The organism is Pseudarthrobacter sp. H2 (genome assembly GCF_050157045.1).
Classification (GTDB): domain Bacteria; phylum Actinomycetota; class Actinomycetes; order Actinomycetales; family Micrococcaceae; genus Arthrobacter.
Genome location: NZ_CP189594.1, coordinates 2,777,439 through 2,892,781, shown reverse-complemented (window position 1 = coordinate 2,892,781; position 115,343 = coordinate 2,777,439). Strand labels below are relative to the sequence as shown.

At 68.5% G+C, this 115,343-nt stretch carries 85 protein-coding genes, 1 tRNA gene and 2 pseudogenes (2 of these 88 cut by a window edge); 44 read left to right on the top strand and 44 right to left on the bottom strand.

Annotated features, from left to right (window positions below; all coding sequences use genetic code 11):
* From ACQCSZ_RS13600 to ACQCSZ_RS13555, 10 genes are all read left to right on the top strand, one after another.
* Positions 1 to 1,143, top strand: the 3' portion of a protein-coding gene (locus tag ACQCSZ_RS13600) for an ABC-F family ATP-binding cassette domain-containing protein (RefSeq protein ID WP_427004298.1). 687 nt of this gene lie to the left of the window's left edge; only the last 1,143 of its 1,830 coding nucleotides appear in the window; its start codon lies off the left edge, out of view; its stop codon occupies positions 1,141 to 1,143.
* Positions 1,144 to 1,265: 122 nt separating this feature from the next.
* Positions 1,266 to 1,337, top strand: a tRNA-Gln gene (locus ACQCSZ_RS13595).
* 243 nt (positions 1,338 to 1,580) lie between these two features.
* Positions 1,581 to 3,080: a bifunctional UDP-N-acetylglucosamine diphosphorylase/glucosamine-1-phosphate N-acetyltransferase GlmU gene (gene glmU, locus ACQCSZ_RS13590; RefSeq protein ID WP_427004297.1), complete on the top strand. Its 1,500-nt coding sequence runs from the start codon at positions 1,581 to 1,583 to the stop codon at positions 3,078 to 3,080.
* Positions 3,081 to 3,085: 5 nt separating this feature from the next.
* Positions 3,086 to 4,066 (top strand): ribose-phosphate diphosphokinase, encoded by a 981-nt coding sequence (locus ACQCSZ_RS13585; protein WP_211877642.1) that lies wholly within the window; start codon positions 3,086 to 3,088, stop codon positions 4,064 to 4,066.
* Positions 4,067 to 4,317: 251 nt separating this feature from the next.
* Complete coding sequence (locus ACQCSZ_RS13580; protein ID WP_427004296.1) at positions 4,318 to 4,896, top strand: 50S ribosomal protein L25/general stress protein Ctc; 579 nt, start codon at positions 4,318 to 4,320, stop codon at positions 4,894 to 4,896.
* Positions 4,897 to 5,029: 133 nt separating this feature from the next.
* On the top strand, positions 5,030 to 5,617 hold the full coding sequence (gene pth, locus ACQCSZ_RS13575) for an aminoacyl-tRNA hydrolase (protein WP_427004295.1): 588 nt from the start codon (positions 5,030 to 5,032) through the stop codon (positions 5,615 to 5,617).
* 200 nt (positions 5,618 to 5,817) lie between these two features.
* Positions 5,818 to 8,562, top strand: a complete 2,745-nt coding sequence (locus ACQCSZ_RS13570) for a LuxR C-terminal-related transcriptional regulator (protein ID WP_427004294.1) — start codon at positions 5,818 to 5,820, stop codon at positions 8,560 to 8,562.
* A complete protein-coding gene (locus ACQCSZ_RS13565) occupies positions 8,549 to 11,278 on the top strand; it encodes a LuxR C-terminal-related transcriptional regulator (protein WP_427004293.1) in 2,730 nt (909 codons plus the stop codon). Before ACQCSZ_RS13570 ends, ACQCSZ_RS13565 begins: the two co-directional genes overlap by 14 nt.
* Before the next feature lie 251 nt (positions 11,279 to 11,529).
* Positions 11,530 to 14,268, top strand: a complete 2,739-nt coding sequence (locus ACQCSZ_RS13560; protein WP_427004292.1) for a LuxR C-terminal-related transcriptional regulator — start codon at positions 11,530 to 11,532, stop codon at positions 14,266 to 14,268.
* Between the two features lie 59 nt (positions 14,269 to 14,327).
* Complete coding sequence (locus ACQCSZ_RS13555) at positions 14,328 to 16,967, top strand: helix-turn-helix transcriptional regulator (RefSeq protein ID WP_427004291.1); 2,640 nt, start codon at positions 14,328 to 14,330, stop codon at positions 16,965 to 16,967.
* Between the two features lie 150 nt (positions 16,968 to 17,117).
* Here the strand turns inward: ACQCSZ_RS13555 and ACQCSZ_RS13550 are convergent, their stop codons facing one another.
* A complete protein-coding gene (locus ACQCSZ_RS13550; protein ID WP_427004290.1) occupies positions 17,118 to 17,279 on the bottom strand; it encodes a hypothetical protein in 162 nt (53 codons plus the stop codon).
* Between the two features lie 155 nt (positions 17,280 to 17,434).
* On the opposite strand from ACQCSZ_RS13550, the gene ACQCSZ_RS13545 reads away from it, so the two are divergent.
* From ACQCSZ_RS13545 to ACQCSZ_RS13510, 8 genes are all read left to right on the top strand, one after another.
* On the top strand, positions 17,435 to 19,003 hold the full coding sequence (locus ACQCSZ_RS13545) for a sugar transferase (RefSeq protein WP_427004289.1): 1,569 nt from the start codon (positions 17,435 to 17,437) through the stop codon (positions 19,001 to 19,003).
* Positions 19,004 to 19,048: 45 nt separating this feature from the next.
* Positions 19,049 to 19,510 (top strand): adenylyltransferase/cytidyltransferase family protein, encoded by a 462-nt coding sequence (locus ACQCSZ_RS13540; RefSeq protein ID WP_427004288.1) that lies wholly within the window; start codon positions 19,049 to 19,051, stop codon positions 19,508 to 19,510.
* The gene (locus ACQCSZ_RS13535; RefSeq protein ID WP_427004287.1) at positions 19,507 to 20,691 is read left to right on the top strand and encodes a DUF1972 domain-containing protein; all 1,185 of its coding nucleotides are present in this window, start codon (positions 19,507 to 19,509) and stop codon (positions 20,689 to 20,691) included. The genes ACQCSZ_RS13540 and ACQCSZ_RS13535 overlap by 4 nt, the downstream gene beginning before the upstream one ends.
* Positions 20,688 to 21,485 carry a CDP-alcohol phosphatidyltransferase family protein gene (locus ACQCSZ_RS13530; RefSeq protein WP_427004286.1) on the top strand — a complete coding sequence of 266 codons (798 nt, stop codon included), beginning with the start codon at positions 20,688 to 20,690 and terminating at the stop codon, positions 21,483 to 21,485. Before ACQCSZ_RS13535 ends, ACQCSZ_RS13530 begins: the two co-directional genes overlap by 4 nt.
* Positions 21,486 to 21,523: 38 nt before the next feature.
* Positions 21,524 to 22,294, top strand: coding sequence for a hypothetical protein (locus tag ACQCSZ_RS13525; RefSeq protein WP_427004285.1), 771 nt, complete (start codon positions 21,524 to 21,526; stop codon positions 22,292 to 22,294).
* A gap of 74 nt (positions 22,295 to 22,368) precedes the next feature.
* Complete coding sequence (locus tag ACQCSZ_RS13520; RefSeq protein WP_427004284.1) at positions 22,369 to 23,283, top strand: hypothetical protein; 915 nt, start codon at positions 22,369 to 22,371, stop codon at positions 23,281 to 23,283.
* Positions 23,284 to 23,370: 87 nt separating this feature from the next.
* Positions 23,371 to 26,667, top strand: coding sequence for a LamG-like jellyroll fold domain-containing protein (locus tag ACQCSZ_RS13515; protein ID WP_427004283.1), 3,297 nt, complete (start codon positions 23,371 to 23,373; stop codon positions 26,665 to 26,667).
* Positions 26,668 to 26,852: 185 nt separating this feature from the next.
* Positions 26,853 to 28,532 carry a hypothetical protein gene (locus ACQCSZ_RS13510; protein ID WP_427004282.1) on the top strand — a complete coding sequence of 560 codons (1,680 nt, stop codon included), beginning with the start codon at positions 26,853 to 26,855 and terminating at the stop codon, positions 28,530 to 28,532.
* 83 nt (positions 28,533 to 28,615) lie between these two features.
* Here the strand turns inward: ACQCSZ_RS13510 and ACQCSZ_RS13505 are convergent.
* Positions 28,616 to 29,039: pseudogene (locus tag ACQCSZ_RS13505) on the bottom strand (ISAzo13-like element transposase-related protein).
* A gap of 122 nt (positions 29,040 to 29,161) precedes the next feature.
* Positions 29,162 to 30,499: a hypothetical protein gene (locus tag ACQCSZ_RS13500; RefSeq protein WP_427004281.1), complete on the bottom strand. Its 1,338-nt coding sequence runs from the start codon at positions 30,497 to 30,499 to the stop codon at positions 29,162 to 29,164.
* A gap of 815 nt (positions 30,500 to 31,314) precedes the next feature.
* Here ACQCSZ_RS13500 and ACQCSZ_RS13495 point away from each other — a divergent pair.
* Positions 31,315 to 32,673, top strand: coding sequence for an IS4 family transposase (locus ACQCSZ_RS13495; protein WP_427004280.1), 1,359 nt, complete (start codon positions 31,315 to 31,317; stop codon positions 32,671 to 32,673).
* 62 nt (positions 32,674 to 32,735) lie between these two features.
* Here the strand turns inward: ACQCSZ_RS13495 and ACQCSZ_RS13490 are convergent, their stop codons facing one another.
* The 3 genes from ACQCSZ_RS13490 to ACQCSZ_RS13480 are packed head-to-tail and all read right to left on the bottom strand — an operon-like array spanning position 32,736 to position 36,485.
* The gene (locus ACQCSZ_RS13490) at positions 32,736 to 33,731 is read right to left on the bottom strand and encodes a glycosyltransferase family 2 protein (RefSeq protein ID WP_427004279.1); all 996 of its coding nucleotides are present in this window, start codon (positions 33,729 to 33,731) and stop codon (positions 32,736 to 32,738) included.
* A complete protein-coding gene (locus tag ACQCSZ_RS13485; RefSeq protein ID WP_427004278.1) occupies positions 33,724 to 35,331 on the bottom strand; it encodes a lipopolysaccharide biosynthesis protein in 1,608 nt (535 codons plus the stop codon). The genes ACQCSZ_RS13490 and ACQCSZ_RS13485 overlap by 8 nt, the downstream gene beginning before the upstream one ends.
* Entirely contained in the window at positions 35,328 to 36,485 is a 1,158-nt protein-coding gene (locus ACQCSZ_RS13480; RefSeq protein WP_427004277.1) for a glycosyltransferase, read from the bottom strand. The genes ACQCSZ_RS13485 and ACQCSZ_RS13480 overlap by 4 nt, the downstream gene beginning before the upstream one ends.
* Before the next feature lie 238 nt (positions 36,486 to 36,723).
* On the opposite strand from ACQCSZ_RS13480, the gene ACQCSZ_RS13475 reads away from it, so the two are divergent.
* From ACQCSZ_RS13475 to sufU, 5 genes are all read left to right on the top strand, one after another.
* Positions 36,724 to 38,187, top strand: a complete 1,464-nt coding sequence (locus ACQCSZ_RS13475; protein WP_427004276.1) for a polysaccharide biosynthesis tyrosine autokinase — start codon at positions 36,724 to 36,726, stop codon at positions 38,185 to 38,187.
* A gap of 53 nt (positions 38,188 to 38,240) precedes the next feature.
* Positions 38,241 to 39,575, top strand: coding sequence for a hypothetical protein (locus ACQCSZ_RS13470; protein WP_427004275.1), 1,335 nt, complete (start codon positions 38,241 to 38,243; stop codon positions 39,573 to 39,575).
* On the top strand, positions 39,576 to 41,147 hold the full coding sequence (locus ACQCSZ_RS13465; RefSeq protein ID WP_427004274.1) for a glycerophosphodiester phosphodiesterase: 1,572 nt from the start codon (positions 39,576 to 39,578) through the stop codon (positions 41,145 to 41,147).
* A 93-nt stretch (positions 41,148 to 41,240) separates the two neighbouring features.
* Complete coding sequence (locus tag ACQCSZ_RS13460) at positions 41,241 to 42,548, top strand: SufS family cysteine desulfurase (RefSeq protein WP_427004273.1); 1,308 nt, start codon at positions 41,241 to 41,243, stop codon at positions 42,546 to 42,548.
* A 12-nt stretch (positions 42,549 to 42,560) separates the two neighbouring features.
* Entirely contained in the window at positions 42,561 to 43,016 is a 456-nt protein-coding gene (gene sufU / locus ACQCSZ_RS13455) for a Fe-S cluster assembly sulfur transfer protein SufU (protein WP_427004272.1), read from the top strand.
* A gap of 9 nt (positions 43,017 to 43,025) precedes the next feature.
* On the opposite strand, the gene ACQCSZ_RS13450 is transcribed toward sufU, so the two are convergent.
* The 4 genes from ACQCSZ_RS13450 to ACQCSZ_RS13435 all read right to left on the bottom strand — a co-directional run bounded on the left by ACQCSZ_RS13450 (position 43,026) and on the right by ACQCSZ_RS13435 (position 46,724).
* On the bottom strand, positions 43,026 to 44,339 hold the full coding sequence (locus tag ACQCSZ_RS13450; RefSeq protein WP_427004271.1) for a UDP-glucose dehydrogenase family protein: 1,314 nt from the start codon (positions 44,337 to 44,339) through the stop codon (positions 43,026 to 43,028).
* Between the two features lie 103 nt (positions 44,340 to 44,442).
* On the bottom strand, positions 44,443 to 44,664 hold the full coding sequence (locus ACQCSZ_RS13445) for an SCO4848 family membrane protein (protein WP_427004270.1): 222 nt from the start codon (positions 44,662 to 44,664) through the stop codon (positions 44,443 to 44,445).
* A 4-nt stretch (positions 44,665 to 44,668) separates the two neighbouring features.
* Entirely contained in the window at positions 44,669 to 45,166 is a 498-nt protein-coding gene (locus ACQCSZ_RS13440) for a DUF2505 domain-containing protein (protein ID WP_427004269.1), read from the bottom strand.
* A gap of 46 nt (positions 45,167 to 45,212) precedes the next feature.
* A complete protein-coding gene (locus ACQCSZ_RS13435) occupies positions 45,213 to 46,724 on the bottom strand; it encodes an SDR family oxidoreductase (protein ID WP_427004268.1) in 1,512 nt (503 codons plus the stop codon).
* Between the two features lie 218 nt (positions 46,725 to 46,942).
* Here ACQCSZ_RS13435 and mfd point away from each other — a divergent pair, with 218 nt between their 5' ends.
* Both mfd and ACQCSZ_RS13425 read left to right on the top strand, forming a co-directional pair.
* Positions 46,943 to 50,662, top strand: coding sequence for a transcription-repair coupling factor (gene mfd / locus ACQCSZ_RS13430; RefSeq protein WP_427004267.1), 3,720 nt, complete (start codon positions 46,943 to 46,945; stop codon positions 50,660 to 50,662).
* A 6-nt stretch (positions 50,663 to 50,668) separates the two neighbouring features.
* Entirely contained in the window at positions 50,669 to 51,496 is an 828-nt protein-coding gene (locus ACQCSZ_RS13425; protein ID WP_427008335.1) for a metal-dependent hydrolase, read from the top strand.
* An 82-nt stretch (positions 51,497 to 51,578) separates the two neighbouring features.
* Here the strand turns inward: ACQCSZ_RS13425 and ACQCSZ_RS13420 are convergent, their stop codons facing one another.
* The 5 genes from ACQCSZ_RS13420 to ACQCSZ_RS13400 form a co-directional block, all read right to left on the bottom strand.
* The gene (locus tag ACQCSZ_RS13420) at positions 51,579 to 52,412 is read right to left on the bottom strand and encodes a fumarylacetoacetate hydrolase family protein (protein ID WP_427004266.1); all 834 of its coding nucleotides are present in this window, start codon (positions 52,410 to 52,412) and stop codon (positions 51,579 to 51,581) included.
* A gap of 27 nt (positions 52,413 to 52,439) precedes the next feature.
* A complete protein-coding gene (locus ACQCSZ_RS13415; RefSeq protein ID WP_427004265.1) occupies positions 52,440 to 54,110 on the bottom strand; it encodes a (2,3-dihydroxybenzoyl)adenylate synthase in 1,671 nt (556 codons plus the stop codon).
* Positions 54,107 to 56,143 (bottom strand): acetate--CoA ligase family protein, encoded by a 2,037-nt coding sequence (locus tag ACQCSZ_RS13410; RefSeq protein WP_427004264.1) that lies wholly within the window; start codon positions 56,141 to 56,143, stop codon positions 54,107 to 54,109. The genes ACQCSZ_RS13415 and ACQCSZ_RS13410 overlap by 4 nt, the downstream gene beginning before the upstream one ends.
* Positions 56,136 to 57,707: an FAD-dependent monooxygenase gene (locus ACQCSZ_RS13405; RefSeq protein WP_427004263.1), complete on the bottom strand. Its 1,572-nt coding sequence runs from the start codon at positions 57,705 to 57,707 to the stop codon at positions 56,136 to 56,138. The genes ACQCSZ_RS13410 and ACQCSZ_RS13405 overlap by 8 nt, the downstream gene beginning before the upstream one ends.
* An 87-nt stretch (positions 57,708 to 57,794) precedes the next feature.
* Positions 57,795 to 58,628, bottom strand: coding sequence for a PaaX family transcriptional regulator (locus ACQCSZ_RS13400; RefSeq protein ID WP_427004262.1), 834 nt, complete (start codon positions 58,626 to 58,628; stop codon positions 57,795 to 57,797).
* A gap of 164 nt (positions 58,629 to 58,792) precedes the next feature.
* Between ACQCSZ_RS13400 and ACQCSZ_RS13395 the strand changes: the two genes are divergently transcribed.
* The gene (locus tag ACQCSZ_RS13395) at positions 58,793 to 60,145 is read left to right on the top strand and encodes an MFS transporter (RefSeq protein ID WP_427004261.1); all 1,353 of its coding nucleotides are present in this window, start codon (positions 58,793 to 58,795) and stop codon (positions 60,143 to 60,145) included.
* 101 nt (positions 60,146 to 60,246) lie between these two features.
* On the opposite strand, the gene ACQCSZ_RS13390 is transcribed toward ACQCSZ_RS13395, so the two are convergent.
* The 6 genes from ACQCSZ_RS13390 to nirB all read right to left on the bottom strand — a co-directional run bounded on the left by ACQCSZ_RS13390 (position 60,247) and on the right by nirB (position 67,334).
* The gene (locus ACQCSZ_RS13390) at positions 60,247 to 60,471 is read right to left on the bottom strand and encodes a hypothetical protein (protein WP_427004260.1); all 225 of its coding nucleotides are present in this window, start codon (positions 60,469 to 60,471) and stop codon (positions 60,247 to 60,249) included.
* A gap of 53 nt (positions 60,472 to 60,524) precedes the next feature.
* Positions 60,525 to 61,259 (bottom strand): deoxyribose-phosphate aldolase, encoded by a 735-nt coding sequence (gene deoC, locus ACQCSZ_RS13385; RefSeq protein WP_427004259.1) that lies wholly within the window; start codon positions 61,257 to 61,259, stop codon positions 60,525 to 60,527.
* Positions 61,260 to 61,368: 109 nt separating this feature from the next.
* Positions 61,369 to 62,247 carry an FAD-dependent oxidoreductase gene (locus ACQCSZ_RS13380; RefSeq protein WP_427004258.1) on the bottom strand — a complete coding sequence of 293 codons (879 nt, stop codon included), beginning with the start codon at positions 62,245 to 62,247 and terminating at the stop codon, positions 61,369 to 61,371.
* A 203-nt stretch (positions 62,248 to 62,450) separates the two neighbouring features.
* Positions 62,451 to 63,638: a uroporphyrinogen-III synthase gene (locus ACQCSZ_RS13375; protein WP_427008334.1), complete on the bottom strand. Its 1,188-nt coding sequence runs from the start codon at positions 63,636 to 63,638 to the stop codon at positions 62,451 to 62,453.
* A 13-nt stretch (positions 63,639 to 63,651) separates the two neighbouring features.
* Positions 63,652 to 64,686 (bottom strand): uroporphyrinogen-III C-methyltransferase, encoded by a 1,035-nt coding sequence (gene cobA / locus ACQCSZ_RS13370; protein WP_427004257.1) that lies wholly within the window; start codon positions 64,684 to 64,686, stop codon positions 63,652 to 63,654.
* A 2-nt stretch (positions 64,687 to 64,688) separates the two neighbouring features.
* Positions 64,689 to 67,334, bottom strand: a complete 2,646-nt coding sequence (nirB, locus tag ACQCSZ_RS13365) for a nitrite reductase large subunit NirB (protein ID WP_427004256.1) — start codon at positions 67,332 to 67,334, stop codon at positions 64,689 to 64,691.
* 257 nt (positions 67,335 to 67,591) lie between these two features.
* Here nirB and nirD point away from each other — a divergent pair, with 257 nt between their 5' ends.
* On the top strand, positions 67,592 to 67,957 hold the full coding sequence (gene nirD / locus ACQCSZ_RS13360) for a nitrite reductase small subunit NirD (RefSeq protein ID WP_211881114.1): 366 nt from the start codon (positions 67,592 to 67,594) through the stop codon (positions 67,955 to 67,957).
* 39 nt (positions 67,958 to 67,996) lie between these two features.
* Here the strand turns inward: nirD and ACQCSZ_RS13355 are convergent, their stop codons facing one another.
* Positions 67,997 to 69,769, bottom strand: a complete 1,773-nt coding sequence (locus ACQCSZ_RS13355; RefSeq protein ID WP_427004255.1) for a phospho-sugar mutase — start codon at positions 69,767 to 69,769, stop codon at positions 67,997 to 67,999.
* A 183-nt stretch (positions 69,770 to 69,952) separates the two neighbouring features.
* Here ACQCSZ_RS13355 and ACQCSZ_RS13350 point away from each other — a divergent pair, with 183 nt between their 5' ends.
* Positions 69,953 to 70,435 (top strand): RrF2 family transcriptional regulator, encoded by a 483-nt coding sequence (locus ACQCSZ_RS13350; protein WP_427004254.1) that lies wholly within the window; start codon positions 69,953 to 69,955, stop codon positions 70,433 to 70,435.
* Positions 70,436 to 70,485: 50 nt separating this feature from the next.
* Here the strand turns inward: ACQCSZ_RS13350 and ACQCSZ_RS13345 are convergent, their stop codons facing one another.
* Positions 70,486 to 71,304, bottom strand: coding sequence for a purine-nucleoside phosphorylase (locus tag ACQCSZ_RS13345; protein ID WP_427004253.1), 819 nt, complete (start codon positions 71,302 to 71,304; stop codon positions 70,486 to 70,488).
* A 107-nt stretch (positions 71,305 to 71,411) separates the two neighbouring features.
* Between ACQCSZ_RS13345 and ACQCSZ_RS13340 the strand changes: the two genes are divergently transcribed.
* Positions 71,412 to 72,827, top strand: coding sequence for an NAD(P)H-quinone dehydrogenase (locus tag ACQCSZ_RS13340; protein WP_427004252.1), 1,416 nt, complete (start codon positions 71,412 to 71,414; stop codon positions 72,825 to 72,827).
* Positions 72,828 to 73,031: 204 nt separating this feature from the next.
* Here ACQCSZ_RS13340 and ACQCSZ_RS13335 read toward each other — a convergent pair whose 3' ends face one another.
* The 5 genes and pseudogenes from ACQCSZ_RS13335 to ACQCSZ_RS13315 form a co-directional block, all read right to left on the bottom strand.
* On the bottom strand, positions 73,032 to 73,727 hold the full coding sequence (locus ACQCSZ_RS13335) for a hypothetical protein (RefSeq protein ID WP_427004251.1): 696 nt from the start codon (positions 73,725 to 73,727) through the stop codon (positions 73,032 to 73,034).
* Between the two features lie 181 nt (positions 73,728 to 73,908).
* A complete protein-coding gene (locus ACQCSZ_RS13330; protein ID WP_427008333.1) occupies positions 73,909 to 74,229 on the bottom strand; it encodes an ISL3 family transposase in 321 nt (106 codons plus the stop codon).
* Positions 74,230 to 74,273: 44 nt separating this feature from the next.
* Positions 74,274 to 74,525, bottom strand: a pseudogene (locus tag ACQCSZ_RS13325) (transposase); the annotation flags it as partial.
* A 554-nt stretch (positions 74,526 to 75,079) separates the two neighbouring features.
* On the bottom strand, positions 75,080 to 76,126 hold the full coding sequence (locus ACQCSZ_RS13320; RefSeq protein WP_427004250.1) for an LPO_1073/Vpar_1526 family protein: 1,047 nt from the start codon (positions 76,124 to 76,126) through the stop codon (positions 75,080 to 75,082).
* On the bottom strand, positions 76,123 to 76,431 hold the full coding sequence (locus ACQCSZ_RS13315) for a hypothetical protein (protein ID WP_427004249.1): 309 nt from the start codon (positions 76,429 to 76,431) through the stop codon (positions 76,123 to 76,125). Before ACQCSZ_RS13315 ends, ACQCSZ_RS13320 begins: the two co-directional genes overlap by 4 nt.
* A 318-nt stretch (positions 76,432 to 76,749) precedes the next feature.
* Here ACQCSZ_RS13315 and ACQCSZ_RS13310 point away from each other — a divergent pair, with 318 nt between their 5' ends.
* Together ACQCSZ_RS13310 and ACQCSZ_RS13305 are read left to right on the top strand one after the other, a co-directional pair.
* Entirely contained in the window at positions 76,750 to 77,589 is an 840-nt protein-coding gene (locus ACQCSZ_RS13310; RefSeq protein ID WP_427004248.1) for a hypothetical protein, read from the top strand.
* A 287-nt stretch (positions 77,590 to 77,876) separates the two neighbouring features.
* Positions 77,877 to 78,281 carry a hypothetical protein gene (locus ACQCSZ_RS13305; RefSeq protein WP_427004247.1) on the top strand — a complete coding sequence of 135 codons (405 nt, stop codon included), beginning with the start codon at positions 77,877 to 77,879 and terminating at the stop codon, positions 78,279 to 78,281.
* Between the two features lie 661 nt (positions 78,282 to 78,942).
* Here ACQCSZ_RS13305 and ACQCSZ_RS13300 read toward each other — a convergent pair.
* Complete coding sequence (locus tag ACQCSZ_RS13300; protein ID WP_427008300.1) at positions 78,943 to 80,331, bottom strand: IS1182 family transposase; 1,389 nt, start codon at positions 80,329 to 80,331, stop codon at positions 78,943 to 78,945.
* 168 nt (positions 80,332 to 80,499) lie between these two features.
* Entirely contained in the window at positions 80,500 to 80,856 is a 357-nt protein-coding gene (locus tag ACQCSZ_RS13295; RefSeq protein ID WP_427004246.1) for a hypothetical protein, read from the bottom strand.
* Between the two features lie 161 nt (positions 80,857 to 81,017).
* On the opposite strand from ACQCSZ_RS13295, the gene ACQCSZ_RS13290 reads away from it, so the two are divergent.
* On the top strand, positions 81,018 to 81,386 hold the full coding sequence (locus ACQCSZ_RS13290) for a hypothetical protein (RefSeq protein ID WP_427004245.1): 369 nt from the start codon (positions 81,018 to 81,020) through the stop codon (positions 81,384 to 81,386).
* A 40-nt stretch (positions 81,387 to 81,426) separates the two neighbouring features.
* Here ACQCSZ_RS13290 and ACQCSZ_RS13285 read toward each other — a convergent pair whose 3' ends face one another.
* From ACQCSZ_RS13285 to ACQCSZ_RS13275, 3 genes are read right to left on the bottom strand one after another with little or no spacing between them, the layout of a single operon-like run.
* Positions 81,427 to 82,986 (bottom strand): FAD-dependent oxidoreductase, encoded by a 1,560-nt coding sequence (locus tag ACQCSZ_RS13285; protein ID WP_427004244.1) that lies wholly within the window; start codon positions 82,984 to 82,986, stop codon positions 81,427 to 81,429.
* Positions 82,983 to 85,196, bottom strand: coding sequence for a molybdopterin oxidoreductase family protein (locus tag ACQCSZ_RS13280; RefSeq protein ID WP_427004243.1), 2,214 nt, complete (start codon positions 85,194 to 85,196; stop codon positions 82,983 to 82,985). The genes ACQCSZ_RS13285 and ACQCSZ_RS13280 overlap by 4 nt, the downstream gene beginning before the upstream one ends.
* A 1-nt stretch (position 85,197) precedes the next feature.
* Positions 85,198 to 86,628 (bottom strand): MFS transporter, encoded by a 1,431-nt coding sequence (locus ACQCSZ_RS13275; RefSeq protein ID WP_427004242.1) that lies wholly within the window; start codon positions 86,626 to 86,628, stop codon positions 85,198 to 85,200.
* A gap of 285 nt (positions 86,629 to 86,913) precedes the next feature.
* Here ACQCSZ_RS13275 and ACQCSZ_RS13270 point away from each other — a divergent pair, with 285 nt between their 5' ends.
* Entirely contained in the window at positions 86,914 to 88,326 is a 1,413-nt protein-coding gene (locus tag ACQCSZ_RS13270) for an MFS transporter (RefSeq protein WP_427004241.1), read from the top strand.
* 81 nt (positions 88,327 to 88,407) lie between these two features.
* Here the strand turns inward: ACQCSZ_RS13270 and ACQCSZ_RS13265 are convergent, their stop codons facing one another.
* The 4 genes from ACQCSZ_RS13265 to ACQCSZ_RS13250 all read right to left on the bottom strand — a co-directional run bounded on the left by ACQCSZ_RS13265 (position 88,408) and on the right by ACQCSZ_RS13250 (position 94,888).
* Positions 88,408 to 91,077 carry an exo-alpha-sialidase gene (locus tag ACQCSZ_RS13265; protein ID WP_427004240.1) on the bottom strand — a complete coding sequence of 890 codons (2,670 nt, stop codon included), beginning with the start codon at positions 91,075 to 91,077 and terminating at the stop codon, positions 88,408 to 88,410.
* A 318-nt stretch (positions 91,078 to 91,395) separates the two neighbouring features.
* Entirely contained in the window at positions 91,396 to 92,127 is a 732-nt protein-coding gene (locus ACQCSZ_RS13260) for a glutamine amidotransferase (protein ID WP_427004239.1), read from the bottom strand.
* A gap of 87 nt (positions 92,128 to 92,214) precedes the next feature.
* Complete coding sequence (locus ACQCSZ_RS13255) at positions 92,215 to 94,077, bottom strand: acetyl/propionyl/methylcrotonyl-CoA carboxylase subunit alpha (protein ID WP_427004238.1); 1,863 nt, start codon at positions 94,075 to 94,077, stop codon at positions 92,215 to 92,217.
* A gap of 124 nt (positions 94,078 to 94,201) precedes the next feature.
* Positions 94,202 to 94,888 (bottom strand): Maf family protein, encoded by a 687-nt coding sequence (locus ACQCSZ_RS13250; protein ID WP_427004237.1) that lies wholly within the window; start codon positions 94,886 to 94,888, stop codon positions 94,202 to 94,204.
* Between the two features lie 209 nt (positions 94,889 to 95,097).
* Here ACQCSZ_RS13250 and ACQCSZ_RS13245 point away from each other — a divergent pair, with 209 nt between their 5' ends.
* A complete protein-coding gene (locus ACQCSZ_RS13245; RefSeq protein ID WP_427004236.1) occupies positions 95,098 to 96,486 on the top strand; it encodes a DUF222 domain-containing protein in 1,389 nt (462 codons plus the stop codon).
* Positions 96,487 to 96,557: 71 nt separating this feature from the next.
* Here the strand turns inward: ACQCSZ_RS13245 and ACQCSZ_RS13240 are convergent, their stop codons facing one another.
* A complete protein-coding gene (locus ACQCSZ_RS13240) occupies positions 96,558 to 99,089 on the bottom strand; it encodes an MMPL family transporter (RefSeq protein WP_427004235.1) in 2,532 nt (843 codons plus the stop codon).
* A gap of 1 nt (position 99,090) precedes the next feature.
* Entirely contained in the window at positions 99,091 to 99,822 is a 732-nt protein-coding gene (locus tag ACQCSZ_RS13235) for a TetR/AcrR family transcriptional regulator (protein WP_427004234.1), read from the bottom strand.
* Between the two features lie 351 nt (positions 99,823 to 100,173).
* Between ACQCSZ_RS13235 and ACQCSZ_RS13230 the strand changes: the two genes are divergently transcribed.
* On the top strand, positions 100,174 to 101,319 hold the full coding sequence (locus ACQCSZ_RS13230; protein ID WP_427004233.1) for a hypothetical protein: 1,146 nt from the start codon (positions 100,174 to 100,176) through the stop codon (positions 101,317 to 101,319).
* Positions 101,320 to 101,530: 211 nt separating this feature from the next.
* Positions 101,531 to 102,100: a hypothetical protein gene (locus ACQCSZ_RS13225; RefSeq protein ID WP_427008332.1), complete on the top strand. Its 570-nt coding sequence runs from the start codon at positions 101,531 to 101,533 to the stop codon at positions 102,098 to 102,100.
* A 91-nt stretch (positions 102,101 to 102,191) separates the two neighbouring features.
* On the opposite strand, the gene ACQCSZ_RS13220 is transcribed toward ACQCSZ_RS13225, so the two are convergent.
* The 4 genes from ACQCSZ_RS13220 to ACQCSZ_RS13205 all read right to left on the bottom strand — a co-directional run bounded on the left by ACQCSZ_RS13220 (position 102,192) and on the right by ACQCSZ_RS13205 (position 107,433).
* Positions 102,192 to 103,655, bottom strand: a complete 1,464-nt coding sequence (locus ACQCSZ_RS13220) for a dicarboxylate/amino acid:cation symporter (protein WP_427004232.1) — start codon at positions 103,653 to 103,655, stop codon at positions 102,192 to 102,194.
* A 151-nt stretch (positions 103,656 to 103,806) separates the two neighbouring features.
* The gene (locus ACQCSZ_RS13215; RefSeq protein ID WP_427004231.1) at positions 103,807 to 105,507 is read right to left on the bottom strand and encodes a DUF885 domain-containing protein; all 1,701 of its coding nucleotides are present in this window, start codon (positions 105,505 to 105,507) and stop codon (positions 103,807 to 103,809) included.
* 97 nt (positions 105,508 to 105,604) lie between these two features.
* The gene (locus tag ACQCSZ_RS13210) at positions 105,605 to 105,853 is read right to left on the bottom strand and encodes an acyl-CoA carboxylase subunit epsilon (RefSeq protein ID WP_427004230.1); all 249 of its coding nucleotides are present in this window, start codon (positions 105,851 to 105,853) and stop codon (positions 105,605 to 105,607) included.
* Positions 105,850 to 107,433, bottom strand: coding sequence for an acyl-CoA carboxylase subunit beta (locus ACQCSZ_RS13205; RefSeq protein ID WP_427004229.1), 1,584 nt, complete (start codon positions 107,431 to 107,433; stop codon positions 105,850 to 105,852). Before ACQCSZ_RS13205 ends, ACQCSZ_RS13210 begins: the two co-directional genes overlap by 4 nt.
* Before the next feature lie 232 nt (positions 107,434 to 107,665).
* Here ACQCSZ_RS13205 and ACQCSZ_RS13200 point away from each other — a divergent pair, with 232 nt between their 5' ends.
* Both ACQCSZ_RS13200 and ACQCSZ_RS13195 read left to right on the top strand, forming a co-directional pair.
* A complete protein-coding gene (locus ACQCSZ_RS13200) occupies positions 107,666 to 108,556 on the top strand; it encodes an SDR family oxidoreductase (RefSeq protein WP_427004228.1) in 891 nt (296 codons plus the stop codon).
* A gap of 483 nt (positions 108,557 to 109,039) precedes the next feature.
* Positions 109,040 to 109,363, top strand: coding sequence for a hypothetical protein (locus ACQCSZ_RS13195; RefSeq protein WP_427004227.1), 324 nt, complete (start codon positions 109,040 to 109,042; stop codon positions 109,361 to 109,363).
* Here the strand turns inward: ACQCSZ_RS13195 and ACQCSZ_RS13190 are convergent.
* A complete protein-coding gene (locus tag ACQCSZ_RS13190; protein ID WP_427004226.1) occupies positions 109,360 to 109,866 on the bottom strand; it encodes a MarR family winged helix-turn-helix transcriptional regulator in 507 nt (168 codons plus the stop codon). The two genes, ACQCSZ_RS13195 and ACQCSZ_RS13190, sit on opposite strands and share 4 nt — an antisense overlap.
* Positions 109,867 to 110,015: 149 nt before the next feature.
* On the opposite strand from ACQCSZ_RS13190, the gene ribA reads away from it, so the two are divergent.
* The 5 genes from ribA to ACQCSZ_RS13165 form a co-directional block, all read left to right on the top strand.
* The gene (gene ribA / locus ACQCSZ_RS13185) at positions 110,016 to 111,902 is read left to right on the top strand and encodes a GTP cyclohydrolase II RibA (protein ID WP_427004225.1); all 1,887 of its coding nucleotides are present in this window, start codon (positions 110,016 to 110,018) and stop codon (positions 111,900 to 111,902) included.
* Positions 111,903 to 111,967: 65 nt separating this feature from the next.
* Entirely contained in the window at positions 111,968 to 112,912 is a 945-nt protein-coding gene (locus tag ACQCSZ_RS13180; RefSeq protein WP_427004224.1) for a biotin--[acetyl-CoA-carboxylase] ligase, read from the top strand.
* Positions 112,905 to 113,504, top strand: a complete 600-nt coding sequence (locus ACQCSZ_RS13175) for a PH domain-containing protein (RefSeq protein WP_427004223.1) — start codon at positions 112,905 to 112,907, stop codon at positions 113,502 to 113,504. Before ACQCSZ_RS13180 ends, ACQCSZ_RS13175 begins: the two co-directional genes overlap by 8 nt.
* Positions 113,494 to 114,684, top strand: a complete 1,191-nt coding sequence (locus ACQCSZ_RS13170; RefSeq protein ID WP_427004222.1) for an adenylate/guanylate cyclase domain-containing protein — start codon at positions 113,494 to 113,496, stop codon at positions 114,682 to 114,684. Before ACQCSZ_RS13175 ends, ACQCSZ_RS13170 begins: the two co-directional genes overlap by 11 nt.
* A 62-nt stretch (positions 114,685 to 114,746) precedes the next feature.
* Positions 114,747 to 115,343: the 5' portion of a PP2C family protein-serine/threonine phosphatase gene (locus tag ACQCSZ_RS13165; protein ID WP_427004221.1), read on the top strand. It continues 216 nt past the right edge of the window; only the first 597 of its 813 coding nucleotides appear in the window; the start codon lies at positions 114,747 to 114,749; its stop codon lies beyond the right edge, outside the window.

The following is a 115,343-nucleotide window of genomic DNA, read 5'->3' as shown; positions in this document are numbered from 1 at the left end:
CAGCAGCTCGTCAAGAAAGAACTCGCCTGGCTGCGCCGCGGCGCCCCGGCCCGCACGGCCAAGCCCAAATTCCGCATCGAGGCCGCGAACGAACTGATCGCCGACGTCCCGGAACCGCGTGACTCGATGGCGCTGAGCAAGATGGCCACGGCCCGGCTCGGCAAGGACGTCCTGGACCTGGAAAACGTCTCGCTGGACTTCCTGGGCGGCGACCCCGGCCAGAAACTCTTCGACAACATCACGCTGCGCCTCGCGCCGGGCGAGCGGCTGGGCCTGGTCGGCGTCAACGGCGCCGGCAAGACCACCCTGCTGAAGCTGCTCAACGGCGAGATCCAGCCCAGCTCGGGGAAGGTCAAGCGCGGCAAGACGGTTGTCACCGCTGTCCTGACCCAGGAGGTCAAGGAGCTCGACGACGTCTCGGACCTGCGCGTCATCGAAGTGATCGAGCGCGAAAAACGGTCCTTCAACGTGGGCGGCAAGGAATTCAGTGCCGGCCAGCTCGTGGAACAGCTGGGCTTCACCAACGAGAAGCAGTGGACCCCGGTCAGGGACCTCTCCGGTGGCGAACGCCGCCGCCTGCAGCTGCTGCGCCTGCTGGTGGGGGAACCGAACGTGCTGATGCTTGACGAGCCCACCAACGACCTCGACACCGACACCCTGGCAGCAGTGGAGGACGTGCTGGACGGCTGGCCGGGCACGCTCATCGTCGTCAGCCACGACCGGTACCTGCTCGAACGTGTCACCGACCACCAGATGGCGCTCCTGGGCGACGGCAAGATCCGGGCCCTGCCCCGCGGCGTCGACCAGTACCTGGAGCTGCGCGAAGGGACGCTGGCCGGTTCCACGATCACCGGCGGCGGAAACCCCGTGACGGCGGCAAGCTCCGCCCCGGCCGCAGCAGTCTCCGGACCCTCCGAAGCGGAGAAACGCGACGCCCGCAAGGCCAAGAACCGGATCGACCGCCAGCTGGGCAAGATCAAACAGCAGGAAGACAAGATCCATATCCAGATGACGACGGCGGCCGCCGATCCGGCGGCTGCCGGGCAGCTCCCGGAACTGAACAAGAAGCTCAAGGCCCTCGCCGGCGAACGCGAAGCCCTCGAACTCGAATGGCTCGACGCCCTCGAGGTCCTGGGCGAGTAAGCGCGGGCCCTGCCTGCTGCTGCCGCGGGCTGCTGCCGGACGGCGGGACGGTGTGGCTCAGGCGGGGCAGAACTATGTGGCAGAATTGGTTCTCGTGCCACGGGCGATGCGCCCGGGCACGGTCCGCCCTGGTGTAATGGCAGCACCCCGGCCTTTGGAGCCGTGGAGTATAGGTTCGAGTCCTATGGGCGGAACTCTCGTGGGGCAATGGGACCGGGAGGGCACCCGGCGGGCAGGGTCCTGCCGGAGTCAAGTAGGATGAATCTGTTGCCGTGGCCGGATTCCGGTCCGGACATTGCCGGGCGGAACCGGCGACCGGGGTGTACCACCGGCCCTCGGCCGCGGAGCAACACAGACCGAGCACAGGCACTGGGCCGGCGCTGAGCACGGCACAGAGCAAGCCACAGAGCACGCCACAGAGCAAGGAGAGCCCGTACGTGAGCCCCGAGAATTCCGGCCCAGCCGCCGTAATCGTCCTAGCGGCAGGTGCCGGTACCCGGATGAAGTCCCGTACGCCGAAGATCCTCCACGAGATCGGCGGCCGTTCCCTGATCGGCCACGCACTGGCGGCGGCCCGCACCATTGCGCCGCGTGAGCTGGCGCTCGTGGTCCGCCACGAACGCGACCTGGTGGCCTCGCACATCGCCGCCCTCGACCCCGACGCCCTGATCGTTGACCAGGACGATGTGCCCGGCACGGGCCGGGCCGTCGAGGCCGCCCTCGAGGCGCTCGACGCCTCTGACTCCCGCGGTCCGCTCAGCGGAACCGTCGTGGTCACCTATGGCGACGTCCCCCTGCTCACCGGGGCGCTGCTGGCCGAGCTGGTGGCCACCCACGAGGCGGACGCCAACGCCGTCACCGTCCTCACCGCCGTCCTGGACGACGCCACCGGGTACGGCCGCATCCTCCGCGCCGCGGACGGAACGGTGACGGGCATCCGCGAGCACAAGGACGCCACGGAAGCCGAACGCGCGATCCGGGAGATCAACTCCGGAATTTACGCCTTCGACGCCGCCGTGCTGCGCGGCGCCCTCATGCACGTCACCACCGACAACGCCCAGGGCGAGAAGTACCTCACCGACGTCCTGGGCCTCGCGCGCGCCGCCGGCGGCCGCGTCGCCGCCGTCGTCACGGAAGACCGCTGGCAGGTCGAAGGCGCCAACGACCGGGTCCAGCTCGCGGCGCTCGGCGCCGAACACAACCGGCGCACGGTCGAGGCCTGGATGCGGTCCGGCGTCACCGTCGTTGATCCGGCGACCACCTGGATCGATGCCACGGTCACCCTGGACGAGGACGTCCGCCTGCTGCCCAACACCCAGCTGCACGGTGCCACCACCGTCGCCCGGGACGCCGTCGTCGGCCCGGACACGACCCTGACCGACGTCCACGTCGGCGAGGGCGCCAAGGTCATCCGCACCCACGGAACAGGTGCGACGATCGGCGCGAAGGCGAGCGTCGGCCCGTTCACGTACCTGCGCCCCGGCACAGTCCTGGGCGAGACCGGCAAGATCGGCGCCTTCTACGAGACCAAGAACGTCACCATCGGCCGCGGCTCCAAGCTCTCGCATCTCGGCTACGCCGGCGACGCCGAGATCGGCGAAGACACCAACATCGGCTGCGGCAACATCACGGCCAACTACGACGGCGACAAGAAGCACCGGACCGTCATAGGCTCCGGTGTGCGCACCGGCTCCAACACCGTCTTCGTCGCCCCCGTGAAGCTCGGCGACGGCGCCTACAGCGGTGCCGGGGCCGTGATCCGCCGCGATGTCCCCGCCGGCGCCCTGGCCCTGTCCCTGGCCGAACAGCGCAACACGGAAGGCTGGGTCATCGCCAAGCGCCCCGGCACGATCTCCGCCGCGCTGGCCGCGGCGGCCGGTTCCGAGGCAGCCGCCCCCGCAACGTCCCATACTCCGGCACCGACAGAAGAGGGCTAGCAACAATGAGCGAAATTACGGCACGCGGCGAGAAGAAGCTGGTGCTTGCCGCCGGGCGCGCACACCCGGAGCTGGCGAAGGAAATCGCCAAGGAGCTGGGAACCGAGCTGCTGCCCCTGGACGCCTACGACTTTGCCAACGGCGAGATCTACGTCCGGGCCGGCGAGAGCGTGCGCGGCACCGACGCCTTCGTCATCCAGGCGCACCCGGCCCCGCTGAACAACTGGCTCATGGAGCAGCTGATCATGATCGATTCGCTGAAGCGGGCCTCGGCCAAGCGGATCACCGTGGTGTCGCCGTTCTACCCCTACGCCCGCCAGGACAAGAAGGGCCGCGGCCGCGAGCCGATCTCGGCACGGCTCATCGCCGATCTGTACAAGACCGCCGGCGCCGACCGCATCATGAGCGTTGACCTGCACACCTCGCAGATCCAGGGCTTCTTCGACGGCCCGGTGGACCACCTCATGGCCATCCCGCTGCTGGCGGAGTACATCCGGACCCGGGTGGGTTCGGACAACATCACCGTCGTATCCCCGGATACCGGCCGGGTCCGCGTCGCCGAGCAGTGGGCCGAGCGGCTCGGCGGGGCGCCGCTGGCGTTCGTCCACAAGAGCCGCGACCTGACGGTGCCGAACCAGGCCGTCTCCAAGACCGTCGTGGGCCAGATCCAGGGCCGCACCTGTGTCCTGATCGATGACATGATCGACACCGGCGGAACCATTTCAGGCGCGGTCCAGGTCCTGATGAACGCCGGAGCCAAGGATGTCATCATCGCGGCCACGCACGCCGTTTTCTCCGATCCTGCCGCCCAGCGGCTTTCGGAATCCGGGGCCCGCGAGGTTGTTGTCACCAACACCCTGCCGATCGCCGCCGACAAGCGTTTCCCGCAACTCACGGTGCTGTCCATCGCGCCGCTGATCGCCCGTGCCATCCGTGAAGTGTTCGACGACGGCTCCGTCACCAGCCTGTTCGACGGCAACGCCTGAGTCCGAAGTTACTTTGGTCCGGACCGGGCCCGGTTTCAGGAACCGGGCCCGGCGCTGGTAAACTCGTTCCGATACCTTGGCGAGGGAGAGCACCGGGACACCGTATACACGGGAAACCGGAATGCTGGTCTCCGTTATCGACTGGGTCTGAATCTCCCTTCGGAAGGGCGGCCGTACGGCCACCCGGCGTTGAAGGTCGCAAACAGACCTCCGCCCTTGCTGAACACCGTACCGTCCATGAGGAGATACACATGTCTGAGCAGAAGCTCGCAGCAGAAGTCCGCACCGAATTCGGCAAGGGCTATGCCCGCCGCGCACGCATGGCCGGCCTGATCCCGGCCGTCATCTACGGCCACGGCGCAGAGCCGATCCACATCACCCTGCCGGCCAAGTCCACGACCCTTGCCGTCCGCGTCGCCAACGCCCTGCTGTCCCTGGAGATCAACGGCGAAGAGCACCTTGCCCTGGTCAAGGACATCCAGCGCGATCCGATCAAGCAGATCATCGAGCACCTCGACCTCCTGACCGTCCGCACGGGCGAAAAGGTCACGGTTGACATTCCCGTTCACCTGACCGGCGAACTTGCCCCCGGCAGCGTCTTCAACCAGGAAATGACCGTCATCTCGCTCGAGGCCGAGGCAACCCACCTGCCGACCGCCATCGAGGTGAGCATCGAAGGCCGTTCCGCCGGCGAGCACATCTACGCCTCGGACCTGGTCCTGCCCAAGGGCGCCGTCCTCCTGGCCGACGCCGAGTCCCTCGTCGTCAACATCTCCGAGGCCGCTGAAGAAGAGGCCGAAGCCGCTTCCTCCGAGGCTGCAGCAGGGTAGTTCCGGCGGATCCTCCGGCGGCCGGGTCCCTCTTGGGGGCCCGGCCGCCGTTGTCTTCGCCACCCGGCTGGCCGCCGTCTCCGCCGCCGTCTCCGCCGCCGGCGGCAGACCTGGACCCCAGAAGGACCGACCCATGACCGACACCTGGCTGATCGTAGGCCTTGGCAACCCGGGACCCGACTACAGCCACAACCGCCACAACGTCGGACAGATGGTCCTCGACGAACTTGCCGCCCGGGCCGGCGGCCGCTTCAAGTCCCACAAATCGCGGGCGCAGGTCCTCGAAGGACGGCTCGGCATCGGCGGGCCCCGGGTCGTGCTCGCCAAGCCGGTGTGCTACATGAACGTGTCCGGCGGCCCTGTCTCGGCCCTGGCGAATTTCTACGACATCGATCCCGGCCATGTCATCGCCGTGCATGACGAGATCGACATCCCCTTCGACACCGTGAAACTCAAAATCGGCGGCGGTGAAGGCGGGCACAACGGGCTGCGGGACATTTCCAGGGCCCTGGCCACGAAGGACTACCTCCGCGTGAGGGTAGGCGTCGGGCGTCCGCCGGGCCGGATGGACACCGCGGACTACGTCCTGCGGGATTTCTCCGGCCCCGAGAAGAAGGAACTGCCTTTCCTCCTCGGCTCCGCAGCGGACGCCGTCGAGGCCCTGGTCCGGGAAGGCCTGCCGGCCGCCCAGCAGAAATTCCACCCCGCGAAGGCCCCCTAGCAGGACCCTGCGGCAGGGCCTGCGGCAGCGCCGCTTCGCGGACCGGCAGCTTCACGGACGGAGGGGGTCGGTGACATTCCTTTCCAAGCGTCCGGCATTCCGGCTATGATCTGTCTACTCTCATGTCGGGGGATAGGGATGCTACTTCTAAGCGGACAGCCTGGGGTTTACTGGCCGCAAAGCAGTATGAAGGAAACTAGATGTCGAGGGATTCGCTGGGCTGGGGGGATGTTTCCATTTCATTGGCACCCGCCGAAGAAGAACACGCTGCCGGTCCGGTCAACAGGCACAGGTGGTCCGGTCTCGCGCGCAACGCCGACGCCGACCGGGTCCGGACGGCACTCCTCGCGGAGGACCGGATGGGCGTCGTCATCACCGGTGACCGCGGCGTCGGCAAATCACTCGTCGGCAGGACAGCCCTCGCGGGTTTGGGCCCGGATATCTACACTCTCCAGCTCCGCAGCTCTGGCCCCGGCGCCGCCACCCCGTATGGATGCCTTGCGTTCATCCTTGCGCGGCTGCCGCAGAGTTCCCTCGGATCGCCGACGGCCATCCTGCATGGAATAACCTCCCTGATCCACAGCGACGCCGCGGGACGAAGGTGCGTCATCCTGCTGGACAATGCCGCCACCCTGGACGAGCTGAGCACCGGTGTGCTGCTGAACCTGCTCCAGACCCGGACCGCACGGCTGATAGCAACGGCCCAGCGCACCGCTGATCTTCCCCCCGACTTCTACTGGCTCATCACGTCAGGACAGCTGGCTGAGGTCCGGCTCGCCAACCTGACCGAGGTTGAAACCCTGGAGGTCCTGCAGGCCGCCCTCGGGCACCGGGTGTCGAGCGCGCTGGCCAGCCAGATGCACCAGCTGGTCGGCGGCAGCCCCACCCTGCTGCAGGCGGTTGTTTCCGAACAGATCGAACGCGGAAACCTCGTTTTGTCCGGATCGGTGTGGACCCTCGTCGACGAGGTGGTCCTGGACGGGCGCACCGCCCTGGAAGACATTGTCAGGGCGAGGTATGCCCGCGAGACGCCCGTGGCACGGGAGGTCATCGAAGTTCTTTCCTGCGCCCGGACCATGTCCCTGTCCCGGCTCGCGAAGATGTACAGCCCGGACATCATCGCGGACATGGAGGACGCGGGCCAGATCGTCGTCGACCGGACCGACCGCCACTTCGTCACGCTCGGCGACCGATACCTCGGTGACATCGTCCGCAACTGGCTCAGCGTCGAACGCCGGCTGGAGCTGCGGGACAAGGTCCCAGGACACCAGCAGCACGAGCTTGCCGAGCTGACCGTGGAAGACCTGCTCGCCTACGCGGCATGGACGCATGACTGCGAGGCCCAGCTCGCACCCGCCCATGCGCTGGCCGCGGCCAGCGCCGCCGTCAGACTCTTTGACCCCAAGTTCGCACTCAAATGCGCCAGCAGCCTGACCCCGGGGGACCGGGAGTGGGCAGAGGGGCAGCTGCAGAAATCGTCCGCCTACCTGCAGCTGGGTCTGCCCCTGCAGGCGATGTCGGCTCTGGACGATGTCACGGCGGCGCAGATCGACGCCCTCACGGCGGGAGCGTTTGCCGAATTTGTGGCGGCGAAAGCCGACTGCATGGCGTGGCTGGCGGACCGCTCCGGCAAGGTCCCCGAACTGATCGGGCAGGCACGGGCGCGGTTGGACGAACTCAGCAGGAACGAACCCGCCGCCGCCGTGGACGAGCTCTCCCGGGCGTCGCGGTGCCTGGACCTCTGCGAATTCAACTACCTGTCCTTCATCGGGGATTACCAGCCCATGATGGAACGGCTCCGCACGGCGGCCGCGGCCGGCGTTGACGCCGTCGATCCCGTCCACCGGCTCAGGTCCTCGATCATCCTGATGGAAGCGCTGTGCATGACGGGCAGGGAACTCGACGCCCGCCGGCTGATGCGTGAAATCGGCGGCCAGCTGGGCGAATGGTCCAACGTCCCGCGGATCCGGGAAAATTTCGCCTGGCGGTCCTACAACGTCCTGCTCATGTCCGGACTCTGGCACCAGAGCATCGACATGCTCAAGGACGCCAGCGGCCGTGCCGGCCACGGGCTGCATTCCGGCAGCGCCGCGACGGACCTCGCAGTCGGTGTCGCCCTCGTCTACGCAGGCCGCGGCTACATGGCGCTGGACCCGCTGCTGGCCGCTATCGCCCAGCTTGAGGTCCGGTCGAGCCTGCACTCGCTGCGGCAGGCCTACGCCGCCACCGCCTTCGCCTACGCCCAGACGGGCAACTCGATCCAGGCGGCGGTCTACCTGGACCGTGCCCGGTCCGCAGACGGGGCCGCCCGGTTCACGGTCGGCACCTCCGCCGAATTCTGCCTGGACATGGCATCCCGGTGGCTGGGAGACCCGGAAGCGAGGGAACGGCTCGTGCGGTCGGCCGAACAGCACTTCCGGCAGGGCCGCTACACCCTCGCCGGCATCTGCATGCTCGGCGCCACCGTCAACGGCACCGCCAAGGACTTCCACTTCATGGAGGAGATCGCCGGTCTCCGGCAGGGTCCCCTTGCTGAGCTGTCCCGGATCGTCGCCATCGGCAGCAGGAAGAAGGACGCATCAATCATGCTCGAAGCCGCCGAACTGGCGGCCTCCCTGGAACTCGACACCGTCCAGGCGCGCTGCGCCGCCCTGGCCTTTGACTTTGCCAAGGCCGCAGGCCAGACCGGCAGCGCCAACGCGGCCTACAACATGCTCGAAAGCCTGTCGGAGACCGTTCCGGCCCTGCCCGTCGTGCCGCGGAACAAAGGTCCGCTGCTGACCGAGCGGGAGCGGCAAATCGCAACCCTTGCAGGCAACGGGGTGTCCAACAAGGACATCGCCCTGGATATCGGGATATCCGTGCGGACGGTGGAGGGTCATTTGTATCAGGTGTTCACAAAACTCGGAGTATCCTCGCGAAGTGATCTGCTTGGACTCATCTAGGACCCGCGCGGCCGCTGACCGGACTGAGCCGTCCCCCGCCCTGACCGGACGGACGGATGACCTGCAGTCGGCGCTTGCTGCCATCCAGGGCGGGACCCACGTGGCCGTCTTCCTGCTCGGGGACAGCGGCATCGGCAAGTCCACGCTCATGGAAACCATCGTGGCCGTGCTCGGTCCCGAGGTCACGGCCATCCGCATCCATGGGAGCCCCTCGCTGACCAATGTTCCCTACGGCGTACTCGGACCCTTCATCGTCGGCCTCCCGGTACAGGAGGCGACGTCGCAACTGGCCGTCCTCCGAACGCTGTGGTCCCGTCTGGAGGCAGAGAAACACGCCACCCAGAAGCCCCTGCTGCTCATTGTCGACGACGCCCATGACCTGGACGAGGCGACGGCAGGGATCCTTGCCGAACTCGCCGCCGCCGGCTGGGCGAAACTCCTCGTGGGGGCGGCCGCCCGTCCAGGCCTGCCGGAACCGCTCCTGCAGCTGTGGTTTGAAGGCATCGCCGAACGGCACGACCTGCGGCCGCTGACCCTGGCCCAGACGACGGAGATGCTTGACCTCGAACTGGGTCCGCGGGTGCTGCCCACCGTCGCGGAAGTCCTCTGGGAGGCGTCCGGCGGCAACCCGCTGCTGCTCAATGGCCTGATTGCTGACGCCCGGAACGACGGAACGCTCCGCCAGCGCAACGGAGTGTGGCTGTTCACGCGGCAACTGAACAGTCACGGCGACCGCCTCACGGACGTCGTGCGAAGGCAGCTGCTCCGGCGCTCGCCGGACGAGCGGCAGGCCCTGAACCTGGTTGCCCTCGCGGAGCCGGTGCCCCGCGAACTGATCGAAGCTGTGGTCGGTGAAGACCCGGTGGCGGCACTGATCGAACACGAGCTGGTCCGGGTGTCGGCTGCCCCTCAGCCGGAACTGCGGCTGTGGCACGCCGTGTACGGGGATACGCTGCGGAACCTGATTTCCCCTGCCCGGAGCCTTCAGCTCCGGCAGAGCCTTCTGCGCCTGATGGACCATGAGCCAGTCTCGGCCGAAGGGCTGCTGCGCCACGTGAGCTGGTCGATGGAATGCGGAGCCGACGTCGAGGACCGCCAGCTGCTCCGGGCCGCCGTCCTGGCCAGCAGGTTCCATGACGACGAACTGGCGCGCAAGGCAGCTTCCCTGGTCAAGGACCCGGAGCTGGCGATGCAGGCGCGGTCCGTGGTGGCACGGACCCACTACAACACGTCCGATTACGCCGCGGCCCTGGACATCCTGGCGGCTGATTTTGGCCGGGGCAACACGGTTGCCAGCCTGCTGGCGGGATCCCTGCTGTGGGCGGCTGTGCTTTCCGCGCTGGGCCACACCCCGGCGGAGATCATGCAACGGGCCGGGGCGCTCCTGCGCGCCGGGGAACAGCTGGCCAAAGACTACCCGGCGGACGCCGGGAGCATTCTGGCGGCCGTGAACGAACGCCTGGCGGCCATGCGCAGCATGGTCCTTTCCCTGGCGGGCGAGTACGAGGAAGATGCGCCGGCACCGCCGGCACCACCGGCACCGCCGGCCAACTGCCTCGAAGCGGCATTCCGGCTGTCCCTGGAAGCGGAACGGCTCCTCGTCCGGGGAAAGCCGGTCAGTGCGTTCGCGGAGGCGTCCAAGGCCCTGGACGCCGCAGCCGGCATTCAGGCCGCAGGCGCCCTGGACGGTGAAATGTTTGACCTCACGGATTTCCTCGTCGTCCGCTCGGCGGCGGCAGCCATCCATGGCGGTGACTGGCAGGCGGCCCAGACCCTCCTGGCGGGCTTCGCCGCCGGATCCGGGCCGGTCCTGATTTCGTTCGGCGGGGGAGTGCACGCGGCGCGCGGAATCATCCTGCTGTACCAGGGGAAGGCCAGCCAGGCGCTGGACACCCTGAGCGCCGCGCTGGAAGCGTTGCGCCTGACGGATCCCCGGCAGCTCTTCGCGCTGACAGCCGCCATGGCCTTCGCCGCTGCCGCGGAGGTGGGCGCCAAGGAGAAGGCCGCACTGTTGCTGGCAGATTACGAATCCGCACCCGCGGCTGTCTCCCGGTACCTGCGTACCCTGTCCCGGATGGCAGTCGTCTACGGCAAGGCCCGCCTGGGCAACTACCCGGGTGCAGCGGCAGAGCTTAGGAGCATGGGACGTCCCGATCCCGGCAAAGACACCGGAGGGCTTGAGCTCGACGCGCTCGCCTTCTGCCTCGCCCTGGGCGACCGTGATTCGGCGGCACGGCTGCTGGAGCTCAAGCCCGGGCTGGAAGGCCCGAGGGCAGCAGCTATCTGCGATTATGCGGGCGCCATCAGCACGGACCAGGCAGCGGACCATCTGGAGGCCGCGAAGAGCTGCGAAGCTGCCGAGCTGTGGGGCTTCGCGGCCCTCGCCTATGATGCCGCGTCCCATGCCTACCGGGCCGCCGGCGACACGTTGAGGGAACGGATGGCGAGCGGGCAGCGGAAGCGCTGCCTGGAACGCGCCGACAACCGGGCCGGCGGGGATGCGGCAGAGTCCGAAGACCCGCTCGGAATCCTGACCCGGCGCGAGCGCGGCATCGTGGCCCTGGCGGTGCGCGGCCTGAGCGACCGGCAGATCGCCGCCGAGCTCCAGGTGTCCGTCCGGACGGTCGAGGGCCACCTGTACCGGAGCTACGCCAAGCTCAACGTCAAGGGGCGCGAGCAACTCCCGGGGATTGCCGGAAACGGAAACGGAGCATAGCCTCCGGCTGGCCGTTCCGCCCGGCTGCCCGGCCGGCAGTCCTTGCCGTCCCGGAGGACGCTACGGCCACGGACACTTGATGCGGTCCGCCGACTACTTGGTCGGGGCCCGCGGGCTATCTGAGTACAGCCACGTAGGCCCGGGACGAATACCCGCCGTCGAATCGAGTACTACTTACGCATCCGTAATTTTGGCATAGTCCATAACGTGGACGTATCACTGGTCAAACTTTGATTGCGAAGGTCTCACTCATGTTTCAGCAAGACGCCGGCATGCCTGCGGGTAGCGGCAGAACAGACGCAGCTTCACCAGCACACCGGCTCCCACAGGGACGGTATGACAAACCCTTCACGCGCCAGCAGATTGTGGCTGACGTCGTCGAGACGCTGACGTCAGGCTCAGGCTGCGGCGTCGTCCTCGTGGGGGACCACGGGGCGGGGAAATCCTTCATTGCGCAGCGGGCTTTGGAACAGCTTGGCGAGGACTACCTGGTGGTCCAGGTCCGGGGCAGCTCCATTTCCTCCAAACTTCCCTACGGCGCCCTGAGCGTCCTCCTGAACGACCTCGACGCTTCCCACCTTGAGCACCCGCTGATGGTGCTCCGGGGACTGACCCAACTGCTCCACACAAAATCGCAGGGGCGAAGCACTGTCCTCTTCGTGGATAACGCCCATGACCTCGACGAGCTCTCCAGCATGATGGTCGCCCAGCTCAGCGCCGGAGCGCATGTCACCCTGCTGGCCGCCTGCGTGGACCTGCCCCATATAGGCGGGGACATCATGGGTCTGTGGAAGGACGACCTCCTCAGGCGGATGGATCTGGGCCCGTTCGACTTCACAGAGACCGCGGCAACGCTCAACCACGAGTACGGCGGCCGGTTTTCCCTCACGGCTGCCCGGACCCTGTGGAACGCCAGCGGAGGAAACGCCCTCTTCCTGCACTCCCTGGCCAGGGAACAGATCAAGCTCGGAACGGTGGTCCGCCAGGACGGTGTGTGGGTGCTGGGCCACGGGCCGATCGCATTGACCGGGGAGATCCGGGATGTCGTGAAAGCCCGGCTGAACCGGCTCAGCTCGGGCCAGCGCGACGTCTTTGAACTCCTGGCGCTGGCCGGCGCTGTCCCGCTGCAGACCCTCATGAGCATCGCCAACCCCGAGGACATGGATACCCTGCAGGAACGTGCCCTGATCCAGGTCAGCCATGACCATCCGCCGATGGTCAGCATCATCAATCCGGTCACGGCCGGAATCGTCGCCAGCGTGGTCCCTCCCGGACGAAGCGCTGAACTGCGCCGCCGGCTGACAGCCGTACTGCAGGATTCGGACCTTGAGGATGCCGGAGGTTCGATCGGCGTCGCCTGGGCCCTGGACTGCGGCGAGCAGGTGAGCACCGACGTCGCCCTGGCCGCGGCGCGTACGGCGAACAGCACCTCGGACCCGGCCGCGGCATTGAGGTTTATCCAGGAGATTGAAGGCCGCGAAGCCACCGCCGGAGTGGCCATTGAGTCGGCCCGGGCCCACATCCTGGTGAACAACGATGAGTCGGCGCGCCGGATCCTCCACCTGCTCGATCAGGCAGGCTCCGACGGGCTGCCGCTGGCAGAATGGACCTCGTTGCAGCTCCTGCGCGCGGAACTGGACAAGCGCAGTGCCGCCACGGTTGCCCAGGCCAGAGGCAGGCTGGAGGCCATCGGAGAACGCCTTTCCGCCCAGCCTGAAGGGCCAGGCGGCGCGGCGGCTTCGGCCCGGGAGCGGTTGCGCCGTGCCGAGGCCGAACTGGCTGTTTTCGAAGGCCGCTACCGGGACGTCCTTGCCCTGACCGAGGGCGCGGACACCGGCGATCTGGGCAGCGAGGCAAACATCGTGACCGCCAGCCTGCGCTGCGAGGCCATGGCGGTCACCGGGAATGTAGCCGGCGCCTTCGACCTGGGCAAGCAGATACTCGCAGCGGCCGGAACTGTCCGCCTTGCCGACAGGTCCATGCGCGAGGTCAGGAGCCGTTTCCTGCTCCTGATGCTGCTTTCCGTGAAGTTCCGGGAGGCGTCCGTCTTCCTGGCCGAAACCTACGGGACGGGGGACACACAGGCACGTCTGGGCGGGATGTTCGAGATCGGGCAGGGCGTCATCGACCTTCATGCCGGGCTCCTTGACGAGGCCCTGCCACGGCTCCGGGCCGGCATGTGGCAGCTGAGGGCCCAGGATCCTGATGCCCTCGGCGGCCTCGCCATGGCAGCCTGCGCCTACGCCGCAGGCCTGCAGGGGGATGAGGAGAACGCCGGCCTCCTGCTGGCAGAACTGGCACAACTGCGGACTCCTGCCGCCTGGCTCGTGGCCCGCCTGACCCGGTATTTCGAGCTCAGCGCGCTCGCCGAACTCGGCCAGCGTGCGACGGCAATCCGCGCGCTCGCCGCAGAGGCAGACGGCGATGCGGCAGCATCGGCGCTGGCTCCGGCGCTCCTCTTCCTGTCCGCGGCGGCCAGGCTCGGCGACCGCCAGGTAAGCCAGAAGCTGGGCAGCCTTGGCAACGGGGTCGACGGGCAGTTCGCGGGCTTGTGCACCCGGTTGGCCGAGGGCATGAAGGAATCTGACAGCGAGCTGGTGCTGGCTGCCTCCAAGGAGGCCGAGGCCGCAGGGAACGCCGTTTTCGCGCGGGATGTGGCCCGCAAGGCCGTCAGCTACGCCAACGACGCCGGAAACCGGATCGCACTGAGGACCGCGCAACGAGCCCAGCAGTCGCTCGATGACAGGTTCGGCAGCCCCAAGAATGGCCTGCATTCGCTGACCACGTCGACGCTGACCGCCAGGGAGTGCGAAGTGGCGGTCAGGGCCGCCGCCGGAACCTCCAACCGCAAAATAGCGGAGCAGATGCACGTTTCGGTCCGCACGGTGGAGGGCCACCTTTACCAGGTCTACTCGAAGCTGCATGTGGCCAGCAGATCGGAACTCAAAGATGTCATCTCCACACCGGCGGACAGCGCACGACTCGGCTGACCCCGGCCACACCCCCAGGACTCCCCGCGCGAAGCCCGGGCCGGCGGGAGGAACCGGAAATGGAAAGCCTGGCTGACACCGCCGGGCTGATCGGGCACTCCGGCCTGATCAAGGATGTGGTGCGTTGCCTGCGCGACGACACCAGATCCGGCGCAATCATCGTAGGAAGCGCGGGAATCGGAAAGACCGCGGTGTCCAGGGCGGTACTCCGCGAGCTGAGACCCCGGGCGACGGTGGTCCGTCTGCCGGCTACCCGGGCATTGGCGGCGGTACCCTTCGGAGCCCTCGCACCCTACCTGTCGGCACTTCCCGACCATGAACTCGACTCGTACGCCGCCGTCCTGGCAGAGCTGACAGGAAGCCTCAGGTCCGAGCCGGCCCCGCCGCTTTTCGTGATCGACGACGCCCAGTGCCTGGACCGGGGGACCACCCAGCTGCTGGCCCGGGCCGTCGCCACCGGTGCTGCGCGGATGCTGGCCACGAGCCGGCCCGGTACGATGATTCCGGAGGAATTCCTGGCCCTCTGGGATGACGGAATCCTCGCGAAGTTTGACCTTGCCCCGCTCAGCCGGGTCGGGGTCCATCAACTGTGCGAACAGGTACTGCGGGCGGACGTCTCCCCGTGGGTCAGTGCGCTGTTCTACGATGTGGCCGGGGGCAACCCGCTGATGCTCCGGTCACTGCTTGAACACTCGCGTGCGAGCGGGGCCTTGGGACTTCGACGCGGTGTCTGGTTCCTCCTCTCAGCGCCCGATCTGGGCGCCGTGCCGGCTGCCGATGTCGTGGACCTGCAGTTCCGCTTCATGACGCCCGAGGAGAAGACCGCGGCCGCCATCATTGCCCTCGCGGGGCCACTTTCGCTGGGCCAGATCCTCCGCTTCAGCAGCCCCAGGGCCGTCGACGCACTGGAAACGGCCGGATTGATCAGCATCTCCCCGGGCCATGAGCGCATCGTGCTGCCGGCGAACCCGTTTGTGGGCGAAATCATCCGCCGCCGGGTCCCTGCCGGCCGGAGCGCGGATTTGCGGAGCAGCGTTCTGGCCTTTCCCCTGGCCCCCGCCGTCCGTCCGGAAACGCTTCTGAATCAGCTGCGATGGTCCCTGGACTGCGGAGCCTGCGTCCCGCCCGGGGAGTTGCTGCAGGCGGCCGTGTCATCCAACGTGGCCCTGGACGCGGCGACCGCGGCCAGGGCTGCCGGGGCCGTCCGGGACGAGGCGTTCCTCCCGGACGCCGGAGTCCAGCTTGCCTATTCCAGCTTCATGCTCGGCAGGCGGGAGGCGGCCGCTGGCTACCTGAAATCGGCCCAGCCGCTGCGCTACGGGCGTTCCTCCTATCTGGCCGCGCTGCTGGCCGCGCGGCTCGGGCGCCCCGGGTTATCCCCGGAGCTGCGGCGCGAATCAGCCGAAGCCTCCGCGGATGAGGCAGGGCCGGCCCAAGGCGGGCCCCTGTGGACGCAGTCCCCCGCCGCAGGCATGGCCGCGGCAATCATGAACAGCAGCTGGGAGGGGCAGTTCCCGGCTTTTGAGGCCAGCGTGAGGGAACTCGCCGACGCCGCTGTGGCCATTCCGGAAATCCGCGTTCCAGCCCTGTCGCTCCTGGCGGAACTGTGGACCGCCCAAGGACGGCTGGTGCCGGGGCTGCGGCTGGACCGGGAGGCCTGGCAGGGCGCCCAACGCGCAGCCGTGGCTCTTCCGCTCGTCTATGAGGACCTGGTCGAGCGCCATTGCCTGAACCTGATCCGGGCCGCGGCATGGGACGAACTGGCAGCGGTGCTGGACAATTACGCCGCACGCCACCCCACCCGCCTCCTGTTCAGCGGAGGCATGCTCCACCTGCTGAGAGGCTTCTCCCGGCTGCGCCAGGGCCGGATGCCGGAAAGCCGCGCCGAGTTGCTGCTGGGCGTGGAGGAACTACTGATCGCGGACCCGCTGAATGTCCTGCCGTTTGCGCACTCCGCCGCCGCGTACGCCGCTGCCGCCGTGGGGCGTCCCGGCGAGGCTGACGAGCAGTCGCGGGCCTTCCGGACGTCTGTCTACCGGGAACCGAGGACCCTTCGGTTGCTGGCGGAAGCGTACTGCAGCGCGGCGGAACTGGCCACGGGGATCGATCGCGGCGGCCGGAACGGGCTGGTCCAGCTGGCAGACGAGGCGCGGCAACAAGGCCTGAGGGGCGTCGAAACCGACATCAGGCGGCTCGCCCTCCGGAGCGGAAATGCCGGGAGTGCGCAGGCGCTCGCCGCGAGCAGCAGCGCCGTCGAAGGGCCCGAGGCGAGGCTGCTGGAGGCCTTTGCCCGTGCCGTTGCCGCAACGGATGTAACCGAACTGATCGGGATCAGTGATGACGCGCTGGACGCGGGCCATCTGCTGCTGGCACTTGAAGCAGCCCAGCAGGCCGCGGTGTTCCTTGAGCACGATCCCGAGCGCCGGCGGCTCACCGCGGTGCAGCGCCGGGTGCATCGCCGGTTGGTTGCCGCCGGCATGTCTCCGCACCTGGACATCGTCCGGGGCGAAGCCGACAGCGGGCTGACGGTGCGGGAATCGGAAATCCTTGAACTGGTATCCGGCGGGTCCACGAACGCTGACATTGCCACCGGGCTTTGCGTATCCCAGCGGACCGTGGAGGGACACCTGTCCAGGATTTTTGCCAAGCTCGGGGTCACCGGGCGGTTGGAACTCCTCGATCGGGCCCGCCACTCCTGACCGGGCGGCAGCCGGAGACGCTTCCGCGTACAGCACGAGTGACCCGAAAGCCCCGCGGGAGTACCCCTAGGTAGTGGCACCCCGGATAGCGCAATAGAAGTCGCGTAAATGCTACGCGTGTGCTACGGGGGCCTTGGCGGTTGACTTGAGTCAGTCCCAGGAACAACTCACAAAGGTCTCAAAATGAGTAACTTCAGGGCGGTGATCGACCGCGGGCACAACCGGCAACATGGTCTGGCCACGAACTTCATCTTGATTGCTGATGAAGTCGCTGCCACCATTGGAAGTGGTCGCGTCAAAACCTCCCTTCACCGAACTCCTTCATTGGAATCGCACGGTGCCGTAACCGGCAGCCGGGCGCCAAGGTCGGAGCCGGCGGCGTCAGAGCCTTCTGAGACCGAGGCTCTCCCCCCAGCCGCCGCCGGCTCCCTTAAACGGTCTGCACCACGCAAAGGCGTGGAAGCGGGATGAGCGCGGTAGATGAGCGCCGCGGGGGATATCGCTCAAGGGGCAGCCGCGGGATCCGCCGCCCCGCCCCGGCCCTGGCTGCCGGGACCCTCGGCCAGCCGTGGAGTATCGAACATGATTTCCCGGCAGCACGGGTTGACTCGGGGAAGTCCTGGGCCAAACGCTACCGCCGCTGGCTCAGGGCCACGGACACCGCCATTGTGGCCATCGCCATCGCCGCCGCCTATGCTTTCCACTTCGAACCCGGCACACCGATTTTGGCCCGGCCGGCGGTCGGCGGCTCCTACGTCGCCATCAGCGTCGGCATCCTGCTGGTGTGGGTCCTGGCCCTGGAAGTGCACCGCACCCGGGACGAGAAGGTACTGGGCATCGGCTCCGAGGAATACAAGAGGGTCCTGGACGCCACGCTGGGCGTCTTCGGCGGCATCGCAATTCTCGTTCTCCTCCTGGGCATCGACGTGGTCCGAAGCCACTTTGCCCTGGCGCTCCCCGGGGGAGCCCTGCTGCTCCTGGTCAACCGCTGGCAATGGCGGGCCTGGCTGAACCGGCAGCGGCACTACGGCCATTACCTCTCGAAGGTGATTGTGGTGGGGGAGCCCGGCGACGTCGAGTATGTGATCCGCCAGTTCGGCAAGGTTTCCGGAGCGGCCTATGAGGTCGTCGGGGCGGCGCTCCCGGCGGGCTATACGGAAAGCCACCTGCAGATCTCCGCACGCCGGGTCCCGGTGCTGTGCGATGTTGGCTCGGTGGCCGGAAAGGTGGCCGAGACCGGCGCGAACGCAGTGGTTGTCGCCGGGCGGCTGGAGGGCGGCACCCGGTCCATCCGTCAGCTGGGCTGGGCATTGGAAGGCACGCAGGCCGGGCTCGTCCTCGCATCGAGCCTGACCGACGTCGCGGGTCCAAGGATCCACTGGCGCCCCGTGGAGGGCTTGCCGCTCATGCACGTGGAGCTGCCCCAGTTCAGCGGAGGCAAGCACACCCTCAAGCGCCTCGTCGACATCCTGGCCTCCTCCGTCGCCTTGCTGCTCCTGTCTCCGCTGCTCTGCACCCTGGCCTGGGTCATTGCCCGGGACAGCAAAGGGCCGGTGTTCTTCCACCAGGAGCGGGTCGGCCGGAACGGCGAGCGGTTCAAGATGGTCAAGTTCCGTTCCATGGTCCAGTCGGCCGAAGAAGACCTCGCGGAACTCAAGGCCCTGAACGAAGGCGCGGGCCTGCTGTTCAAGCTGAAGAACGACCCGCGGGTCACCAGGTGCGGACGCTGGCTCCGGAAGTATTCGCTGGACGAGCTGCCGCAATTCTGGAACGTCCTGAAGGGCGATATGTCCCTGGTGGGGCCGCGGCCCCAGCTGCCTGGTGAGGTTGAGGGATATGAAGGCGATGTATGCCGGCGGCTTCTGATCAAGCCGGGCATCACCGGACTGTGGCAGATCAACGGACGATCAAATCTGGGCTGGGAAGAGAGCGTCCGCTGGGACCTCTACTACGTGGAGAACTGGTCCTTGACCGGAGACATCATGATTCTGTGGCGAACCCTCAGGGTCATCCTCAATCCGGTGGGGGCTTACTAAACGCTGGTACTGGGCCAGCGTCCAATGGGAAGGTAACAGGAAAAAATGGGTCTCAAAATTGGATATGCGCCGGGGGCTTTTGATCTATTCCACATCGGGCATCTCAACATCCTCAAGCACGCCAAAAGCCAATGTGACTTCCTGATTGCGGGGGTCGTATCAGACGAAATGCTGGAACGGGTCAAGGGCAGGTTGCCCCTGGTCCCGCTGGCCGAGCGGATGGAGATTGTCGGCAACATCGGCTACGTGGACAAGGCCTTTGCGGAGCTCGTCCCGGACAAGCTCCAGGTCTGGGAGGAACTGCGGTTCAACGTCTTCTTCAAAGGTGACGACTGGAAGGGCACCCCACAAGGCGAACGGCTGGAAAAAGCCTTCGGCGCCGTGGGAGTTGAGGTCGTCTACTTCCCGTACACCGTGCACACCTCCAGTTCCGCCCTGCGGACCGCCCTGGAGCTGATCAGCCAGTCCCCTGAACCGGCCCTCCGCCGGCAGGGGGCCCGGAGATGAGCGGGCTGCACATCGCCATGGTCGGAACGCGGGGAGTTCCCGCCCGATACGGCGGATTCGAAACCGCCATCGAGGAAATCGGGCAGCGCCTCGTACTCCGTGGCCACAAGGTGACCGTTTACTGCCGGGACATGGGCGAGGGAACCCAGAAGCCGGCCCAGCACCTCGGGATGGACCTTGTCCATCTCGCGGCGATGCGCAGACGGTCCCTGGAGACGCTGAGCCATACCGGCCTGTCCGTTGCCCATATGCTCCGGCACCGCCCCGACGCGGCCATCGTCTTCAATGCGGCGAACGCCCCGTACCTTCCGGTCATCCGGATGGCAGGCATCCCGGTGGCCACCCACGTGGACGGGCTCGAATGGCAGCGCGCCAAGTGGGGCCGGGCCGGCCGGAAGTACTACCAGTCGGTGGAAAAACTCGCCGTGATCTGGTCCGACGCCCTGATCGCCGACGCCGTCGGAATCCAGGACTACTACCGGCAGAAGTTCGACGCCGACACGGTGTACCTCGCGTACGGGGCACCGCTGCTGGAGAAGGGCCACTCCGACAAACTCGCGCAGCTCGGTCTTGAGCCGCAGGGCTACCACCTCGTGGTGGCACGGTTCGAGCCCGAAAACAACGTCCACCTGATCGTCGAAGGCTTCACGCGAAGCACCGCCAAGCTGCCCCTGATCGTGGTGGGCTCCGCCCCGTACTCGGACCGCTACACCCGGCAGGTCCATGAGCTCGCGGACGCCAGGGTCCGCTTCGTCGGGGGCCTCTGGGACCAGGAACTGCTGGACCAGCTGTACGCGAACGCCAAGGTGTACTGGCACGGCCACTCCGTCGGCGGCACCAACCCTTCGCTCCTGCGGGCCGCCGGCTCGGGCACCGCGACCAACGCCTTCGACGTCGGATTCAACCGGGAGGTGCTTGAATCCTGCGGACGGTACTTCGCGGACCCGCAGGACGTGGCCCGGCTGGCCGCGGAAGCGGAGCTGCCATCCTCGGATGCCCGGGCCAGGGGCGAGAACGCGCGCCAGCTGGTGCGCCGCTACAACTGGGACCTGGTCACGGACGGCTATGAACAGCTGTCCCTGGACCTGGCCCGGTCGCGGGCCCGTGCACCGCGCCCGGCGCCGCGCAAAGTCTCCCAGGCGTTCTCCGGCGCCTCACAGAGCCTGGGGGCCGGACAATGACTGCCGTCGACTCAGGGATCCCCGCCGGGTCCCGCTCCGCGGGCTACTGGGGCACGGTCAAGGATCTGGCCGCCGCACAGAAGACGGCCGCCCGCGGCGCGCCTGCCTATTCGCGCTACGTCAACCGCCGGCTTGGCCGGCTACTCGCGGCGGCCGCCTGGCGGCTCGGGATGAGTCCCAACACCATCACCGCGATCAGTGCGATCTTCACCTTCACCGGGATTGCCCTGCTGATGCTGTTTCCGCCCTCGGGCGCCGTGGGTATCGGCGTGGCCCTGTGCCTCGTGACCGGCTACGCGTTCGACTCGGCCGACGGCCAGGTCGCGAGAATGCAGGGCACCGGGTCCCCCGCCGGGGAATGGCTGGACCACATGGTCGACGCCGTCAAGACCTCGGCCATGCCCTTGGCGCTCGCCGTCGGGCTCTATCGCTTTGGCGTCGTCGAGCACTGGTGGCTGCTCGTGCCGCTGGGGGCGGCCGTCGTGTCCGCCGTGCTGTTCTTCAGCATGATCCTGACGGAACAGTTGCGACGCCAGGCAGGGAGGGCTTCCGTGGCCGCAACGCAGGGGCGTTCCTGGATCCGCTCGGTGCTGGTAGTCCCGATGGACTACGGCGTTCTCTGCCTCTCCTTTGCCGTCTATGGCATCATCCCGCTGTTTCTTACCGTCTATACGTTGATCTTCGCGGCAACGGCGGCCTTCCTGGTCCTGGCGTCGATCAAGTGGTTCCGTGAACTTTCCACCGCCCCGGCGGAACTGGCCACGGCCACGGCCGGTGGAGGGCCGGAACGATGAAGCCAGGACAGACACCGTCAGGAAAGACACCGTCGGGAATGTCTCCGTCACGAATGGCAGGGGACAAGGGGCGCCGCGGCCGGTTCGTGGCCACTTCGATCGGGGTATCGGCGCTGCTGGCCCTTGGCTGCGTGGCCCTGGTCTCCGGTCTGGCGGGGGATCCCCGGGCAAGCGGTGCGCAGGCCGGCAGGCCGGCGGGCGCCGCGGCCATCGCGCCGGCCACGGCACCGGGCCCGGCGACGCCGGACGTCGTGACGCCCACGGAGCCAGGCCCCACGAATCCGGGGGCGGCCCCGCCCGCCGAGTCTCCTGCGGCGCCGGCGGACCCGCCAGCGCCGGCCGGGCCGGATCCGGCTCCGGTTGACCGGAAGGGAAAATCGGACCAGGAGCTCGCGACGATTGCGCAACCTGTTGCCGCAGCTGTGGATCTCACGTCCAGGAAGGCCGTCAGGGGCGGGGTCTCCGCGACCATCACGGAAATGACGGCGGTCCAGGGGGTCGCCGCAGGCATCGGGGAAGTGGCAGGCCCGGCGATCAGGTTCAAGGTCACCGTGCTCAACGACACCGCCGCGGCCCTCCCGCTGGACCGGGCGGTGGTTGACATCAGCTACGGCGATGACGAGCAGCCGGCCAGCCAGCTCAGCGGGCCGGACCCCACGGCTTTCCCGGCCAGCGTGGCTCCCGGCGAAAGCGGTGCAGGCGTGTTCATCTTCGCGGTGCCCCTCGACGCGCGGGACAAGGTGGAGATCCACTTCAACCTTGAGGCCGAGACGCCCATCGCCACCTTCGCCGGAACGGCGCCGGCGTGAGCGCCGGCACCTCGGAGGCGCGCCGGGAAACACCACAGATCATTCCGCACGGACAGACCGGAAGGAGGCACGCCATGACAACCGCACCCGAGAGCCAGTCTTCGCTGAGGCTGCTCCGCACCGCGGCCCGCCGGGTCAAGAAGGGGGCGAAGCGGCTGCACGCCGGCTTCGCCCTGGTGTATTTCCGCCTGAAAAATTTGGTGGCCCATGGTCCGGCCACGGGCTCAGCCCCGGTCGTCGTCTCAATGACGACTTATGGCGACCGGATCAACACGGTGACGGTCGCCCTCGAGTCGATTGCCCGGGGCAGGGTCCGGCCGCAACGCCTGCTGCTGTGGCTGCAGTCTCCCGAGCAGTTTGAGACGCGGCCGGAGTCGCTGCGGCGGCTGGAACGCCGGGGCCTGGAAATCCTGCTCACCTCCAACTACGGACCGCACACCAAGTACTACCCGTACGTGCAATCCCAAGAGCGGCACACTGCGCCAATGGTGACGTCCGACGACGACGTCGTCTACCCGCGGGACTGGCTGGCCCGGCTGGTGGCCGCCAACCGGCGGCACCCTGAAGCCATCAGCGGCCACTGGATCAGCATCATGGGTGTCGCGGGGGACCGGGTGGCTGACTACGCCACGTGGGCCAGGGCCCGTGACACGGCCGCCAGGCCGGCCAATTTTGCCCCTGGAGTGTCCGGGGTGATCTATCCGCCCGCGATGCTCGAGGAGCTCAAGCGCCGCGGCGACGGTTTCCTCTCCGTCTGCCCCGGTGCTGACGACATCTGGCTGCACTGGGTGGCGCTACGCGCCGGCATCGCGGTCCGGCAGGTCGGCACCGTACCGCACCACTTCCCGATCATCCCGGGCAGCCAGGGCCAGGCACTGGTGAAGACAAATGTAGGCGAAAACCGCAATGACCATTTGATCCGAGGCCTCTATTCGGCCGAGGACGTGGCGGCACTTGGCAACAACGCAGCCAGTCATCAACTTATCTAGGGGGAAACCATGCTCAGGAACGCCACGCTGGGGAGCGCTCAGAGGGCAGAAGGGCGGCTGACAGGCTGCCCGACGCCGGCAGGTGCCGTGCGGAAGACCGCGAAGAAACTGACGGCGCTGCTGCTCGCAGCCGCGGTGGCATTGTCGCTGGGACTCGTCGGCGGCCTCCCGGCGGCGGCCGATACGGCGCCGGCTGACCCAGGAAACCCGGCCACGCCGGTGACGGTGTCTGCCGACGGGCTGCCGACGGCGCAGATCAACGGGGTGGCCTGGACACAGGTGATCATCGGCACCACGGTTTACGTCGGCGGAAAATTTACGGAGGCGCGGCCCTTCGGGGCTGCCCCGGGGACCGGAGGTGTGGTCCGGAACAACATCCTTGCCTACAACCTGACGACCGGCGAGCTGCTGAACACGTTCACGCCGAGCTTTAACGCCGAGGTGACGGCGCTGGCGGCTTCGCCGGACGGATCCCGGCTGTATGTCGGGGGCTCCTTCACGACGTACAACGGCGCGACGGTGTGGCGGGCCGTTGCACTGAACCCTGCTAACGGTGCCCTGATCCCCGGTTTCCTGCCCCGGATGTCGTCTTCGGTCCGTGCCATCGTGGCGACTCCGACCACCGTCTATCTGGGCGGGGTGTTCAACGCCGTCGGCACCGTCTCGAGAGGCGGCCTGGCCGCGGTCAGCGCCTCCAACGCCGCGCTGCTGCCCTGGAACCCGGTGGCCGCCGGGGGCCGGGTCAACGCCCTGGTCCTCTCGCCCGACGGCGGCAGCATGGTGGCGGGCGGGGCGTTCACCACCATGAATGGTTCCAGCAACCCCGGCTTCGGCCTCGCGAAGGTTGATACGGCCATGGGCGCACTCCTGCCTTTCAAGATCAACAACACCGTCCGCAACGGCGGCACCGACGGGGCCATAACCACCCTGGCCACGGACGGCACCAACATCTTCGGAGCGGGCTACTCGTTCAGGGGGACAGCTCCCAAGGTGATCTCCAACTGGGAAGGGATGTTCTCGGTCAAGTGGTCCGATGACTCCACCACCTGGCTGGAGGACTGCCATGGTGACAGTTACTCCATCCAGCCCATGGGCGACGTGGTCTATCTCGCCGGCCACGCCCACTACTGCGGTAATCTTGGCGGCTTCCCGCAGACCGAACCCCGGCAGTTCAACCGCGGCATCGCGTTCAGCAAGCAGGCCACGGGCACCCTCACGACGGACAGCCACGGCTATCCGAACTTCGCCGGCACGCCGTCGCCTTCGCTGCTGAACTGGTTCCCTATCGTGGACGCCGGCACGTTCACGGGCCAGGGCCAGGGCCCGTGGACCCTTGCCGGGAATGCGGACTACGTGGCGATGGCCGGCGAGTTCACCATCATCAACAACCAGCCCCAGCAGGGGCTGACCCGCTTCGCCAAGAGCAGCATCGCGCCGGACGTGCGCGGCCCCCGGATCACCGGGTTGAACTCCAACCCGTCCCTGTCCACCCCCGCGGCCGGGGCCGTCCGGGTCCGGTGGCAGGCCAACTGGGACCAGGACAACGAGAACCTCACCTATGAGGTGCGGCGCAACGGGGCTGTGATCTCCACCGTCAACCAGGCATCGACGTTCTGGCGGCGGCCGGGCATGACCTTCACGGACACCGGCCTCGTGCCGGGGCGCAGCTACGGCTACCGCATCTTCGCCCGGGACGCCTTCGGCAACGAGGCCCGCAGCGATACCGTCTCGGTGACCGTCGCCGGATCAGTCGCGGCGCCGGGAACCTACGCGCAGCAGGTCCTCGCGGACCAGCCCGGCAACTACTGGCGCCTGGGTGAAACTGCCGGTGCCACCGGCGTGGACCTGGCGGGCAAGGACGATCTGATCGTCCGGCCCGGGGTCAGCTTCGGCGCCGCCGGAGCCCTGGGCGGGGACGCCGACACCGCCGCGGCCTTCAACGGCACCGCCGACGGTGTGGCCAGCAGCCCCACGCTCGCGGGCAGGTCCAACACATTCAGCGCCGAGGCGTGGATCCGGACCAGCTCAACCCGGGGCGGCGAGGTCATCAGCTACGGAAACACCCAGACGGGAGTCTCCACGGACTCCGACCGGAAGGTCTACATGGACAGCCCGGGACGGATCTTCTTCGGGGTCCGCCCGACGGGCACCAGCTCAGGCGGGGCCCGGATCACCGTGAACACCACGGCGAGTTACAACGATGACCAGTGGCACCACATCGTGGCCACCCTCGGCGCCGGCGGAATGCAGCTCTTCGTGGACGGCACCCTGGGGGCCAACCGCACCGGCACCACCACCGCGTGGCCCTTCGACGGTTTCTGGCGGATCGGCGGCGACAACCTGAACGGCTGGCCCAGCGTTCCCGCCAGCCGCTACCTGGCCGGCCTGATCGACGACGTCGCCATCTACCCCTCGGCATTGCCGCTGTCCAGGGCACAGGCACACTACGCCGCTTCAGGCCGTGCGGTGACGGCCCCGCCGGCAAACGTTCCCCCGGTGGCGGCATTCACCTCGTCCGCCACCAACCTCGCGGTTGCCTTCGACGCCTCCGGTTCCTCCGATAGTGACGGGACCATCACCGGATATGCGTGGAACTTCGGTGACGGGACGTCGGGAACAGGCGCCACAGCGTCGCACGCCTATGCCGGCGCGGGCAGCTACCCGGTGACCCTCACCGTGACGGATAACAACGGCGCCACGGGCACCGTCAACCGCGCTGTGGCCGTCACGGCCCCGCCGGCCAACGCTGTCCTCGCCGCAGACGCCTTCGGGCGGTCCCTGACCGGCGGCTTCGGCACCGCGGATACCGGCGGGGCCTGGACGGTCTCGGGAGGCAATTCCAACTTCGCGGTGAACAACGGAACCGGGGCAATGACCCTTGGGGTGGGTGGGGCCAGCCGCACCGCCTACCTCACCTCGTTGTCGGCCGCGCCTTTCGACGGAAGCGTGAAGGTTTCCGCCGATAAGATCGCCAACGGCGGCGGCATGTACGTCTCATTGGTAGGCCGGCGGGCGGACAACAACGACTACCGGGCAAAGGTCAAGATCGCGAGCGACGGGGTGGTGTCGCTGTACCTGACCAAGGTCATCAACGATGTTCAGACCACTCTGGCCGGCCCGTTCACCATCCCCGGACTGAGCATGGCCGTCAATGACCCGCTGGTCATCAGGCTGAAGTTGGACGGTACCGGGCCGACGAACCTCAGCGGCAAAGTCTGGCGGGCCTCCGGAACAGAACCGGCGGCTTGGCACCTGACTGCCAGTGACTCGACCGCTGTCCTGCAGACCGCCGGCAGTCCGGGCCTGATCGGCTACCTGTCCGGTTCCGCCACCAATGTGCCGGTGATACTGCGATTCGACGACTTCTCCGTGAAAATTCCATAGGCCCCGGGCGGTTTGACAAGCTCGACGTACGACCTGACCGGCGGACCGGCGGGGGAGGAACTGCAGGGACCAGCGGGGAACCAGAGAAGACCAGAGCAGGACGGCCGGCTGAGCAAAGGAGCACCATGATGCCGTGGATGATTTGGGGTCCGACGAGGCTCGAGCGGCCAGGACTGTCACCTGGCATGAGTTACCGGCCCGGCCGGCCCCGGGCGCGCCGGAGTGCGGCTGCCCGCAGCTCAGCCGCGGCCATCAGCGCCGTGCTCGCCGCGGCCCTGGTCCTCGTGCAGGCGCCGGGGGCCATCGCTGACTCCGCGCCTGCCGACCCTGCCAGTCCATCGTCTCCTGTCACCGTGACGGCGGACTCCCTGCCCACCGTCCAGATCGACGGGGTGGTGTGGCAGCAGGCCATCATCGGGGATACCGTATACGCGGTGGGAAGGTTCAGCACCGCCCGGCCCGCCGGCGCCGCTGCCGGCTCGCAGACGACGCCGCGCAACAACATTCTGGCGTACAGCCTGAGCACGGGCAGGCTCATCACCAGGTTTACGGCCTCGCTCAACGCCCAAGGCCTGGCAGTGACGGCTTCCCCGGACGGCACGAGGCTGTACGTGGGCGGCGACTTCACCCAGGTCAACGGCCAAGTGTCGAGCCGAGTGGTCGCCCTCGACCCGGCGAACGGTGCCATAATCCCCGGCTGGTCACCGGGGATATCGGGCCAGGTCCGGGCCATCGCGGCCACCCCGGACACGGTGTACCTGGGCGGTTCGTTCAACGCGGTAGGATCCACCTCCAGGTCAAAACTGGCGGCTTTCCGCGCCTCCGACGGCGGCCTGCTGGCCTGGCAGCCGAGGGCGGCGGGCGGGAGCGTCAATGCCTTGGTCCTGGCCCCGGACCGCAGCAAGCTGGTGGTCGGAGGATCATTCACGGCTTTGAACGGCAGCAGCCAGCCAGGCTTCGGCCTGGGCGCCGTGGACACTGTCAACGGCGGAAGCCTGGCGACACCGGTCAACGATGTGGTGCGGAATGCCGGCAGCGACGCGGCCGTCACCTCACTCTCGAGCGACGGGACGAGCTGGTACGGGACGGCCTTCATCAACGTCTCCAACAAGGGGACCGGGAACCTTGAGGGATCGTTCGCCGCCAACTGGTCCAATCTGGACATCAAATGGATCGACGACTGCCGGGGCGACTCGCATAGTGTGTTTGCCAACAATACCGCCGTCTACAAGGCGGGACATTCCCACGACTGCGGGAAAATTAATGGTTTCCCGGAGACAATGCCCAAGTCGTGGCACCGGGCGCTTGCCTACAGCAAGGCAGCCACGCAGACGCTGACTCGGCCCAGCACGAGGTTCCCGAGCTTCCTGGGCAAGCCGGCGCCGGCGCTATTGGCCTGGTTCCCGGATATGGACACCGGCACGGCCACCGGCCAGAACCAGGGCCCCTGGGTCGTCACGGGCAACGACCAATACGTCGTGATGGGCGGCGAGTTCAAGAACGTCAACCTGAGTGGACAACAGGGCCTCTCGCGGTTTGCGATCAGCGCCATCGCGCCGAACAAGGAAGGGCCAAGGTCTTCGTCGGCGGCCACCAACCCGGTGCTGACGTCGCCTTCCGCCGGCAAAATCAACATCAGCTGGCAGTCCAACTGGGACCGGGACAACTCCCGGCTGAGCTACACGCTGTACCGGGATGGGAAGGTCATCAACACCCGGACGATGTCTTCCAGGTTCTGGTACCGGCCCACTGCGGAGTACCTCGATTCGGTGCCGCCCGGTACCGCCCACAGTTACCGGGTGGTTGTCACGGATGCGTTCGGCAATGCCAAATCCTCCACCTCGGTGAGCCTGACTGCCAAGTAAGGGGGGCAGACTGGTCCGCGCCGGGCTTGTCCGGGCCGGATCCGTTCGCGGCTCCGGCCCGGACAAGCCTAAGTGCCCGCCGATTATTTAGTTGGTGTGGCGCCTGGCTTGAGTGTGTAGTTCCATTCGGGGTGCCTCCGGTCGATGAAGTCGGGGACCTTGACCTGGGCAGGGTCCCCCTCCAGACGCCATTCGGTGCCGTTGTATTTATACTGCCCGACCATTGCCCTTTTCTTGGTGTCGACACTGATGACGGGCCGGCCCGCATCCAGGTACCCGGCGGCCCGGTGGTTGAGGTAGCCGGATTGGCCATCGCGGTCCGGATGCTGCCTGCCCTCGAGCGTCATGGCATTTGCCTGCAGGCTGAAACCGTTGTCCTTGAGGAGTTTTGCCATGGTCCGAGGCTGCAGCGTGCCCCCTTTCGGTGAGCTCCGTGGCGAGTTTCCCGGTGGAGAGCGTGGTCCAGGACAGGGCTGATTCGGGTTCCCCGCGGCGGGTGGGTTCCACCAGTGCCAGCAGGCCGGGACCAGGCCCGGGTCCTTGTCCGTCAGGGTCTTCCGCACCGGCCCGGCGGACACGACCCAGGGGCGTGGTGCCGGCCTCCGGTTCAGTTATTTATCGGCGAGCCATTAGCCGTTGTAGCGGATGCCGAGGGTCTTGCCCTCCGCGAGCAGGACGAGGTTGTCTGCCCAGCGGTTGGTCGTCGTCATGCCCGGGGTCGTGCTGGCGGCGCGGCTGATGACGCGGACGGGGTACTTCGAGCCGTTGCCGAAGTCGAACTGGTTACGTCCCAGTTTGTTGCCCGTGACCGTGACGGTGATGTTGGAGTACTTCCCGTTGTCGATGTTGATGGACGTCTGGCCGTCATCCACCCAGTTCTTGTCCACGACGACGTTGGCGAGCTTGGCAACGTTCTGCTGCAGCATGATGCCGATGCCCGCGTGCGTGCCGCGGGGGTTGGGTGCGCTGCCGGTTCCGGGCCTGGAGTCGGCCACGATGTTGTTGCCGGCGATGCGGATGTTCTCGCCGCCCTGCACCTGGATGCCGTCGTTGTGCGTGCCGTCACTGTGGGCCGGGTCGTTGGAGAAGAAGGTCAGCCCGTGGATGTAGTTGCCCTCTGCCGTCACGTTGGCTGCCGCCGGGCCGCCGGGGCGGTTGAAGATGCCGAGGCCGTCATTGGTGCCCTGGATGTGGTTCCGCCTGGCCGTGTAGTCATGGCCGACGATGCCGTCGCGGTAGTAGGACGGGCTGTCCGGGATGAGCGTGCTGTCCTGGACCACGAGGTTGACGACGGCGGCGCTGTTGGCATCGACGATGCCCGTGTTGGACTTGGGGACCGCCTTGCCGCCGTGCAGCCGGCTGTTCTTGATGGTCACGTTCTTGGCCCGGACCTTGATGTCGCCGTAGATGTCCAGACCGTCCAGGACGGTGCCGTCCTGGGTGATGACCAGGTCGGCGCCGGAGGTGTTGTAGGCCTTCAGCGCGGTCCCGGCGACCACGCCGGACGTGGTCGTTGATGGCTGGTAGGAGCCGGGGGCCAGTGCGGTGCGGGAGGCCGGGGCGGTGGCGGCCGTCGTCATGGCGGCCGTCGCCGTGACGCTGCCCTGGGCCTGGAGCCCCATGACCGGCTGGCCGGCCGCTGCGGCCGGAGCCTGCGCCGCCTCAGCGGCGGGAGCCTGCGCCGCGGGCGCCACCGCGGCGGGGGCCTGCGCGGCGGGCACCTCAGCAGGGGAAACAGCAGCCGCGGACGCGGCGGTGGCAGCGGACTTCGGCGCGGCGGCCGCGATTGCCGGCTTCAACCCACCGGCCTGGACTCCGGACCCGGAGGCGGCGCCGCTGCCGGTGCCGCTCGGGCCTTGGGCCGCAAGCTGTCCGCAGCCCGTCAGGGTGAGGGCCGCGATAGTGAGGGCCGCAGCGCTCAGGGTGTATGTTGCGCGGATGTTCTTGCTCTGGGGGCCGATCGCCATAGTTGAAAACCTCACAAGTCTCGCTTTCCGGGCACGGGGAAGCGCACAGACATAACGGTGTGGCGGGTGGCGTGGAGGCCTGGTCTGCCAGCGGCATTCAAGCCGTGTCGGTATGTTGCATCGTGCGGTCAGCGCGGGTACCGGTACCTGGGACCCAGGCATGGGCGGAGCCGTGGCACCTGCAATGCTGATTACCGGGAGCGTCCCCGACCCCGGCTACTGAGGCACCACGCTAGTCGAGGCAGTTCAATGTTGCAAATTGGTAACGACGCGGCAGGTGCTATTACAACTTGATTACGACCCTGGCGTGTCGCTTGCGGACCCGGAGATTCCCCGCCAATTAAGGATGCCGGAGGGCCGGCACGAGCGGAGCCAGTGGGCATTTTCGTTAGTTCGTCGGGGGTCCAGGTCCAGGCTGCGGGGTGGCCGGGTTCACGGACATTCCCCGCGCAGGGGCTGGCGGGCATATTCCGGTTATGTCCGGTGGCGGGCGCGACGAATGGGCATGTCCTCCCGGGGAGCAGCCCGATCCCCGCGGCGGAGCCACCCGCACATGCCCCCGCGGATCCGGACATGTCCCGCGCCGGGGCCGGCGGATGGGCATTTTCCGGTTATGTCCGGTGGCGGGCGCGGCGAGTGGGCATGTCCTCCCGGCGCGAAGAGGTCTTGGCCCCGCCTAACCCCAATGCCGTTCGGTTAGGCGTTCGGGTCCAGGGTCAAGTCCCGTCGAATCGGCGTGTCCGTGGGGATATGGGTGTGGCTCCTGCTTGAGTAGTTCGGTCCACCAAGACTGATCCACCCCCACGGGAGCCACTATGCCCGATTCTGCCATCAATCACGCTCCGGGGGTATTCGCACCCGGGCATCTGGGCGAGCTGACCCGTGTCGTTCCCTTCGACATGGTTGATGCCGCGCTCGAGGCCGCCGGAGGCCGGGAACGCCGGGTGCGCAGGCTGCCCTCACGGGTGGTGATCTACCTGCTGCTCGCCGGGGTCCTGTTCGCCGACCAGGGCTGGAAGCAGGTCTTTTCACGCCTGGTCACGGGGCCGCCGGCACCGGTGAAGACACCTTCGGCCTCATCCTTGAGCCAGGCCATGCGCCGGGTGGGAACGGCCCCGCTGCGTGAGCTGTTCACCCTTCTCAAGGGCCCTGCGGTGTGCGGGTCCCGGCAGGTGACCCGGTTCGCTGGCCGGCTGGTCGTGGCCATCGACGGCACGCAGATGGCCGTGGCCGATACCGAGGCCAACCGGGCCAGGTACCCCAAGCCGCGCGGCGGCGTCAACGGGGAGGCCGGGTACCCGATGATCCGGCTGGTTGCGATCCTCACGGCCGGGACCCGTTCGGTGATCGACGCGGCCTTCGGCACCGACGCCGTGGGCGAGCTGACCTACGCCCGGCAGCTCATCTCCTGCCTGCAACCGGGCATGGTGCTGCTCGGGGACCGGAACTTCGCCACCTACGGCTTCTTCCGTGAAGTGGCCGAAACGGGCGCGGACTTCCTTTTCCGCGCCAGGACCGGTCTCAGCGCCATGAAACTGCCGGTCCTTCAGCAGCTGGCCGACGGTTCCTACCTCTCCCATGCCGCCGGCCAACGCGTACGGGTCATCGACGCCGAACTCACGGTCACCACCGAGGCCAAAACGCTCACCGCCGAATACCGGCTGGTCACCACGTTGCTCGACCCGATCCAGGCTCCCGCCCTGGGACTGGTCAGGCTCTACCATGAGCGTTGGGAGATCGAAACGGCCTACTGCGAATTGAAATCACGCATCCTGAACGGCCGGGTGCTGCGCGGCCGGCACCCTGCCGCGGTCATCCAGGAGACCTGGGCGCTGCTGTCCTGCTACCAGGTGTTGCGCACCGCGATGACCGATGTGACGCTGCGGCATCCCGAGATCGATCCGGACCGCCTGTCCTTCACCATCGGACTGAGGTCCGCCCGCGACCAGGTGGTCCAGGCCCGCGGGATCCTCAGCGGAACCGTGGTGGACCTGGTCGGTCGCATCGGGGCGGCCATGCTGGCCGAACCGTTGCCCGCCCGCCGCATCCGCTCCCGGCCCCGGGTGGTCAAACGCGCGATCTCCAAGTACCGCGCCAAGGAACGGGATGTCGACCGTCGGACCTATCCCGCGACACTCGACACCAGGATCTTGACACCGGATCCCGGCCCCTAACCGAACGGCATTGCGCCTAACCCCGGCGAACTAACGAAAATGACCACTTGCCGGCCGCAGGCTTATTTTCGGCGGTACTCGCTGTACACGTATCCGAAGGCCCCCGCGGACATGCCCAGGCCCCTCGCGGCGGTCCTCATACCCTGGGCCCTTTGCGCTGTCGACCCCGTCACGGCACCGGCCGCCAGGCGCGAGGCACCCCCGAGCAGGCGGAGCGATCCGGAGGCCAGTGAAGCGGCCCGCGACGTGAAGCGGGCGGCGGGCGTGCCGGCGAGCTCCAGGCCGACCCGGGCAGCGGAGTTCCCGCTCCGCAGGGCCCGCCGCAGCACCCAGCCCCGGGTGAGCCGGGCGGCCGGAACCCGGTCCACCACCACCGCCTCGTCACACCAGAGCATGGTGCCGCCCCGCTGCACGAGTTGCCGGGTGAAGAGGGTGTCCGAGCCCCCGCTGAGGCCGAAGCGTTCATCGAAGCGCAGCTGCAGGGCCCGGACCTGCGCCAGATCCAGGAGCAGGTTGTTCGTCGCGGCCACGTCCAGGCGCGAGCCGGTGGCGAGCCGGCGGCGCCGGAAGAAGCCCCCGGCTTCGATCCAGGGTTCCGGTTCGTGTTCGTACTCACTGACCACCGGGCCGACGACGGCGGCGGCGCCGGTGGAGCGCTGCAGTGACAGCAACTGCGCCAGCCAGCGCTCGGAGGGTACCTCGTCGTCGTCGATGAACACGAGCAGGGCACTGGCCGCGGCTTCGGTCAGGGCACGGTTCCGCGCGGCGGCGATCCCGGGCTTCGGTTCATGGACGTAGCGGACCAGGCCCGGCGGAAGGGTGCCGGCAAGCTGTTCCACGATCGGCCGGGCGCTGGCCGCCGGATCGTTGTCGATGACCAGCACCGTGGCGGGCGGCCCGTCCGGGCCGCCGTCGCCGGACAGGGCCTGGACGCCGAGCCGGGGGAGCGCGAGGGCGATATCCTCGGGCCTGCGGTAGGCCAGCACCGCAATGACAGTGCCGCCTGTTTCGAGACCGTCCGTCGCGGCTCCGCCGCTGGAGTGCATGGTTTCAGCCATTCCGATCGTCTGCTTTCTTGTCTCGGTTCCTGCGCCGGTTGCTGCCCCGTTCCGGGACTGCCGGCCGGCCCGACAGCGCCAGGGCCTGGGCCGCATAGCCGGCGAGCATCCGCCGGTGGAAAAGCCGCAGCGCACCCAGCGCCAGCGCCGCGAAGATGGCGAGCCCGCCGAGGAGATGCCACAGGCTGTCCACCTCGGCGAGGGACCACAGCCCGTAGCCGGCCGCGCCCCACAGCGCGGCGTGTACCGCGGGCAGGATCGACCCCAGCTGCGACTTCGCGCTCACGCCGGTCAGCCGGGTCTGGATCCTCAGCAGGACCGGTGTCAGCACGAACCCGGCCGCCGAGTAGCCCACGGCGACGCCGAAGACGCCGAACTGGAGGCCGATCACGATGCCGCCCACCTGCACGAGGGCCGCGAGGATCTCGTAACGGATGATCAGGGCGCCCTGGCCGAGACCCTTCATCAGGGACGGGGTGATGTAGAAGACCGTTTCGCGGGCACCCCCGATGGCCAGCACGCTCACCAGCGCCGCGGCGGGCAGCCATTCCCGTCCCAGCACGAGGATCACGAGTTCGGGTGCGGCGCAGGCCACGAAGGTCATCAGGGGGATGGCGGAAATCGCGAGGATCCGCGTGGCAGCAACCAGGCTGGCGGCCACCTGCTCACGGCGGCCAGCGGACCGCGCAAAGGCAGGGAACATGACCCGGTTGACCGTCTGCCCGATCAGCTGCACCGGCACCACCAGGATGCGGTACGCCATGCCGTACAGCGAGAGGGAAGAGACGCCCAGGACCCGGCCGACCAGGATGTTGTCCAGGTTCCGGGAGAAGTAGGCCAGGCAGTCCGTGGCAAAGACGCTGACACTGAACCGTAACAGCGGCACCACTTCGCGGAAAGCGAGGTTGGGGAGCGGCCCCCGGCTGGCCGCCAGCAGCAGCGAGCTGCAGACGAGGTCGGTGGTGACCACCTGGTAGGCCATGGACCACGGACCCGCCCCGGCAAGAGCGGCGCCGATTCCCGCGGCGCAACCGGCGGCGGCTGCCGCGATGTCTGCCGCACCCACCCGGTGCAGCAGCAGGTCCCGGGATAGCATGGCCCGCGGCGTTATCGCAAGGGCTTTCAGCGGGATGGCGAGGGCCAGCAGCCTCAGGAGGGGTTCCAGCTGGCCCGCCCCGAAGAAGTCCGAGACCCACGGGGCGGCGAACCAGGTGGCGGCAGCGAGGACGCCGGCGACGAGCAGATTCAAGGTGGCGGTGGCGCCCGCCATCTTGCGGGTCACCTCCGGCCGCTGGATCAGTGCGGCCGACAGGCCCTGGTCCAGCACGAGGGCGACCAGGCTGATGTAGACCGTGGCCGCGGCGATGGTTCCGTAGCTCTGCGGTCCCAGGATCCGGGCCAGCACCACGGCGCAGAGCATCTGGAACCCCTGCCGGGCCAGCACCGCGCCGAGGCTCCACCGGACGCTCCGGGCCGTTTTCCGGCCGGTCTCCTGGCCCGTCTTCGGAGCCGGGCCGGCCGGCGGCGTCCCCGTACCGGCACCGTCCCGGCCAGGTGCGGAGGCGGCCTGGTCCGTGCGGCCCGCGGCGTTGCCGTTCACAACAGCGTGCCGGCCGCCAGGGCCAGATGGCCGGCCATCAGCGTCCCGTACCGTTCCGGGCTGTGCCGGCGTTCCGCTTCCGCCGCATCCAGCACGGCGTCGGCCCGGTAGTCCCGCCAGCCGGCGGCGACACGGACCAGGGCGGCGGCGAGCCGGGCGGCGTCGCCGGGCTCCACGAACTGCGCCGAGCGGTACCCGGCGGCCGCCTCCCGGAGCCCGGAAGTGTCGCTGACGATGACCGGCCGGGAGGCGAGGACCGCCTCCACGGCCGTGTTGCCGAAGGGTTCGTCGAGGCGTGAGGGCACGACGACGACGTCGGAGTGCGCCAGGAACGGCCAGATGACCTTCTGGAAGCCATGAAACGTCACCGCGCCGTCCGCTCCGCCGTCCGCCACCTGCCGGCGGAGTCCGGCCTCGTACGCTTCATAGCCGGGGAAGACGGCCCCCACGATGGACAGCCGGGCCGGCACGCCGTCCCGCCGGAGCCGCAACAGGGCGTCGACGGCGACGTCGACTCCCTTGCGGTGGGACAGGCGGCCGAGGTAGAGGATCCGGAGTCCGCCTGCCAGGTCCTCCCGCGGCGGGACCGGCTCGGCCGGTCCGGGAACGCCGTTGTACAGGACGGTGGCGCGGCCCCGCAGCGCAGGGAGCGCCGCGGCGAGGGTATCGGCGCTGAACCGGCTGTTCGTGAGGATGCCGCGGGAGAGCAGGAGGGGCAGGGCCAGGGCGGCACGCAGGGCACGGGATGCGTTGGCCTCGGCCTCGTGGACATGGGTCACCACCGGAACACCGGTCAGCCGCCCGGCGGCCGTCCACAACGGGACCGTGACAGTATTGGCGAGAATGACATCCGGGCGTGCACCGCGGATCACCCCGACGCTGCGGAGCATGCCGTGGACGGACGTGGCGGCCAACCGGAGCATCCCCGGCGCGGACAGCATGCTCTTGCGCAGGACCGGTGTCGGCGAGAGGATCACGGCGGCGCCGCGGCGTTCCAGTTCCGGCACGAGGGGGCCCGACGCCGGAAGCGCCACCAGGACACGCGCACCGGAGCGGTGCAATCCATCGATGGTCTCCAGCAGCACGCGGTCCGAGCCGTAGAGGTCGGCACCGGGATGCGCGACCAGTACCGAGAGCTGCCCGGCAGTGTTCATCGTTCCCCCCATGGATCGGTGACGGTGACGGAAAGGTGTCCGGCAGGGAAAGACTACGGCCGGCGTTCCGGTTTGGCTAGGATTTGGTGCGGCCATCACGGAAATGCGGCATGGACTGTGGAAAACATGTGGTTCAACTCCTTCCGCCCGGCACGTTTGCAGTCAATAATGGGGCGACAGGGGACCATGAAGTACCGTGCCGGTGCAGGCATGGCGTGGTGGCCGCATGGGGGGATCCTTGGAGCTAGCAGAATACGGGCGCGCGATCGTGCGGGGCTGGTGGGTACTGGTCCTCTGCGTGCTGGCAGGCCTGGGATCCGCGGCGCTCGCCACGGCCGCCGCAACTCCCTCATACCAGAGCAGCGTCAAGTTCTTCGTGGTGTCGCCGCCGGCAGCCGGCCAGTCCGCCCTTCAATCCCGGGAGCTGTCGAAGCAACGCATCCTGGCGTACCCCGGCCTCGTCAAGAGTGACAAATTTGTCGAAGGGCTGGTCAGGAACGGCACCACGGGCCTGTCAGCAGCCGCCATCACCGAAAGCATCAGCGCCTCGGCGGACAAGGACACTCTGATGCTCACCGTCGTCGTGAGCCTGCCGGACCGGGCCAAGGCGGTCGATACCGCCCGGGCGGTTGCCGGCAGCCTCGGTGCGGCCGTCGGCGAACTGGAGGCCGGGCGCACGGAGACCGGCGCCGGCCAGACGGTGCTGAAAGTGGTGGCAGGACCTACGGACGAGACCGCGCCGGTGTCCCCGCGGCCCACCCTGAACCTTGCCCTCGGTGGATTGCTGGGCCTCGGAGCCGGTATCGCCATCGCCGTGTCGCGCCGCCTGCTGGACAAGACCCTGCGGACCGTGGCGGACGTCGAGGCGGCTGCCGGACTGCCGTTGCTGGCCGGCCTCCCCGTCCCGGCCCCGGCGGCCGGGTCCGCGGGCCAGGCGCCCAAGGGGTCCCCGGCCCGCCGGAGGGAGTCCGCCTCCGCCCTCGGGGAGGCAGTGCGGCGGCTCCGGACGAACATAGACCACTTCCCCGCCATGCCGGCCTCCGGCGTCGTCGCCGTCACCTCGGCCACGGCAGGGGAGGGCAAATCCAGTGCCGCCCTCCTGCTGGCACGGTCCTGGGCCGAGGCAGGGGTATCGGTCCTGCTGGTCGAGGCGGACCTGCGCAGTCCCCGGCTCGCCGGGGAACTGGGACTCGGCGGCGGGCTGGGGCTCGCGGACGTCCTCGCGGGCCGTGCGGCGCTGGGGAAGGCCATCGCGCAGACGGACGGAAACGGACCCCATATCCTGGCGGCCGGCACGGTTCCGGCCGCGCCCACCGAGCTGCTCGCCGGCCGGTCCACGGCCACCGTGCTGGGACAGCTGCGGGACACGTACAGCCGCGTCATCATCGACGCGCCCGCCATGCAGCCGTTCAGCGACGCCGCGCTGCTCGCCGCCAGCGCCGACTGCACCGTCCTGGTGCTCAGGCGCGGACGGGTGACCCGCGAACTGCTGGCGTCATCCCTGCGGAACCTTGAACTGGTCGGCGCCCGGCTCGCCGGCGTCGTGCTCACCGACCTTCCCCTCCGCCGGCCCGGACGCTTCACGGCACGATCCGGGCGGCCCCCGGCGCCGGCGCAAGCGGCCGCGGTGGCGCCGGCCGCGGAGGCGCCGGCTGGTGTTCCGGCCGGTCCTCGGGTCAAGCACGCCGCAGCGCGGCAGTGACGGTGCGGGCAAACGGATCCGGCCGGCGCCGGGATCCGGGCAGGGGGGTCTGAATGCAGCTGGCGCTCTGGATCGGCCTGTGCCTGGCCGCCTCCGTCCTCCTCCGCACCCGGGTCAGGGTGTTGCTCGCGGCAGTGCTCGGCCTCTGGATCCTGGTACCCGCCGTCGGCTCCTCGCTCCTCACGGGCGTGACCTCGGGCCCGCTGTCCGTCCACGCCGCCACCTGGCTCGTGCTGTGCATTCTTGTCATCCGGATGCTTCATGATCCCTGGAGCGTCCACGAGGCACTGGCCCGTCACTTCTTCCTATTCCTCACCCTCGGCCTGGTCATGGTGGCCGCCTTCCTGGCGTCGGCCACGTCCAGCGCCGGCGGGGGGATGGTGCTCCTGGCGGACCAGATTGTGGTTCCGGGGCTGTTCTTCCTGATTGTGCTATCGGACGCTGCCCGGGGCGAAGGGCTCGTGGCCCTGCTCCGGACCGTGCTGTTGACTCTCGTGGCGCTTGCCTGCGTCGTGGCGGTCACGCAGTGGCTGACGAAAAGCGTGCTGTTCTACGAATCCGGCTACAGCACCCAATACTGGTTTGACCGGGACCAGGAACGCTGGATGGCGACGCTGGACCAGCCGCTGGCCCTGTCGCTGTTCATCTGCCTGACGGCACCGCTCCTTGCCGGGCTGAAGCGCCGCTGGCTGCAGCTGCCCCTGCTGGCGCTGATGGCGGTGGGCATCCTCATCACCCAGTCGCGCGTGGGGCTCGTTGCCCTGGCCGTGACGGTCGTGGCTACCGTGCTCTTCGCCCGGTGGCGGACCCGGGTCAAGGCGGCCCTGCTGCTCGTGCTGGCCGGAGCCGCGGGCGGCCTGATGGCCTCGCCGCTCGTGGCGGGCGTGGCCGCGAGGGTCGCCGACGATACCGGCTCCGCCCAGGCGCGCGGCCTGGCCTTCGACTATTTCCTGGGCCGCTGGGGCGACTACGCCGTGGCAGGCCAGGGCATCGGCGCCAGCTACCGGCTGGCCGTGCAGGCCGGGCTGGAGACCAGCTTCGAAAATCCCACGGTGATGTACAGCGTCGACTTCGGCCTGCTGTTCGCGCTGCTCTACTTCGGTTCCATGGCCGCGCTGGTGCTCGGCGCCGCGCTCACGGCCGGCCCCAGGAGCGGGTATCCGGGCCTGGTGCTCGCCGGCGCCATGGCCGTTGTCATCCCGCAGACCTACAGTTCCCTGGCCACGCGCTCCGCAGCCGGCATCCTGGTCTGGACGGTGCTGGCGATGGTGGTCGTCGCGGCAGGGGAGGCCCGGACGCGCGCCGGGCAGGAACGCGCGGCTGCGGCCGGTCCGGCTGCGGCTGCCGCGCGGAGGCGCGGCACGCTGACCGCGCCGGGACCGGGCTGAATGATCGGCCGCCGGCAGTTTCTGGGCGCCGCGGCGGCCGGGGCAGCGTTCGCTGCAACCGGCTGCTCCCCGTGCCCGGGGGACGCCAACGTGCCTGCCCGCGCGGCGGCCAGGCCGCACCCCGCCGCCGTCCCCGCGGCCGCCGCGGCACGGGCCCTCGTGGCGGAAGGCGCCGTCGCGGCTGCCGGGGAGAAGGGCCCGTTCACGGTCGCGGGGCTGCTGGCGGCGCCGTCGTTCTTCATCGCGCACCGGGGGTCCGGGGACAACTGGCCCGAGCACACCCTGCACGCCTACCGCCAGTCGGCGGCTGCCGGCCTGAAGGCCCTCGAGGTCGCCGTCTCGTCAACCCGGGACGGGGTGCTGGTGTGCCACCACGACCTCAACACCGCGCGGCTGACCGGGACCGACCTGACCATCGCCAGGGCGTCCTATGCTGCGCTGGCGGCGCTGCGCAATGATGCCCGGGCCTGGCTGGGCCCGGCCACACCGCTGGAACCCATCCCGCTCCTGACGGAGGTCCTGGACGCCTTCGCCGGCAGCCACGTGATCTTTCTGGAGGACAAACCGGGGACCAATGCGGACGAAATCCTGGCCCTGCTGGAAGGCTATCCGGGCGCCCGGGAGCACCTGGTCTGGAAGCAGCCCGCCAGTTCCCCCGGCCACGTCCAGGCGGCAGCCAACGGCTATGCCACGTGGGGCTACTTCAGCGCGCCGGACCGGGGCAGGATCGCCGAGCTCGTGCCAAAACTGGACCTGCTCGGGATCCACCACACGGCCCCCGAGGCGATGGTCCGCGAACTCGTCGCGTCGGGCAAGCCGGTGATCGCCTGGGAGGTGCACCGCCGCAGCGAGCATCTGAGGCTGCGGGAGCTGGGGGTCCGCGGTTTCATCTGCTCCAACGTCCGCCACGTCCTGCACCAGGAAGAGCCGCGCAGCCAGGACGGCTTCGCCGGGGGCCGGCGCGGCACGGGCGACCTGCCGTGGCGTGCGGACGCCGTGTGGGACGAACAACCGGCCTTCGTCGACGGCGCCGTCCGCATCGCCAGCCAGGAAAAGTCCGGCTACCTGCTCGGATCCATGGCCGGAGCCGCGGATGCCCCGGACTGGGAGCTCGAGTTCGAGCTGCGCTGGCCGGAAGGGCTACCCTCCGGCCAGCCGGGCGCGGGGGTGGCCTTCGGGCAGGACGGGGACACGCCATACCGGGCCGACGCCGGCCCGACGTCGGCGGGGTACCACCTGGACGTCGGCGGGGACGGCCGGCTGACGCTCTACCGCCAGGACGGCCGGGAGGGTTCCGCCGTCCGGCTCGCGGAAGCCGGGAGCCCCGCGCCGGCGTCGGGCCAGTGGCTGAAGTTCGTGGTTTCGGTACACCCATGGAGCATCGGCGTCCGGCGGCTGGGCGCCGAAGCGGCGGTCTGGACGCTCACCTCGGAAGACACCCGCTACGGCGGGGGATGGTTCTCGCTGTTGAAGAATTACGACGCCGGGCCGCCCGTGGAGTTCCGCGGCGTGCGGGCGCGCAGCTTGGCTGCAACAGCGGCTGCCACGGGCAGCTGCGCGAACGTGGGATAATTACGCTTAATGTATGTGACGTATTAGTTCCGCCCGGCCGCCGGGCCCGGCGGAAGGTGCGTCCCAGCCAAAGCCGATCCAGGAGTCTCCGCCATGGTTGTCACCCCAGCCCATCTCAGCCGCGCTGCCGCGACGCTGGGAAACGAAGAGGTCCGCAGGATCCGCAACGACTTCCCGATCCTCCACCAGTCCGTCAACGGCAAGCCGCTCATCTACCTGGACTCCGGGGCGACCTCGCAAAACCCGCTCAGTGTCCTGGAAGCGGAGCAGGAATTCTATGAACAGCGGAATTCGGCGGTCCACCGCGGCGCCCATCACCTCGCCGTGGAGGCCACCGAGGTGTTCGAAAACGCGAGGGAAACGGTGGCGGCCTTCATCGGGGCAGGGTGGGACGAGCTCATCTGGACCTCGAACGCCACCGAGGGCCTGAACCTGCTCAGCTACGCCTTCCTCAACGCCTCGCTGCCCGGCGCCGCCCCCGAGGCGGCACGCTTTGCCCTGGCGCCGGGGGACGAACTGGTGGTCACCGAGATGGAGCACCACGCCAACCTGATTCCCTGGCAGCAGCTGGCCGAACGGACCGGCGCCACCCTGAAGTTCATCCCCGTGGACGACGACGGGGCCCTGGACCTCGAGGCGGCCGCCCGCATCATCGGCAGCCGGACCCGCGTCCTGGCCTTCACCCACGCCTCCAACGTCCTCGGCACGATCAACCCGGTCGACAAGCTTGTGGCCCTGGCCCGGGCGGCGGGGGCCCTCGTGGTGCTCGACGCCTGCCAGTCGGCGCCGCACCTGCCCCTGGACGTCAAGGCCCTGGACGTGGACTTCGCCGTGTTCTCCGGCCACAAGATGCTGGCGCCCACGGGGATCGGCGGGCTGTACGGCCGCTCCGAGCTGCTCAACGCGATGCCCCCGTTCCTGACCGGCGGCTCGATGATCACCACCGTCACCATGGAGCGGGCCGCCTTCCTGCCCAGTCCGCAGCGCTTCGAGGCCGGCACGCAGAAGATCTCGCAGGCCATAGCCCTGGCCGCCGCCGCGAACTACCTCAGCGAGACCGGGCTTTCCCGGATCCACGGCTGGGAAGCGGAGCTGGGGCAGCGCCTCGTCCAAGGCCTGGAGTCCATCCCCGGGATCCGGGTGCTGGGCCCGGCCGCAGGCCAGGACCGGATCGGCCTGGCCGCCTTCGACGTCGCCGGAGTGCACGCGCACGACGTCGGGCAGTTCCTCGACAGCCGCGGCATCGCCGTGCGGGTGGGGCACCACTGTGCCCAGCCGCTGCACCGCAGGCTCGGACTGACCGCGAGCACCCGCGCCAGCACCTACCTTTACAACACGACGGACGATGTGGACGCGTTTCTCAACGCCGTCGCCGACGTCCGCGCCTACTTCCAAGCCTGAGGACGGCAGTACATGAGTCTCGACCAGCTTTACCAGCAGATCATCCTGGAACACGCCAAGGCCCGCCACGGCAGCGGCCTGGCCGGAACCGCGGTGCCGGACGGCGCGAGCACCGGACAGTCGCACCAGCTCAATCCGGTCTGCGGGGACGAGATCACCGTCCGCGTCGCCACGGCCGGCGGAAAAGTCAGCGAGCTGCGCTGGGACGGCGACGGCTGTTCGATTTCCATGGCCTCGGCCTCCGTGCTCACGGAGCTGGCCGAGGGACTGACGGCCGAGGAGTTCCGCACCATCATCGACAGTTTCCGTGAGGTACTGCGCTCCCGTGGCAAGGTGGCCGCCGATCCCGAGATCCTGGGGGACGCCGCCGCCTTTGAGGGCGTGGCCCGCTACGCCGCCAGGGTCAAATGCGCCATGCTGTCCTGGGTGGCGGCCGAGGACGCCCTCGGCCAGGCCCTGGCCCGCTGAGCGCCGGCCTCAGGGCCGGCCGAGGCCCTTGTAGGTCCAGCCCGCGGCACGCCATTTGGCGGGGTCCAGGACGTTGCGGCCGTCGAGGATGCGCGGCGCCGACACGAGCGCCTTCGTCTCATGCGGATCCAGTTCGCGGTACAGCTGCCACTCGGTCAGCAGCAGCACGGCGTCGGCCCTGAGCAGGGTGGTCTCCAGGTCCGGCTCCATCGGCAGCTCCGGAAAGCGCCTGGCCGCATTGTCGAGGGCCTGGGGGTCCGTGACGGTGACCACGGCACCCTGAAGCTGGAGCTGCGCGGCCGCGCTCAGGGCCGGCGAGTCGCGCACGTCGTCGCTTTCGGGTTTGAAGGCGGCTCCCAGCACGGCGATCCGCTGGCCCATCAGGGTGCCGCCGCAGAGCTCGCGGGTAAGTTCCACCACGCGGGTCCGCCGCCGCATATTGATGGCGTCCACCTCCCGCAGGAACGTCAGGGCCTGGTCTGCCCCCAGTTCCCCGGCGCGTGCCATGAACGCCCGGATGTCCTTGGGCAGGCAGCCGCCGCCGAAGCCGATGCCGGCGTTGAGGAACCTCCTGCCGATCCGCTCATCGAGTCCGATCGCATCGGCCAGCCGGGTGACATCGGCTCCCGTGGCCTCGCAGACCTCGGCCATGGCGTTGATGAAGGAAATCTTCGTGGCGAGGAAGGAATTGGCCGCCGTCTTCACGAGTTCCGCGGTGGCGTAGTCCATCACGAGCCGCGGCGTCCCGCCCGCAAGGGCTTTATCGTAGACCCGGTCCAGGACGGCCACGGCCGGGTTGTCTTCGCTGCCGTCCGGCATGCCGTAGACGAACCGGTCCGGATTCAGGGTGTCCGTGACCGCGTGCCCTTCGCGCAGGAACTCCGGGTTCCAGACCAGGGTGGCGCCGGGCTCGGTGTCCGCGATGACGTCGGCGAGCCGCGCCGCGGTGCCGACCGGTACCGTGGATTTTCCGGCGATCACGTCGCCGGGGGAGACGTGGGCGGCCAGGGAGGCGATCGCGGCGTCGACGAAGCGGAGGTCCGCGCCGTTCTCGCCGCGTTTCTGCGGCGTGCCCACGCAGATGAAATGGACCTCGCAGCCGCGGGCCGCCGACATGTCGGTGGTGAACCGCAACCGCCCGGATTCCTCGAGTTCGGACAGGAGATCATCCAGGACCGGTTCATAAAACGGGGCATGGCCCGCCGAGAGCTGCGCCACCTTGCCCTCGTCGAGGTCGATGCCGACCACCTCGTGGCCGAGTTTCGCCATGCACGCCGCATGGACCGCGCCCAGATAACCGCACCCGATAACCGAGATCCGCATTCCGATATCCTCCCCCATGGTGTGTTCACAGCGTACGTGCTGGGGGAGGGATTTGCGCGGTTTTGCGGCGCGTCGTGGCCGGCAGCGCCAACCCAGCAGCGGATCAGCCGAGCAGCCCGGCGATCCCGATGGCCGCCGTCGCGGCGCCGAGCACCATCGAGATGCTGACGAGGACGACGTGGACGGTCAGGAAGCGGGTGGCCTTGCCGCCGGCGTCGCGGGCCCGCGGGTCCTTCATCACCCGGCGCAGGAACTGCGGCCAGACGACGAGGGACCAGATGCCGGCGATGATCAGGACGACAGCCAGGAAAGCGGGCAACTCCATGCCGCTAGTGGCTTTCGAGCCAGGCCTGGGCCTGCTGGGACTGGATGTTCAGGGCCTTGCCGACCATCGGTTCGGCCGCTTCGGCGATCTTGCCGCCGAGGAACGGCACCGACGAAGTGACGGTGCCTTCGAGCTCAACCCGGGTGCTGCCGTCCACGGACACGAGGCGCTGGACCGCTTTGACGTCCAGCGGTGCGCCGGCGACCTTCATCGAAATGCTGCTCTGCCGCGATCCGTCGGCCGCGGGTGCCGCCCAGGTCTCTACCTGGGTCACCTTGAGGCTTTCACCGACGAATTTCCGGGCGATGTCCGGCATCCGGGTGGTCGGAATGGTCCGGACGGTGGTGGTGACGAACGCGCCGGCGGTGTCGCCGTCCACGGCAAAGGACTCAAGGGTGCCGCCGACGTATTCGCTTGTGTGGCGCAGGAATTCCTCGTTCACGAAAACGGCGGTAACGCGGTCAACACTGTGGGGCAAGGTGGTGGATGCACTCAGGGGCATGGGGGTCCTCCGTGGGTCTGACTGGACGGTTCGGGCTCCCAACATCCTACGGTGTGGGCCCGGCCGGCTCCGATTCGAGGTCCGCCAGTCCGTGCGCCGCGGCCGTGATATTCCGCGACATGGCGGGGAATATCAGGCTGTGGAACGGCAGCACGGCAAGCCAGTAGAGGCGCCCGCCCAGGCCCTTGGGGAAGAAGATTGCCCGCTGCCGGTAGCGGCTTCCGGTGCCGTCCGGCTCAACCGAGAGCTCCAGCCAGGCCCGGCCCGGGGCCCGCATTTCGGCGCGCAGCCGCAGCAGCCGGCCGCGGTCGATCCGCTCGACCCGCCACCAGTCCACGGCTTCGCCTTCGGCCAGCAGATGCGGGTGCCGCCGGCCGCGCAGCAGCCCCGCGCCTCCCGTCGCCTTGTCCAGCCAGCCCCGCACCCGCCACGCCAGCGGCAGCGAGTACCAGCCGTTGCGGCCGCCGATCCCTTCGATGATGGTCCAGACGTGCCGGGGGGCCACCGGGCTGGTGTACGTCCGTTCATCGACGTACACCCGGTGGCCGGCCCAGTCCGGGTCGCTGGGGAGGGGATCGGCGTCCGCGCCGGCGCTGGCCCAAGTGGTCTCCACCTGCCCGTCGCGCTCCTTGGCCAGGGCGAGGGCGACCGCGCGCCGGTACCCGGTCAGGCCGCCCGCCGGGAGGGGGACATAGGAATCGATGCCATGTTCCCGCGAGACGGCGTCGTGCTGGAGCGATTCCACGAGCGGCAGCGACATGGACAGCGGAATGGGGGTCACGAGTGCCACCCACAGCCCGGCCAGCCGGGGCGCCGGGACCGGCAGGGCGAGCACCGGCCGCCGCGGCAGCCCGGCTTCGGCGGCGTACTCCTTCATCATTCCCGCGTAGCTCAGGACCTCGCGGCAGCCGATATCGAAGGTGCGGTTGACCGGGCCCTCGAGGGACGCCGCCGCGACCAGATAGTGCAGCACGTCGCGGACGGCGATGGCCTCGATCCGGTTCTTCACCCAGCTGGGGGCCGGCATCAAGGGCAGGGTCTCGGCCAGGTGCCGGATCATTTCGAAGGACGCCGAGCCGGCGCCGATCACGACGCCGGCCTGGAAGACGATGGCGTCCACCGGACCGTCGAGGAAGACCCTGCCGACGGCCTCGCGGGAGCGCATGTGGGTGGACAGTGCGGCGTTGGCCGGGTGCAGGCCGCCCAGATAGACGATCCTGCCCACGCCAGCCGCCGCTGCCGCCGTGGCGGCGGTCCCGGCCATCGCCTGTTCCTTGGATTCGAAGCCCGTCCCGGCGGCCATCGAATGGACCAGGTAGTACAGGACGTCGACGCCGTCGAGCGCCGCACGCAGGGCGGCGCCGTCGTCGAGGCTGCTCCGGATGACCTCCACGTCCTCCAGCCATGGCACGCCGGCGATCTTGGCCGGGGTCCGGACGAGGACCCTGACGGTGTGGCCGGCTTCCAGCAACCGGGGGACCAGCCGGCCGCCGATGTAGCCGGTGGCGCCGGTGACCAGGACTGTCCTGGGGGTCGCGGCTTGCGGGATGCCGTTCATGGGTGGCTCCTTGTCATTTGCGCCTGGTCATTGCCCATGCAGGCCATTCGGAGTGCCGGCGGCCGCGGACCGGTATGTATTGCCAGCCTAATTGCCAGCCTAGCCCCGCGGGCCTGATCGTCCACTGCTCCGCGGTAGGCTTGGAATGCCCGGGATTCTCGCGAATTCCGGCTATTCGTGTTGCCTGCATCCCCGTGATCCCTTCAGGAGCTTAAGCCATGAGCCTCAACGGCCCCTCTCTCACCGGTTTGCGCCGCGTCCTCGCCGAGGACCGGAACTACGCCCGCATCCAGGCCGAGGCCGCCCGCGGTTTCGCCGGCCGCAGCGAGGACTACCAGATCAGCGCCCCGGCAGGCCTGCGGGCCGCGCTGCTGGCGGAAATGGCCGACGGCCTGTCCGCGCTAGCGGAAAACACAGCCGAAAAAACAGCGGAAAACACGGCCACTGAAGCACCCGGCTCTGCCGGAGAAACCGGCCTGGGCCCCGTGGTCCTGGCCGTCACCGCGACGGGCCGTGAGGCCGAGGACCTGACCGCGGCGCTGCGCGCCTTCCTGCCGGCGGACGCCGTGGCCGAGTTCCCCAGCTGGGAGACCCTGCCGCACGAACGGCTCTCGCCCCGCTCGGACACGGTGGGCCGGCGGCTGTCCGTGCTCCGGCGGCTGGCCCACCCCGGATCGTCCACCGCCGGCGCGCTGCGCGTCGTGGTGGCCCCGGTGCGCGCCGTCGTCCAGCCGATCGTCGCGGGCCTGGGCGAACTGGTGCCCGTGACCCTGAAGGTCGGCCAGGAGGCACCCTTCAGCAGTGTCGTGAAGAGCCTCGCCGACGCCGCCTACGCCCGCGTGGACATGGTGACCCGGCGCGGCGAGTTCGCCGTCCGCGGCGGCATGCTGGACGTCTTCCCGCCCACCGAGGACCACCCCATCCGGGTCGAGTTCTTCGGCGACGAGGTGGACCAGATGCGCTGGTTCGCCGTCGCCGACCAGCGCTCGCTGACCGCGCCCGGCCTGCACCACCCCACCGAACTGCACGCCCCGCCCTGCCGCGAAATCCTGATCACCCCCGCCGTCATGTCCCGCGCGGCGACGCTGAAGTCCCAGCTGCCGGCCGCCGCGGACATGCTGGAGAAGATCGCCGGCGGCATCGCCGTCGAAGGCATGGAATCCCTGGCCCCCGTGCTCGTGGACGCCATGGTGCCGTTCCTGGACCAGCTCCCGGCGGGTTCCATCTCGGTGGTGATCGAGCCGGAGAAGGTCCGGGCCCGCGCGCACGACCTCGCCGCCACCAACGAGGAATTCCTCGAGGCGGCCTGGTCCACGGCGTCCGACGGCGGCACCGTGCCTCTGGCATTGGATACTGTTCTAAGCTCCGCGGCGTCCGAAGCCCTGCACTCGGCCAGCTTCCGTTCGCTGACCGAGACCCGCTCCGCCGCCCTCGCCCACGAGGTCTCCTGGTGGTCCATCACCTCGCTGGCCACCGACGAGGAGCTGCTGCCCGACGTCGACGTGCTCAACCTCCGCGCCAAGGAACCCCGCGGTTACCAGGGCGACGTGGCCGAAATGATGGAGTTCATCGGCTCCCACGTCCGGGACCAGTGGCGGATCGTGGTGGCCACCGAGGGCCCCGGCCCGGCCCAGCGCCTCGCCGAGCTCTTCCACGACGCCGACATCCCCTGCGCCCGCGTCGATTCCCTCGACAAGGACCCCCAGCCCGGGCTGATCGAGGTGACCACCGCCGCCGTCGGCCGCGGCTTTGTCCTGGACGGCCTCAAAGTCGGCCTTTTGACCGAAGCTGACCTGCTGGGCCGCACCTCCGCGGGCTCCACGAAGGACATGCGGCGGATGCCGTCCAAACGGCGCAACGCCGTGGACCCGCTGCAGCTCGTGGCCGGCGACTCCGTGGTGCACGAACAGCACGGGATCGGCCGCTTCGTGGAGCTCATCCAGCGCCGGGTTGCCGGGGGAGGCGACGGCGTGCGCGAATACCTCGTGCTGGAGTACGCGCCGTCCAAGCGCGGCGCGCCGGGCGACCGGCTCTTCGTGCCCACCGACCAGCTGGACCAGGTCACCCGCTACGTCGGCGGGGACACCCCGGCGCTGAGCAAGATGGGCGGCTCGGACTGGGCCAGCACCAAGTCCAAGGCGCGCAAGGCCGTCAAGGAAATCGCCGGCGAACTGATCCGGCTCTACTCGGCCCGGATGGCCTCGAGGGGCCACGCGTTCGGCCCGGACACCCCGTGGCAGCGCGAACTGGAGGAGGCGTTCCCGTACGTGGAGACCCCGGACCAGCTGACCACCATCAACGAGGTCAAGGCCGACATGGAGCGCGAGATCCCGATGGACCGGCTGATCTCCGGCGACGTGGGCTACGGCAAGACCGAGATCGCGGTCCGGGCGGCGTTCAAGGCGGTCCAGGACGGCAAGCAGGTGGCCGTGCTCGTGCCCACCACCCTGCTCGCCCAGCAGCACTACGAGACCTTCACCGAGCGGTTCTCCGGGTTCCCGCTGCGGGTCAAGCCGCTGTCCCGCTTCCAGGGCGCCAAGGAGGCCAAGGAGACGGTCGAAGGGGTCAAGAACGGCACCGTCGACGTCGTGATCGGCACCCACCGGCTGCTGTCCAAGGACTTCGCCTTCAAGGACCTGGGCCTGGTGATCGTGGATGAGGAGCAGCGCTTCGGCGTCGAACACAAGGAGGCGCTGAAGAAGATGCGCACCAACGTCGACGTCCTGGCGATGAGCGCCACCCCGATTCCCCGGACCCTGGAAATGTCGCTGACCGGCATCCGGGAGACCTCCACGCTGGCCACCCCGCCGGAAGAACGCCACCCCGTGCTGACCTATGTGGGCCCCTACACGGACAAGCAGACCTCGGCCGCGGTCCGCCGGGAACTGATGCGCGAAGGGCAGGTGTTCTTCGTCCACAACCGGGTGTCCACGATCGACCGGACCGCGGCGAAGATCCGCGAGCTGGTTCCGGAGGCCCGGGTGGAGGTGGCCCACGGGCAGATGTCCGAAAGCCGGCTGGAACAGATCATCGTGGACTTCTGGGAGAAGCGCTTCGATGTGCTGGTCTGCACCACCATCATCGAGACCGGCCTGGACATCTCCAACGCCAACACATTGATTGTGGACGGCGCGGACAAGTACGGGCTCTCCCAGCTGCACCAGCTGCGCGGACGCGTCGGCCGCGGCCGCGAACGCGCCTACGCCTACTTCCTGTACCCCTCGGAAAAGCCGCTGGGCGAGGTGGCCCTGGAGCGGCTCAAGGCCGTCGCGACGCACAACGAGCTCGGCGCCGGCATGCAGCTGGCCATGAAGGACCTGGAGATCCGCGGCGCCGGCAACCTGCTCGGCGGCGAGCAGTCCGGCCACATCCAGGGCGTCGGGTTCGACCTCTACATCCGCCTGGTGGGCGAGGCCGTCGCGGAGTACCGGGGCGAGGCCGAGGAGAAGGCCGCGGACATGAAGATCGAGCTGCCGGTCAACGCACACCTGCCGCACGACTACGTGCCCGGCGAACGGCTGCGGCTCGAGGCGTACCGGAAGCTGGCCGGTGCCATCAGCTACGAGGCGATCGAGGAGGTCCTCGCCGAGCTTGTGGACCGCTACGGGGAGCTGCCGCTGCCCGCGACGAACCTGATCGACGTCGCCCGCTTCCGGGTCGGTGCCCGCGAAGCCGGGCTGAGCGACGTCGCGCTGCAGGGGAACTTCATCAAGTTCTCCCCGGCGCAGCTGCCGGAGTCCAAACTCATGCGCCTGGCCCGGATGTACCCCGGCTCGCAGCCCAAGCCGGCCCTGGACGCCGTGCTCATCCCCAAGCCGAAGACCGCGAAGATCGGCGGCCGGGACCTGCAGGACGCCGAGATCCTCGAGTGGGCCAACGGCGTCATCCGCAACATCTTCTCCGACGCCCCTGTTGCTGTCGAAAAGGCGAGGGGTTAGCCCGTGATGGGAGGACACCACGCCGCGTCGGGAGCCGCGGCCTGGGTGGCCATTGCCTCGACCGGGCCGTACGCGCTGGGCTGGTATCCGCTGGACGCCGCCGGGATCGTGATCGGCGCCATGGCGACGGCGGGGACGGCCCTTGTGTGCGACTGGGACCACCGCTCCAGCACCATTGCGCATTCGCTGCCGCCGCTGTCCAACGTGATCGCCGTCGGGATCGAAAAGGCGTCCGGCGGGCACCGGCAGGGCACCCACTCGGTGCTCGGGGCGGCGTTCTTCGTGCTGCTCGCGACGATGGCCGGGCAGTTCCAGCTGCAGACCGACTGGGGGCTGCTGTCCGTGGGGGCGGGGCTGTTGTGCATGTTCATGATCAACATCGCCGCCAAAGCCCTGAAGCTCTTCCCGAAGTACGGCTGGATCAGCAACTGGATCTTCGCCCTGGCCATGGCCGGGGTGGTGACGTGGTTCGCGCCGCACCAGTGGACCTGGCTTCCCGTCTCGATGCTGACCGGCGTGCTGGTGCACATCGTGGGTGACATGATCACCACCGGGGGAGTGCCGCTGCTCTGGCCGATCGTGATCAAGCCGCCGAAGTTCCTGCGGAAGCTGCCGCTGCTCAAGGACGTGTGGAAGGCCAACGGCGCGTTTTCCATCCCGCTGCTGGGCCGCGCCGGCTCGCGGCGGGAATGGTTCGTCCTGATCCCGGTCAGCGGCTACGCCATGGTCGGCATGTTCTTGGCGGCCCTCGCCCTGGCCCGGGCGCATTTTCCGGCGGCCCTGGCGCTCGGGACCGCGCTGGCGGACAGCCTGTTCGGGCTGCCGCCCGGCTGACCACTACCAAGGCGCCCGCCCCGCGCCTGCAGCAGGGCCGCGAGCAGTTCCGGGTCCGTCGTCCGGTCGTGGCGTTCAACCATCAGGCGTCCTTGACCACGCGGTTCTTCAGCTGGCCCAGTCCCTCGATGGTGGTCACGAGGACCTGGCCCTCCTGGAGGTAGCGCTTCGGGTCCTGGGCATGGCCGACGCCGCCGGGGGTGCCGGTGGCGATCACGTCGCCCGGGTTCAGGGTGATGATGGTGGAGATGTAGGAGACCAGGAACTCGGGCGTGAAGACGACGTCGTTGGTGGGCGTCTGCTGCTGGATGTCGCCGTCCACGGCGGAGGTCATCAGGCCGGCGGTGAACTCGTCTTTGGTGACCAGGGCGGGGCCGAACGGGGTGGACTTCTCCCAGGTCTTGCCCTGCAGCCACTGGATGGTGCGGAACTGGTAGTCGCGCATGCTCACGTCGTTCAGGACGGCGTAGCCGGCGATGTGGTCCGCGGCGTCGGCTTCGCTGATCCGGCGGCCCTTCTTGCCGATCACGACGGCGAGTTCGGCTTCCCAGTCGACCTTGTCGGATTCCTGCGGCAGGGCCAGGTCGTCGTTGGGGCCGATCAGGGATTCCTGGTACTTGGCGAACAGGGTGGGGTACTCCGGGACTTCCCGGCCCATTTCCTTGATGTGGTTGCGGTAGTTGTGCCCGACGCAGATGATCTTGCCCGGGAACGGCACGACGGCATCCAGGTCGGCGCCTTCGGCCGGGTGGGTGGCGCCGGCGGCGGCCTTGGCGGTAGCTTCCCAGCCGGCGGTGTTGAGCAGTTCCCCGACGTCGGCGAAGCCTTCGATCTCGGTCAGGGTGTCGCCGTCCTGGCGGACAGCCTTGGTGACTGCGCCGGAGGCGGACTTGAGGCGGAGGGTGAGGAGTCTCATTTGTTGCGTCCTTCGATGCAGGTGGGTCTACGGGGCCTGGACAGTGGCGGCCAGGCGTTCGGCGATGTCGGCGCGCAGGTCCTTCTTGTTGATCTTGCCCACCTTTGTGGTGGGCAGTTCATCGAGGACCACGAGGCGTTCCGGGATCTTGAAGGCGGCCACCCCGGTCTCCCGCAGCATCTGCTGGATTTGCTCGAGGGTCACGTCGCGTCCGGGCTTGACCGTGATGTAGAGGCACAGGCGTTCACCGAGCAGCGGATCCGGCATGGAGACTGCGGCGGCCATGGTCACGTCCTCGATCCGGTAGACGAGGCTTTCGATTTCCTCGGCCGAGATCTTCTCGCCCCCACGGTTGATCATGTCCTTGTCCCGTCCCTTGACGATCAGGTTGCCGTCCGGGCGCCGCTCGACGATGTCCCCGCTGGCGTACCAGCCATCGGGGGTGAAGGCACGTTCGTTGGCTTCCGGGGCGCGGTAATAGCCGCGGGGCGTGTAGGGTCCGCGGGTGAGAATGGCTCCCGGGACTCCGTCCGGCAGGTCGTCTCCGGCCTCATCCACGATGCGGACCTCGTCCGCCCCGGAGACGGGGCGGCCCTGCGTGGTGCAGATGACGTCTTCCGGGTCGTCCAGCCGGGTGGTGTTGATCAGCCCCTCCGCCATGCCGAAGACCTGCTGGAGGGTGGCGCCCAGGACCGGCTTCACCTTCCGGGCGATTTCATCCGGCAGGCGGGAGCCGCCGACCTGGAGGACCTCGAGGCTGGCGAGCTGGTCGGACCCGGTTTCCTGCTGGTACTCGACCCAGCGCTGGGCTACCGCGGGGACGGCCGTGGACAGGGTGACCTTCTCCCGTTCGATGGTGGCGAAGGCCTTCCGCGGTTCGGGGCTTGGCAGCATGACCACGCGGCCGCCGGCAAACAGGATTCCGAGGATGCCGGGGCAGGCCAGCGGGAAGTTGTGGCTGGCCGGAAGGGTTCCCAGGTAGACGGTGTCCTCGGTGACTGCTGTGGGCACTGACGTGGCCTTGATGTTGTAGGCGTAGTCGTTGTGGGTCCGGGCAATGAGTTTGGGCAGCCCGGTGGTGCCGCCGGAGAGCAGGAACAACGCCGGGGAATCAGCGGCCGGCGCGGCGGCGTCCAGCCTTGCGCGGGCGCCTGAGATGTCCTTGCCGGGGGCCAGGATGTCCTCGAGTCGCGCGTTGGCGGGTTTCGCGGCTCCCGAAACGATGACGTACGCCAGGGACGGAACGGTTGACGCCAGCCCCTCGGCGAGGGCCTGGTGGTCGAAGTCCTTGATGACGTCCGGCACGGCGATGGCGCGCGATTCGGAGAGTTCCGTGAGGAAGGAGAGCTCGTATTGCCGGTGTGCCGGCAGCGCCATCACGGGAATGATGCCGGCCCGGAAACAGGCCAGTGTCAGCACGGTGAACTGCCAGCCGTTGGGCAGCTGGACCATGATCCGGTCATCGGCTTTGAGGCCCAGCTGCAGCAGGCGTTCGGCGGCGGCATCCACCCTGTCGGCCAGTTCCGCGTAGCTCAGGCGCATGTCCCCGTCCACCACTGCGGTCTTGTCAGGGAGCCGGTCGGCGGCGTCGAGAAGGTAGGCGCCCAGCGGGCGGTCTTCCCAGTAGCCCTTGCTGCGGAACCCGGCGGCGAGGCCTGCGGGCCAGGGGACGGTGCCTTCACTGGTGTGGCTGGTCATTGAATGTCCTCCTCGACATTGATCACTACGGCATCAAGCGCCACGAGCCCGTGATGGGTCAGGCGCAGGGGGTTTATTTCGATCTCTGCGATTCCGTCATTGGAAACGAGCGCATCGCCGAGCCGGACCAGCAGCCCCGCCAGCTCTGCGGTGTCCAGCATCGGCCCGGAGCGGAAGCCGTACAGGAGCTCGCGGGCCTGGAGCTCGCCGGGCATGCCTTCGGCCGCGCGGACGGCAAAAGGAACGGAACGGATGGAAATGTCGGCGAAGACCTCGGCGGCGGTGCCGCCCAGGCCCAGGACGATGATCGGTCCGAAGACCGGGTCGCGGCGCGCCCCGACCACCAGGTCGACGCCGGGGGCGGCCATCGCTTCGACCAGGAATTCGCGGGCCCCGGCCGCTTCGAGTCCGTCCAGGGCGCGGTCCATGGCCGCGGCGGAGTCCACCCCGAGGTGCACGCCCCCGATCTCGGTCTTGTGCAGGATGGCGGCGTCGAGCAGCTTGACCGCAACAGGCCCGCCCAGTTCGGTCAGGGCCTCCTGGGCGGCGGCGCGGGTGCCGCAGCGGCGCCGCGCAGGGGTGGCGATGCCGAGGGCGCCGAGGAGTTCCTTGGAACGGTTTTCGTCCCACGGCCCCTCCAGATCCGGCCACGTGAAGCCGCCGGCGGGAGCCTGCGCGCGCTGGAACTGCCCGCGGGCGTCGTTGACCAGGGCGGTAATGCCAGAGGCGAGCGACGTCGGTCCGCAGATCAGGGGCAGGCCCTGCTGCTGGGCGGATTTTTTCGCCCGTTCCAGGTCGCCGTCGGGGCCGTCCACACCGATCAGGAACGGCAGGCTGTCCACGGCGCCGGAGGCTGCGACCGACAAGGGAAGGTCCGCGACGGGTTCGGTCAGTCCGTAGACCGCGACGACGTCGATGGCCGGATCGGCGGCGACCGCCGCCACGATCTTCTCGTACCCGGGTCCGGGCCTGCCGGTGTCCACCGGGTTGGCCTGGAAGGTCAGCGGCGGCAGCAGCGCACCGATGGTGTCCTGGCTGGCCCGGGCCAGGCGCGGCAGTGCCACCCCGGCGCCGTGCAGCGCATCGGCGATCAGCAGGCCGGGGCCGGCCTGCCCGGTGATGAGCCCGACGCCGGGGTCGGCTGCCGGGGCCAGGCGGCGTCCGGCCAGGGCGGTGACGGCGGCAACCAGCTGGTTCTCGTCGTCGACGAGCACGGCGCCGGCCTGTTTGAGGACCGCCCGGGTGGTGCGCCAGGACGTGGCCAGGGCACCGGTGTGGGACTGCGCAAACTCGGACACGTCGTTGCGGCCGACCACCAGGGCAACCACCGGCTTGACGGCGCTCAAGCGTGAGACGGCGTCGATGAGGGCCGGGCCGTCGGTGACGGTTTCCAGGTGCAGGGCAACTGCCTTGGTTTGCTCATCGGAGATCAGGTAGTCCAGGACATCGGGTGCGGTGATGTCCGTGCCCGCGCCGATGCCGACGGCGAGGCTGACGCCCACCCCGGCGCGCTGGAGGTGGAAGGCCAGCACGTGGTTGACTCCGCCGCTGGCTGCCACGACGGCCACGGAGCCGGGTTCCAGTTCCGCGACGCCGGGGACGAAGCTCGCCCTTAAGTTGCGCCGGGGGACGAAGAAGCCGGAGGTGTTCGGGCCGAGCAGCCGGATTCCGGTGTCCCGGACGGCGGCCGCGACCTGGTGCGCGAATTCGATGCCGGGTCCGCCGGCTTCGGCGAAGCCGCCGGCGCAGACGAGGGCGGCCTTTGCGCCGTGGGCGGCACTGTCGCGAAGCGCCTGTGCGGTAGCGGCCGCGGGGACGCAGAGCACGGCCAGGTCCGGGCCGCCGGGGATGGCGGCGGCGGCCCCGGCGATGCTGGTGTGCATGCCGTTCTCGCCGCGGCTGTTCACCAGTTCCACGGGGCCCGGGTAGGTGGCGAGCGACTGGGCCATGACGGCGCCGAGTTTCTCCGGGCTGGACGAGGCGCCGACGACGATGATGCCGCGGGGTGCGAACAGGGGGGTCAGGTTATGCATCGGTTGCCTCCGGGGCGATGGCGACGGCGTCGGCACGGCCGGACAGCACCAGGGTGAGCGCGGACACGGGGCCCCGGTCATCGACGATGACGCTCGTCAGGCCGCGGCCGAGCCGGGCCTCCTCGGAGAGCAGGGTGCGGGTGAACGGATTGCCGCCCTGGATCACGACGGCTGCGGCGTGGGCGGGCAGCCGGCGGAAGGAGGCGGCCAGACCGTCCTCGGTGTCCGGTGCGGTGAGCAGCAGGCCGGTGTCGGCACCGGCGTCGGAGGGATCGGTGACCAGGGCAATCCGGCCGCCGGGGCCGGTCAGGAAAGGGTGGCCGGCGTCGTGCATGAGGGACAGCAGGCGCCCGCCGAACCGGGCGGATCCGGCGCTGAGCGGCGTTTGAAGCGGCGCGGCTCCGTGCCTGGCCAGCCAGTCCGCTTCCACGGACTCGACCAGGCCGGCGTCGCGCTGGCGGATCTTGTCGATGTCGATGCTGCGGGAGAAGAAGTGGAACGTGAACTGGGTGGGGTCGAACGAGTCGTAGTACCGGGCGAAGTGTTCCCACCAGCTCAGGCCGCCGCGGGCCTGGTTCTGGATCTTGGCCACCTGCGGCTGGCGCTCAATCTCATAGTTGGTGAAGGCCGTCTCGAGGTCGTCCTGGTGCGCCGCAACTTCCCGGACCAGGGTGATGGCATCTTCCATGGCCATCTTGGTGCCGGAACCGACGGAGAAGTGCGCGGTGTGCACGGCGTCCCCGAGCAGCACGACGTTGCCCTTGTGCCAGGAGCGGGTGCGGCGGGTGCGGAAATTCCCCCACCGCGAGCTGTTGGCCACGAGCGGCTCACCGGCGATGTCTTCGGCGAACAGCTTCTCGAGGAACCGCTGGGTCTTCAGGTCCGAGAGGCCCGGGGGCTGGCTGACGTCGAATTCGTCGAGGCCGGCCTTGCGCCAGGTCTCCTCGTCGGTTTCGACGATGAAGGTGCTCAGGTCTTCGCTGATCGGGTAGCCGTGCACGGCGAAGTTGCCGAATTCGCTCTTGCGGTGGAGAAAGGTCATGCCCTTGAACTTGTGGCTTGTGCCGAACCAGATGAACTTGGCCGTCGCGGTTTCAGCGGTGTGGCCCAGGCTCTCGCCCAGCTGCTCGCGGGTCGAGGAGTTGGCGCCGTCGGCGCCGACGATCAGGTCGAATCCGTCCAACGAGGACAGCTCGGGCACATACTCGCCGAAGCGCAGGTCGACGCCGGCATCCGCTGCCCGGTACTGCATCAGCTGGAGCAGGGTCTTGCGGTAGATGGCGGCCATGCCGTTGCCGGCGAAGGTCTTCTGCTCACCCTTGAGCCAGACCTCGATGTCATCCCAGTGGGTGCCGAAGTCCCGGAGTCCGTTGAGCACGACCGGATCGGCGTCGTTGATCCGGCGCAGCGTTGCGTCGGAAAAGACGACGCCGAATCCGAAGGCGTCGCTGGCCTGGTTGCGTTCGAAGAGCACCACTTCGGCGTCGGGAACGGTCTGCTTGAACAGGGTCGAGAAGAACAGTCCGCCGGGACCGCCGCCGATGCAGGCTACGCGAAGTGCCATCGATGCCACCTTCTAGAGTTTGGGGAGTTGGGGAGAAAGGCCTCACCTAAAGTATGTTACGAGAACAAGTTGAACGTCAAGCTTTTGTTACATGTTTGTCTCGGGGACGACCGGGATGGGACGCCCGATGACGCTCTCCACGTAGGCGTTCGCCTGTGGCCCCAGCTGTTCGTGCACCCGTTTGAACAGGCTGAACGCTGCCGGCCCCGGCCAGTTCTCCGGTTGAAGTTCCTGCGGCAGCTCGGGATCGCGGAAGGGGAAGCGCCGGAAGTCGTCGATGATCCGGGTGCGTTCCACCAGGGCCTGCCTCCCGTCCTTGCTGGCGTTGCCGCGTTCGTTGTCCAGATGCGCATAGGTGCCCAGGAAGCTCCGGTAGTCCCGTCCCAGAGATTCCAGGTCCCAGCATCGGGCGGCCAGATCGCGGGCCGCCTCTGCGTCATCGGAACCGCACCAGAGAACATCCACCCGGGCGCTTTCGAACTGGGATGCGAGCTCCTTGGCATCCCGGGAAAGATCGTGCGGGGCCAGCCAGGTCGAGGGGGAGAGCTGGCCGAATCCGGTCCACGCCAGTTGCTTGCGCAGTTGTTCACGCACCGCCCGCTCGGATTCCGGCACCTGGTAGATGACCATGGTCCAGCGGCCGGTCCAGGGTTCCTCCCTGCGGCGGAAGATCCGCGCCCGGCCGTGGATGAGCACGTCGAGCATGTGCTCACTCAGGGTGTAGACCGTCTCCCGGCCCTCCCTGCGGGTGGTGAACCAGCCCTCCTTCTTGAGCCGGGACATGCTGACCCTGATGGTGGCCGGTTCCATGCCGAAGGCCACCATCAGTTCGGTCAGCTCGCCAAGCTTGACCTCCCTGCCGGCATAGCGAAGGTAGTCGCCGAACAGATTCAGGACGAGCGATCGGGGTGTCTCCGCCATGTGGACTCCTGACAGTTGAAGTTAGATGTAACAAGATCGTTGACGAACAACATAACTATGTTACATTGAATTGTGGGTTTCATCACACCCACCGACGTTCGTGCTCCTTCCTCCCGCACTCATCAGCCGCCACAAAGCTGTGGCGTAATCGCTTGGAGTTCTTCATGCCTGGTCATTCCCGGACGGCTGTTTCCCGCCCCCAAAAATCTGCGGCCGCTGTCATTTTCCTGTGCTTTGTCGCCATTGTCTTTGACGGTTACGACCTTGTGGTCTACGGGGCGATTGTCCCGAAGCTTCTTGCCTACCAGGCCTGGGGCCTGACTCCCGTCCAGACCGGCGCGATCGGCAGCTACGCCCTGGCCGGCATGTTCATCGGCGCTATTCTCATCGGCTACCTCACGGATATTCTCGGCCGCCGGAAAGTCCTGATGGCGTCCATTGCCTTCTTCTCGCTGCTGATGCTGCTCACCGCGTGGGCACCCTCAGCGGAGCTCTTCGGTACCTTCCGCTTCCTGGCCGGACTGGGACTTGGCGGCGTCATCCCGACGGCGATCGCCCTGACCGTCGAGTTCTCCAAGACCCACCGCCGCAACTTCAACAACGCCCTGATGTTCTCAGGTTACGCAGTCGGCGGCATCCTGGCTGCCCTGCTGTCACTGGCGCTGCTGTCATCGATCGGCTTCCAAGGCATGCTGGCCATCGGCGGAGTTCCGCTGATCCTGGTACTGCCATTCCTGTTCAAGTTCCTGCCGGAATCCCCGGCGTTCCTGGCTGCCCGCGGCCGCCGCGCTGAGGCCGAGAAAATCGTCGGCGACTACGGGCTGGAACCGCTCGCCCCCGTAGCGGCCGAAGGCGTCCAGGCCCAGGAGCCGGGCCGATTCCGGACCCTGTTGACCGGCCGCCTGCTGGCCGCCACCGTTCTCTTCTCGCTGGCGGGCATTTGCGGCCAGATCCTGGTGTACGGGCTCAACACCTGGCTCCCGCAGCTGATGGTGCTCGCCAACTACTCGCTGGCCTCGTCGCTGAGCTTCCTGCTGACCGTCAACATCGGCGCCGTAGTCGGCGTCATCGTGTCCTCGCGCCTGGCCGACAAGTTCGGCCCGCGCATCATCACGGCAGTCTCCTTCGTCTGCTCCGGAACAGCGCTGCTCATCATGGGGTCAGGAATTGCGCCGCTTCCGGTGATGTACCTGCTGGTCGCCGTCGTCGGCTTCGGTTCGGTCGGCGCGCAGATCCTCATCAACGGCTTCGTCGCCACCTACTACGCCAATTCCACCCGGGCCACCGCTCTGGGAATCACCCTGGGTGTGGGCAGGATCGGTGCCGTCCTGGCGATCTCCGGCGGAGGCGTACTGGTGGCCGCGTCACTGGGCAACTTCATCAACTTCTCCGTCTGGGCCATCGCCGCCGCAGTGGGCGTCCTCGCCGTCCTCGCCGTCCCTGCCGCCGGGCCGAAACACACTGCCGCCGGACCCGCCGTCGTTCGCGACACCAGGACCGCCGATCAGGTGAGCTGAGGGCCGGCAGTGGCTGCCCGCCGCCGACGACATCCTTAAACAGCTGAAGCTCCGGGAATCCGGAGCTTCAGCTGTTTGGAATCTAAGAGGAGCGCGGGAACTTAGACCTCGCCGGCCGAGTCCGAGCGGCCCAGGATGGTCTGCGGGATCCAGAACGAAAGGGCGAACAGGCCCAGGCAGGCGGCCATCGGCCACGGGTTGCCCAGCGTCAGGAAGTTCAGCGAGTACAGGGAGGCGAGGAAGAGCACCATCATCAGTACGAAGATGGCGATGCTGGACGCGAGGCTGTTCTCGTTCTGCGGGGTCTTGGTGGTGTTGCTGGACATTCGTTCCTCCTCGGCCCCGTGGGGCTCAAATCTGTGGCGGCTGCCGGAGCCGGTCAGTACGCGGACGAACCCTGTTCACCCTTGACGATCGCGATGCCGGAGCTGGCGCCAATACGTGTTGCACCAGCAGCAATCATAGCCTGCGCATCGGCGAGGGAACGCACACCGCCGGAGGCCTTGACGCCGAGGTCCGGGCCTACCGTGCGGCGCATCAGGGCGACGTCGGCGGCGGTGGCACCGCCGCCGTTGAAACCGGTGGAGGTCTTCACGAAATCAGCCCCGGCCTCCACCGCTGCCTCGCAGGCCAGGACCTTCTGGGCGTCGTCCAGCAGCGCCGTTTCGATGATGACTTTCAGGATGGCGCCGCCCTCATGGACCACCTCGGCGACGGCGGCGATGTCATCGACCAGGGCGCCCTTGTCACTCGCGCGGGCCGCGGCGATGCTGATGACCATGTCGATCTCTTCGGCGCCGTCCAGGACGGCGCCGCGGGCTTCGAATTCCTTGACGTCGGTGGGGGTGGCACCCAGCGGGAAACCGACCACGGAACAGGTCAGGACCCCGGACCCCTTCAGGGCGGTCTTGACGGTCTTGACCCAGATCGGGTTGACGCAGACCGACTTGAAGCCGTATTCGGCCGCCTCGGCGCAGACCTTGAGGATCTCGGCTTCGGAGGCCTCCGGCTTGAGCAGCGTGTGGTCGATGTAGGAGGCAATAGTTGCCGTACTGTCCCGGGCGGCGGGGGCGCTTCCGGCAGACGCACGCGCGGCGGTGGCTTCGTTGCTCATGGTGGTCCCTTTCCTGGCGGGCGTTGGACTGTGTTGTCCCTTCACAGTGGCTCCTTAAATGACCATCTTGCCACAGCAGCCCCGCCAGGGCGGGTGGCCGGCCGGGCCCTCAGGCGGCCTCCGCACGGGCTTCCGCCAGGGTGGCCTGGAGCAGCTGGGAGGCGCAGAGCGCCGCGGCGGGGCCGGAGGCCACGAGCAGGCCCAGCCGGACGCCGTCGAACACGGCCGCGTCGCCGATTGCCCAGATGCCCGGCACGGACGTGCGGAAGTCCGTGCCGATCACGATGCCGCCCCCGCGCGCCGTCTTCAGCCCGGCACTCACGGCCAAGGCGTCGCAGGGAATCCGCTCCTCGGCCAGGACCACCAGGTCGCCGTTCATGCTGGAGCCGTCCTCGAAGACGATCCCGGCGGCGGGCAGCAGGGAACCGGCGAGGTTGGGGACGACGGCGGCCGGCCGGACCGTGGTGCGCACCGGACGGACACCGCGGGCGCGCAGCACCGCCTCGGCCTGGCCCGCGGCCGTCCCGGTGCCCACCAGGATGCCCAGCGGCCGCCGGCCGAGGACCCGGGTGGCGTCCTTGACGGCTTCGCCGAGCCGGTTGGCGTCATCGATCGTGGAGTAGCTCAGGCACCGTCCCGAGCCCTCGAGCGGTGCGTGGGCAAAGGAGGATCCGGTGGCGATGACCAGCTGGTCGTAGCTGAATTCCAGGCCGTCAGCGGTGACCACGCGCCGGGTGCCGGGATCGACGTAGCTGGCGGGCTGGCCGAGGCGCACGGAGACCTGCGGTAGCGCGGCAAGGTCCAGGAGCCCGGCCGGCGCATCATCCCGGTTGCTCAACACGGTGATGCCGCCGGCGAAGGGCGTCCTGGCGAGCTGCCGGACGAGGGCCTGCGCGGCCGGACCCGCGCCGGCAATGACGATCCGGGGCCGGGGCCGGGGCCGGGTCCGGGTCGGGGAACCAGGTGCTGCGGTGGAGGTGGCGGACATGGTGGGGCCCTTTCGCTGGTGGCCGGTGGTGTGGCCTTCGTGCTTGATGCCCCCAGCGTAGGCGTACGGTTTTTCCGGCGTGTTTCCCGGGTGTTGCGGGTTATCGCAAAGCAACGCGGGGTCACTTACGGCCCATTGGAGCTCTCCGGATGGGCGCTAAGTGACCCCGCGTTGGTGTCTGGTTCATGGGGTTGGTGTCCGGCTTACACCCGGATCCGGTAGCCGCGCTTCACCACGGTTTCCACCAGGTGTCCGTCAGGCAGGGCGGACCGCAGCCGGCTGACGGTCATGTCCAGGGCGTGCACGGAACCGCGGAGTTCCAGCAGCTCGGACAGCGCCTCGCGGGAGAGCACCGCACCGCCGGCGCCCAGCAGGGCACGCAGCAGCAGCAACGGGGCCGGTGCCAGCTCAACGGCCTCACCGTTGATCCGCAGTGAGCGGCCGCGGAGCTCCACAGTGCCGAGGACGGTGTCCAGCCGGCGGACGTGGTTGAGGGCCAGGTGCTCGCAGACGAGCCGGATCAGGGCCCCCATCCGGAAGCGTTCCGGGACCAGCGGCTGCAGGCCGGCGTCGATCAGCGGCTGGGCCGTGACGGGCCCCACGACGGCGGTGGCGACGGTGGTCTTCAGGGCGTGCACCAGCTCCTTGTACAGGCCCATCTCATGGGCGGTGCTCCACATCGCGTCCACGGCCGGGGCGCTGGTGAAGGTCAGGACGTCCAGGTTGCCGCTGCACGCGGCCTCGATCAGCCGCGGGAGCCGGTCGGCGCCGTCGGGCTTGACCCAGCGGTACGGGGTGACCGTCAGGACGGTGGCGCCGGACATCCGCAGGCGTTCGAGCTGGCGGACGTCCGTGTAGCCGTGCAGCTGGACCGCGACGGTCTTGCCCCGGACGCCTTCGGCAAGGAGCATGTCCACCAGGGTCGCGGTGGTTTCGTCGCTGCTGATCCCGACGTCGGCGAGCCCGGCCGCGCGGACCGCGCCGCGGGCCTTGGGGCCGCGGACGAACATCCGGGTGGCTCCGAGGGTTTCCAGCAGCGCCTCGCCGATGCCGAAAGTGTCCGCGGCCTCGCACCAGCGGCGCATGCCGTAGGCGGTGGTGGCGATGCAGAGCTCGGGCCGGGCCTCGATGATGGCCCGGGTGTCCTCGATCAGGTTCAGGTCCTCCTGGACCGGGGCGATCTTCAGTGCCGGCGCGTGCAGCACCTCGGCGCCGCGGCGTTCCAGGGCTTCGATCAGGTCCTGGGAGCGCCGGTGCGAGGTGACGCCGATCCGGAAGCCCTCCAGCGGCAGGTCTTTCTCGGGGGCCGCCTCGGGTGACGCCCCGCCGGGTGGAATGACGGGAAGGTCCGCGGTGGCCGCGGAAACGGTGGTGGCGGCGAGGGCGTTCAGCGGAGCCATGGTCTCAGGCCCCCATCAGGGACGCGGCGAGGCGGTCCAGTTCGGCTGCCGCTTCGGCGCAGCCCCGGTTGGCCTCCGCCACCCGGACCACGTCGCCGATCACCAGCACCGCGGGGTTGCTGCAGTCCGCGGCGGCGGTGGTGATGGTGCCCAGCTCGGCGATGGTGGTGCGCTGGCCGGGACGGTAGCCGCGCTCGACGACGGCCATCGGCATGTCGGCCCGCATCCCGGCCCGGCGGAGCCCGGCGGCCAGCTGGTGCAGGGTGCCGATGCCCATCAGGACCACGATGGTCCCGCCCAGGCCGGCGAGGTGCGTGTGTTCCTTCTCGGTCAGCGGGGCGTGGCCGGACACCACCGTGAACAGGTGGCTGACCCCGCGGTGCGTGACCGGGATCCCGGCGGCGGCCGGGACGGAGATGGCGCTCGTGACGCCGGAGATCACCCGGACCGGCACGCCGGCCTTCACACAGGCAGCCACTTCCTCGCCGCCACGGCCGAACACGTACGGGTCGCCGCCCTTGAGCCGCACCACGTTCTTCCCGGCCAGGGCAGCCGCCACCATGAGCTCCTCGATCCCGGACTGGCTGACCGGGTGGTGGCCGGGGCGCTTGCCCACGTCCACCAGTTCGGCCGTGCTGAGCTGCGGCAGCTCCTGGTACGGGGCCAGCCGGTCGTAGAAGACGACGTCGGCATCCCGCAGCGCCGCCACGGCCGCGACGGTCAGCAGTTCGGTGGTCCCGGGTCCGCCGCCCACCAGGGTGACATGGCCGGCCGGTCCCGCGGCGGGCTCTGCCGCGACGGGGATGCCGGCCGCCCGGCAGCGCTCCAGCAGGGCCTCCCAGCCGGGCTGGCCGTCGTCGACCGCCGCGACCAGGAACGGCCGCTCCGGCAGGGGGCCGTCCAGCGCTGCGCCGTTCGGGCTGCTGAGCCGGGAGACGACGGCGCCGGCGGCCTCGTACCGGCGGACGGCCTGGCGGGCGGCGGCGTCGGACCCGGTGACCAGGATTTCCCGGCCGGTGAGATCAATGGTGAGCTGCATGCCTATACCTCGTTCTCATCGCGGGCACGGACCGGGATGGAAGCCCCGATCAGGACTGGTTCCTGGGCGGCCAGCGCCTTCTCCTCTGTGGTGGCCGGGCGCATCTGGCCGCGCTCGTCCGGGACAAAGGTGATGGAGTCGTCCTTCTGGTCGGGGGCGTTGACGAAGGAACGGAACCGGCGCAGGCGCTCGGGATCCTTCAGGGTGTCCGCCCATTCGTCGACGTAGGTGTCAACGTGCCTGGCCATGGCCGCTTCGAGGTCCTCGGCGATGCCCAGGGTGTCTTTCACCACCACGTCCTCGACGTGCTTGATGCCGCCGTCGAGCTCTTCCTGCCAGCGCGCGGTGCGCTGCAGGCGGTCGGCGGTGCGGATGTAGTACATGAAGTAGCGGTCGATGTACTTGAGCAGGGTTTCGTCGTCCAGGTCCTTGGCCAGCAGCTGGGCGTGCGCCGGGGTGGCACCGCCGTTGCCGCCGACGTACAGGTTCCAGCCGTCCGCGGTGGCGATGACGCCGACGTCCTTGCCGCGGGCCTCGGCGCATTCGCGGGCGCAGCCGGAGACGCCCATCTTGAGCTTGTGCGGGCTGCGGAGTCCGCGGTAGCGCAGTTCGAGCTGGATGGCCATGGCCACCGAGTCCTGCACACCGAAGCGGCACCAGGTGGAACCGACGCAGGACTTCACGGTGCGCAGGCTCTTGCCGTACGCCTGGCCGGATTCGAAGCCGGCGTCCACCAGTTCCTTCCAGATTTCCGGGAGCTGCTCCAGCCGGGCGCCGAACATGTCGATCCGCTGGCCGCCGGTGATCTTGGTGTAGAGGTTGTACTTCTCGGCCACGGCGGCGATCACGCCCAGCTTCTTCGGGGTGATCTCGCCGCCGGCGATGCGGGGGACCACCGAGTAGGTGCCGTCCTTCTGCATGTTGGCGAGGGCACGGTCGTTGGTGTCCTGCAGGGTGCCGCGGCCGGCGTCCAGGACGTAGGCGCTGTTCTGGCTGGCCAGGATGTTGGCGACGGTGGGCTTGCAGATGTCGCAGCCTGCGCCGGTGCCGTACCTGGCCATGACCTCCTCGAAGGAGGTGAGTTCCAGGACGCGGATGGTCTCGAAGAGTTCCTGGCGGGACAGCTCGATGTGCTCGCAGAGTGCCTTGGAGACCTCGACGCCGGACTTGGTCAGTTCGGTTTCCAGCAGCTTCTTGAGCATCGGCACGCAGGACCCGCAGCTGGTCCCGGCGCGCGTGCAGCCCTTGAGCCCGCCGAGCTCCTGGACGGGTGCGTTCCCGTCGCAGGCCCCGCAGCCGTTGATGGCGTCGCGGATGGTTCCGGCGGCCACGTTGTTGCAGGAGCACAGGATGGCGTCGTCCGGGAGTTCCGTGTCCGGGGCGTCGCCGCCGCCGGCAGCGGTGAGGTAGGCGCCGGGCTCTGCACTGAGTTCGCGGCCGAGCAACGGGCGCAGGGAGGTGTACGGGGCCGCGTCGCCGACGAAGATGCCGCCGAGGAGGGTCTTGGCGTCGTCGGTGGTGACGATCTTCTGGTAGACGCCGCGGGCCGGGTCCGCATAGACGATTTCAAGGGAGTGCTCGGTCTTGGCGAACGCGTCACCGAAGCTGGCGACGTCGACGCCGGAGAGCTTGAGCTTGGTGGCGGTGTCAAAGCCGGGGAACGTCGCTTCGCCGCCGTGCAGGCGGTCCGCGACGATCTCCGCCATGGTGTTGGCGGGGGCCACGAGGCCCAGGCACATGCCGCCGAAGTTGGCCACCTCGCCGATGGCCCAGATGCCGGGAACCTCCGTGGAGCAGTCGTCGGAGATGACGACGCCGCCGCGCTGGCCGAGCTGGAACTGCTGCTCTGCGCCCTCGGCGGCCCGGAACAGCTCATCGCGGGGCTTCACACCGATGGCCACGATGACGATGTCGGCGTCGATGATGCGGCCGTCGGCCATCAGCACGCCGGTGACCTGGCCGTCGTCGTCGGAAAGGACTTCGGAGGGGAACACGCCGCCGTGCACGGTGAAGCCCTTGGCCTCGATCAGCCGGCCCAGCGCCTGGCCGGCGCCCTCGTCCAGCTGGGTGTTCATGAGCCAGGGCGAGCCGTTGATGACAATCGGGGTGGCGCCGAGCTGCTCGGTGCCGGCCGCGGATTCGAGGCCCAGGAGCCCGCCGCCGATGGTGACGGCGTTGACCCGGCGGCCAAGCTTTTCCTTCAGCCCGGCGATGGCCTTGTTAATGGACCAGACGTCCTCAAGGGTGCGGTACACGTGGGTGAGTTCGGAGCCGGGAATCGGCAGGCGGGCCGCGTCGGAGCCGGTGGCGACGACGAGTTCGTCGTATTCATAGGTGTTGCCGGCCGCCGTCTCCACGGCCTTGGCGGCGTGGTCGATCCTGATGACGCGCTCGCCGGTCTTCAGCGCGAGGGCGTCGTGGTCCCACATGGACGCGGTGCCGAGGGTGAGGTCGACGTCGCTGTCCGTGAGGGCCTTGCTCAGGGCGACCCGGTCGTAGGGGAGGTGCGCTTCCTCGGTGAGGACGGTGACGTGCCAGCCGTCGAGGCCCCGGGCGTGCATGGCATCGGCAAACCGGTGGGCGGCCGGGCCGCCGCCGGCGACGACGATCCGGCGGGGGGTCTGCGTGCTTGAAGTCTGTCCGGTCACTGTGGGCCTTTCGCATGGGCCGCAGACGGTGCTCTGCGACCTTCTCAATCCAGGTGTCCATCCAGACTAGGCAACCGCAGTTTCGCTTCAGTTTCCCTTATGTTTCGTGATCTTAACTTCTGCATCACGAACGCGTTTCGGAACAGGTGAGTTGCCTTTTACGTGCCGGACACACTGACTGCACGCCGTTGAAACACCGCAGCCCTAGCTTGGGTATGTGGCCGCGTCGGCGGTTGAGTGGACTGAGAGGGGCCGAGATGACCGCAGTACTGGAACTTGTTGAACAGACCACCGGATTCGCCGCAGGCTGGCACCGTGTGTGCGCCGTCGAGGAGCTGGAGCTTGCCTGGGGTGAGGCGGCGCTTATCGCCGGCCGCCAGGTGGCGCTGTTCCGCACGGCGCCCGGTGAGGTGTTCGCCGTCGAGCATGAGGACCCGGCGACGGGGGCGCACGTGATGGCCCGCGGCATCATCGGCTCACGCGGAGCACGCCAGACCATCGCGTCACCGCTGCACAAGGAGGTCTACGACCTCACGACGGGCGAATGCTTCGGCACGGCGGAGCTGCGCCTGGCCACCTTCGGCACCCGCATCGTGGACGGGTACGTCGAGGTGGAGCTCTAGCCGCTCCTAAGCCTTGGAGACCGGCCTTGGAGACAGGCCTTACAGGCCGAGGGCCTCGCGGACGTCCGCCAGGACGCCGTCGAGCGCGGCGCGGGCTTCCTGCCGCGCCGCCGGCAGTTCGGCGGCCGATCCGACGCTGCGGATGACCTCCAGGTAGCACTTGAGCTTCGGCTCCGTCCCACTGGGGCGGATGATCACGCGGCTGAGGTCCTTCGTCAGGTACAGCAGGCCTTCGGTGGGCGGGAGCGGTCCGCTGCCCTGCGCCAGGTCGGTGGCCGTTTCGACGGCGGAGCCGCCGAACGATTCCGGCGGGCTGACGCGCAGCCGGTCCATCATGGCATCCAGCAGGCCCAGGTCCGCGACCCGGATGCTGAGCTGGTCGCCCGCGTGCAGCCCGTGCACCAGATGCAGCTCATCGAGGGTGTCGAAGATGGTCCTGCCGGCGGCCTTGGCCGTTGCCGCCAGCTCGGCGATCAGCACCGCGGCGGAGATCCCGTCCTTGTCCCGGACCAGTGCGGGGGCGACGCAGTAGCCCAGCGCCTCCTCGTAGCCGAACAGCAGCCCGGGCACGCGGGCGATCCATTTGAAGCCGGTCAGGGTTTCCTCGTGGGCGTAGCCTGCCGCGGCCGCGATCCGCGCCAGCAGCCGCGAGGACACGATCGAGTTGGCGAAAACGCCCCCGCCGGCGGTGTCGCCGTCGCCGGCGGTGTCACCGGGGGTGCCGGTTTCGCGGGCGGCCAGCCGCGCCACGACGTGCGCGCCCAGCAGGGCTCCGACCTCGTCGCCGCGCAGCATGCGCCATGCCCCGGTGTCCGGATCCTTCGCGGCCACCGCGGCGCGGTCGGCGTCGGGGTCGTTGGCGATCACGATGTCGGCGTCCACGCGGGCCGCCGTTTCCAGCGCCAGGTCCAGGGCGCCCGGCTCTTCGGGGTTCGGGAAATTCACGGTGGGGAAGTCCGGGTCCGGTGCCGCCTGTTCCGTGACCAGCGTGACGTCCCCGAAGCCGGCGGCGTTCAGCACCGAGACCGCGGTCGCGCCGCCGACGCCGTGCATGGGGGTCAGGACGATCTTGAGGTCCCGGGCCGGGAAGTGTTCCGGGTCCGCGAGGTGAGCGACGGCGGCCTCGTAGCCTCCGGCGATCGAGCGGTCCAGCACCGTCCAGCCGTCCTTGGCGAGCACAATGGAGGCCAGGTCGACGGCGGCGATCCTCGCGGCGATCCTTGCGTCGTAGGGCGCCACGATCTGCGCGCCCCGTCCGCTGTCCTCGACGGCATGGCGGCCCAGGTAGACCTTGTAGCCGTTGTCCTGCGGCGGGTTGTGGCTGGCGGTGACCATCACACCGCCGTCGCACTCCAGCGCCCGCACCGCGTAGGCGAGCAGCGGCGTGGGGAGCGCCTGCGGCAGCAGGAACGTCTCGATCCCGGCGGCGGTGAGGATCGCCGCCGTCTCCGCGGCGAATATATCGGAATTGTGGCGGCCGTCGTAGCCGACGACGGCGCGCGGCCGGGTCCCGGGGGAGGCCTGCGCGACGGCGTCCGCCAGGAAAGCGGCAAAGCCGGCGGCGGCGCGGCGCACGACGACGCGGTTCATCCGGTTCGGCCCCGGCCCCAGCGCCGCCCGCAGTCCCGCGGTGCCGAACTGCAGGGTGCCGTCAAAGCTGTCCGCCAGCTCCTGGCGGGCCGCGGCATCACCGTCGTCCGCGAGGGAGGCGAGCGCGGTCAAGGCCGCCGCCGTGGCGGGGTCCGGGTCCTGGGCAGCCCAAGCGCGGGCCTCGCTCACCAGCCGGGACAGTTCGGCATCAAAGGACGTCATAGGAACCAAACTATCGCCAAATTCCGCCGGGCATGCCCAACGCTGGCCGCGGGACATGCCCAACGCTGGGGCTGGCGGGTGGACAGGATCCCGTTATGCCCAGTCCTGGGAGCGAGGAATGGGCATGTCCTCCGGGGATTCCGCCCTTGACACCCATTTTTCCGGACACGTAACGTCTGCAATATGAAGATGGGCCGGGGGGTGGAATGGGCTGTGCACAGCTGCGTCAACATGGCGTGGACGCCGTACGGGGAGGCGGTGAACAGTGCACGGCTGGCGGAGTTCTACTCCCTCCCGGGCGCCTACCTTAACAAACAACTCCAGTCGCTGGTCCGCGCAGGTATCCTGGCGTCCGTCTCCGGGCCGCGCGGCGGCTTCCACCTGGCGCGCAGGCCGGAAAACATCACCGTCCTGGACATTGTCCTGGCGCTCGAGGGCCAGGATCCGGCCTTCCGCTGCGAAGCCGTCCTGGGGAACGTGCCCGAGGCCGACAGCCAGGAGAACTTCGCACGGACCTGCCTCATTTCGCAGACCATGCGCCAGGCCGAGCTGGCCTGGCGCCAGGCGCTGGCACGCCAGACCATCGGCGGGCTCGCCGATTCGATGGAACGGCGCTTTCCCCAGGACAGGCTGAAGGCCCTGCGCTGCCTCGCCGCCGCGGACTGAACTGCGAGAACTAAGCTGCGCGGACTGAGCTGCGCGGACTGAGAGCGGCCTCAGAGCCTGGCGATGATCCCGGCGAGCAGTCTGGAGATGCGCGGGCCTGCGGCGTGGCCGGCTTCGAGGACCTCCTCGTGGCTGAGCGGGAGCGGGCTGATTCCGGCGGCGAGGTTGGTCACGAGCGAGATGCCGAACACCTCCATGCCGGCGTGGCGGCCTGCGATCGCCTCCAGGGCGGTGGACATGCCCACCAGGGACGCGCCGATCCGCTTGGCGTACTGCACCTCGGCCGGCGTCTCGTAGTGCGGCCCGGTGAACTGCGCATAGATACCTTCCTGCAGCGAGGAGTCGACTTCACGGGCGAGGCCGCGGATCCGGGCGGAGTACAGGTCGGTCAGGTCCACGAACGTGGCGCCTTCCAGCGGTGAGGCGGCGGTGAGGTTGATGTGGTCGCTGATCAGCACGGGGGTGCCGGGGGCCCAGTCTTCGTTCAGGCCGCCGCAGCCGTTGGTCAGGACCAGGGTCCGGCAGCCGGCGGCCGCTGCGGTGCGCACGCCGTGGACCACGGCGCGGACTCCCTTGCCCTCGTAGTAGTGGGTGCGGGCGCCCAGGACCAGCGCCCGCTTGCCCTCCCTGGTCAGCACGGAGCTGATGGTGCCGGTGTGCCCTTCCACGGCCGGGGAGGAGAAGCCGGGGACCTCGTCGGCTGAGAGGGTCGCGGTGGTTTCACCGATCAGCCCGGCGGCGTCGGCCCAGCCCGAGCCGAGCACGAGGGCGACGTCGTGGGTGTCCACGCCCGTTTCCGCGGCGATGTAGTCGGCGGCGGCGCGGGCGGCGTCGAAGGGGTCCATGGTCAGGGAATCCGGTGTATTCACCGGTACAAGTTACCGTGCGGACGCCGTGCTGCCCAGCACCGGGGGCAGCACGGCGCCAGCCGACGATTCTTGGTGCTGCCGGTCCGGATGGTGGACAATGGCTGATTGTGACTACGCATCCCGATTTCAGCTCACCCCGCATCGCAATCCTCGGCGGAGGGCCCGGCGGCTACGAAGCCGCCATGGTCGCCGCCTCGCTCGGTGCGAAGGTCACCATCATCGAACGCGCCGGCCTCGGCGGCTCGGCAGTGCTGACCGACGTCGTACCTTCCAAGACCCTGATCGCGACGGCGGACCTGATGACCCGCGTCGCCGAGGCGGGCGAGCTGGGAGTTAAGTTCGACGTCGACGGCGGCGACTTCGCCCCCGTGATGCGTGCCGACCTCAAACACATCAACGACCGCCTGCTCGGCCTGGCCCGGAAGCAGTCCGAGGACATCCGGTCCGGCTTGGAGCACCAGGGTGTCCGCATCCTGATCGGCTCCGGCAGGATGCTGGACAACCACACCATCGAGGTGCTGACCTCGGACGGCACCGAGACCGTTGAAGCGGACGCGATCCTGCTAGCGGTCGGCGCGCACCCGCGGGAACTGCCCACCGCCAGGCCGGACGGCGTCCGCATCCTGAACTGGGCCCAGATCTACAGCATGGACGAGCTCCCCGAGGAGCTCATCGTGGTGGGTTCAGGCGTCACCGGCGCCGAATTCGCCTCGGCCTACAACGGCCTGGGCTCCAAGGTGACCCTGATTTCCAGCCGCGACCGCGTCCTGCCGGGCTCGGACACGGACGCCGCCGAGGTCCTCGAGGGCGTCTTCGAACGCCGCGGGCTGACGGTGCTGTCCCGCTCACGCGCCGAGACCGTGGAACGTACCGACGACGGCGTGGTGGTCACGCTCGGCGACGGCTCCAAGGTCACCGGCAGCCACTGCCTCGTCTGCGTCGGCTCCATCCCGAACACGGACGGGATCGGCCTCGAGGAGGCCGGCGTGGCGGTCACCGAGAGCGGCCACATCAAGGTCGACGGCGTCTCGCGCACCACTGCCCCGAACATCTATGCCGCCGGGGACTGCACCGGCGTCCTGGCTCTGGCCTCGGTCGCGGCGATGCAGGGCCGGATCGCCGTCGCGCACTTCCTGGGCGACGCCGTCATGCCGATCAAGCTCCACCAGGTGGCCTCCAACATCTTCACCTCGCCGGAAATCGCCTCCGTGGGCGTCTCCGAGGCGGAGATCGAGTCCGGCAAGTACCAGGCCGACGTCATCAAGCTCTCGCTGCGCAGCAACGCCCGCGCGAAGATGCGTAACCACAAGGACGGCTTCGTCAAGATCTTCGCCCGCAAGGGCTCCGGCACGGTGATCGGCGGCGTCGTCGTGGGCCCGAACGCGTCCGAGCTGATCTTCGCGGTCTCGATCGCCGTGACCCAGAAACTGCACGTCGACGACGTCGCCAGCACCTTCACGGTGTACCCGTCACTGAGCGGCTCCATCTCCGAAGCGGCCCGGCGCCTGCACGTCCACATGTAGGTCTCGGGGGCCCGGCTCGGCGACGAGTGCTGCCGGACCCTGCCAGCCAGGCTTCCTAAAGGCCGGCACCGGCCGTTGAGATAGATTTCGGCATCCCGCCTGCGGGCAGATCAGGGCGAATCAACGTGATGAATTCGCCCTGATCTGCCTCCGGTACGCACTCTGTGCGGCATTGAGCTTGGCCGACATGGCTACGCCGCCGCCTCAGGAATAGGCGTACGGCGGAACCGTGTCGCCGGCGGCGAAAGGCTTGAACCAGTGCTCGAAGTCCAGTTCCCTGGCGTCATCTTCGAGATCATCGAGCCTGTCCGAGTACAGCGCCTCGCTGTCCGCGTCCTCCAGCAGCACTTCCTCGACGTCCGCCCGCCAGTCCTCCGGAAGGTCCAGTTCGTAGATTTCCTCGGTGATTTCCGCCTGGTCGAGCAGGCACCGGACGGCGAGCTCGGCGGCGAGGCACCCGGGGGCGGTCCAGCCCCGGACCAGGGCCGCGGTGACGTCGGCCGCGACGACGATGAACTTCTGCGCAAACTTTTGGTCGTAGCTGGCAGCGAACTGCGGCGGCAGCGAGGACAGGACCGAGGACCCGGCGATGTCGGCCGGGGTGACGGTCTCCAGTTCACTGAGCGTGCCAAGATCACGGAAGAGCTGGTCGAGGAGGATGCTCGACGAGTTCCAGAGCAGTCCTGCCAGCAGCCGCGCCTGGAGCACGGATTTCTGGCGCCCCTGGGGAGCGTCGGCGGCCATCTCTGCCAGGTCCTCCGGATCAAACTGGAGCCGCTGCTCTTCGGTCATGTCATCCGGATGCGGGTCGAGCCCCAGCAGCTCAAGGCTGAGCCCGGTGAGCTTCTCAGCGTCGGCCAGCAGTTCTTCGGTGATGTCGTCTTCTTCGTCGGCATTCATGGCCCCGATGCTACCTGCCATTTGTTTCGAGCCCGATTCCTGTGACGCGTGGGTGCTCAGACGAGATTGTGACGGTTCGACGCCGTCGGGTGCCTGCCGCTTCTAGACCCACGATAACTGGGTGCCCCGGGAGGGCGGAGGGTTTATCGAGCTCTTCCCAGTGAAGCGTGGTGAGGTGGGCCTAATTCCGGTATGGGCGATAGCCTCCGGCTGCCAGTAGCGAGCGGATTCTGTAGTTGATGAAGTTGCGGAAGCCGCGGGCGATCCGCGTGGTGGTTTCGATGACGCCGTTGATCGCTTCGGTGGGCCCGTTGGACGCTCCGGCGGTATCGAAGTAGGCGCTGATTTCGGTTTTCCACCGAGTGAGGGTGCCGATCAGTCGTTTGATCTCCGGGATCGGGCTGCTGGTGTATTTGTCCAGGAGTTTCTGCAGGGTGTGTTTCCCGTCGTGGTGCCGGACGTGGTAGACCAGGCGCAGTTCCTGATAGCAGTGCCAGCCGATCGTGACTTCACTGTCCGGATCGCCGGCTTCCAGACGTGTGTGTTCAGGGCAGCGAGCTGCTTGTCCGTCTGGTGTTCGGCGCCCTGGAGCAACGTCCTTCGGATTTTGAACAGCGGATCGTTCTTGCTACCACGGTGGCCAAGTGTCCGGTTCTGCACACGCCGGCGGATGTCATCGACCATGGTGGATCCGAGCTTGACGACGTGGAACGCATCCGAAACGGTCACGGCTTCGGACAGGCAGTCGTCGATGGCGTTGGCGTAGCCGCGGAACGGGTCCAGGGTCGCGGTGGTGATGCCTGCCGTGAACCCTGGTTTTCAAGCCAGTCCTTATAAACGGAACCGGAGCGCCCCGGGACCAGGTCCAGCAGCCGCCGCGCGGGGTTTACCGCTGTGATCACGGGTGTGATCGACAATGCCGGTGACCATTCGTTCGGAACGGAAGCCGGTGTGCTTCCAGACGTATTCGTCCACGCCCAGCGATCCGGTGCCGCGCAGACGGCCCGGGTCAGCCAGCTCGGTGCCGGCCAGCGCCTGGATTGCGTCCCACGCGGTTCGCCAGGTAACTCCGAGTTGCCGGCAAGGTCCGAGACCGACGTGTCGTGGTGCTTGAGCGAGTCCACTGCCCAGCGCGCGGCGCGCACGGTGAGTTTCTCCCGCGGGCCGAGCAACCAGTGCTCGTAACTGAACGTGCTCTTCGGACACTGCCGCTCCCGGCGCCGGTAAATGCGCTTGCGCCACCTGAGCACCAGGGAGAACCCGAGCAGCAGCGCGTCGTGCGCCGTCACGGTGAAGGGGCCGAACGAAGTCGTTGCTGAAGTGGTCGAGGGCGAACTTGGTTAGATCCATGCCTAGTCCTCGTTGATCCATATCCTCAGGTCGGGCCCACTACCGAGACGTTCTACTGTCACGGCGTGCGCAATGGCTATTCCTACGGCGCTCAACTTGAGCGATCCTAGGGTGTCCCAGACTTCATAGAGTCTGGTGAACTCCGGAATGGCTTCGATTACCATGTCCCGAACCATGGCCTCCGGCAGTACGTTGTTCTTTTGGAGGGACTGCAGTTCCTGGACCACGTCTGCCCCGCCGAGATGTTGGGACAGGAGCTCAATAGCCGTTCCGTTTTGCGGGGCCACCTGGAGCAGTTCGGGCTGGTGATCACATGCTTTGAAAATCATGGGATCCGGCAGGAAGGGTCGAAGTCGCTCCGGGACGTCTTCTGGCTTCAGGCCAGCGCTAAACGCGACGGGGTAGTACGTGGAGAACACATCGTGGAGGCTAGTGCCGTTGAAGGTCTCTACTGCTGCGCATCCAAGTGATTGCAAGTGCAGGTATGTTGCATCCGATTTCACGAGTTCGCCGATGAATGGAGCGACGGAGTGCCGCAGTAGCCTGAAGCAACCTTCCGGGGTGTCGACCGGCGAGGTTGTACGAAGGAGCCGCCAGGCGACGGCTAGCGTCGCCCTCTCCGTTTTTGTTAGGCGCGGGGCTATTTCGATCGCGTCGTTGAGTACTGTGGCGAGTAGGCTCTCGCTGGGTGCGGTGCATCGGTCGGTGAGTAAATCAAGCAAGACCGACGCTAGCTCTTCGGTACCGCGGCGGGCATACGACTTTCCTGCACTGCTAATGGCGTACTGGACATCAGGGTCTTCCAAAGATTTCTGATTTTCTGGTGGCAACTGCGAGAGTCGTCGCGAAAATTCTGAAGACATATAGTCAAAGCGTTCATTGACCGTTTGCAGGGCTACCGCGGAAAATGCCGTGAAGTCAGCACGCATGACGTCTTGGGTAACTTGCTTGACGTCATGGTAGCTCAGGCCGTTGTTGTTATTGACTAGGATGTTGCCGCCAGCCTGATAATTTTCAGAGTTGGCGCCCCCCTCTTGCTGTTGCTTCACAGCTCTTTATTGCTGCGTATGGTTAGATTCCCGCCAGCTTGGTAGTTGGTGGACCTGGCGCCGCCCGTCTGGCTCTGTTCAATGGAGGACGCGGCAGTAGTATCCGCCGTGTCTGCCGCAAACACACCAATAGCCAAAGCTGCAAGTCCGATGCACCCGGTGACCAAAGCGCTGATGAAGGGCCAGGTCCACAGGGGACCCTGGCTCTCAACGGATATGACCGCCGCCGCGACGCCAATGGTTGCCGCTACTCCCGTGACAACGCCGCCGACTTGCAGCCATTTTGATGCGTTCCTGAATCTCATCCCCTGATGATACTCAACCGAGTCCTCTCCTGCTGGCGCCGGCAACGAAGGGTTAGTGAAGTGTGCTTGAAGAAGTTCTGGGCTGCCGGAGTTCAACGCGGTCAACGCAGATCAGGCACCTGAACGGAGGAGGTCTGCGCTGCCGTTACTCGAAGTCGATGTCTTACCATCAACAGCCGGCGCCCTCGGACGAGGTCAGGTAGTGCGTCGATTTCCGTAATGCTGGGACCATCTCCTGGAGCTGCTCCCGAGACCGTCTCCCACGGTGCTACCGTGACTTCGTCACATTTGCATCACTATTAATTTCCTGGGGGAAATATGCTCGATACTGCAAAAGCTTCACCGCGCCCGAAAATCGGCTGGCGCCCATCAATTTCCTTCTGGATCGTGGCGGCCATCGTGTTGATTCTGGTCATTATCTTCGCCGCAGCGGGCGGTTTCGGCGGCGCCCTAATCATCCTGGGCGTAGTCGCCCTGATCACGGGTCTCTATGCGCTCCTGTTCAAGCGACGGACATGGGTCGGAATTCCTCACCGCAAGAGCGCCCTGCTGGTTGCCGGCTCAGGAATCGTAGTATTCATCGTCGGAGGCATCGTCGGCGGCGCGACTGCCTCGTCGACTGGAAGCCAAAATAAGTCCGCCGTGGTTTCGTCCTCGGCCTCCGCAACTGCGACTCCCACTCCGACAACAACCGCAACGAACCCCGCTAAGACTGCCTGCCTCACGGCCAACGAGACGAAGACGTACAACGGTGATGTCTTCGTCTGCACCATGGGTGCGGATCAGCGTCTGGTGTGGCTGCCTGAAGCGGAGTCAAAGGTGATCGTGGCCAGGGCGGCAGCCGATAAAGTAGCGGCAGAAAAGGCGGCTGCTGACAAGGCCGCCGCGGACAAGGCGGCAGCGGACAAAGCCGCGGCTGACAAAATGGCGGCCGATCAGGCCACCGCCGCACAGCAAGCAGCGGATAAGGCTGCAGCCGACAAGGCTGCGCAGGCTCCGGTTCCCGCTGCTCCTGTCGCGCCCGCCGACCCAGCACCCATTGCGGGATACGTGAGCCCCGGTGCCTTCTGCAGTGGCGGAACTGGCGTCAGCAAGACTGGTAAGGCAATGGTTTGTGCTCCAGCCTCCGATGGCAAGCTGCGCTGGCGAAGCGCCTAATCCCATCTGACGGCCTAATGGGCGAAGCCCCCTCGGACTCTCCTGCAGCGGCTTCTCATCGCTTGGCTATCACACTCGTGCTTTCAACCTAGGCAGCCTAACGGCCGCTGATCGTTTTTATTCAAGGTCCACACCCAAAGGGAAAAATGAAGAAGAAGTATGCCCTCGTGGCACTGGCCGCACTTGCACTTTCGGGTTGCGGGGCAGGGCCTCAGGCAAGCACCGCGACCGAGTCGGCAGTAACTAGCGCCAGTACCTCGGTGACGCCCACACCGACCCCTACTGTCATGAGTGCCGCCGAGGCAGGAAAGGCCTATTTGGCTGCCGTCTGTCCCAGCAACATCTTGGCAGACAAGGCCGCCACGACGGTCCAAACGAAACCGCTGGACCTTCTGGCAGCTAAGAGCGCCGCCGCGGCTCTACGCGACAGCTATCGCAAGACTATCGAAACGCTCTCAGACCAGAAGGTAATGTGGCCGGAAGCGGTCAAGCCTGACGTAGCCACGTTGGCGGAAGCGATGTACGCAGACCTTAGCGGCGCCGAAAACGTGGCAAACCAAACTACGGACGCCAATTTAATTGCAGCCTGGAACACGTGGGTAAATTCGCCGCCCCCTGCCGCCACTGCCCAGAAGATCAGACTGAAGCTGGGCATCCCGGCCGATACAGCGAGCAGCTGCACGCCGAGTTAGGCACTTTGGCCCACGCAACCGAAGCCGCCTTCGGCTGCGTGGGCTGTTTTGTTCCCAAGAGTGGGTGTGCGTGACAGATATTCGGGCTTACCTGGGATTGCACCGTCCACGCGAACTCGTCGCATGATGGGATACGTACGAAAAGAACGTGTACCTTCACCACACTTTCGAGCGACGGCGAGCAACTCTTAAACCCGCATGTTCGCCGTGGCTAGCCGCTTTGCGGTCACCTTTACTGGGCAGTTGAGTTCCAACTCGTCGGCAGGAAGGCCACGAATGCCCCAGTTCTCCCGGGCATCTCGGGCTTCGTTATTTCCACATCTTGCGAGTTATGCCGTGGCAGCCCGGTGAGGCGGCTGCCGATGTCGACTTCGGCGAAGTGCCCACCGGCGAGGAAGCGAATGCCAGCGACGACAAGGTGAATTTCGGGCTCCGTTGAGCCAGTTCGACCCCGACGACCTCGAGAACTGACTCCTAGGTGCGTGGGTCGGTAGTGGTTTGACGGTTCCGCTGGTTTGAGTCGTGATGGTCCAGAGGCCGGCCGCCTTTTCGTGGAAGGGGGCCGGTCTCCGGGCGTTTTCGCGGAAGGAAGCCTGGGAGGCTCCCGCGGGGCGCGGTCCGGTGCTGCAGGTTTGATCCCGGGGCATCGTCCCGGCCGTGTTCAGGCCGTGGCGGTGCGGTAGGTGAAGAGTTTGAGCAGGTTGTGGCAGCCGGCCATCAGCTTCCATTCCCCGGATGCCTTCTCCAGCCCGCGCAACAGGACATGCTTGCCCTGGCGGGTGTTGATCTGTCCGAAGACCGGTTCGACGATGGCTTTGCGCCGGGCATAGACCGCTTTGCCCTTCTTCGTTTTCAGTTTCCGGGCCATCCGCTCGGCCAGGGTCGCGTCCGCCGGGATCCTGCCCCTGGGCGAGTCCGGGACCGGGCGTCCGTGTTTCATCCGCCGGGTGGAGATGAAGAACTCGGTGCCGGCGCCGGCTTCGAGGTCTTTGACGTGTTCCAGGTTCGCTGCCGAGCAGTACCCGGCGTCGGCGCTCCACTTCCCGGGCATGGCTTCCAGGGTGTCCTGCGCGTTCTTGACCATCGGGACCAGTTGCTGGACGTCCACCGCGGTGTTGGTCAGTTCGGTGGCAACGATGACCTGGTGATCTTTATCAACGACGCCCTGGGCGTTGTAGCAGTAGTGGTAGGAACCGTCCGCGGTCTTCATGATCCTCGCGTCGGGGTCGGTGAAGTTGCGCTGGGCGGTGGGCTTGGGCACCGCCGCGGCAGCGGCGGCATCGCCCTTGCCCGAGACATCGTCGTCATCGTCCCCGCGGGACCGGGCCTTCTCCTGGGCCTCACGGCGGGCCCTGTCCGCGGCCTCGGCCTCGATGGATGCCCGGGCGGTCTTCATCGCCTCGGCGCGCCGGGCCCGGTTGGCCAGTTCGGCAGGCAGTTCATCCCCGCGTTTGCCCGGCCCGAAGCGGGCGTCCTCGGCCGCGTCCACGGTCTTCGCCTCCGCCATCAGGTCGCTGATCTCATCGGCCAGGACCTTCTGTTTCTCCGTCAGCCGGGCATAGCTCATGGCCTTGTGCCGGGAAGCGTTGGCACGCACCTTCGTCCCGTCCAGTGCGACATGGCCCAACGAGACCATGCCCGCGGCCCGGCAGAGCTCCAGGGCCTGCAGGAACACGTTGGCCAGCGCCGCGAGGTGGCGTTCGCGGAACCGGGCGATGGACCGGAAATCCGGGGCCTGCTGGGCGGCCAGCCAGCGGAACGCGACCACGTCCGTGCAGGATTTTTCCAGTTCCCGCGAGGACCTTACCCCGACGCAGTACCCGTAGAGCAGGATCCGCAGCATCAGCCGCGGATCATACGGCGGCTGGCCCTTGGCCTTGGCGTAGGAGGCGTGGAACCGGGTCAGGTCCAGTTCCCCGTCGACGAGTTCGGCGATGAACCGGGCCAGATGGCCCTGGGGCAACCATTCATCCAGCGACGGCGGGACCAGCATCACCGCATCGGGCTCGAAGGCCTTGAAGCGTTTGTTGACCCCGCCGTTGGCATCCATCGGCACATCGGTGGGCTGCCCGACCCGCTCCACGAGCGACTCGTCGAACAAACCATCCTGCGCGGAAGAACCGGTATCCATACCCCGATTCTCCCAGCCACCCCCAACCGGCCCCGGTTAATCTGCCGGCGTTTTAAAAACCGGCACCCTCACTACTGACCCACGCACCTAGAGCCGGTGCGCCGGCCGGCGAGGCGGGTCTCCGGTCTTTGAGCCCTTGAACAGGCCAGCAAAATTGGGGACTTGGTCTCCGGAGCCGAAGGGGAGATCCAAGGCTCCGGAGGCGACGACGGGGCCCACGAGCAATAGCCCGGCTGCCCAGAACGACCTCTTCGCCCAGACGGCAGGAAGCCTAGACTTGTCCACCCGCCGGACCGCATAGATGACGATGCCGACGGCCAGTGAGAGGAACCAGCCGCTGGTGAGAATAATGCCGTACAGGGTGTCATAAGCGCTGTTGTGGAACTGCGTCAGGTCGGCGTAGTCAAAGGCCCCGGCGGGGTCCTGCGCGGTGTGTAGGCTCACGGTTCAATTTCTCCTAGTAGTCACCCACACACATGCGTAGAATCCACAATGTCCCTATCTGGATCCACTCGCGCTGTGGCGTTGCTGGGACGCGATAGCCCGGACGTAGAGCGGTCAGTGAAAGCACCGATGGGCCTGATCGCGGAAATCAGGAGCATGTGATGAAAACAGTTCAAAACGTCGCAGCAGGCGCAGCTCTTATCGCAGCCCTCGCTGGCGGCGGTGTGTATCTCGCCATGGCCGCTCCCGACGGCGCGGCAACATCAACAGCGCTGTCCGCTTCCGACCACTCCAAAGGCGGCCACCAGGCCAACGGCATCACCGAGCAGCTGCTGACAGGAGATACCGCCGCCAGAGTCGAGGCTGCAGCGATCGCCGCCAACCCCGGTGCGACCGTCCTGCGCGTCGAAACCGATGCAGAGGGTGCGGCCTACGAGGCGCACATCAGGAAAGCCGACGGTACGACAGCGACCGTGAAGCTTGACGCTTCGTTCAACGTCACGGCCACCGAAAGTGGAAAGCGAAGCTAGCCATCCGCCGGGGCAGCCCTAACGGCGCCAGATGACGGGTCTACGCAACCACCCCCTGGAAGTGCTTCTCGATAATCCCCTTGATGTCCTCATGGCACCCACCGCACCCGGTCCCTGCCCGCGTGGCGCCTGACACCTCGGCCACTGTCCCGCACCCGGACGCAACAGCAGCGGCAATCTTCGTACCGCTGACGCCGGCACACCGGCACACGGTCCTCTCCGGATCGGTAGCACCAGCAGTAGAAGCCTGGTCCGGCCCGTCCAGGCGCAGCAGCAGCGACCTATCCGCGGGGAGCTCGGCGCCGCGTTCGAAGAGCTGCACCAGCTCGGCCGCTGTCCGGGGCATGCCCACAGCCACGAGGCCCTCGAGCACCCCCGCGCGGGTGGTCATCTTCACGTAGCGACCGTGCTCGGGATCGGCCCACTGGGCGATCTGCCGCCGCGCCCGGCCGTCCGACGCCCCGGCGGTCAGGGCTTCCTCGTCCCACGGTTCTGCGGAAACATCCCCGGCCACGGCCATGTTCAGGCCGCGGGCCTTCAGGACAATCACGCCCGGCTGCTCCGCCGCCAGCTCCGGCAGGGACTCCGCCTCCGAAGGCGTACCGGAAGCCAGCAGCACCAGGTACTCGGCCAACCATTCGGCCTGCCGCCAGCCCGGACCCACCAGCCCGGACGGGCCACGCGCCGCCCGGCATTCCAAACAATGAGTATCCGGGCAGCGCACCTCGGCGCAGTCGCCGATCGCGAAAATGTGCGGCTCGTGGTGCGCCCGGAGCTTGTGGTCCACCAGGATCCCCGCCGCCGTCGAGAGCCCGCAGCCTTCCGCCAGTTCGGTCCGCGGCCGGACACCGCAGGAGAGCACCAGCAGCTCGCCGTCGATCGCGGAACCGTCATCCAGCACCAGGGCCGAGAAACCGCCGTCGGCGGACCCGGACTCGATACCGGTGGACCGCGCATTGCCGGCCACCCGGACGCCGCAGTCCCGCAGGCTCGCCGCGAGCACGGCGCCGCCGCCGCGGTCGATGTTGCGTCCCAGCGGGTGCGGGCCGTTGTGCACCACGGTCACGGTGGCGCCTTCCTCGGCCGCGGCGAGGGCGGTTTCCAGGCCCAGGACGCCGCCGCCGAGGACCACCACCCGCTTGCCGCCGGCAACTGCCTCCCGCAGCACCGACGCGTCGGCCAGGTCCCGGAGCGCGGTCACGCCCGCCGGCAGCACGGGGGCGGCCGGATCCGGGTTCAGCCCGGTCAGGTTGGGGATCACCGGGCGGGAACCGGTGGCGAAGACCAGCCGGTCGTAGCCGGGGGAGGTGCCGTCGCTGAGGATCAGCTGCTGGCGGGCACGGTCCACCCGGCGGACCCGGACGCCCAGCCGGACGTCGACGCCGTCGGCAATCAGCGCCGCCGCATCGGCGAGGGCCAGCGCCTCCGCCGTCGTGCGCCCGACGCCCAGGTCAGCCACGAGCACGCGGTTGTACGCGGCGTCGGCCTCCTCGCCGATCACAGTCAGGTGGGCCAGGCCGCTGCGCACGGCCGGGAGCAGCTCGTCGACCAGCCTGGCGGCCACCGGCCCGAACCCGACAACAACAATCCGCTCGCTCATGAGGCCTCCGATGTCTGAAGAACGCTGTTCTGCGTCCGGGAATCACTGGCCACCCGGACCCACACCTTGTTGAACTTGAATTCGGGCATCCCTGAAATGGGATCGGTGGCGGCCTCCGTGAGCCGGTTGGCGCTCTCCAGCTCCGGGAAGTGGAACGGCAGGAAGACCGTTTCCGGCCGGATCGCCGTGCTGAGTTCGGCCCGGCAGAGCACCTCACCGCGCTCGTTCGCCACGGACACCAAAGAACCCTCGCTGATGCCCATCGAGGCCGCGGCGCCGGGGTGGATCTGCAGCTTCGCCTCAGGCTGCGCGGCCAGCAGCTCGGAGACCCGGCGGGTCTGCGCGCCGGACTGGTAGTGCTCCAGCAGGCGGCCGGTGATGAGCGTCATGGTTTTGGCGGCCGGGGCTGTGCCGTCCCCAACGGGGGTAGTGGCGGGCGTACGACGGCGGCGGGGCGCCACCGGGGTCAGGACGGCCTTGCCGCCGGTGAGCGCGAAGCCGTCCAGGAACAGCCGCGGCGTGCCCGTGCTGCCCACCGGATAGGGCCAGTAGGCTTCCTCTCCGCGGTCCAACATGGCGTAGTCGATCCCGGAGTAGTCCGCCAGGCCGCCGGCGGACGCCAGCCGGAGTTCCTCGAAGACGGTCTCCGGGTCCTCGCTGAAGGTCGACGGCGCATCGAGGGCCTCGGCCAGCCGGGCCATGATCCACAGTTCGCTGCGGGCCCCGGCCGGGGGAGCCAGGGCGCGGCGCCGGCGGAGGACGCGGCCCTCGAGATTGGTCAGGGTGCCTTCCTCCTCGGCCCACTGGAGCACGGGCAGGACCAGGTCCGCTTCGGCGGCCGTCTCGGACATGAAGAAGTCGCAGACCACCAGGAAGTCCAGGCTGCGCAGCCCTGCAAGGACCGAATTGGCATCGGGGGAGGCCACCGCGATATTGGAGGCGTGCACGAAGAGGCAGCGGACGCCGTCGGGCTGTCCGAGCGACTTCAGCAGTTCGACGGCGGGGAGGCCGGGTCCGGGGATCAGCGCTTCCGGCACGCCCCAAACGGCAGCCACGTGGGCGCGGGCGGCGGGGTCGGTGATCTTGCGGTAGCCGGGCAGCTGGTCCGCCTTCTGGCCGTGTTCGCGGCCGCCCTGGCCGTTGCCCTGGCCGGTCAGCGTGCCGTAGCCGCTGCGGGCGGAGCCGGGCAGGCCCAGCAGCAGGGCCAGGTTGATGGCGGCGGTGGCCGTGTCCGTGCCGTCGACATGCTGTTCCACGCCGCGGCCGGTCAGGATGTAGCTGCCGCCCCGGGTGGCGCCGTCGGCCAGCCGGCGGGCGGTGTCCCGGATCAGCCCGGCGGGGACGCCGGTGAGGGACTGCACGCGTTCGGGCCAGAAAGCGTTGACGCTGCGGACCAGGGCCTCGTAGCCGGTAGTGCGCTGGGCGAGGTACCCGGCGTCGGCGAGGCCTTCGTGGATCACCACGTGGGCCAGGCCCAGCAGCAGGGCGAGGTCGGTGCCGGGCAGGGGCTGCAGGTGCAGACCGCCGCCGTCGGCCGTGAACGCCGCGGTGGCGGAGCGGCGGGGGTCCACCACGATCAGCCCGCCGGCGTCGCGCGCGCCCTGCAGGTGCTGCACGAACGGCGGCATGGTCTCGGCGACGTTGGAGCCGAGCATCAGGATGGTGCTGGCGGCGTCGAGGTCCGCCAGCGGGAAGGGCAGGCCGCGGTCCAGGCCGAAGGCGCGCATCCCGGCGGCGGCGGCCGAGGACATGCAGAACCGGCCGTTGTAGTCGATCCGGGAGGTGCCCAGGGCCAGCCGGGCGAACTTGCCCAGCTGGTAGGCCTTCTCATTGGTGAGCCCGCCGCCGCCGAACACGCCGACGGCGTCCGCCCCGTACCGGGTGCGGGTGTCCTTCACCGCTTGGGTGATGAGCGTCAGCGCCTCGTCCCAGCCGACCGGGCGGTGGACGCCGTCGGGCCCCTTCAGCAGCGGCTCGGTGACGCGGCCCGGGTGGTTCAGGAGCGACGCCGAGGTCCAGCCCTTGCGGCACAGGCCGCCGCGGTTGGTGGGGAAGTCCCGACCGGTCACCTCAAGAACGGGTGCAGCAGACGGCGCCGGCACGGGGTCTGACCCCGGCTGGACAGCCGGGGTCAGAGCCTCTGGGGACTTCAGCGTCATGGCGCACTGCAAGGCGCAGTAGGGGCAGTGCGTGTCGGCGCCGTTGGTCATGTTAGACGTGTCCCATCGCGTTTCGGTTGGCGTTGCGGATGTAGCAGGCCCAGCAGACAACCAGCATCAGGACGTAGGCCCCGACGAAGCCGTAGAAAGCCGGTGTGTAGGAACCGCTGGCGGTGTTGGAGGCGTTCAGCACCTGCGGGATAACGAACCCGCCGTAGGCGCCGATCGCCGAGATCAGGCCGAGGGCCGAGGAGGCCAGGCGCTGGGTGGCCACCGTGCTGGCGCCGGAGCGTGCTGCCCGGCTGGAGGTGGCGAAGATGACCGGGATCATCCGGTAGGTGGCACCGTTCCCGAAGCCGCTGGCGGTGAAGAGGAACAGGAACAGGACCAGGAAGAGCCAGAAGTTCTTCAGCGGCAGGGTCCAGATCATGGTCAGGGTGATGACGGCCATGGCCGCGAAAGCGGCGACGGTCATGCGTGCACCGCCCATCCGGTCCGCCATGCGTCCGCCGTAGGGGCGGGCCAGCGAGCCGACCAGCGGGCCGAGGAAGGCCAGGGACAGCGCCACGGTGCCGACTCCGATGGAGGAGAAAGCCGGGAAGTAGTCCTTGATGAGCTTGGGGAAGACGCCGGCGAAGCCGATGAACGAACCGAAGGTGCCGATGTACAGCAGAGCCATGATCCACAGGTGCGGTTCCTTCAGCGCGGCGAGGGAACCGGCCACGTCGCCCTTGGCACTGGTGAGGTTGTCCATGTACTTCCAGGCACCGAACGCCGCGAGCAGGATCAGCGGGACCCACATGAGTCCGGCCACCGGCAGGTTGATGGTGCCGGCGGCCAGCAGCGTGATGGCGATCGGGACGGCAAGCTGTGCGACGGCGGCACCCAGGTTTCCGCCGGCGGCGTTCAGGCCCAGGGCCCAGCCCTTTTCGCGGGCCGGGTAGAAGAAGGTGATGTTGGACATCGAGCTGGCGAAGTTTCCGCCGCCGAAGCCCGCGAGGGCGGCCACGAGCAGCATGACACCGAACGGGGTGCCCGGGTTCGAGACGCACATGGCCAGGCCGATTGAGGGGATGAGCAGGAGCAGGGCGGAAACGATGGTCCAGTTGCGCCCGCCGAAGCGGGGGACCATAAAGGTATAGGGGATCCGGAGCGTGGCACCCACGAGGCTGGGCATGGAGATCAGCCAGAAGATTTCGGATGTGCTGAAGGTGAAGCCTGCCGCGGGAAGCTGGACCACTACGATGGACCAGAGCTGCCAGACGACGAAGCCGAGGAACTCGGCGAAGATGGACCAGTTCAGGTTGCGCTTGGCGATGGAGCGGCCGGAAGAATCCCACTGGTCCTTGTTCTCTGCATCCCAGTTGCCGATCCAGCGTCCGGGGCGGAATTCCAGGGCGGGGGCAAGGACGGGGGCATGCTCGAGGGTTGCGGTGTCGGCGGCCGGGGTGGCGCGGACATCTTCGGTGCGTTCAGCAGTCACGGGGAGACCTCCTTGGGATGTGGTCCTTCCACGGTAGGGTTCCCGCGTTTCCGGGACGGTCGCAGTTTGTTAACGTGCTGTGACGTTTGCCTATCGGGGCCTTCGTGGCGGCGTGAGGAGAAGCCGCGAGGCGCAGTGTGGGGACCAGGCCGTGAAATAGCCACGAGTGTCCACATATTGGAACGTTTGTCCATTTGCTGGACAGCGGGAACTATTATGAAAGCATACTTATCCTTTAACCGGTCCCTTTCCGAGTGTGACCGGTCTTCATGAAAGTGCTACTACATGTCATCCAGCGTCAACCTGTCGAAGCAGGCGTCCGCGAAACAGGGGAACTCGCGCGGCCGCGTGATCGTCGCCAGCCTGATCGGCACCACCGTTGAGTTCTACGACTTCTACGTCTACGCCACGGCTGCCGTGCTGGTTTTCCCCAAGCTGTTCTTCCCGGGACAGAACGAGACCACCCAGCTGCTGAGCTCCTTCGCCGTCTTCGGCGTCGCGTTCGTCGCCCGCCCGCTCGGGTCCATCGTCTTTGGCCACTTCGGTGACAAGTTCGGCCGCAAGGGCACGCTGGTGGCGTCGCTGCTGACCATGGGTATTGCCACCTTCCTGATCGGCTGCCTGCCCACCGCCCTGGTCCCGGGCTGGACTTTCTGGGCGCCGGCCCTGCTCGTCGTCATGCGCTTCGCCCAGGGCCTGGCCCTCGGCGGCGAATGGAGCGGCGCGGCCCTGCTGGCCACCGAGAACGCCCCCGCGAACAAGCGCGCCGTCTACGGCACGTTCCCGCAGCTGGGCGCACCGATCGGCTTCATCATCGCCAACGTCCTGTTCCTGGTGTTCAGCTACACCCTGACGCCGGCCGCGTTCGAGGCCTGGGGCTGGCGGGTGCCGTTCCTCGTCAGCGCCGTCATGGTCATCATCGGCCTCTACGTCCGCCTCAAGCTGATCGAAACCCCCGCGTTCACCAAGGTGCTCGAGTCCAACGAGGTCGCCAAGCTGCCGATCGCCCGGGTCTTCAAGACCAGCTGGCGCCCGCTCATCCTGGGCACGTTCATCATGCTCGCCACGTACGTGCTCTTCTACCTGATGACGACGTTCACCCTCACCTACGGCACGCGCGCCTCCAGCCTGGACGCCGCCAAGGCCGCCGCCGAGAAGGCCGGCAAGCCGATGACCGAAGCCGCGGCCGCCGCCTTCGTCCCCGGCCTGGGGTACACCCGCAACGACTTCCTCTGGATGCTGATCATCGGCGTCGTGTTCTTCGGCATCTTCACGCTGGTCTCCGGGCCGCTGGCCGAAAAGTACGGCCGCCGCAGGATGCTGATCGCCGTCACCGCCGGCATCTTCGTCTTCGGCCTGCTGTTTGTCCCGCTGTTCAGCGGCGGCTTCCTGGGCGCCATGGCCGTGCTCATCCTGGGCTTCACCCTCATGGGCCTCACCTTCGGGCCCATGGGTGCGTTGCTGCCCGAGCTGTTCCCCACGAACGTCCGGTACACCGGCTCCGCCATCAGCTACAACGTCTCGAGCATCCTCGGCGCTGCGGTGGCCCCGTTCATCGCCGTCTGGCTGTGGGAGATGGCGAAGGGCAGCCCCGTGCTGGTCGGCGTCTACCTGACCGTCATGTCCGTGCTGACGCTGGTCGCGCTGTTCCTGAGCAAGGAAACCAGGGACCTCGACTACGAGAACAACGTGGCCTGACGCTTCCCAGGGCACAGACCAACGCAAAACGCTCGGCTGGGATACCCCAGCCGAGCGTTTTGCGTGATCTGTTAATAACGGTTACTTGCCGGGTGTCATGTGGAATGGGCCCCAGGAAAGCTGGTTTCCTGCGGAATCGAGCACCACCAGGTTGTCATTGCCGTTCTTGGTGCCGGCCGGCAGCGTGAACGCCACAGTGTTGTTCCGGTCGGCCTGGAACCAGCCGATGCGGTAGCTGTGCTGGTTCACGTACACGTAGTACCACTGGCCGTAGACCACATTGTGGATGGCCACGGTGTCGCCGACGCCATACTTGCCGGCACGCAGGCCCAGATCCACCGGCGGCTGCCCCTTGAGGTTGTCGCGGGAGAGCTCCGGATCGGCGGCGGGCTTTGCCGGCAGGACGCGCAGGGCGACGGCGGCCGCCGGCAGGTCCGCGGTGGCGGTCTTGGCGCCATTCTTGGCCGTGGCGGCCAGTGCGACGCCGGGCACCTGCGCTGCGGCGAGGTCGGCGGCGGTCAGGGCATAGGTGGAGGCGGCGGTTGCCGTGGCCCCCACCGCAAGCGAGGCCTGCGACAGGGAGATGCCCGGTGCGGACACCTCGGCCAGCGGCACGTTGCCGGTGTTTTCAACACCGTACGTGTAGCTGATGGTGTCGCCGAGGGTGGCGTAGCCGTCGCCGTCGACGTCGTTCCAGACGGCCGTGGCCGTGCCGGCCAGGCGCGGGGTGCGGACCATCAGGTCAACCTCGTTGCCGGTGATGGCGTAGTTCTGCGTGGTGGCACCGGTGCCGGTGACCTGCCAGGTGGTGGCCGGGACGAAGAAGCCCTGGGCCGCCTCGTCGGCGGTCACGGTGTGCTTGGGCGTGCCGCAGTCGTAGCCCGCCCAGACGGCCAGCGTCATGAAGCGGCAGTTGCCGCCGCCGTCGGCAGGGACGAAGGGCTTGAAGTTGCCGGTCTGCGGCACCACCGATTCGGTGATGTTGCCCAGGCTGGTGACGGTGAACTTGTACGGCACAGCATCCCCGGCCGCGTACGGGGCAGCGGCCAGGTCGCGGCCGGCGTCGTTGCGCTGGCCCTTGATGTCAGCGCCCACGATGGTCGCGGTGGAGCCGCCGGTGATGGTGACCTTGGCCGGCGCCGACACAGAACGCGCACCGGCAACCACCTTGGCGGCAATGTTGGCGGTTCCGGCCTTGGCGTAGGCGGGGATCGTCACGGGGACGCTGACGGTGACAGCGCCACCGGCGGGAACGCTCGGCACGGCAACGGAGCCGAAGGTCCAGCCGGGCAGCGCAGCGAACGTCGCCGTCGCGCCTTCCAACGCGGATTCGCCGGTGTTGCTGACGGTCAGCTCGGCGTTGACGGTGGCGCCGTTGTCGCCGGTGATGGCCTTGGCGCTGACACTGGCGCCGCAGTAGACGTCCAGCCATTCGGCGTTGAATTTGCCGAAGGTGATCTTGTTGGCATCGCCCTCATAGAGCACACCGAAGGTGCCGTCGGAGAGCGCAGTCACGGTGGAGTAGCTCATGGTTCCGGCTTTGAACTGCTTGCCGGCGGACCAGGTGGTGCCGTTGTCGCAGGAGTAGCGGATGGTGCCGTTGGAGCGGCTGGAGGAGCTGTTCGCGTTGGAAAAGAGCAGCATCTTTGCCTTGGCGCTGCCCTGGGCGGCGTCCGGGTACATGCGGGTGATGCCGGCGTTGTTCCGGGGATCAACCAGAGCGGCGTCATAGGTGGCTGCGCCGTAGGTGGCTCCGCCATCGGTGGAGATGGCAATGCGGCGGCCGCCGCCGCCGCCGTTGTCGCGCGAGTTAAGCATCACGCGGCCGTCGGACAACTCCACTGTCTTGTTCTCGTCCATGGATGTACCGACAAAGGCGCCGCGCTGCCACGACTTGCCGTGGTCGTCGGAGTAGAGGCTGTAGGCCTGGATGGCCGTGGTGTTGTCCCCCTGGCGCACGGTGCCGGCGTACTGCTGGATGAGGCGGCCCTTGTATGCGCCGTACTTGAGCTGGATGCCCTCGCCGGAGGAGGCGAAGAAGCCCTTCACGCCACCCACGCCGCTGACCCCGTTGACGGTGGTCCCGGCGGGCTTGGCCACATCGGTGACGAGCGGACCATCAAAGGCGGCGTACGTGGAACCGGCGGCATAGTTCTGCGGAGTGGGCAGGGACGGCTGGTTTGCCGGGTCGGTGGACCAGGTCAGGCCGCCGTCGGTGGAGACGGACACCTCGGCGCTGATGGCCTGGCGGTCGGCGTCATCGGTGGCCCACGAACTGCCGGCGAAGCCCTGGTCCTTGGAGTAGACGTGGAAGTTGAAGACGGTGCCCGTCTCCTTGTCCACCACATAGGAGGGGTCGGAGAAGCCGTAGCGCAGCGTGCCGGCGGCGGCCAGCTGGCCGCGGGCAATGTAGGTGGGGGCGCCCCAGGTGGCGCCGTTGTCCGTGCTGCGGCGCTGGACGATGGAGTTCGCCGACGGCGAGTCCCCGCCGTCGGGACGGCCGTCGTAGGCGGCCAGCAGGACGCCGTTCCCCAGGTCGGCCAGGGCCGGAATCCGGTAGAAGGGCGCAAGGGTGGAACTGATGGCACTGTCGCCATTGGCGGCCAATGCCTGTTCGGCGTAGCTGGGGGCCGGGGTTTCCGCAGCCTGTGCTGGTGCCAACGTTGCCACCAGCATGCTGGCGGACAGGGCGCCAGCGGCCGAGGCCCTGGCGGCGCCCCTCCAGCGGCGTCGAGTGTTCGGGAATGTCATCCGGTTCCTTTCAGTGCGGCCTTGAACGGCCGCTGCGTCGAGCCACATCTGAGCGTGAGCGGCCGGGGCCCCCTTGACATCAGACATGGGATGTCCCACATAGGATAGTGCGATCGACGTCACTTGTATACAGTTCCTGTCACACCGGCGTGGCTGGGCCTGCTGGGGGTATCCGCTGGCGGCGGCCTGGCTGAACACGCCGGGCCTTTCGGTGGCCGGCGGAAACCAACCGGGCAGGAACGGCAGGAACGGCAGAGGCGGGCAGCGCGGAGCCAGCAGAGGCTGCGGTGCGGGAACGGCGGGAAAGGGCGGCGCGGGTCAGCCGGCGTAGCGCTCCGCGAAGTTGCGCAGGATCTTCATCGGCTCCGTGGCGCTGAACGTCCGGGCGTTCTCCATGAGCATTTCGGCCGATTCCGGCGGAAAATACCCGGCGTGGCGGTAGATGTCGATCCGCGTGACCAGCCCCTCGGCGTCGAGCTCCGGGTGGAACTGCGTGGCGTACAGGTTGGTCTTGATCCGGAACATGTGCACCGGGCAGGCGGCGGAGCTGGCCAGCAGCACCGCGTGGGAGGGGAGGACGGTGCACGCCTCCTTGTGGCCGGTGAAGGCCGTGAAGTGCTCCGGCATTCCCTTCAACAAGGGATCCTGCATCCCCTCCGGCGTCAGGCTGATCGTCACGCCGCCAAGCCCTTCGCCGTAGGTCCTGTCGATCACCGCGCCCTGGTGCAGGCCCAGCGTGCCGACCCCGTAGCAGGCGCCCAGGAACGGGAAATCCTCGGCCACGATCCGGTCCAGCAGCGCGGCGAGTTCGCGCTCCACCCGGTGCTGGGCGGCGCTCTTCAGCCCGGGAGGATCGCTGGAGGTGTAGGGGCTTCCGCCCACAATCACGCCGGAATAGTCACCGAGGTCCAGCTCCGGGAGCGGTGCGGCTTCCATCCGGATCCGGTGCAGCTGCTCCGCCGCAAGCCCCGCGTAGCGCAGGTAGGCGCGGTATTCGTCCTCGGCGGCCCCGTCCTCGGCGCGCGAGGCGAGAAGCAGGAATGGCTTCACCACCCAAGTCTGCACGGGCCGGACGCGGTGCGCCAGAGGCGCGCCGCGCCCGGCGCCAGAGCAGTGCCGCGCCCGGCGCCGCCCGGTCTACTCCGCTGCGATGTCCTCGATCAGGGCGATCACGGCACCGGCGGAGACGGTCGCGCCGGCAGCCGCCGAGAGCCCGGTCACGATTCCGGCCCGGTGCGCGGTGAGCGGCTGTTCCATCTTCATCGCCTCAAGCACGACGACGAGGTCCCCCTCGGCGACGGTGTCGCCCTCTTCCACCGCCACCTTCACGATGGTGCCCTGCATCGGGGAGGTCAGCGCGTTGCCGCTGGCCGCCGCTGCCGCGCCGCCGGTGCGGGAGCGCTTCTTGGCCTTGGCGGGCTTGGCGCCGCGGCCGCCGCCCGCGCCGGCCAGGGAACCCAGCGACGCCGGCAGCACCACCTCGAGGCGCTTGCCGCCGACCTCGACGACGACGCGCTGGCGTTCGCCGGCGTCGGGCGCTTCAGCCTCGGCGCCGGTGGGAGTCCAGGCCGGGATGTCGTTGACGAAGGCGGTCTCGATCCAGCGGGTGTGGATCTTGAACGGGCCTTCGGCGGGAGCGAAGTCGGGGTTGGTGACAACGGCGAGGTCGAACGGTATGACGGTGGGGATGCCTTCCACCACCATCTCCTCGAGGGCGCGGCGGGCGCGCTGGAGGGCCTGGGTGCGGGTGGCGCCGGTGACGATCAGCTTGGTGAGCATCGAGTCGAAGTTGCCGCTGATGACGTCGCCCTGCTCCACCCCGGAATCGATGCGGACGCCGGGGCCGGTGGGGTTCACCAGCCGGGTGATGGTTCCCGGGGCCGGCATGAAGTTCCGGCCCGGATCCTCGCCGGTGATGCGGAATTCGAACGAGTGGCCGCGGACCTCGGGGTCCCCGTAGCCGAGCTCCTCGCCGCAGGCCAGCCGGAACTGCTCGCGGACCAGGTCGATCCCGGTGACTTCCTCGGAGACGCAGTGCTCCACCTGCAGGCGGGTGTTCACCTCGAGGAAGGAGATGGTGCCGTCCTGGCCCACGAGGAACTCGCAGGTGCCGGCGCCGAGGTAGCCGGCCTCCTTGAGGATGGCCTTGGAGGATTCGTAGAGGCGGCGGTTCTGCTCTTCGGTCAGGAAGGGCGCCGGGGCTTCTTCGACGAGCTTCTGGTTGCGGCGCTGCAGCGAGCAGTCGCGGGTGGAGATGACCACGACGTTGCCGTGCGCATCGGCGAGGCACTGGGTCTCGACGTGGCGCGGGGCGTCCAGGAAGCGTTCGATGAAGCACTCGCCGCGGCCGAAGGCGGCGACGGCCTCGCGCACGGCGGATTCGAACAGTTCGGGGATTTCCTCGCGGGTGCGGGCCACCTTGATGCCGCGGCCGCCGCCGCCGAAGGCTGCTTTGATGGCGACCGGCAGGCCGAACTTGTCCACGAACTCGAGGATTTCCTCGGCGGATTCGACGGGGTCGGCCGTGCCGGGGACCTGCGGCGCGCCCACCTTCTCGGCGATGTGGCGGGCCCGGACCTTGTCGCCCAGGGCGGAGATCGCCGCCGGGCCCGGGCCGATCCAGGTGATGCCGGCGTCGATCACCTTGGCGGCGAACTCGGCGTTCTCGGCCAGGAAGCCGTAGCCGGGATGGATGGCGTCGGCGCCGGAGCGGTGCGCCACCTCGATCAGCTTGTCCATCACGAGGTAGGACTCGGCGGCCGTGTTGCCGCCCAGGGCGTAGGCCTCGTCCGCCAGCTTGACGTGCAGGGCGTCGCGGTCCGGGTCCGCGTAGACCGCCACGGAGGTGATGCCCTCATCGCGTGCGGCGCGGATGATGCGAACGGCGATTTCACCGCGGTTGGCGATCAGCACCTTGCTCAGCCGGCGGGTGCCAGTGGCAGTTGCTGCCTGGGTTGATCGCTGCACGGGATTTGCGGACTGCTCCGAATTTGCTGACAAGGCGTCTCCTTCTTTCCTTCAGGGAGCCTAGCGCGGTTTTGTGGGTTCCGCCGATATTACTTGCGGATTCCGCGCGTAAAGCGCCCAGCCTTTGTAGGGAAGCTACAAAGAGCCGGGAAATCGCTCACTCTGCCCGGACGTCCGCGGGGTCCACGGCCCCGCCGGTCCACAGCTCGGTGATGCCCACCTTCGCCTGGGCCAGCAGCCCGCGGAGGGTGGAAATGGAGAGCCCGACGACGGCGTGCGGGTCGCCGTCGACCTTGCGGATGAAGGCCCCGCCGTAGCCGTCGATCGTGAAGGAGCCGGCGCACTGGAGCGGCTCGCCGGTGGCGATGTAGGTGTCGATTTCCGCTTCGGTCATCTCCATGAAGTGCACTTCGGCCGAGGAGACGGAGCCGAGCGTCGCACCGGAGCCGGCGGCGGCGGTACCGCCGGACCCGCCGTCGGCGTCGGTGTCGCGGCAGTCGACGAGCCAGTGCCCGGTGTGCAGCACGCCCATGCTGCCGCTCATCCTCAGCATCCGTTCCCTGGCGACGTCGGCCGTGTACGGCTTGCCGTGCGCCTCGCCGTCGAACTCGAACACGGAATCGCAGCCGATCACGAGGGCGCCCTCCGCCTCGGGCAGCGAGGCGACGGCCTCGGCTTTGGCGCGGGCCAGGAGGAGGGCAGTGTCATGCGGGTCGGTCACGCCGTAGCGGGCCTGGACGGCGTCCTCGTCCACGTCGGAGACGAGAACCTCGTGGGCGATGCCGGCGTGGGACAGCAGTTTGGTGCGGGCGGGGGACTGGGAGGCAAGAATGAGGCGGGTCACGGCTCCAGCCTAGTTCACCGCTGAAGAGCAACGCGGGGTCACTTACGGCCCATCCGGCGGGGGATTATGGGCGCGAAGTGACCCCGCGTTGCTTCCAGCGGGCCGGGACTGCAGGGCGCTGACCCGCGCTGGACGCCGGCGCCGCACGGCGACATCTCCGGCGGATCCGTCGGGCTAATACTGTCGGAGGTGCCTGATGGAATTGGTTCATGAACGGCAATAGGGAGCCGGAAGCGGCTCCGGCAGTAACGGAGGGTATGGCGGTCAGAAACCTGATCGGCTCCCTGGCCGGGGTCCGGCCGTGCGGGAACCGTGCCGGGCTGATTTCCCAGTTGCGGGAGCTGGAGGATTTGAAGTCCGCCGCGGCCGCGGCGCAGGCCCGGATCGCCGTGGCCTTCGATCTTGAGCAGCGCCGTGTTCAGCGTGATCAGGGCGTGCCGGCGGACGAGCTCGGAAGAGGCGTCGGGGCGCAGATCGCCCTGGCCCGGCGGGAATCCCCGTCCCGAGGCGGCCGGCTGCTGGGCCTGGCGAAGGCCCTGGTGACGGAAATGCCACACACCCTCGCCGCGCTGGAATCCGGGGAGCTGAACGAGTGGCGCGCGACGCTGCTGGTGAAGGAGACCGCGTGCCTGTCCGCGCCGGACCGCTGCGCCGTCGACGAGGAACTCGCCGCCGATACCGGGGCGTTGTCCGGCACCGGGGACCGGGCCCTGGTTGCCGCGGCCCGGTCCGCCGCGTGCCGCAGGGACCCCCGCTCCGTGGCCCAGCGGGCCAGCCACGCCGAGGGTGAACGGCACGTCAGCCTCCGCCCGGCCCCGGACACCATGACGTACCTGACCGCGTTGCTCCCCGTCGCCGAAGGCGTCGCCGTGCACACCGCGCTGACCCGGCACGCCGACACCTTAAAGTCCGGCGGGGACCCGCGCACCCACGGGCAGCTCATGGCCGACGCCCTCGTCGAGCGGATCACCGGGAGCCCCGGCGGGATCACCGGCATTGAGATCCAGCTCGTCATGACCGACCGCACCCTGTTCCAGGGCGACAGCGAACCGGCCCGGCTCCCCGGCTACGGCATCGTGCCGGCAGCGTGGGCCAGGGCTTCGCTCAGGGCCGGGGGAACAGACTCCTGGCTCCGCCGGCTCTACACCGCCCCCGGCACAGGCGAGCTCGTCGCGATGGACTCCCGCGCCCGGCTCTTCCCGCACGGCCTCCGCCGCTTCATCAGCGCCCGGGACGACACCTGCCGCACCCCGTACTGCGATGCCCCGATCCGCCACCTGGACCACATCATCCCCTGGCACACCGGCGGCCCCACGAGCCAGCCCAACGGCGCCGGGCTCTGCGAAGCCTGCAACCACACCAAGGAAACCCCCGTCTGGTCCGCCCATCCCAGGCCCGGGCCAAGACACACCCTCGAACTCCGCACCCCCACCGGCCACAGCTACCGCTCCACCGCACCTCCCTTACCGGGTACGCCGTTTCCCGGTACGCCGTTGCCCGCAGCAGCCGAGCCGGTATCCCGCCACCACCGGCGGGAACTCCGCCACCGTGCCAAGGTCCTCAAGCGATCACACGCGGAAAGTCCACTCATAGCCTGAGCGGGCAAACCACCCGGCACTTCCAAGCGGACCAGCCAAAGTGACCAGCCAGAGGGACCAGCCACGGAGGCTCAGTGTGCGCCGACCTCTTCGGGCTCCGGCGCGACGGCCGGTGCCTGCTGGCGGACCCGGGCGCCTTCAACATCGACGTCCGGCAGGATGCGGTCCAGCCAGCGGGGCAGCCACCAGGCCTTCTCGCCCAGCAGGTACATCACGGCGGGAACGATCGTCATGCGCACCACGAACGCGTCCACCAGCACGCCGAACGCCATCGCGAAGCCCAGCGGCCGGACCATATTCAGGTGCGAGAAGATGAAGCCCGCGAACACGCTGACCATGATGATCGCGGCGGCAGCGACCACCGCGGCGGCGTGGCTGAAGCCGGTGCGGACCGCGTGTTTCGCCGGTTCGCCGTGCATGTACGCCTCGCGCATCCCGGCGGCGATGAACACCTGGTAGTCCATGGCCAGCCCGAACAGCACGCCGATCAGGATGATGGGCAGGAAGCTGAGCACCGCGCCGGGATTGGCGACGTCGAACACGGGCCCCAGCCAGCCCCACTGGTACACGGCCACGACGGCCCCGAACGCGGCGGCGAGGGAGAGCAGGAAGCCGCCCGTGGCCAGCAGCGGCACCACGATGGAGCGGAACACCAGCAGCAGCAGGAGCAGCGAGAGGCCCACGACGATCGCCAGGTAGGGCGGCAGGGCGTCGCCGAGCCTGGCGGAGACGTCCACGTTGCCCGCGGTCTGGCCGGTGAGGCCGATATCGACCCCTGTGGCATCCTTGATGTCGGCTTTCTTGCCGCGGAGCTCGGCGACCACCTTGACGGTGCTGGCGCTGGCCGGGCCCTCCCGGGGCACCACCTGGAACACCGCGGTGCGGCGGTCCTCGCTGAGGGCCACCGGGACGGCGGCGGTCACGTTGTCCACGCCCCGCAGGATGTCCGCGACGTCGAGCTGCCTGGCCTGCGCCTCGGCGGCACTCAGCCCGGCGGGGAAGTCGCCCACGACGACGATCGGGCCCGTCAGGCCTTCGCCGAAGCTGCGTCCGGTCACGTCATAGGCCTTGAACGCCTGCGAATCGACAGGTTCGGACCCGCCGTCGGGCAGGGCGAGCCGGAGCTGGCTGGCCGGCAGGGCCACGACGCCCAACAGCACGACGCCGGCGAGCAGCGCCAGCACCGGGTGCCGGGTGACGAGTCCGCCCCAGCCGCGGCTGCTGCGCTGTTCGTCCCTGGCCATGTCCGCGGCCTCGTGTCCCGGGGCGGCGTTGTGCATCTCCGCCTTGGCCCAGGCGCGCCGGGAGATCAGTTTCCGGCCCACCAGCGAGAGTACGGCCGGGGTCAGGGTCAGGGCGACGACGACGGCGACAGCCACCGTGGCGGCGGCGGACAGGCCCATCACCCCCAGGAACGGCAGGCCCGGGATAACGAGGGCGGCGAGGGCGATGATGACGGTCAGGCCGGCGAAGAGCACCGCGTTGCCGGAGGTGCCGGTGGCCAGGGCCACGGATTCTTCCGCGTCCGTGCCGGCGAGGAGCTGGCCGCGGTGCCGGTTGACGATGAACAGCGAGTAGTCGATGCCGACGGCGAGGCCGAGCATCAGCGCCAGCATGGGGGAGATCGAACTCATGTCCACGACGCCGGTCAGGGCGAAGGTGCCGCCCACACCGACCCCCACGCCCACGAGGGCCATCAGCAGCGGGAGCCCGGCGGCGATCAGGGTGCCCAGCATGACGATCAGCACCAGGGCCGCGACGGCGATGCCGAGGATCTCGGAGATACCGAACATCTCCGAGACGTCCTCGGTGATTTCCTTGCTGGCGAGGGCGGTGACGCCGGCGGGGGATACTTCCTGGGCGATGTCCTGGACCTGCTGGCGGACCGCCGGGGCCAGGGCATTGATGGAGGTGTTGAACTGGACCTGCGCGATCGCGGCCTTGCCGTCCTCGGAGACAAAGCGCATCCCGTGCGAGGCGGCGAGCTGGCGCTTGGCGAGGGCGAGCCTGGCGTTGCCGGCCTCGAGTTCCGAGGTCCCGGCGTCGAGCTTTTCCTGGCCGGCCGTGAGGGCAGCCTTTTGTGCGCCCAACTGTGCTTCGACGGCGGCGGCGGGCAGTCCGGCCGCGGCCAGCTGCTGCTCCGCGGCGGCAAGCCGGGCCTTCCCGGCGGCGAGTTCGGCGCCGGACGTGTCCAGTTGCGCCCTGCCGGCGTCGGCCTGCTGCTCACCGGCGGTGATCTCCGCTGCGGCCTGGTCCAGCTGTGCCTGCGTGGCGAACGGGTCCACCGTCCCCTGGACAGCCGGGAGCGTCCTGAGCTTGGCCAGCGCGGCCGTGACGGCGTCCCTGCCGGCCTGGCTGAACTGGCCGTCAGTGGCCTCGAACACGATGCCGGCGGAGCCGCCCGAGGACTTGGGCAGCTCCTGCTTCAGCTTGTCCGCCATCCGCTGCGTCTCGGTGCCCGGGATCTGGAAGTTGTTGGACATGGTGCCGTGGAATGCGGCTGCGGCGCCGCCGACGGCCAGGATGACGGCCAGCCACAGCGAGATGACGAGCCAGCGGTGGCGGTAGGAGAACTTGCCGAGGCGGTAGAGCAAAAGGGCCATGTCAGTGCCGATCTGGGAAAGGGGTGGCGGTGGAAGGGGAGGCAGGGCCGGCGAAACCGGAGCCCAGCAGGCTCATGGAATCAATGAGGAGCTGGCGCAGGGTGGCGAGGGATCCGGGGCTGAGGTCGCCGCCGCACCGGGCGAACCAGACGTCCAATGCCGCTTTGCCGCAGGAGATGATGGAGCCGGCCAGGGCGCGGAGGTACAGTTCATCAACCCCGACGACGGCGGCAGCGCCGGCGTCGGCACCCCCCGTAGCGCCGGCGTCGGCTGCGGGGGCGAAGCGCTCGCGGGCGGCGTCGATGATCTGTTCGGTGCAGTGGTCCCACGCCTCCAGCTCGGAGCGGCTGAGCTGGGGGTTGGTCTGGCCCAGGCTGTAGAGCTCGGCCATCGGCGCGACCGTCATGGGGTCGGCGAGTTCAACCAGAGCCGCCCGGGCCGATTCCAGGATGGGTTCTCCGGCCGGGCGCAGCCGGAACTGCCGGAGCGCGGTGTCCAGGAAGCCGAAAGTCACCGCGGCCAGGGCGGCCTCGGTGCTGGCGAAGTAGTTGAAGAACGTCCGGCGGGAGATCCCAGCGGCGTCGGCGATGTCCTCGACCGTGAAGTTGCCGGGCCCCCGGGTGCGGAGCAGGCCCAGGGCCGCATCGGTGATGGCCTGGCGGGTGGCCGCCTTGTTCAGTTCGCGGCGCGTCGGCACGGAGTCCGGGGCGTTGTGGGAGGTCGGCGGGGGCATGCGCATTACACTACGTGCATCTTTGCACTCTGAGCAAATTTCTGTGGGCGTGCCGGCAGACCAGCAGGTCCGCTTCTCGGCTATCGAGCGGAGAATGGCGGATTCTTCACTGTTCGAATGGCGGTTTTGGCCGAGTCCGTCGACGAGGCGAAGTTGCCGGGGGTAACCCTCGGATCGCCTGCGTGCTGCTCAACGTGACCATTGTGGTCAACGTCAGGTGAAATTGATCAGCGCCACTTGGCTACATGCCGCCCCTTGCGTTGAATGTCGAGGTTTCCTCGAATTTTGGCAATGGGATGGGGTATGTTCACCGAAGAGCGATAGCACTGCATGCGAACGAAGGGGGATCGTATGCCGGAGCCTGGTGTTGAGGTTGTGTGGGGCGCGTTGTCGAAGGCCTGGCGGAAGGCCCAGTACGAGGAGCTGTGGCTGCAGTTCCGGCCCAGCGGTTCGAAGGATGTCTTTGACGCGGTCGACGCCGCGGTCCAGGTCGCGAACCAGGAAGTCGAGGACGCCGGGTGGGGCGACGAAGTGTTCACCGAGGGGGTCTCGGACTCCGACGCCGGACCGGTGGCGCTGATGGGCAGGGCCGGGCCCGAGGAGGGCGTGCGTGCGTGGCTGGATTCCTTCGCCCGGCACTTGCAGGCCTTGGGAATGACCGGGAAGGTCACCGCCGCGCCACAGGCATTTTTCCCGGAGTGGATGAGCGGCGAAGCCAAGCCGCCGCGGCAGCTCACTGCGTTCGTGTCCTACCGGACCAATGATCTGGCACTGCTGGACGCAGACGAACAGCGCCGTGTCTGGCATGTCCCGGCCGCCCTGACGGCGAAGATCGCTGACGCCGGCGCGGCGTGGGGCCGCTTCGACGGTGCGGACGTGTACCTGCGGCGCAACATCCATCAGGCCCGCTCGAAGAACCCCGACGTTGGACCGGCACTGGCGGATGCCGCCGCGAAATTCGCCATGGCTCGTGTGGCATATCTGCGGCCCCAGGCCGGCCGAGTGGTCTGGGCGTCGCTGGGTACCCTGGGCCGGGCCTGCTATGCGGTCATGGACGACACGGTGTCCTGGCGGGACCGGCTGGCCCAGGTTGTCCGCGCCATGACCGCGTTCCCTGGGGACACCGATCTGGCCTTCGTGCAGCACAGCCACGTCAACACCAGTAGTTGGGCTGAGCTTTCCGACGGCAGGCCCCCGCTGCCCCATGTGAAGGAGTACCAGGTCCGCTACAACAGGCACCTGAATGGCCAGTACATTGCCGATGCGCACGGGCTGCAGCTCCTCACCGATGCCCATCTGACGCACGCCAACGACCTGTCCGAATGGATCATCGAACCTCTCGGCGGAGGAAAGCACCTCGTGCAGGCCAAAGACCTGGAGCCCTGGTACGCCAGCATCGACCCGGACCCGGAAACACTGGCCAAGGCACGCGCGGACTTCGGCGGGATGCTCCTCACCCCGGAGATCATCGCGGCCAACCCGCCACCCTGGCGCTGACCAAACGATGGCGTGAGCGGCCAGCACTTCAATGACCGGGTCTCGATCTGGGTGGACCAGCACCTCCCAGGATTCACAGGAAGATGAAAGCTTAGGTACAGCTATCCCAGACCTCGCAGGCGCACACTGGGAGAGGGTCGTGAACCAGAGTTCCACCCCCACAGCAGCACCAGGTGGCAGCGCCACCGGACGGCAGATCCAGGAGCAGCAGATGTCACGCACGAAGAGAATAGCCCTCGGCTTGGGGGCCGCGGCCTTGGCACTGGGTGCCGGCCTCGGAGTCACCGGGATGACCTCCGCAACCACCACCCCCAGCCCCACCCCGTCCAGCAGTTCGAGCGCGCCGGGGGATAACTCGACCGCTGGGGTCCCGGGAATGCAGGGCGGCCGCCACGGCCACGGCGAGCGCGGCGGGGAGCGCGGCGGCCGGCTCAAGGAGCTCGCTGCGAAGCTGGGCGTGGACGAGGCGAAGGTGGCCGACGCGCTGAAGGCCTTCCGCCAGGCCAACAAGCCGGCCACGCCCCGCGCCGAAGGGCAGAAGCCGGACCGTGCCGCGATGGAGAAGGCGTTGGCCGCGGCCCTGGCGAAGTCGCTGGGCATTGACGAGTCCAAGGTCACCGCCGCCCTCGACGAGCTCCGCACGGCCCAGCAGGCGAACCACGCGGCAGCCCTGAAGCCCCGCCTCGACCAGGCCGTCAAGGACGGCACCCTGACCCAGGCGGAGGCTGACGCTGTCACGAAGGCCGCTGAAAAGGGCGTGATCGGCGGCGGCCACCGCTGACGCCCGCCCGCAAGACGGACGCGGCTTAACGAACAAATCCCCGGGAGATTCCCGGGGATTTGTTCTTCAATGCTGTAGTGCGGGAGCCCAGCTACGCCTTGGCGTCCGCCAGTTCGCGGCCCGCCGGCGCCGGCACCACTGACCCTGCCGGCGCCTGAACGGCCGACGGGTCGGCGGCATCAGCAGCAGTGTCTGGGACGTCGTCGCTGAACGGGTCGCCGTTGCGCGGAGCGTTGTAGAGCGCCTCGTCCAGGATGCCCTGGCGCTTGGCCACGATCGCCGGGATCAGTGCCTGCCCGGCGACGTTGACGGCCGTGCGGCCCATGTCCAGGATCGGGTCGATCGCCAGCAGCAGGCCGACGCCGGCCAGCGGCAGACCCAGCGTGGAGAGCGTCAGGGTCAGCATGACGACGGCGCCCGTGGTGCCCGCCGTCGCGGCCGAGCCGAGCACGGAGACGAGGGCGATCAGCAGGTACGCGGTGATGTCAAGCTGGATGCCGAAGAACTGGGCCACGAAGATCGCTGCGATGGCCGGGTAGATCGCCGCGCAGCCGTCCATTTTGGTGGTGGCGCCCAGCGGCACGGCGAAGGAGGCGTAGGCGCGGGGGACGCCGAGGTTGCGCTCGGTCACGCGCTGGGTCAGCGGCAGGGTGCCGATCGAGGAGCGCGAGACGAACGCCAGCTGCACGGCCGGCCAGACGCCGGAGAAGTACTGCCTGATGGACAGTCCGTGGGCGCGGACCAGGACCGGGTAGACCACGAACAACACGAGGGCCAGGCCGATGTAGATGGCCACGGTGAACTTGCCGAGCGAGCCGATGGTGTCCCAGCCGTAGACGGCCACGGCGTTGCCGATCAGGCCGACGGTGCCCAGCGGTGCGATGCGGATGATCCACCAGAGCACCTTCTGGATGACGGCCAGGGCGGAGGCGTTGAGCTTCAGGAACGGCTCGGCGGCCTCGCCCACCTTGAGGGCCGCGATGCCGACGGCGATGGCGATCACCAGGATCTGGAGCACGTTGAAGCTCACGGCGGTGGTGGCCACGCCGTCGGTGACCGTGGTGCTGGCGCCGAGGCCCAGGAAGTTTTTGGGGAACAAGCCGGTCAGGAAGGCCCACCAGTCACCGGACTTGCCGGCGTACTTGGCTTCCTGGGAGATCCCGGTGTTGGCGCCGGGCTGCAGGAGCACGCCCAGGCCGATGCCGATCAGCACGGCGACCAGCGAGGTGATCGCGAACCAGAGCAGCGTGTTCCACGCCAGCCGGGCGGCGTTGGAGACGGCCCGCAGGTTGGAGATGGAGCTGACCACCGCGGTGAAGATGAGGGGGACGACGGCGGTCTGCAGCAGCGAGACGTAGCTCGAGCCGATGGTCTGCAGCGTGCCGCCGAGGGCATTGGGGCTGGCCTTGGTGCTGCCCGTGTACTTGGCCAGGAGGCCAAGGCCCAGGCCGACGATCAGGGCGGCGATGATCTGGAAACCGAACGAGCCGGCCCATCGGGGCAGCTGGAACCCGGTCTTTCCAGCGGGTGCGGGGGTGCTTGTCTGAGTGCTCACCGGAACACGCTAGGACCGGGCGGCTTATCACGACGAACCGATGTTGAGAAATGTTACGCGGCCGCAGGTGGCTCGCCGGCGCGGAATCACCGGGATTCCGGCGCCCTGCAAGGACTTTATGAAGTTATTCCTGGCCTGGATGTGGCGATTGTCACCCGAGCAGCGCGCGCCTGAGGGTGTCCAGGCCCACGGAGCCGATGTTCAGGGCCTTGGTGTGGAAGGCCTTGAGTCCGAAGCCGGGCCGGGATTCGAGCTCGGCCCGGATCTGTTCCCAGAGCCGCTGGCCCACCTTGTAGGGGGGGGCCTGTCCGGGCCAGCCGAGGTAGCGCGCGAATTCGAACTGGAGCTGGCCCTCGCTGATGTCCAGGTTGGCCCTGAGGAACTCCAGGCCCTTGTCCGCGGTCCAGGTGCCGGATCCCCAGCGCGCCGGGACGTCCAGTTCCAGGTGCACGCCGATGTCGAACACCACGCGGGCGGCGCGCATCCGCTGCATGTCCAGCATGCCCATGTGGTCGCCCGGGTCGTTGAGGTAGCCCAGTTCCTGCATCAGCTTCTCGGCGTAGAGCGCCCAGCCTTCACCGTGCCCGGAGGTCCAGCACACGTTGCGGCGCCATTTGTTCAGCAGTTCGCGGCGGTAGGTGGCGGTGCCGATCTGGAGGTGGTGGCCGGGGACGCCCTCGTGGAACACGGTGGTGGTCTCGGCCCAGGTGGTGAAGGTGTCCTCGCCCTTCGGCACCGACCACCACATGCGGCCGGGGCGGCTGAAGTCGTCGGAGGGGCCGGTGTAGTAGATGCCGCCGTCGTCCGTCGGTGCGATGCGGCATTCGAGCGTCTTCATGACGTCCGAGATCTCGAAGTGGACGCCGGCGAGCTCGGCCACGGCCTTGTCGGAGAGCCCCTGCATCCAGGCGATCAAGGCCCCGGTGCCCTTGATCCGGCGCGCCGGATCGTTGTTCAGGACCGCCTTCGCCTCGCCGATGCTGGCGCCGGGCCGGATCTGCGCGGCCACGGCTTCCTGTTCGGCGATGATGCGGTCCAGCTCCTGCACGCCCCAGGCGTACGTCTCCTCGAGGTCCACCGTGGCGCCCAGGAACTCGCGGGAGGCGAGGGCATAGCGCTCGCGGCCGACGGCGTCCGTGGCGGGGGCGGCGGGCAGCAGCTCCGCTTCCAGGAAGCCGGCCAGCCGGGAATAGGCGGTGCGCGCGGCGGCAGCGCCGGCGTCGAGCCTGGACTGCTGCTCCGCCGGAAGCGGCCCCCCGGCGGTCCTGGCGCCGGCGGCGAGCTTCGCGAAGAAGCCGTCCGCCGCGGCGTACCTGGTGACTTGTTCCATGACGATCGAGACCTGGCGGGCCGCGGCGACCTTGCCGTCGTCCTTCGCGGCGCGCAGTGACGCGATGTAGCCGTCGATCGCGGCGGGGACGTTGTGCGCCCGGCCGGCGATGTGCTCCCACTGCTCGGCGGTGTCCGTGGGCATGAGGTCGAAGATCGAGCGGATGTCCTGCGCGGGGGAGGCGATGTTGTTCAGTTCGGCCAGGTCCCAGCCGGTGGCATGGATTTCCAGCCTGAGGCCCAGCCGCTCGCGCATGGCGTCAAGGGTGACGGCGTCGACGTCGTCGGCCGGCTCCAGGCCGTCCAGGGCGGCGAGGGTCTCCCGCGCCGCGGCGGCGAATTCCTCCCGGCCCGCCGGGGTGAAGTCCTGGTAGCCGGTCTCGTGGCCGGGCAGGCCGAGCTCGGTGGCGAAGCTCGGGTTAAGCCGGATCAGGGTGTCCGTGTAGGCGTCGGCGACGGCGTCGATGGCGGTCGTGGTGCGCACCGGGGACGTGTTTTCGGAAGCGGCGGTGTCGGTAGTCACCCGAAGAGACTAGCCGGGCCACCGCGGTTATGAAAGGGTTACTGAACTTTCCCGGCGGCCCGGTAACGGACCGGTAGTGGACCTGTCAGGGACCCGGTCAGCCGCGGCTGCGGCGCCAGGAGTCGGGGCCGGGCTTGGGGGCCAGCCGCAGCTGCTGCCGGCGGACCCAGTGCCGGACCCCCGGCTTCTGCGGCTCAGCGGGTTCGCCCTGCCCCAGGGACAGCACGACGGCGGCCAGCGCCGCCAGTTCCTCCGGCGTCGGCTCGCCCTTCACGACGGAGAGTACGGGTTCCGCCGGCGGTGTCCCGGCGGGCTCGACCAGCGCGGGCTCTTCGACGGGCGTCACAGCGGGATGTTCCCGTGCTTCTTGGCGGGCAGGCTGGCCCGCTTGTCCCGCAGCGCGCGCAGGCCCCTGATGAGCTGCAGGCGGGTTTCGGACGGTGCGATGACGGCGTCCACATAGCCGAGCTGGGCCGCCTGGTACGGGTTCAGCAGCTCCTCCTCGTACTGGCGGATGACCTCCGCGCGCTTGGCCTCGACGTCGCCGCCGTCGGCCGCCACGGCGGCGAGTTCGCGGCGGTACAGGATGTTGACCGCGCCCTGGGCGCCCATCACGCCGATCTGCGCGGTGGGCCAGGCCAGGTTCAGGTCGGCGCCGAGCTTCTTGGAACCCATCACGATGTACGCTCCGCCGTAGGCCTTGCGGGTGATGACGGTCAGCTTGGGCACGGTGGCCTCGGCGTAGGCGTAGAGCAGCTTGGCGCCGCGCCGGATGATGCCCTGGAACTCCTGGTCCTTGCCCGGCAGGAACCCCGGCACGTCCACCAGCGTGATGATGGGGACGTTGAAGGCGTCGCAGTGCCGCACGAAGCGGGCGGCCTTCTCCGAGGCGGCGATGTCCAGGGTGCCGGCGAACTGCACGGGCTGGTTGGCCACGATCCCCACGGTATGGCCCTCGATCCGGCCGTAGCCGATGATGACGTTCGGGGCGTAGAGGGACTGCATCTCCAGGAAGTGCGCGTCGTCCAGGATCTGCTCGATGACCCTGCGCATGTCGTAGGGCTGGTTGGCCGAGTCCGGGATCAGCGAGTCGAGGGCGAGGTCGTCGTCGTCGAGCTCCAGTTCCTGGCTGTGCTCCAGCACGGGGGCCTCGGCGAGGTTGTTGGACGGGAGGAAATCGAGGAGCTCGCGGACGAACTCGATCGCGTCCGCCTCGTCGGAGGCGAGGTACGTGGAGGTGCCCGTGGTGGAGTTGTGCTGCCGGGCGCCGCCGAGGGTCTCCATGTCCACGTCCTCGCCCGTGACGGTCTTGATCACGTCGGGACCCGTGATGAACATGTGGGAGGTCTTGTCCACCATCACCACATAGTCGGTCAGCGCGGGGGAGTAGGCGGCGCCGCCGGCCGAGGGGCCCATGATGAGGGAGATCTGCGGGACGACGCCGGAGGCGTGGACGTTGTTGCGGAAGATGTCCGCGAACATGGCCAGCGAGGCGACGCCTTCCTGGATGCGGGCGCCGCCGCCGTCGAGGATGCCCACCACGGGGCAGCCGTTGCGGAGCGCAAACTCCTGGACCTTGACGATCTTCTCGCCGTTGACCTGGCTCAGCGAGCCGCCGTACACGGAGAAGTCCTGGCTGTAGACCGCGACGGGCCGGCCGTCCACCGTGCCGTAGCCGGAGACCAGGCCGTCGCCGAGGGGCTTCTTCTTTTCCATCCCGAAGGCCGTGGAGCGGTGCACCGCCAGGGCGTCGAACTCGACGAAGGAGCCGGCGTCGAGCAGCAGGTCGATGCGCTCGCGCGCCGTGTTCTTGCCGCGCGCATGCTGCTTCTCGATCGCCTCCGGGCCGGAGGGTTGCTCGGCGCTGGCCTGGCGGTCGCGGAAGTCTGCAATCTTTCCCGCAGTCGTGGTCAGATCGTGGCTCATCGAGTGTCTCCGGCTCTGTAGCTGATGGTGGTAGCTGGTAATCGCTGGCCCTGTACCGCGTGGCGGTTTAAGTAGCTTCCGCACAAGTCGGGGGAACTTCCACAGGGCCCTGATGGCAAGTCTAGTGACGCGGCGGGCGGGGGCCGCTGTAGAAAACCTACAAACTTCCCTCCCTTCCCACCCGGACCACCGATATTACTCATCAGTAACATCAGTCCGCTAGAGTGTGCGCATGACTTCAAGCAATGATGCTCCGGGCACCGCTGCAGCGCCGTACCAGGCCGCCGGTTCCCTCCGGAACCGCACCGTCCTCATCTCCGGCGGCAGCCGCGGGATCGGCCTGGCCATCGCCCTCCGCGCGGCCCGGGACGGCGCCAACATCGTGCTGCTGGCCAAGACCGGCCAGCCCCACGCGCGGCTGGAGGGCACGGTCTACTCCGCCGCCGAACAGATCGAGGCCGCCGGCGGGCAGGCGCTGCCGCTGGTGGGTGATGTGCGCAAGGACGACGACGTCGCCGGCGCGGTGGCCGCCGCCGTCGAACGCTTCGGCGGGATCGACATTGTCATCAACAACGCCTCCGCCATCGATCTATCCAGGACCGACGCCGTGGACATGAAGCGCTACGACCTCATGCAGGACATCAACGTCCGCGGCACCTTCCTGCTCTCCAAGCTCGCCCTGCCGGCCCTGCGCGCATCCGACGCCGGGCAGATCCTGACGCTGTCCCCGCCGCTGAACCTGGACCCCAAGTGGGCCGGCCTGCACCTCGCGTACACGATGGCGAAGTACGGCATGAGCCTGACCACCCTGGGCCTGGCCGAGGAGCTCAGGGCCGACGGCATCAGCGTCAACTCGCTCTGGCCCTGCACCCTGATTGACACCGCCGCGATCCGCAACATGCCGGGCGGGGAAGCGATCGTCAAGGGCGCCCGCGGCCCCGGGATCATGGCCGACGCGGCCCACGCCGTGCTGACCGGCAGCAATGTGGTCCTGGAACCGGGCAGCCGGAGCGGCAACTTCTACACCGACGAGCAGGTCCTCGCCGCGGCCGGCGTCACGGACTTCACCCCGTACAGCCTCGGGGCGCCGGAGGACCGGCTGGTTGCCGACATTTTCCTCTGAGGTTCATTAATCCCGGCGACGGTGTGATCCGCTGATCCTCCCCGGATTTTGGGGAGCCGGGGCCGGTTCGTGGCGGCGTTTCGGGGCGACCCGCCGCCCTGATGCCGTTCCACCCCTGATGATGCCGGTGGCCGCGGTCCGGGGCTACTTTGACGTCCCCAGGCACGGAATCCCGGCCCGGCGACGGCGTGTCGGCGCCAATGTCCCCCCGGACCGCGGACGGCAGACCTGCGGACCGACAGGCGTGCGCCGAAATTCCCCGGCTTTGGCTTCGCGGCCCCGGAAATCCCCGGTGATTCCGAGGAACGCGCCGGGCCTGCCCTTCAAAGGTGGGGAGTATGCCCTATCCGGAATAGAGCTGAGCTAACCGGATAGGCATGGATGGGGAGTTCCCGCGGACCAGTCCCCGCCCGGACCGCCACTGGCCGCTCCGCGCGCCTAAACTGGGAGGGTAGGTCTTCTTCCATTGCCCGGGAGCACGCCATGCACACTGAATTCGCCGATGTCGCCGATCACGATGTCACCACGATCACCTGCGTCTGCGGTAACACCGTCAGCAGCGGGGGACTGATCCAGGCCAATGCACAAGGCATCCCCATTCACGGTGGCGCCGGCACCCCTGTACCGGCCGCGCTCGCCGAATGGCCGGAGGACGAGGACCTCTACACCCTCTGTCCCTCGTGCGGCCGCGTCTACCGTGACACGGTCATTGAAGAGACAGGGACGGCGCCCGTTGCCTTCCGGGTCGATGTCACCGACCGGCCGGTTGCCGAGGCAATCCGTGCCCACTGGGAGCTGAACACCTAGGTACGCGCGGGCTGGTCGGTTTTGCGCAGCCGGCGGTCGTCCGGGTCGATGGCGTGCATGATGCGCTGGCTGATGTCGCTCAGGTGGCGGGATTGCGCCTTCGTGAGGGGGTCAAAAACGAGGGCGCGGACGGCTTCGACATGCCCGGGGGCCGTCTGGACGATTTTCTCCCAGCCGTCCTCGGTGAGGGTGGCCAGGGTGATGCGGCCGTCGGAGGGGTCGGGGGAACGGTGCACCCAGCCCCGCTTCTCGAGGCGGCCGACGACCTGGGACAGGCGGGGAAGTCCCGATTCGGTGAAGCCGGCCAGGTCACTCATCCGGCGCGTGCGGCCGGGGGCCTCGGAGAGTCCGGCGAGGACCATGTACTCGAAATGGCTCAGCCCCGCGTCACGCTGCAACTGCGCGTCCAGGGCGGCGGGCAGCCGCATCATCACGCCCACGAACGTGAGCCAGGCCTGACGCTCGTCGCTGCTCAGCCACGGGGGTTCCGCCGAAGTCTCCATGAGGAAAGCATAACCAAGAAACTTCATGCATGAAGTTTTTTTGCGCCGGATCACTTGCATCGTGAACTAACCGCCCGTAAGGTTTACTTGAATCTTGAAGTAATAGCCTGCCCGCCTGCCCCCTAGTATCGAATGCCTGAGGACCTGAGATGACCGTTGTGTCCGAGACCATCGCGCCGCCGTCGGGTGCCGCACCCGCCGCCGTGCGCAGCCAGGTCACCGTGCCGCTGCGCTTCCCGGACGGCTTCACGGCCACGGCCGAGGTGCTGACCTTCCACGGTCTGGCCGACGGCAAGGAACACCTGCTGCTCGCCCTGGGCGAGTGGGAGCAGGCGCTGCTGAACCCGGCGCCGGCGGGTCCGGGGCCGCTGGTCCGGCTGCACAGCGAATGCCTCACCGGGGATGTGTTCGGCAGCCAGCGCTGCGACTGCGGACCGCAGCTGCGGGAGGCTGTCGAGCAGATCGCCGGCGCCGGCGGGTTCCTGCTCTACCTCCGCCAGGAAGGCCGCGGCATCGGCCTGTACTCCAAGCTCGATGCCTACGCCCTGCAGGACACCGGCCTGGACACCTACGAAGCCAACGTGGCCCTGGGCCGCGGCGAGGACGAGCGGGACTACACCGCCGCCGCGCAGATGCTCGGCGCCCTCGGCGCCAGCGCGGTCCGCCTGCTCAGCAACAACCCGGACAAGGCCGCCCAGCTCACTGCCCTCGGCATCGACGTCACCGAGCAGGTCCCCACCGGAGTGCACCTGTCCCCGGCCAACCATCGCTACCTGGCCGCCAAGCGGGACCACACCGCCCACACCCTGGACCTCCCGCCCGCGGGAGCCGGCCAGGACCCGGCGACGGCGGCCGCCGTCCCCACCGACGCCGTAACCACCCCTGAGGACCTGCTCGCCCGTGTTGACGCGCTCGTTCCCCGGCTGCGGGAGCGGGCGGAAGAAACGGAACGCCTCCGCCGCATTCCGGAATCCACGATGGAGGAATTAAAGGAGGCCGGAGTCTTCCACCTGCTCTCCCCGAAGGCGGTGGGGGGATTTGGGATGGGTCTTCAGACGTATGCCCAGGTGGTGCGCCGGCTCGCCCGGGGATGCCCCTCCACCGCATGGAGCGCGGGGCATCTCATCGAGCACGTCTGGATGCTCGCGCGGTGGCCCCAGGAGGTCCAGGACGAAGTCTTCGCGGGCGGGCCGGCTCCCTTGGCGGCTGCCACCGGCGCCCCGGTGGGTGCGGCCGAGAAGGTCCCGGGAGGGTTCTCCATCTCGGGCCGGTGGAGCTTCGCCTCCGGGGTGATGCATTCGCAGTGGGCCCTGCTGGCTGTGCAGCACGAAAACGTCCGCCTGCAGTGCCTGGTCCCGATGTCCGAGGTCGAACTGCTGGACGTGTGGCATACGGCCGGGCTGCGGGGGACGGGAAGCAATGACATCCGGGCAGAGAAGCTGTTTGTTCCGGAGCATCGGACCCTGGACTGGGCCCTCCTGGGCGCGGCGGACAACCCCGGCAGCCGGATCCACCAGGATCCGATCATCCACACCCCCATGGCCACGTTCCTGAACATGGTGGCACCCGCCGCCACCCTGGGGGCCGCCGAGCACGCCGTCGAACTGTTCCGCGAGCGGATGACGGTGCGCAAGGTCAAGCACACCGTGGAGAACCGCCAGGCGGACTCGCCGCTGGCGCAGGCCCGGTTCTCGCAGGCCTACGGGCTGGTCGCCACCGCGCGGCTGCACTGGGAAGAAGCGGTCCGGGTGCTCTCTGCCGCCTTTGAACGTCAGCCCTTCACCTTGACCGACGAGGAGCGGGCCCGGTACCGGCTCTCCCTCGCCCTCAGCGGCGAGGCGTCGGCTGAAGCCGTCCGGCTCATCATGACGGGATCGGGCGGGAGCGTGCACCGGCTTTCGCATCCGCTCCAGCGGATCCAGCGCGACGTCAACGTCCTGCTCAACCACGCCTCCCTGACCATGGATCCGATTCTCGAGCAGGCGGGCCGCGGCCTTCTGGGCCTCGGTTTCACGATTCCCGCAGAAACCTTCTGACCGGGGCCGACGTCGTCCGGGTTGCCGCTGCAGCAAAGCCTCCGCCGCCTCGGTAGGATTCAAGCATGGAAGCCGCGCACGAGACCCCGGACCGCCCGCCACTGGACCAGAACGCCCTCGGCGACGAGGCGTTCCTCTCCGCCAGCGGCATTCCGCGCCTGGCCGTGGTGGAGTCCACCGGCTCCACGAACGCGGACCTGCTGCGCGGAGTTGCCGAGGATCCGGGCGCCTACCCGGACCTCTCCGTGCTCACCGCCGAATACCAGAGTGAGGCCCGCGGACGGCTGGACCGCCGCTGGGAAGCGCCGGCCCGCAGTTCCGTCTCCGTCTCGATCGTGCTCCGGCCGCTCAACGCCGAGGGACGGCCGCTGCCGACCCAGAGCTACTCCTGGCTCTCGCTGCTCGCGGCGCTGGCCCTGCGCGAGGCGCTGCTGGAAACCGCGGGCATCCCGGCCGAGCTCAAATGGCCCAACGACGTCCTGGTGCGCGGCAGGAAGATCGCCGGAATCCTCGCCCAGCTGGGCCCCGTGGCCGGCGGCGGAGCGCCGCCCGTGGTGCTCGGCACCGGGCTCAACGTCACCCTGACCGAGGCCGAACTGCCGGTTCCCACCGCCACGTCCGTGCTGCTGGAGCAGCCCTCCACGGTGGACCGGACCGCGCTGCTGAAGAGTTACCTGTCCCGCTTCGCTGTGCTCTACCGGAGCTTCTGCAACGCCGACGGCGACCCCGCCGCCGGGATGGCTGGCGGCCCCGCGCTGCATAAGAGGGTGGAGCACGTGCTGACCACCCTCGGCAAGCAGGTCCGTGCCCAGCTCCCCGGCGACCACGAAATCATCGGCCACGCCTCGCGGCTGGATGACTACGGGTCCCTCCTGGTGGTTGATTCCGCGGGCCGCGAGCACGTGGTGACTGCCGGCGACGTCGTGCACCTGCGCCCGTGGACGAGGCCCGACGCATCCGGATCAGATACCGGTACAGGCGCAGCCGGCGCCGAGAGCGGATATGCGTAAGGAGCTCCTGCCGGGCGAGCAGGTGATTGTGGTGACCCGGCCCCAGCCCAGGGCGCTCATTGTCCCGGCGGTAGTGTTCGTTGTGGTTCCCGCCCTGGCCGCCTATGCCAGTGCCTGGATCGTGAAAGGCGGTCCCGGCAAACTGGTCCCGCTGGTCACCCGGGACTGGACGGCGTGGCTTATCGGGGTGTGCGTGGCGCTGGCGGCCTGGGTCCTGCTGGGCTACTGCCTGCCGCGGGCGATGACCTGGCAGGCCACCCGCTACACCCTGACGAGCCAGCGCCTGGTTGCCCGCTACGGCATGTTACGACGGCGCGATCAACAGGTTTCCCTGGCCGCCGTCCGTAACGTGGTCATTGAGCAGTCATTGCTCCAGCGCCTATTGCGGTCCGGGAATATATCCTTGGATACCGGGTACCCCTCCGGCACGGTGGTCCCCGACGTCCCGGAGGTCGCGACATTCAGGACCTTCATCCTTGACGCCATCGACGAGCTGCCACCGGCCGCGGTGTCCGGTGTCGAAGGCATGCCGCACAACCCCGACGAGGCCTGGCCGTGGGAGACGAGAGAAGGTGGAAGAGATGAACGCTGAGAATGTCGACGAGGAGATTGGACTCCTGGCCGAAGAGCCGCCGCAGGTCCCTGACGCCGCCGTCGAGGCAGGCCCCGAAACCGACGCCGACCAGGCTCCCGTCCTTGCACCCCCGACCGGCGCCCTGTCCGCTGACCGGATCGCCGAACGCCTCGCCGCCAAGGCCCTCGAAACCCGGCTGCTCGGCGGGGAACGCAAGCTCCGCCGTCGTGAAGTCGCCGCCGGCGCCGGGCTCTCCCTGCTGTCCGCCCGCAAACTCTGGCGGGCCCTGGGCTTCCCCAACTTCGGCGATGAGGACGTCGCCTTCACCGAACGGGACCAGGCCGCGCTGAACACCGTGGTGGACCTGGTCCGGGCGGGCAGGCTGACCGAGGAAGCCGCGATTTCCGTCACCCGCGCCATCGGCCAGATGACCGACCGCATGGTGGTGTGGCAGGTCGAGGCGCTCGTTGAGGACACGGTCCACCAACAGGGCGTCACCGATGCCGTGGCCCGCAAGCGGCTCGTAAGCGAACTGCCGTCCCTCGTGGACGCCCTCGAGGAAATGCTCGTCTATTCCTGGCGCCGCCAGCTCAACGCCGGGGTCCAGCGGCTGGCCCTGCGCGCCGAGGCCGGACTCCGGTCCAGCGAGGAAGGCCGCGAAGGCGACGAGGACGACGCGCCGCTGCCGCTCGCCCGCGCGGTCGGCTTCGCGGACCTGGTCTCCTACACGAGCCTGTCCCGGCGGATGAACGAAAAGACGCTCGCCCAGCTGGTGCAGCGCTTCGAGAACAAGTGCGCCGAAATCATCTCCGTCGGCGGCGGCCGGCTCGTGAAGACGGTCGGCGACGAAGTCCTCTACATCGCCGAAACCCCGGCGGCCGGAGCCGAGATCTCGCTGGCCCTGTGCCGGGCCTTCACGGAGGACGAGATCCTCCCGGAAGCCCGGGTCGCGATGGTCTGGGGCCGCATCCTGTCCCGGCTGGGGGACATCTACGGGCCCACGGTCAACCTGGCCGCACGGCTCACCTCGCTGGCCGATCCGGGAACGGTGCTGGTCGATTCCATGACCGCCGCCGCCCTGGAGCAGGACGAACGCTTCGTCCTGCTTCCGCGCCCGCCCGAGGACGTCCGCGGCTTCGGCGAGATCCACCCGGTCCAGCTCCTGCCGGGCAGCGGCAGCGGACTCGTCCTGGACTGACGCCCGGCAGGGCCTTGGACCGAAAATCCGTTGTCGAGACCGCTACTTCCCCTAGGACTGCCATGAACGAACAGCCGGACGCCACCACGCCTGCTTCGCCGGATTCGCCAGCGTCACCCGGCAATGAGGGTCTGCGCCTGCGCTGCGGATACGGCACGGACCGGGGCCTGCGCCGTGAGACGAACGAGGATTCCTTCATCGCGGCCGATCCCGTCTTCGCCGTCGCGGATGGCATGGGCGGCCACGAGGCGGGGGAGGTCGCCAGCGGAATCTGCGTGCGCACTCTTGCCGGGATCCCGCAGCTGGACGGCGGCGGGCGGGACGTTACCGCCGGCGTCGTCCAGCAGTACCTGTTCGCGGCTGACGCGGGCATCCGCGAGGCTACCGGATCCCGCGCCGGGACCACGCTCTCCGGCGTCGTGGTGGTGGAACAGCTGGGCGTCCCGTACTGGCTGGTCCTGAACATCGGTGACTCCCGGACCTACCGGCTCAGCCACGGCCGACTGGCCCAGGTCAGCGTGGACCACTCCGAGGTGCAGGAACTGATCGACGCCGGCCGGATCAGCCAGGCCCAGGCCGCGGTCCATCCGCGCCGGCATGTGGTGACGCGCGCCCTCGGCACCGGGGACGAGGCGGAGGCCGACTACTGGCTGCTGCCG

Excerpts from the sequence above, each read along its gene's own strand:
- ACQCSZ_RS13585 (WP_211877642.1), top strand. The coding sequence starts at position 3,086 with ATGAGCGAAATTACGGCACGCGGCGAGAAGAAGCTGGTGCTTGCCGCC.
- ACQCSZ_RS13580 (WP_427004296.1), top strand. The coding sequence starts at position 4,318 with ATGTCTGAGCAGAAGCTCGCAGCAGAAGTCCGCACCGAATTCGGCAAG.
- pth (WP_427004295.1), top strand. The coding sequence starts at position 5,030 with ATGACCGACACCTGGCTGATCGTAGGCCTTGGCAACCCGGGACCCGAC.
- ACQCSZ_RS13570 (WP_427004294.1), top strand. The coding sequence starts at position 5,818 with ATGTCGAGGGATTCGCTGGGCTGGGGGGATGTTTCCATTTCATTGGCA.
- ACQCSZ_RS13560 (WP_427004292.1), top strand. The coding sequence starts at position 11,530 with ATGTTTCAGCAAGACGCCGGCATGCCTGCGGGTAGCGGCAGAACAGAC.
- ACQCSZ_RS13555 (WP_427004291.1), top strand. The coding sequence starts at position 14,328 with ATGGAAAGCCTGGCTGACACCGCCGGGCTGATCGGGCACTCCGGCCTG.
- ACQCSZ_RS13545 (WP_427004289.1), top strand. The coding sequence starts at position 17,435 with ATGAGCGCGGTAGATGAGCGCCGCGGGGGATATCGCTCAAGGGGCAGC.
- ACQCSZ_RS13540 (WP_427004288.1), top strand. The coding sequence starts at position 19,049 with ATGGGTCTCAAAATTGGATATGCGCCGGGGGCTTTTGATCTATTCCAC.
- ACQCSZ_RS13535 (WP_427004287.1), top strand. The coding sequence starts at position 19,507 with ATGAGCGGGCTGCACATCGCCATGGTCGGAACGCGGGGAGTTCCCGCC.
- ACQCSZ_RS13530 (WP_427004286.1), top strand. The coding sequence starts at position 20,688 with ATGACTGCCGTCGACTCAGGGATCCCCGCCGGGTCCCGCTCCGCGGGC.
- ACQCSZ_RS13525 (WP_427004285.1), top strand. The coding sequence starts at position 21,524 with ATGTCTCCGTCACGAATGGCAGGGGACAAGGGGCGCCGCGGCCGGTTC.
- ACQCSZ_RS13520 (WP_427004284.1), top strand. The coding sequence starts at position 22,369 with ATGACAACCGCACCCGAGAGCCAGTCTTCGCTGAGGCTGCTCCGCACC.
- ACQCSZ_RS13510 (WP_427004282.1), top strand. The coding sequence starts at position 26,853 with ATGAGTTACCGGCCCGGCCGGCCCCGGGCGCGCCGGAGTGCGGCTGCC.
- ACQCSZ_RS13500 (WP_427004281.1), bottom strand. The coding sequence starts at position 30,499 with ATGGCGATCGGCCCCCAGAGCAAGAACATCCGCGCAACATACACCCTG.
- ACQCSZ_RS13495 (WP_427004280.1), top strand. The coding sequence starts at position 31,315 with ATGCCCGATTCTGCCATCAATCACGCTCCGGGGGTATTCGCACCCGGG.
- ACQCSZ_RS13490 (WP_427004279.1), bottom strand. The coding sequence starts at position 33,731 with ATGGCTGAAACCATGCACTCCAGCGGCGGAGCCGCGACGGACGGTCTC.
- ACQCSZ_RS13480 (WP_427004277.1), bottom strand. The coding sequence starts at position 36,485 with ATGAACACTGCCGGGCAGCTCTCGGTACTGGTCGCGCATCCCGGTGCC.
- ACQCSZ_RS13470 (WP_427004275.1), top strand. The coding sequence starts at position 38,241 with ATGCAGCTGGCGCTCTGGATCGGCCTGTGCCTGGCCGCCTCCGTCCTC.
- ACQCSZ_RS13465 (WP_427004274.1), top strand. The coding sequence starts at position 39,576 with ATGATCGGCCGCCGGCAGTTTCTGGGCGCCGCGGCGGCCGGGGCAGCG.
- ACQCSZ_RS13460 (WP_427004273.1), top strand. The coding sequence starts at position 41,241 with ATGGTTGTCACCCCAGCCCATCTCAGCCGCGCTGCCGCGACGCTGGGA.
- sufU (WP_427004272.1), top strand. The coding sequence starts at position 42,561 with ATGAGTCTCGACCAGCTTTACCAGCAGATCATCCTGGAACACGCCAAG.
- ACQCSZ_RS13450 (WP_427004271.1), bottom strand. The coding sequence starts at position 44,339 with ATGCGGATCTCGGTTATCGGGTGCGGTTATCTGGGCGCGGTCCATGCG.
- ACQCSZ_RS13445 (WP_427004270.1), bottom strand. The coding sequence starts at position 44,664 with ATGGAGTTGCCCGCTTTCCTGGCTGTCGTCCTGATCATCGCCGGCATC.
- ACQCSZ_RS13440 (WP_427004269.1), bottom strand. The coding sequence starts at position 45,166 with ATGCCCCTGAGTGCATCCACCACCTTGCCCCACAGTGTTGACCGCGTT.
- ACQCSZ_RS13435 (WP_427004268.1), bottom strand. The coding sequence starts at position 46,724 with ATGAACGGCATCCCGCAAGCCGCGACCCCCAGGACAGTCCTGGTCACC.
- mfd (WP_427004267.1), top strand. The coding sequence starts at position 46,943 with ATGAGCCTCAACGGCCCCTCTCTCACCGGTTTGCGCCGCGTCCTCGCC.
- ACQCSZ_RS13425 (WP_427008335.1), top strand. The coding sequence starts at position 50,669 with ATGGGAGGACACCACGCCGCGTCGGGAGCCGCGGCCTGGGTGGCCATT.
- ACQCSZ_RS13420 (WP_427004266.1), bottom strand. The coding sequence starts at position 52,412 with ATGAGACTCCTCACCCTCCGCCTCAAGTCCGCCTCCGGCGCAGTCACC.
- ACQCSZ_RS13415 (WP_427004265.1), bottom strand. The coding sequence starts at position 54,110 with ATGACCAGCCACACCAGTGAAGGCACCGTCCCCTGGCCCGCAGGCCTC.
- ACQCSZ_RS13410 (WP_427004264.1), bottom strand. The coding sequence starts at position 56,143 with ATGCATAACCTGACCCCCCTGTTCGCACCCCGCGGCATCATCGTCGTC.
- ACQCSZ_RS13405 (WP_427004263.1), bottom strand. The coding sequence starts at position 57,707 with ATGGCACTTCGCGTAGCCTGCATCGGCGGCGGTCCCGGCGGACTGTTC.
- ACQCSZ_RS13400 (WP_427004262.1), bottom strand. The coding sequence starts at position 58,628 with ATGGCGGAGACACCCCGATCGCTCGTCCTGAATCTGTTCGGCGACTAC.
- ACQCSZ_RS13395 (WP_427004261.1), top strand. The coding sequence starts at position 58,793 with ATGCCTGGTCATTCCCGGACGGCTGTTTCCCGCCCCCAAAAATCTGCG.
- ACQCSZ_RS13390 (WP_427004260.1), bottom strand. The coding sequence starts at position 60,471 with ATGTCCAGCAACACCACCAAGACCCCGCAGAACGAGAACAGCCTCGCG.
- deoC (WP_427004259.1), bottom strand. The coding sequence starts at position 61,259 with ATGAGCAACGAAGCCACCGCCGCGCGTGCGTCTGCCGGAAGCGCCCCC.
- ACQCSZ_RS13380 (WP_427004258.1), bottom strand. The coding sequence starts at position 62,247 with ATGTCCGCCACCTCCACCGCAGCACCTGGTTCCCCGACCCGGACCCGG.
- cobA (WP_427004257.1), bottom strand. The coding sequence starts at position 64,686 with ATGCAGCTCACCATTGATCTCACCGGCCGGGAAATCCTGGTCACCGGG.
- nirD (WP_211881114.1), top strand. The coding sequence starts at position 67,592 with ATGACCGCAGTACTGGAACTTGTTGAACAGACCACCGGATTCGCCGCA.
- ACQCSZ_RS13355 (WP_427004255.1), bottom strand. The coding sequence starts at position 69,769 with ATGACGTCCTTTGATGCCGAACTGTCCCGGCTGGTGAGCGAGGCCCGC.
- ACQCSZ_RS13350 (WP_427004254.1), top strand. The coding sequence starts at position 69,953 with ATGAAGATGGGCCGGGGGGTGGAATGGGCTGTGCACAGCTGCGTCAAC.
- ACQCSZ_RS13335 (WP_427004251.1), bottom strand. The coding sequence starts at position 73,727 with ATGAATGCCGACGAAGAAGACGACATCACCGAAGAACTGCTGGCCGAC.
- ACQCSZ_RS13315 (WP_427004249.1), bottom strand. The coding sequence starts at position 76,431 with ATGAGATTCAGGAACGCATCAAAATGGCTGCAAGTCGGCGGCGTTGTC.
- ACQCSZ_RS13310 (WP_427004248.1), top strand. The coding sequence starts at position 76,750 with ATGCTCGATACTGCAAAAGCTTCACCGCGCCCGAAAATCGGCTGGCGC.
- ACQCSZ_RS13305 (WP_427004247.1), top strand. The coding sequence starts at position 77,877 with ATGAGTGCCGCCGAGGCAGGAAAGGCCTATTTGGCTGCCGTCTGTCCC.
- ACQCSZ_RS13300 (WP_427008300.1), bottom strand. The coding sequence starts at position 80,331 with ATGGATGCCAACGGCGGGGTCAACAAACGCTTCAAGGCCTTCGAGCCC.
- ACQCSZ_RS13290 (WP_427004245.1), top strand. The coding sequence starts at position 81,018 with ATGAAAACAGTTCAAAACGTCGCAGCAGGCGCAGCTCTTATCGCAGCC.
- ACQCSZ_RS13285 (WP_427004244.1), bottom strand. The coding sequence starts at position 82,986 with ATGAGCGAGCGGATTGTTGTTGTCGGGTTCGGGCCGGTGGCCGCCAGG.
- ACQCSZ_RS13280 (WP_427004243.1), bottom strand. The coding sequence starts at position 85,196 with ATGACCAACGGCGCCGACACGCACTGCCCCTACTGCGCCTTGCAGTGC.
- ACQCSZ_RS13270 (WP_427004241.1), top strand. The coding sequence starts at position 86,914 with ATGTCATCCAGCGTCAACCTGTCGAAGCAGGCGTCCGCGAAACAGGGG.
- ACQCSZ_RS13265 (WP_427004240.1), bottom strand. The coding sequence starts at position 91,077 with ATGACATTCCCGAACACTCGACGCCGCTGGAGGGGCGCCGCCAGGGCC.
- ACQCSZ_RS13245 (WP_427004236.1), top strand. The coding sequence starts at position 95,098 with ATGAACGGCAATAGGGAGCCGGAAGCGGCTCCGGCAGTAACGGAGGGT.
- ACQCSZ_RS13240 (WP_427004235.1), bottom strand. The coding sequence starts at position 99,089 with ATGGCCCTTTTGCTCTACCGCCTCGGCAAGTTCTCCTACCGCCACCGC.
- ACQCSZ_RS13235 (WP_427004234.1), bottom strand. The coding sequence starts at position 99,822 with ATGCCCCCGCCGACCTCCCACAACGCCCCGGACTCCGTGCCGACGCGC.
- ACQCSZ_RS13230 (WP_427004233.1), top strand. The coding sequence starts at position 100,174 with ATGCCGGAGCCTGGTGTTGAGGTTGTGTGGGGCGCGTTGTCGAAGGCC.
- ACQCSZ_RS13225 (WP_427008332.1), top strand. The coding sequence starts at position 101,531 with ATGTCACGCACGAAGAGAATAGCCCTCGGCTTGGGGGCCGCGGCCTTG.
- ACQCSZ_RS13205 (WP_427004229.1), bottom strand. The coding sequence starts at position 107,433 with ATGAGCCACGATCTGACCACGACTGCGGGAAAGATTGCAGACTTCCGC.
- ACQCSZ_RS13200 (WP_427004228.1), top strand. The coding sequence starts at position 107,666 with ATGACTTCAAGCAATGATGCTCCGGGCACCGCTGCAGCGCCGTACCAG.
- ACQCSZ_RS13195 (WP_427004227.1), top strand. The coding sequence starts at position 109,040 with ATGCACACTGAATTCGCCGATGTCGCCGATCACGATGTCACCACGATC.
- ACQCSZ_RS13190 (WP_427004226.1), bottom strand. The coding sequence starts at position 109,866 with ATGGAGACTTCGGCGGAACCCCCGTGGCTGAGCAGCGACGAGCGTCAG.
- ribA (WP_427004225.1), top strand. The coding sequence starts at position 110,016 with ATGACCGTTGTGTCCGAGACCATCGCGCCGCCGTCGGGTGCCGCACCC.
- ACQCSZ_RS13180 (WP_427004224.1), top strand. The coding sequence starts at position 111,968 with ATGGAAGCCGCGCACGAGACCCCGGACCGCCCGCCACTGGACCAGAAC.
- ACQCSZ_RS13175 (WP_427004223.1), top strand. The coding sequence starts at position 112,905 with ATGCGTAAGGAGCTCCTGCCGGGCGAGCAGGTGATTGTGGTGACCCGG.
- ACQCSZ_RS13170 (WP_427004222.1), top strand. The coding sequence starts at position 113,494 with ATGAACGCTGAGAATGTCGACGAGGAGATTGGACTCCTGGCCGAAGAG.